Source organism: Bradyrhizobium sp. AZCC 1719 (assembly GCF_036924525.1).
In the GTDB taxonomy this organism is placed as follows: Bacteria; Pseudomonadota; Alphaproteobacteria; order Rhizobiales; family Xanthobacteraceae; genus Bradyrhizobium.
Window position 1 is genome coordinate 5286292 of sequence record NZ_JAZHRU010000001.1, and the last position, 111628, is coordinate 5397919.

Genomic DNA, 111628 nt, shown 5'->3' on the forward strand with positions numbered 1-111628 from the left:
TGCCGATCCGGACCCGAAGACGTTCGGATGTTTCCAGTTGGTCGACGGCGTCGATGAGGGCCAAACCGGCGCGCACCGCTCGCTCGGCATCGTCCTCGTGCGCCTGTGGGTAGCCGAAATAAAGCAGTACGCCGTCGCCCATGTACTTGGCGACGAAGCCGTCGAAGCGGGCGACCGTCTCAGCGACGCAGCGGTGATAGGCGCCGATCACTTCGCGTAGGTCCTCGGCGTCAAGACCAGCCGATAGCGCGGTCGAACCGACGAGGTCGCAGAACATCACCGTGAGCTGCCGACGTTCGGCAGAGGAGACGGCACTGAGGCTTGGCGCCGACGCGGCGCTCGGGCCTGCCAATTTCGAGGGCTGTGGCAGGCATGCGGCCGCTTTCAATAGCTTCTTGCGCTGGCCAAGCGAGAGGCCGAGCTTCTCCAGGTCTGCCTCGCTCAGCTCAGGCAGGATATTGAGATCGACATCGTTCGCCCGCAACGCGGGTGCGAGCTGCACCAGGCCAAGCGGCGCCAGCCAGCGCTCCAGCTCGTCCACGGCTTCCTCCTCGCTCGTGCGAATTCTACCAGATCGAGCGCGCGCTCCAAAGGGATCTTTGCCGGCTGCAGGAGTTCCGAAAGAGGCGGGCTCGGCTCCGATCCGATAGTCGGCTCTTGGCCCTTCGCGTCAATACGCTGCCGTGCGCTAACGCGTCGATGTTTATCGATCGTGCTTATCGCTTGCTCTGACGCGCGAGCACGCGGTCCACCATCGCCCCCGCAGTGCCAAGATAGTTGGACGGTTCGCACAACGCGGCGAGCCGATCGCGCGGCAGGGCGGATGCGATGGCCGGGCGGCGCAGCAGGGCATCGAGCAGCGCGTTACCGCGGTCGAACGCATCGCGGCAGGCGGCATAGACCTCGTCATGGGCAAGCTGGCGCCCAAGCGCGGGCGCGAGCCCCATCATGACCGCCTCCGCCACGATCAGTCCGCGCGTGGATTGCAGGTTTCGCTTCATCGCCAGGGGATCGACGATCAGGCCTGACAGCATGAATTGCGCCTGCGCCAGCGATCCGGCCGTCAGAAGACAGACCTGGGGCAAAGCGAGCCACTCGCAATGCCAGGGCCCGGTGGCGCGCTCGAGATCCTGCACCATGGCGTCCAGCATCAGCGAAGCGGCGTCGCGCGACGCCTTTGCGTTTGCCAGCAGGATTTCCGAGGAGATCGGGTTGCGCTTCTGCGGCATGGTCGAGGATGCGCCGCGATGCGAGGAGAACGGCTCGAACACCTCGCCGATCTCGGTCGCCATCAGGATCATGACGTCGTAGCCGATCTTGCCGAGCGCGCCGCAGATCACGGCGAGCGTCTGCACCAGTTCGACAAGTCCGTCGCGGGCGACGTGCCAGGTGATGTCGGGCTCGGCCAGGCCGAGCACGCGCGCGTAAGCCGCACGTACATCCAGTCCGCGATCGCCGAGCGACGCCAGCGTTCCCGCCGCGCCGCCGAGCTGCGCCTGAAAGGCGCGAGGCTTGACCTGTTCTAGCCGATCGGCCGAGCGCTGCAGCGCCGAGAGCCAGATCGCAGCCTTGTGCCCGAACGTGATCGGCAGGGCCTGCTGCAGATGGGTTCGCCCGGCCATCGGCGTATCGCGGTGGAGGCGGGCGAGATTGGCAAGCGTTGCCATGACCTCGGCGAGCTGGGTTTCGATCAGCGCGACCGCTTCGCGCAGTTGCAGCACGGTCGCGGTATCCATGATGTCCTGGGTGGTCGCCCCCCAATGCAGATAGCGGCCGGCTTCGCCGAGTTGCTCCGATAGCTGGCGGACCAGGCCCACGATGGGGTAGCCGACATTCTCGGTGTCGCGCTTCAACTGCTCGATATCGAGCGCGATCGCTGGCGCCTGCCGCGCGATTGCCTCGGCCGCATCACGCGGAATCACGCCGGTCTCGCCTTGCGCAAGGGCGAGCGCGACTTCAGCCTGCACATAGGCCTCGAGCAGCGCCTCGTCGGAAAACACCGCCCGCATGGAAGGCGTCGAGAAAACATCGCGATAGAGGGCGCTGTCGAACATCGTGCTGGCCACGCGCTTGTTTCCTTTCAGTATGTCCGGCCATCTGATTGATATGCACAAATCCGTCAAGCACGGCCGCGGAAACCTTGAACTTGTGCTCGCGCGCTTGAGGCAGGCAGGAGAATTTCGCGCAATCCAAGCTTCCAGAACGCCAATGGCGAGCAGGGGGGCATCCCTACTCGCCACTCGAGCGTTCCTTGGAAGTTAAGCGGAACGAAAATTGCGCCGTTACGGGGTGCGGTCGGCGGTCACCAGGCGGGCTTCCCTCACCACGGCCTTGGAGCCGGCGGCGCGGAGGCAGGACGCTTCAAAGTTCGGCCAGGCCTGCTGCGAGCAATCCTTGCCGACGTTACGGATGTCCAGGCGGTCACCCTTGGCAAGCGCCTGCGGCACGCTGGCTTCGACCTGGGGGGCAAAGCCGGGCAAAACGGTCAGCGCGGCGGCAATGAACGCGGCAGCAACGATGGCGGAAAAAGCCTTGATCATGACGGTCCCCTGTCATGGGCCTTCGCGGCCCGTCGTTTCGTTGGGTGGACTTGTAGGGGGTGCAAGTTTCCGGCCGTCTTCGCGGGCGCGGAAAATGGTTTCGTCCGGGCCGAGTTTTGTTTCGTCGGCCGGTGGCGGACGAAACATTGCCGCCCGCCCGAGACGCAGGGTCCCGAGACTGGTTCATTGGCCGACTCGAAGTAGAAACCCGGACCCGAAGGGAACCTAACCCGGCTTGCCGGGCCGCCCGGGGCGGGGTAGGAGGGGAATATGTCCCGTATCGCGCTCTATCCCGGCTCATTTGATCCCATCACCAACGGCCATCTGGACGTGCTGCGGCACGCCGTGACGCTGTGCGACCGCCTGATTGTCGCCATCGGCGTCCATTCGGGCAAAAAAAATCCGCTGTTTTCGACCGAGGAGCGGCTCGAGATGGTTCGGGCGGTATGTGAGCCGATTGCGCAAAAGGCCGGCTGCGCTTTCGACTGCACCACCTACGACAACCTCACCGTAGCTGCGGCGCGGCAGGTCGGTGCGACCATTATGATTCGCGGCCTGCGCGACGGAACCGATATGGACTACGAAATGCAACTTGCCGGCATGAACGAGGTGATGGCGCCAGAAGTGCACACCGTGTTCGTCCCGGCGTCGCCCGCGGTCCGCCCGATCACCGCCACGCTGGTTCGCCAGATCGCCGGCATGGGCGGCGACTTCTCCGCCTTCGTGCCGCCCCAGATTGCCGCGAGGCTGAAGGCCAAGTTCGCGGGCTAACGCGCTGCTACGCGCTGTCCTGTTTCCACATGACCGGAGCTTTCATGATCCGAATTCTCGCCGTTCTCGCCGCGCTGTTCCTTGTGGCTCCCGCAATCGCCCAGCCGCTGCCGGCCAATCTCGACAAGGCGAATGCGATCGTGATCGACACCACCAAGGGCCGCATCGTGATCAAGCTGCGGACCGACATCGCGCCCCAGCATGCCGAACGCATCAAGCTGCTCGCGCGCGAGGGCTATTACAACAACGTGCCGTTTCATCGCGTGATCGAGGGCTTCATGGCGCAGACCGGCGACGGCAAGAATTTCAACGGCACCGGCGGCTCGAAACACCCGAACCTGCCGGCCGAGTTCTCCAACGTGCCATACAAGCGCGGCATCGTCGGCATGGCGCGAACGAGCGATCCCAATTCGGCGAATTCGCAGTTCTTCATCATGTTTGCCGAAGGCGCGTCGCTGAACGGCAAGTACACCGTGATCGGCGAAGTGGTGTCGGGCATGGACGTCGTCGACAAGATCAAGCGCGGCGAACCGGTCGCCGACCCCGACAAGATGGTGAAGGTGCAAGTCGCATCGGACGTCAAGTGAGGCCATGACGGCGGGCCGCAGCAAGCCATTCGTCTGGTTTGCCGCCGTCCTGCTGTGGCTTGCATCGGGTGCGCATGCGCAGGCTCAACCGCAGCAGCTCGACACCCTCAAGGACGTATTCGCCAAACTGTATTCCTGCTGGCGGCCGCCGCCTTACTCGCGCGCCAACCCGATGGACATCACGGTCGTCGTCAGCTTCAACCGCGAGGGTGCCATTCTGGGTCAACCCAGGATCACCTACGAATCGGAACGCGCCAGCGATAACGACAGGGTCGCGTACCGAATTGCCGTGATGGAGACATTGCAACGCTGCACGCCGTTGCCATTTACCGAGAGACTGGGCGGTGCGGTCGCCGGCCGGCCTTTCGCGGTCCAATTTAGAACCCGCAAACGTCCACCCAAACCGGAAGAGAAAAACGCATGGCTGATACCGAAAATACTTTGATCCTTGAAACCACCCAGGGCCCCGTCACCATCGAAATGCGTCCCGACCTCGCTCCTGGCCACGTCGCTCAGATCAAGAAGCTGGTGCGTGAGGGATTTTACGACGGCATCGTGTTCCATCGCGTCATCGAGGGCTTCATGGCGCAGACCGGCTGCCCGCACGGCACCGGCACCGGCGGTTCCGGCAACAAGCTGAAGGCAGAGTTCAACAAGGAACCGCATGTGCGCGGCACCGTCTCGATGGCCCGCGCCGCGAACCCGGATTCCGGCGACAGCCAGTTCTTCATCTGCTTCGATGACGCCTCCTTCCTCAACGGCCAGTACACGGTCTGGGGCAAGGTGACGTCCGGCATGGAGAACGTCGACAAGATCAAGCGCGGCGAGCCGGTGCAGAACCCGGACAAGATCGTGAAAGCGCACATGGCGCTGGACGCGGCTTGAGCTGATGGCGTCATTCCGGGCCACGCGAAGCGTGAACCCGGAATCTCGAGCTCACAATCTCTGGATTCCGGATTGCCGCGCTTTGCGCGGCCTCCGGAATGACGTGCAAAAAGATGCGCACCGATCTCTTCGACTTCGAACTGCCCGCCACTAGCGTCGCGCTGCGGCCCGCGAGCCCGCGCGATGCTGCGCGGATGCTGGTGGTGCAGCCCGATGGCGTGCTGCGCGACCGAACCGTCGCCGAGTTGGCGCAATGGCTGGAGCCCGGCGACCAACTCGTCGTCAACGACACCAAGGTGATCTCCGCCCAACTCAAGGGCCGGCGCATCGGCCGCGAGACCGAGCCGAAGATCGAGGCGACGTTGATCAAGCGGCTGGACGGCTCGCGCTGGCGCGCGCTGGTTAGGCCTGCGAAGAAGCTCGCGCCCGGCGACATCGTTCGCTTCGGCAACGAGGGCAAGGTCTGCCTGCTCGGCCATCTCGACGCCGAAGTCGAGGCCAAGGGCGAAGAGGGCGAGGTCACGCTGTCGTTTTCGTTTCACGGTCCGGCGCTGGATCAGGCCATCGCCGATCTCGGCACGCCGCCGCTACCGCCCTATATCGCGTCCAAACGCACGCCCGACGATCGCGATGCCGCCGACTATCAAACGATGTTCGCCGCAAATGAAGGGGCGGTCGCGGCGCCGACGGCGGGACTGCATTTCACGCCTGAGCTCGAGACGGCGCTACGCCGCCACGGCGTCGAATTGCATCGGATAACACTGCATGTCGGGGCAGGGACCTTCCTGCCCGTGAAGGTGGACGAGACCTCCGAGCACAGGATGCACGCCGAGTGGGGATCGATCTCGGCTGATACCGCTGCCGCGTTGAATGCCGCGCGCACCCAGGGCGGGCGCATCATAGCTGTCGGCACCACGTCGCTACGGCTATTGGAGAGCGCCACGCGCGAAGACGGCACCGTTCAGCCGTTCGACGGCGAGACCTCGATCTTCATCACGCCGGGCTACCGCTTTCGCGCGGTCGATATCCTCATGACCAATTTCCACCTGCCGCGCTCGACGCTGTTCATGCTGGTGTCGGCGTTCTCCGGTCTCGATACGATGAAGCGCGCCTATGCGCATGCGATCGCAGCCGGCTACCGGTTCTATTCCTACGGCGATGCTTGCTTGCTGTTTCGCGCGCCGGATTGAGGCGAAGCCGGGCGTCTGCGCTTGAAAAAGAGGCCCGCCAATTGGGCGGGCAAAGGTTCAGGGAGGAAGCGCTCTGACAATAAAGCGCCAACGCCTGTCTCTTTGATTCGGCGGTTGCCGCCAAGATCGTATAACTACCGCCTCGGCGCATCGGTGCGCGGGAACAACAGGGGCCTTGCATGAATTTTTCCGGCATTTTCGCGCGAATGGTCGCGCTGATCGGCGCCGCGGCGCTGCTGTGGCGCCGTCTGCAGGGATCCGCGCCCAAAGCGGCCTGGGGCAGCGCGCCGGCAATTCCGGCGGCGCAGCCGCAGGGGGCGATCCCGACGCTCAAGATGCCGACGGCCCAAGGCTGGAGCGACGGCGAGACGCCGACCGCGGCGCCCGGGCTCAAGGTCAACGCGTTTGCAACCGGCCTGGACCATCCGCGCTGGATCAACGTGCTGCCCAATGGCGACGTGCTCATCGCAGAAGCCACCCAGATCGCGGGACCGCCCAGGAGCGTGTTCCACTATGCGATGCAGGCCACGATGCGGCGCGCCGCGGCGCTCGGTGTCAGCGCCGACCGCATCACGCTGTTGCGTGATCGCGACGGTGACGGCGTTGCGGAGGGGCGCGGGATTTTCATGGAGGGACTGAGCCAGCCGTTCGGCATGGCGCTGGTCGGCGACACCTTCTATGTCGGTAACACGGACGGCGTGGTGGCCTTTCCCTATGCGGCTGGCGCGGACCGCATCACCGCCGAGGGACGGAAGCTCGTGACGTTCAAGCCCGGCGGGCACTGGACACGAAGCCTGCTGCCGAGCGCGGATGGCAAAAAGCTCTACGCCGGCGTCGGCTCGCTCAGCAACATCGCCGAGAGCGGGATGGAGGTCGAGCAAGGCCGCGCGGCGATCTATGAGCTCGATCTGGCTAATGGCGCGAGCCGTATCTTCGCCAGCGGCCTGCGCAACCCCGTAGGCCTCGCCTGGGAGCCCAACACGGGCGTGCTCTGGACCGTCGTCAATGAGCGCGACGGCCTCGGCGACGAAACACCGCCGGACTATCTGACTTCAGTGCGCGACGGCGGCTTCTACGGTTGGCCCTATTGCTACTGGGGTCAGACGGTGGACGACCGCGTGCCGCAGGATCCGGCCATGGTTGCGAAGGCGATTCAACCGGACTATGCGCTTGGCGGCCACACCGCCTCGCTCGGCCTGTGCTGGATGCCCTCAGGCACGCTGCCGGGCTTTCCGGACGGCATGGTGATCGGCCAGCACGGTTCCTGGAATCGCAGCACGCTGAGCGGCTACGCCGTCGTGTTCGTGCCGTTCGAAAACGGCCGCCCCTCCGGTCCGCCGCGGGATATTCTGACGGGCTTTCTCGCAGCCGATGAGAAGGTCTCTTACGGACGACCGGTTGGCGTGACGCTCGGTCCCGACGGCTCGTTGCTGGTGGCCGACGATGTCGGCAACGTGATCTGGCGCGTGACCGGCGATCGAAGGGGCTGAGCTGCCGCGATGTCAGCGCGTGACCGAGGAGACAGGATGCGCTACGGAGCTACAATTTCGCGCAGCAAGAGTGACCGGGCTCTCCAAGAGTGGTATCTTTGCAGCGCCTTTCAATGAAAATCGGGCTGCCCATGAACATCCGTTCCGCGAAGGTTGATGAACTGGCCCAGCGCCTTGCTCGCGTCACCGGCGAGGATATTGAGACGGCGTTGGAACGCGCAATTGAGGAGCGGCTATCCCGTGTTACGCCGCCAACTCCGGCCGACCGACGAGCCGCAATAGATTCCTTCTTTGAGAAGGCGTCCCGCCTGCGCGTTCTTGATTCCCGTACGGCGGACGAGATCATGGGCTACGATCGCTTCGGGTTACCTTCCTGATGGTTCTGGATACGTCCGCGATCATCGCGGCCATTGCGAATGAACAGGATGGACCGCGTTATCGGGCGGCAATGCTGCGCGCAGATAGTTTGTCGATTTCGGCGGTGACCGTTCTGGAGACCAAGGTCGTGCTCTTTGCGCGGCTGGGATCGGAGGCCGTTGATCTTTTTGACGAACTGCTGGAGAAGGCCGGGATTGCCGTCGTGCCATTCGATGATGAAATGGCAAGAGCTGCCTTCGGTGCGTTTCGACTTTTCGGTAAGGGGCAGGGCCACCCGGCTCAGTTGAACATCGTTGATTGTGCCGCCTATGCGCTGGCGAAAACGCGCTCCCAGCCCCTCCTCTTCAAGGGCGGCGACTTCGCCCGGACCGATGTCGTATCAGCCGCGCTCTGATACGCCCGGATCGTGGCTCGGCGTAAACACGCCGAGCTTCTTTAGATTAGGGATCGCTGGGAGAACTGGTCTCGGCTTACGCCATCGCGCGCTGCGGCAGTAACTCCGCGATCTGGATTGCGTTCAGCGCTGCGCCCTTCAGGAGCTGATCGGCCGATACGAACATCGAGATCGAGTGGCCGGAGGCGTCGCTGAGATCCTTGCGGATGCGGCCGACCAGAACGTCATCCTGGCCGGAGGCATCGATCGGCATCGGGAAATAGTTCTTTGCCCGGTCGTCGACGATTCTGACGCCCGGCGCCTTCGACAGGATCGCGCGCACCTCGTCTTCGGTGATCGGCTTTTCGCATTCGAAGGTGATGGCTTCGCAATGGGCGCGCAGCACCGGCACGCGCACGCAGGTGACGCCGATCGCAATTCTGTCGTCCTCGAAGATCTTGCGGGTCTCCTTGATCACCTTGGTCTCTTCGTCGTTGTAGCCGGTCTCGGGATCGATCGCCGTGTTGTGGCTGAACACATTGAACGCGTAGGGGAGCGGGATCACCTTGGGCGTGAACGGCCGGCCGTCGAGATAGGCGCGAGTCGATTCCACGAGCTCTTCCATGGCGGCCGCGCCTGCGCCGCTCGCCGCCTGGTAGGTCGAGACGATCATGCGCTTGATGCGGTTCTGGCGGTGGATCGGCCACAGTGGCACCAGCGCCGTGATCGCCGAGCAGTTCGGGTTGGCGATGATGCCCTTGTGCTCGCGGATGCGGCCCGCGTTGATCTCCGGGATCACCAGCGGCACGTTCGGGTCCATCCGGAATGCCGAGGAATTGTCGACCACGACCGCGCCGGCCTTGACGGCCGCAGGCGCGAACTTGCGCGAGATGCCGCCGCCGGCCGAGAACAGCGCGATGTCGACGCCCTCGAACGACTTTTCGGTGAGCTCCTCGATGACGATCTTCTCGCCGCGGAAGTCGATGGTCTTGCCGGCCGAGCGGGCGCTCGCCAGCGCCTTGAGCTTGCGGACGGGAAAGTTGCGCCTGTCCATCGTGGCGATGAATTCGGCGCCGACCGCGCCGGTCACGCCGGCAATGGCTACAACGGGTTCGTGGCTCACGGGTCTATCCTCTGTTTGAGCATCAATGCTTCGGGCAATAAAAAAGCCCCGGTCCTTTTCAGGCGGGGCTTCGGTTCAGATAATGCGATCGTTCGACTACGCGCGCACGGCTCCCGAGCCCCCGGAGGGTGCTTTGGTTTTCGTGGTCGCTTTGGTCGAAGTCGTCATGGCGCGGACTTATGCGGCAGACGGGCTCCGCCGTCAACGGCTTTTAGCCTCATCCGGGCTGCAACGGGGGCAGACGAGCCCGCATCATCGCCGCCTTGCGGCGCCAGGAGGCTCGAGGATCACCGCTTTCAGGTCGTTGCCACTCATGACGACGATCGCGAAATTCAGCCGGCCGCGTTCGCGGATCAGGCCGCCGCTGATGGCCTTGCCCGACGCCGCGTGCTCGGCCACGCGGACGGCATCTGCCAGGCGCTGCCGGATCGTCTTGAGTGCAACGAGGTTGCTGCGGTCCTCGGCATCGAACTCCTTCAGGGGCAGGGCGGCTTCGCCGCCGACGATCTTGCCCGTCGTCGCGTCGATGGCGTGGTGCCAGATGCGGTCGTTGTGAAGGGTCTTGACGCGATAGACTGGTGAATCCGGCGCGCCGTCGAAGCTGACATCGGCGGTGGTCGCGCCGGCATGCAGGGATTCGGCGATGGCCATCGCCTGGCTCAGCGAGACTGCCGACCCGCGGAAAAGCGTGAGCTGGCGGCTGACATCCTGCTGGTCGGACGCGGCGTCATCGCCGGCCTCATTGCGAAGCGGGGCTGGCTCGTCGGTCGATGACGCGGTGGCATAGACCGGGGCGGGGAGGATGATCGCCACAAGAATAGCTGCAAGCAACTGTCTCCAGGATCTCGGTGCATGCATTGTTGCAGTCTCCATCGATGAGCCTGTCTTTGCCGGCGGATAGGCCGGATCCTCGAAGAAAGCGCGGCCGACCCTTTGGAGGCATACGGGCCGGCCGCGGAACGCCGCAAAGATACCGCCGCTTGCGGCGATCGAAGCGGCGCGAGCCCCCGCTGGGACCAGTGAAAGCGGAAACCCGCACTCGCTTATAACAAAACCATACCGTATCGTTTTGTTTTGGTCAACGATGCCGCCATGGGGTAACGCACGTGAAACGCCGTTCTCACGGAATTGTCAGCGGGAAGGGCGCCGCCGAATGGTTCCCTTGATGGTTCCCTTGGGGACGGACTGAACGCGGCTCGCTGGCCCAAGCGCACCGGCCAGGAACAGCCTGATCGCCAAGCGCATGCGTTTTTCGGCGGACTTCATCTCCAGCGGCGTTCCGAACGTCGCCATGCGGTGGGTATGACCGACGACCACGTCGAGAAAGACCTCAGCCGCGATGCCGGTATCCTCGACGTCCATGGCGCCCTGTGCGACCAAATGATCAAAGAAGCGCGCGGTCGTGGAAACGGCCTTCAACCAGCCCTCTTCCTTGCCAAGTTTGGCAATGTCGGGAAAGTTGATGGCCTGCGCCGTCATCATGCGGCTGAACGCGACGGCATCGGGCCCGCAGGTGAACGTCAGCATCTCGCGCCCGACTTCTATCAGGCGCTGCTCGACCGAAATGTCCGAGGAACGCGTGAGCTGCACCTCCGCCGCTTCGGCAAGCGGCGCAAGCCAACGGTCAATTTCGCGCCTCAGCACCTCCGCAAACAGCCCGCGCTTGTCGCCGTAGCGCGAATAGACGGTGGGCTTGCTGACCCGAGCCGCTTCCGCAACCGCATCAAGCGAGGTTGCGTCGTAGCCCCGGTCCAAAAAAAGCCGGGTGGCAACTTCGATCAGGCGCTGATCGCGCTCGATGGCTGCGCTCTTCGTCGGCCGCCCGCCGCGCGACTTCGGGACGTCTCGTTTTGCCGGTCTGGCCTTGGTCGCAGTCAATCCCATGCCCATCGATTCCTGCGCGGTCGTGATAGTCGTCATTGCTCTATAACGCGCAGTAGGAGGGGCGTCATCGCGAATCTGGGCCGAAACCGCTCTCCGTTCCCCGGATGCTGCGCAGCGCGCCGCGTCTTGGCGGCGTGGTGCGCTGCTGATCCGGGGCCCACTATGTTGGGATGGGTCCCGGCTCTGCGCCGCGTCACCATAGCGCGTCGAAGACGCGCGTGAACGCGCTGATGGTGCCGCGGCGCGTCCGGGACACGGAGGATGAAATGTCACGCGGCTGCTCGCCCATGCCCTCCCACCGAATTGGCCATATCGTCAACGGTCTCGGCAGGTCGTCGTCCCTCTCCTGCGCGGCTCACGGAAGCGTCGAGGTCCAGGCGCGGCCCGATGCAGCCTTCTCATAGCCGTACTGATAGAGGGCGCGCATATAGGCGGTGTCGAACCCCTCTGAGGGCGAGGCGGGATAGTCGCGCTCAATATAGGACAGATGAAAGCCCCACCGATTGCGCTTGGCGAAATCGTAGGTCGAGAAAATGACCGAACGCGTCTGGGACTGGGTGATCGACGACAGGCTGCGTGAGGCGACATCGATGGTGCTGTTGGACACGAGCTCAAAAGTTCGTTCGAGCTTCTTGTTGACGAGGATGTAGATGTTCATCCGGCTGTTTCCGGGCAGCCGGCCCTGAAAGAGCAGGGCATCCGGCAGCGTCAGGACCGGAGCGGTCACGCCGCCGTCGACATGCATCTCCTCAAAGCGTCGGCCCTGGCCCTCGGCTTCGATCAGGATCGGCGGGAAGACCAGGGGAATGCTGGCGGAGGCCGCCATCACGTCGCGAAACAGGCGCAGCGCCTCGGGCGAACCGACGGCTGCGATTTTCCCCATGTCCCAAACGACCGTGCGTTGGGTGTCGAGATCGGTCGTCACCACCAGCAGTTTTCGGCCCTTGGCATTTTCGCGTGCAACGGCGGCGAGGATCTCCGGCCCGACATAGCGGGCTACCAGCTCGCGCAGTCGCGTATTGCCGAACAGGCCAGATCCGAAGAGCACGCGAACGATGCTGGGATCAGCGAGCAGGCTCTCCGCTATGCCGCTGGTGTAGACCTCCCTCAACGTGTCGTCGTATTGGGATCCGAGAAACGCGAAAGGCGCAATCAGGCCGCCGGTGCTTACGCCTGAGACGACCGAGAAGGCCGGGCGGGTGCCGGCTGCGGTCCAGCCGTTCAACACGCCCACGCCATAGGCGCCATCGGCGCCGCCACCGGAGAGCGCGAGATAGGTCCTGGTCGAGGAGGGGGCCTCTTTCTCGAAACGGAATTTGGTGACGGGATCGTCGGTGTAGCGCCGCAGGCCGTCGAGTTCGAGCACACGGGAGCTAGAGGCATCCGCAGCGCTGTAGGGCGTCCGCGGCAGGGACGTGCAGGCGGCAGCCGCGAGGCTGCACAGCAAGACGGCCGACCTGAGCAGGCGTGAGGCTGGCCTCCTGATCCGGTCGTCGGAGAGGATTGATCCATTCAGGAAAGAGGAGGGCATTCGCCGTCAGTCACCGTACACACGCACTTGCCGCCGCCGGCCTCATCGCTGGCGGTGTTTCGTGCCCCGTTCATAAAACTATACGGTATCGTTTTGTTTAACAAGAGAGGCTGAGGGCGCTCTGGGCGGCTCAATTGTCCGGGTCGGCGCCGTACAGGTTCGGCCCCTTGGTGCCCGGCAGAATGCCGAGCTCGACGATGCCCCATAGCGCGGGCGGAAGGCTCGCAAAAATCAGGATCGAGGCCGTCGAGAGATCCCCGCTCCGGTCGGTGCTGGGGTCGTTAAAGAGGGCGATGCTGAGGCCGACAGAGAACAGGGCGAAGGGGAGCAGCCAGAAAACCAGCAGCCACCAGCCGTTCTTGTTGCGGTCGTGCAATCGCTTGCTGCCGACGGCCAGCATCGGCCACAGGCTTAAGAGCCATATGAATTGCGAGGTCAAGGCGAGCATCAGGACGGCCGCCTCTTCGCTTTCGAGGAGAAAGGGGGCGAAGGTCAAGACCTGCACCGCGACGATCAGGGCGAGGATCGCCAGCCAATAGGTGCGGCGGCCGATCCGGCCGTCGAAGCTGAGAAGGATCTTCTGCAGTTTCATCCCATCCTCGCCAGTGGCGTCCTCTCGGGTGCTTTGATTGGTCGGTACTGCGGCAGGTTTCGTTCGAAACGGAGTTCCTTCAGGCAGGCGGGCAACTTCGTGAAGTTCGAGTCTCACCGCTACTTACGGGAAATCGCGCCGCAACAACTGAGGCAAAGGGCCGAGCTTTATCCAACAACAAGGGAGCCCAAGTGCTTCCGTGTTGGGCACCAAGCGTCAGATTTCATCCACTGGGCGGTTGATTGGCCGTTCCCGGCACGCAATAAGCAGCGCCATGAGTCTTCCCAATCATTTCGAATTGCTCGCCACCAACGGCCAGGCCCGCACCGGCCGCCTGACCACGCCGCATGGCGTGGTGCAGACGCCTGCCTTCATGCCGGTCGGTACCGCCGGCGCCATGAAGGGCATGCACTGGCGCGAGGTGCGCGATGCGGGCGCCGATATCGTGCTCGGCAACACCTATCATCTGATGCTGCGGCCGGGCGCCGAGCGGATCGCTGATCTCGGCGGCTTGCAGGCCTTCACCGGCTGGAACGGGCCGATGCTGACCGACTCCGGCGGCTTCCAGGTGATGTCGCTATCTGACCTGCGCAAGGTGAGCGAAAAGGCCGTGACGTTTCGCTCGCATATCGACGGCGCCAAGGTCGAGCTGTCGCCGGAGCGTTCGATCGAGGTGCAGCGCCTGCTCGGCGCCGACATCGCGATGCAGATGGACGAATGCGTGCGGCTGCCGGCCGGGCGCGACGACATCGAACGCGCGATGCGGCTGTCGCTGCGCTGGGCCGAGCGCAGCAAGCGTGCGTTCGAGACCGCGCCTGATGGCTACATGCTGTTCGGCATCGTACAGGGCGGCGACGTCCCCGCGATGCGCCACATCAGCGCGCGCGAGCTGGTCGGGATTGGCTTCCACGGCTACGCGATCGGCGGGCTTGCAGTGGGTGAGCCGCAGGCGGTGATGCTGGCGATGATCGAGGAAACCGCGCCGGCGCTGCCTGCGGATCGCCCGCGCTATCTGATGGGCGTCGGCACGCCCGAGGATTTGGTCGAAGCGGTGGCGCGCGGCATCGACATGTTCGATTGCGTGATGCCGACAAGGAACGGGCGTCACGGCATGGCGTTCACACGCTTCGGCCAGATCAATCTGCGTAACGCCCGTCATGCCGACGATCCACGCCCGCTCGACGAGGAGAGCGAGTGGCCCTCGGCGCGCAACATCTCGCGCGCCTATTTGCATCATCTGGTGAGGTCGGGAGAGACGCTCGGCGCGATGCTGCTGTCGGAAATCAACGTGGCCTATTACCAGCATCTGATGCAGGGCATGCGCGACGCGATCACAGCCGGCACGTTCGAGAGTTTCCAAGAGCAAACGCGCGCCGGATGGGCGAAGGGCGATATACCCCTGCGTTAGGGCGCGGACTGGCCAGGGTGTAACTCGATCTTCAGGTTGAAGTCGCTGGGACGGGTGTGGACCTTCGGCCAAGCAGAATGATCGCCAGGGCCAGAAACTGAACCACCGCAATGAGCGCGAACGGCAATTGATAATTGGCCGTCGTGTCACGCATGGCGCCAATGATTGCGGGTGCGAATGCAAATACCCCCTGGTTGATCGCGATAATGAGCGCCACTGCGGTGCCGACATCCTCGCGTTCGAACTCCTTCTGCACGATCAACGGCGGGAGTGAGGTTAGATTCCCGATCCCGAGACCGAAGAGAACGCATCCGAGCGTAAGACCCACCCATCCAGTACTGAAAATCAGCCACAGGACGCCGCCAATCTGCACGGCAAAGTTGATCGCAGCCGCGAAACGGCGATCATGCTCACCGATCCATTTCCCAGCCAGGGTTCGGCCTACGATGGCACATATCGTAGCCAGGCTGACAAGAAACCCCGCGTAGCTAATCCCAAGGTCCGGCGTCAGACGAGCTACCAGGTGCGCCAGCAGGCCGATCTGTGCGAACAGGCCAAGCGAGAAGGCGGCCGAAATCGTGATGAAGCGTGAGGTTCGAATGATCTCGGTGCGTGTCCGTCGTGGCCTTTGGCTCGGTGCTGCCCGGTGCGATGTGTCGCCGTCCGGCGCCAGTCTCATTTCGCTGGGCGATTTAGCCAGGAACCTGACGCAGAGATATGCAACCGTGGCCACCATGCAGCCTCCGACGAGGAGCGCTGCTGATGGGAATCCGATCGATCGTATCAGGTAGACCCATATCGGCACGAACAGCACGCCGCCGACGCTGGCGCCATTGAATGCAAGGGCGATCGCCATCGGCCGGTCGCGATCGAACCATTTTGCCACGATAGCGTTCAGCGCTGCTCCGCTGGTCATGGCCCAACCAGCCCCGCTCGGGATGGTCGCGACGAACAACTGCCAAGGCTCGCGTGCGCCGGACCAAAAAATCAGGCCCGTCGCCGTTGCGACCGCCCCAATGAACGTCGTTGTGGCGATCCCCAGTCGGCGATGAATCTCCGGCAGATAGGCTATGATGATTGCGCTGACCAAGAAGTGAGCCGTGATCGCCATTGAAATCTTCGAGATGGGCCAGCCTCGCGATTCGTGCAGCGATTGGAGAAATACCGAAGGGCCGTAGAACCCAATGCCCCAGGCGAACACGGCGATTGCAAACGCCGACCAGGCAACCGACCATCCAAAGAAGCGGCTCGCCGCGACCATTGTCTCCGTTCTCCCGAAACATAAGATGAGCACGACGTAGCATCAGGAGCGCGCGATGGCTCGCCGCAAACGGACTCCGTCGTCGGCAAGGACGGAGCTTGGCAATCTGGACGTCGCAGCCTGCGAGCGGGCTCGCGTCAACCGTGATCGACGGTTCGACGGTCGGTTCTTCTCAGGTGTCCGAACAACGCGCATTTACTGCCGTCCGGTTTGTCCGGTTCGCCCAGCGAAGGCGGAGAACGTGTCGTTTTATCCGTCTGCAGCGGCGGCGGAGCGCGCCGGATTTCGGCCGTGCCTGCGGTGCCGACCGGAGACGGCGCCATTTTCTCCGGCATGGAAGGGCTCATTGGCGACGGTCGAACGCGCGATGCGACTGATCGCCAGGGGCGCACTCGATCGGGCGACTGTTGAAGCGCTCGCGGCCCGTCTTGGCGTCGGGGCGCGGCATCTATCCCGATTGTTCGACAAGCATCTCGGCGCGAGCCCCGGTCAGGTTGCCAAGACGGCACGGGTACAGCGGGCGAAGCGACTTTTAGATGATACCAAACTGCCGATGACCGAGATTGCATCGCTGGCTGGTTTTCGCAGCTTGCGTCGCTTCAATGCGGTCTTTGCGGAGGTCTACAAGCGTCCCCCGAGCGACATTCGTCGGACGCACCGGAACGTTTAGAAACTTCAGGGCCTATCTGGCATGTTCGCACTTCGCATAGAACCGATCGCCGCCGCCGGTACGCTCCAAATACAAACGCCAAAAACAAACGCGCGCCGGATGGGCGCGCGGTGACATTGCTCCGAGATAGCTTGAATCAATTACAGGCGAACCTCTTGACCGAATGCTTGGTCACGAAGCCGTAACCGCAGGTGTCACAGGTCCAGAGATAGCTGATCACGTTGTCCTGCAGGTAGGCGGAGGCCTCCGCTGCCACCATCGTGTCGGCACACACCGGGCAGGTCGGCAAATCGCAGCCGCGCGGATCGGGCCTAGATGCTAGGGTCGACTGGATTTCAGCAATAGCTGGCATCGTGACCTCCATGCGATCTGAACCTCAGGCCCAGCTCACAACCAAAGTATAAGCAGAAATCTTTGACGATGTCGCAACACAAATGCGTTGATTTCGCGATATTTAGCGAAGTTCTTGTTTTGCAATGCAGCGAAATCTTCGTTCCGGCAATTCCGGCTTGCGCATCGATGTGGCCGCCTCCTAAGTAGGAGAGCGCCTTTTCCCCGCACATGATCGCTTTGGGAGTGTCGAGATGGATGCGTCGTCAGCCGCGAGTGCAGTGCAACGTCCGGGCCGGGGACGGGTCTTCGACTCCATCGTCGATGCGATCGGCGACACCCCGATCGTTCGTTTGCGCAGACTCCCGGAGGTGCATGGCGTTAGGGCAACCATCCTGGCCAAGCTGGAATATTTCAATCCCGCCGCGAGCGTCAAAGACCGCATTGGCGCGGCGATGGTGATCGCGATGGAAAAAGCCGGCGTGATCAACGCCGATACCGTTCTGATCGAGCCGACCTCTGGCAATACCGGCATCGCGCTGGCGTTCGTCGCGGCTTCACGCGGCTACCGGCTCAAGCTTGTGATGCCGGAATCGATGTCGATCGAGCGGCGCAAGATGCTGGCGTTCCTCGGCGCCGAGATCATCCTGACGCCGGCCGCGCAGGGCATGAGGGGCTCGATCGCAACCGCTGAGGAACTGGTGCGGACCACGCCCAACGCCGTGATGCCGCAGCAGTTCAAGAACCTCGCCAACCCCGAAATTCACCGCCGCACCACGGCGGAAGAAATCTGGAACGACACCGGCGGCAACATCGATGTCTTTGTCGCCGGCGTCGGCACCGGCGGCACCATCACCGGCGTCGGACAGGTGCTGAAACCGCGCAAGCCGTCTTTGCGGATCGTTGCCGTCGAGCCGGAGGAAAGCCCGGTGCTGGGCGGCGGCCAGCATACGCCACACAAGATCCAGGGTATCGGCGCCGGCTTCATTCCGGACATTCTGGATCGCTCCGTGATCGATGAGATCGTCAGGGTCAACGGCCCGACCGCGATCGAAATCTCGCGTGCGCTGGCGCGCATGGAGGGCATTCCCGGCGGCATCTCCTCGGGCGCTGCGATCGCGGCGGCGCTTGCGATCGGCAAGCGTCCCGAGAGCGCCGGCAAGACCATTTTGGCTGTCGTTCCGTCATTCTCCGAACGGTATTTGTCGACGGCCTTGTTTGAAGGAATTTAGCGATGGCGGACCAGCCGCGGCGGCCGAGAACCCTGAACGATGCGCGCACCGAAGCCGAGGCCGCATTCAAGCGCGCGACCGCGAAAGTGGCGCAAGCACCCGCCAAACAGGCCTCCGTTCCCGGCGTGCGCGAGCAGGTCACGCTGCGGATCGATCAGGATGTGCTGGAATGGTTTCAGGAGGGTGGTCCGGGTTGGCAGGATCGCATCAACGAGGCGCTGCGAAAGGCTGCAGGCAAATAGAACGCTCTTCTTAGGCTTATTGATTTGCGACCTGCAAAAATGAAAAAGGCCCGGGATGATCCCGGGCCTTTTTGGCAGATGGTCGCCTGCCGTTAGCGCAGCATGCCGCCGACGACGCCGCCGATGAAGCGGCCGGCACCGGCTGGATCGGGGCCGGGGTTGCTGTACTGGCGCTGCGGCGGGGGCTGCTGCGGCTGCGGTTGAGGCTGCGCCTGAACGGTGCTGGGGGCGCGGCGCTTGGGAGCGGGACGCTCCTCATCGGAACTCGCGGTCGGTGCGGCCGCCACGATCTCCGTCAGCAGCGCCTTGTGCTGCAGCTTGTTGAGGTAGCCGCTCTTCGGATAGCCGCGCGCCGCCTGCCAGCGCGTGATCACGCCGCGGGTCGGGGCGTCGAACTGGCCGGTGACCTTGGTATCGAAACCGAGTCCGGTCAGGCGGCGCTGCACGTCGCGGCGCTGGCCTTTATCGAGGCCGATCTGGTCTTCAGTGGTCTGGTTGGCTTCTTCCTTGAAGGTCGCGGGATCGATACCCGTGCTCAGGTTACGGGTTGCATCCTTTGCACCGCTCTCCAACGACGCAATCCGCGACAGCGCCAGCGACCGGAACTGACCGTTAGGATAGCTGGTCAGATAGGCGTTGAACTCCTCCGGCTTGTTGGAATCCTTGATCGAGCGCCAGAACTCCAGTTCGACGTCGGAGCCCGGCTTTGGGCCCGACGCCGGCGCGGCAGCCGCCACGGCGCCGGGCGCGGGCGCGCCGTTCAGGTAGACCGTGCCGATCAGGTTGGTGTGCCCCCAGGGGAGCTGACCCTTGTTGGTCTCTTCGTTGACCTGGGCGCGGACCTTGGTCATCGCCTGCTGGATCTCGACGCCGGGCTGGGTGAGGTTGGCGAGCAGGGCGCGCGTGAACGGGCTGTTGCCGCCTTCCTGGCCGTCGAGCGCGGTCTGGCCCGGGCCGGTCGCAAACGCGATCAGCGTGCCTTCGCCGGACTTCATTTCGGCGAGACCGGTCTGCACGTTGACGCTGCGGGTGGCGGAGTTCGACTTGATCTTGGCTGCGAACGGGTTGTCGCGGCAGGCGTCGAGGAACACCAGCTTGACCTTGGCGTCGCCCATGGTCTGCTCGAGGGTGAGGTCGATGTTGATCGCGGCGCCAAGCTTGACGTCCATTTCGGATTTGATGTCGGCGTCGATCGGCAACAGATAGTTGGTGCCGGAGATGGCAATGCCGTGGCCGGCATAGAAGAACAGCGCGACGTCGGCGCCTTGCGCCTTCTTGCCGAAGTCGAGCAGACGTTCGGTCATCTTGTCGCGCGTGAGGTTGGAACCTTCGACCACCTCGAATCCGACATTGCGCAGCGCGGCGGCCATCGCCTTTGCATCAACGGAGGGATTTGGAAGCGGAGCGACGTTCTTGTAGGTGCCGTTGCCGACAACGAAAGCGACGCGCTTTTCGGCTTGGGCGGTTCCGGCCGCAAAGACCATACAAATGACGGACAAAATGAGGGTTGGGTAACGCATATGAAATCCCCCTGCAGAATCGACAAAGGCTTTGGCTGTAACGCTGGCTGGACATTACAAATATCGCCTGCTTCGCACCACAAAAAAGCAGCCGAATGGCCAAATCCGGAGCCATCCGTTACCGTCGCGACACGCGCCATAGCGTGATCTAGATCACAGCCTGGAAATAAATTTCAGCCTTGCACGCGCGCAGGCGAAGGATTCGGTTTCAGGTTCAACAAATTGCCCATGAGGATCAGCGCTGCGCCGAGCACGGTGAATACATCCAGCCGTTCCGAATAGATCAGCCAGCCCGCGGCGGCGCTCAACGGAACCCGCAGAAAATCCATCGGGATCACCACGGTGGCATCCGCGTGCAGCATCGCGCGCGCCATGCAGTAGTGGGAAAACGTGCCGCAAAACGCGATCACCACCACCCAGCCCCAGAGATGGGCTGGCGGCCACGTCCAGACATAGAGCGCGGGGAGAAGACCAGCCGCAGATTGTATCACCAGCATCCAGAACATGATCGAGAGCGTCTGCTCGGTCCGGGTGAGCGACTTCACCATCGCCACCGAAACGCCGAACCCGACCGCGGCTGCCAGCGCGATCAACTGCCCCGAATCGATCTCGCTGGCAGCGGGGCGAACGATCACCACGACGCCGATGAGGCCGAGCACGATCGCCGTAATCTTCCAGAGTGTCATGCGCTCGCCGAGAAACGTGGCGGCCAGGATCGCGGTCCAGATCGGCATGGTGAATTCGATCGCCACCACCTGACCGATCGGGATCAGCGTGAGCGCAAAGAACCAGCCGAGCTGCGCGCCGTAGTGAATGAGGTTGCGCGCAACGTGCTGCGGCAGCCGCTTCGTCTTCATCGCGCCAAAGCCGCCCCCGGCGCGGATCAGTGGGTACAGCATCAGAAAGCCGAGGATCGAGCGCATCTCCATGAGCTGGAACACGTTGATCTCGCGCGCCGCCTCGCGTCCGGCGATCGCGATGATCAGCATCAGGGTCAGCCAGCCGGCCATCCACAGCGCGGCCAGGGTTTTGGATTGTGTGCGGTCCATTTGCGGGGAGATTGGTTGAGGGCAGGCCGGTATCGGCGAGCGCGCCACAATTTGCAACGCGCAAATGCGCGGGGGCAGCGATGCACGCCTTCGCAATTTCGCTGTGGGAGCGGCTCCAGGTTCAGTGCTAAGACCGGCCAACTTTGAGCGTCATTCCGGGGCGATGCGAAGCATCGAACCCGGAATCTCGAGATTCCGGGTCTGCGCTTCGCGCATCCCGGAATGACCACAGGAATTGAGGAGGAAACTACGCATGCGCATCTTGCAACCGGCCGAATGGTCGAAACCCCGCGGCTTCTCGCATGGTGTCGAGGTCGACGGCCCTGGTAAATGGATCGTCCTGGCCGGCCAGACCGGCGGCGACGAGAAGGGCGACTATGCTCCCGACATGGCCGCGCAGGTCGGCACGGCGCTCAAGCGCATCGTCAAGCTGCTTGGGGAAGCAGGCGCCGGCCCTGAGCACATCGTGCGCCTGACCTGGTACCTGACCAGCCGCAGCGAATACGAGGCCGCAGGCCCCGGCATCGGTGCGGCCTGGAAGGAAACACTCGGGCGCAATTTCCCGCCATCGACGCTGCTCTACATCGACGGGTTGGTCGACGTCAGGGCCAAGGTCGAAATCGAAGTCACCGCCTTCGTGCCCAAGGCGTAACCGGACATCACAATCACCGCACGGGCGCTGTCCGTTTCATCAGGCGCGCCGGCAAAGACAAAAGGATACCGTGAGCCAATGACCACTACGCGATCGACCTCTGCAGATTTCGTCACCGCCTTCGCAACCGGCTGGCCCGAGCACCAGCCCGACATCATGGTGCTGTCGTTGACCACGCACCGCGGCGTGCAGGATTTTGCCTTCAACAAGGAGCAGGCGTTGTTGATCGCCAAGACGATCAAGGAGACCGCGGCGAAGCTCGAGAAGCCGAAGACGAGTTAAGCCCTGAACTGTCGTCGCCCGCGAAGGCGGGCAACCCAGTATTCCAGAGACGTCGGTGACTGATCGAGAAGCCGCGGCGTACTGGATCGCCCGCCTTCGCGGGCGACGACAGGTGGCGGGGATGGACGACCGGGGCCTACTTGGACAGCGAGATATTGGCAGCGCGGAACACGCTGTCGGCCCTCAGGGCGATCTGCTGCTTGTTGCCGGTGGTCTTCAGCGAGATGTTGGCGGCGAATCCGGCCGCCTGGGCGATCACCTGGAAACTGCCGCCAGCCCCGCGGCCCTGGATGGTGCCGCCGATGTTCCGGCTGGTTTCGCTCCAGGTGCCACTGACTTCGCCTCCGGCTGAGACCACCGCCGCTTGCAGATTGAACCTGTAGGCGTCGCTGGCGCAGGTGAGGGCCATTTCCATGCTGGCCCCGATCACCTTGTAGGTGGAGCGGCAGCGGATCCGCTCGCTCGAACCGTCATCCAGCGTCACCGTGCCGGGACCGGACCATGTGCCGGCCATGCCGGCGAACGTACTGGACTGAGCGTAGCTCGTGGAAGCGGCGAGGGCCGTTATTAATAAGGCCGCCATAAAAAAAGCGACGGCTGCGAATGTCAGCCGCCGCGCTTTGGCAGAAGGTTCAAAAGTCTGGCTTGCCTTACTGACGGGACGCTTCCCATCGACCGCTACATGCGACACCAGCTGAAGCCCCATTCCATTTCCCCGATCCGGAGTTGCCACTGAGTTGACCGTTCGCATATGCACCATTGATCGAGACTCGCACAAGTCCCCCGCTGCCGACGCTGCCGGAAACCGGACCGCCCGAAATCTTGCCGCCGGTGACATTCACGGTCGACGTAGTCTGCGCATCGCAATTGCCCGCTTTTGTGACAACCGTGACCTGCCAAAGACCGTCATAGGGGTTCTGGGCGGACGCCGGAGCGGCGGCCAAGGTCGCGACGGAAGCAAGAAACGAAACAAACAACAGGTTGCGGATGCGGTTGGAGCGCATGGATCAAATCCTCGAGATGTGTGTGATGACGCGCCTTATCCGGCCACAATGTGTCCAAACTTGGGTGCGCCGCAGCACTGCGGAAAGTTCCCGAGATCTCAAACACATCAAGGTGAATCTGGTTCCGGCGGAGGAACGGAAAAATTCGCAGTTTCGTCGCGATTTCGGCAAATTGCGGGGTTTTGCGGTATGATGGTAGAGGTCAATGCTTGGCGTCGGCCAGGCTCGGTGCCTTGGTGGCAAATTCCTCATCCTGGGGCGTGGCCGGCAGGCTGCCGTGAGTTTTGGCGTGGTAAATGACATCGGCCAACAATTTCTGGCCGAGCGGCGCCAGCGCGCGCTCCCAGAGCTCTCGGGCGGTTTCCCCTTTTTTGACGAACACCCATTCCTGCGCGGCGATCGCGCCGGCATCCATCCGGTCGGCGAGATGGTAGATCGTACCGCCAGCGATCGGATCGCCTTCCTTGACGGTCCATTCGACTGCGGCGATGCCGCGATGCCGGGGCAGCAGCGAGGGGTGATAGCCAATGCCGCCGAGTTTAGCTGTGGCCAGCGCCTCCCTGGTGACGCGGGCATGGCTGTGTGCCGTGACGATCAGGTCGGTCCCTGGTGCGATTTCGGAGGCGATCACGCGCTTCGGATCGGCCTGCACCACGACGTCAATCCCGGTGGCCCGCGCCGCGGCGGCAAGCCGGTCCTCGCCGTCGTGAACGACGACGCGAACGATATCGACCCCATGTTGGCGTAGGGTATTGAACGTCGTCACGCCAAAATGGCGGGAACCGACCAGGGTAATCCGCATGTGTTCCGTCCGTCGTTAATCAGGCCGATATGCCGATAGCACACGATGCCGGCCTGTTTCGATGCTCGCCAACGGGCTCGCGGGTTATCAACAGGCGGGCCGGAAGAGCACAGGCGGAGCGGCAGGGCCTAATCCTGTTCCGTCACCATGACAGGATTCGCAGTTCTGGCCTGGAATAGGGCGAGGCCGGTGACCGGACCGGGTCGGGCTGTTGTTCAGCCGCCCTTTGCAGGCACGCCCGCAAGTCGGCACTGCACTGCTTCATCTGGTTGCGCAGCTCGCGTCGGGCGAAGGTGGTGAGGGTGGGATCGCCAAGCTGCTGCCACGCAGCGCGCAGCCATTGCTGCAGGGCGCGGATATCGGAATCGAGCACTTCGGGCTGGTTCATGCCGCCGGAATCTCAAAACGTAATCGCGCCTTGATTAGGACTGATTCTCCCGCCGACGCCTACTCCGTAACAGGACGGACAGCACGAAAATGGCTCGCCTGGAAGCTGGGGAACGCGCGCCCTACATGTTCGTTGAGTGGGAGCCTCCTGGAGAGACCTCGATGTCCTGCAATCTGGCGCTTGTTCTCTTCGTGGCGTTCAGCCTGATCGTTCCCACAAAGGCATTCGCACAACTGACGCCGCCAGCCGGCTCGGCGGGCGCCGGCAATTCACCGATATCGGGCGTGCCGTTCGGACCGGCCAACCCCAGGGCGCTCTCCGATCCCAGCGGCATCGGCAACGCCGCGAACGTGCCACCGCTCCGCCCCAACCCCCCGCCGCCGGCCGTCTCCTACGGCTCAGTCGACGCGCCACGCGCACGTGTCGTGACGCCGCCATATCCAACCGCCTCGCAGCGGATCATCAGTGCGCGCAAGGCCCCGCGTAAGTCGCCGGTTCGGCCGCGGGGGCGGCCAGAGGTGAGCAGGTTCACCGGGATCTGCCGCGGGTGCTAGCGATCAAATTGCGATCCATCTTGCGGGAAACGAAGCGCGCCGGAAGACTGACATTTCCGCGCCCGGCCACGGCTTAGGAACAAATTTTCTCTTGCCGGATTTGTCCAACGTCAAGCGCTCGGCGGTCGTGCGTGCTGGTCGTTGCATGTGCCGACACTGAGTATCGTGCAACGCAAAATTGCCCTTCGGCAGGGATGGCGGGAATGAACTTCCAGCGACGGACGGCCAAGACTTTCTCCCAGCCAGGCCGCTCCGCCTTCCTGGACGTGCCTCATCTGCTTCGCGATGAATGGCGGCAGGCGCACGAAGACCGGCTGGCTGTCTCCTACGAACATGTCGGCGTCGGCATCGTCGAGGTCGATGAGGCGGGGCGGATGCTGCGCGTCAACCAGAAGGCCTGCGATCTGGTGGGACGAGAAGCGGCCGACTTGCTCGGCCGCTCCATCTTTGACGAGACCTCGCCACAGGACGTCGCGCAGGATCTCGCGCAGTTCAGACGACAGATCGCGGGCGAAATCGACCGCTACACCATCGAAACGCGTCTCGCGCGCAGCGAGGGGTCATACTTCTGGGCGGAGGTCACGTCCTCAAGCGTTTGCGATGCGTCGGGAAATTTTCTTTACGCGGTGCGGGCTCAGCATGACATCAGCGCCCGCAAGCAAGCCGAGCAGGAGCGGTGCGCCGCCGAAGACCGTGCGCAGCAACTCGAAACCCAGCAACGGCTTTTGCTCGATGAACTCAATCATCGCACCAAGAACAACATGCAGATGCTGCAGTCGCTGCTTTTCTCCGCGGCAAGGACCGCACGCAGCGAGGAGGCGCGCAAAGTCCTGAACGAAGCCAGCGCACGGATCGCGGCCATGGCGGCGGCGCAACGTGTGCTGTACGGCCGAGGCGATGCCACCTGCTTCGCGGCGGAGGAATTTCTGCCGGCGGTTTGTCAATCCATCCGGCAGTTGCTGCCGCCGGATGCACGAATTGAGTGTGGCGCAGCGCGCAGCGCGCTTTCCAACGACATAGCGATGCCGCTGGCATTGATATTGAACGAGCTGCTGACAAACGCCGTGAAGCACGGCATCAGGGACTATGCGAGGCAGGCCGTTCGCGTCAGCCTGACCGGCCAGGACGGACGGATGGCGCTCTGCGTCGAGGATGACGGCGAGGGGTTCGACTTGGAGGCAGTGCGCAAGACCTCGTCCGGACTCCAGCTCGTACTCGGCCTCGCACGCCAGCTCCATGGAACGCTTCATGTCACGAAAAACCCTTCGCGGGCGTGCCTCGATTTCCCGGCTGCCGAGAGCTAGGTCGGTGATCGATGACGACGCCCGACCAGAACGCGGGGCATATTGCGTTGCCATCCGAGCCGGACCGGAATTCGTCGCCACCTGTTGAAGAGACCTGGCGCATGGAAGGGAAACAGGGCCCGCTGCGGGTTCTTGTCGTCGAGGACGATTTCCTGATCGCCATGCAATCCGAAGTCGCGCTGACGGCTGCCGGCTTTGAAGTTGTCGGTCCGGCCGCGACTGCAGAGGAAGCCGTCGCGCTCGCCAGCGAGGCCCAACCGACGCTTGCCGTGATGGATATTCGCCTGGCCAGCAGCCGCGACGGTATCGACGCCGCACGCCAACTCTATCAGGACTTCGCCATTCGCTGCATCTTTGCGACCGCGCACGACGATGTGCGCACGCGCGGGCGCGCCGAGCCCTACGCCCCGCTCGGATGGCTGCCGAAGCCGTACACCATGGCATCGCTGGTATCGGTGGTCGTCGAGGCTCTCGCGCAGTTGCGCCGGCCGTAGCGGAGGCGTCGGCAGTCGAACCGGACCTATGGAACTCTTCGGCCCAAACAATTACACACACGCCGCCGCTCCCGCGGCGACTGAGGCGACGTTTTACTTTCTCCGCGGGCGCTAGTCGGTCCGGTAGGCGTCCAGCGCGTGGGCGGCGAAGATCCCTACGCTAATCAGGGCGAGGATCCCTGCTGACAACTCGATCATTGTTCGGCGTCCCTGTGTTTTTGTTAATAACCAGGTACGCCGCCGTTTGTTTCAGGCAGCGGTCGAGCAATCTTGACGTTTTGGCGAGGAACAGCGGGGCTAGATGGAAAACGGGAGGACGTTCGGCCAGCGCTTCTTCATCCCAGCGGCAACCTGGAAGGCCAGGCGATTTTCGGATCGCGTCGATGGGGCGTACTTGGCGTGAGCGCGACGGTCGGCCGCCTTCTGTCGTCCGCGCTGGCGCCTGACATATCGTTTGGATCGCGTATGCATTTGGCATCGCTCCAAAGTCTTGTAACCAGCCATAATCCTCTCACTGAATTTGAGACTTGGCAACCGGACCGGCGCCCGCCGTCAGAGTGCGCCGCACAAACTGTTTCGCTTTCGCCAGGCGCGAATCTAGGCAAAGCTTGGCCAGCGACATGTCATTGGGGATGAGCATGGACGTTGTGGAGCTCGTAATTTACGGCTTGCTGGCTGTGTGGGGACCGCCTCTGCTGTTTGCGGCATACTTGTTGCGGCCGATCAAATGAACTGCCTCACCATCCAGACGATGAGGAACAGCCAGCCAGCCATCGCGATCACGACAGCGATAAAGTAGTTCACTCTCAGCCATAGATGATGCACCGATCGTCCTTCAAGACGAAGCCGCCAGGCGGAGTATGATCGCCTGACGGCCTGCTGGTGTGGGCCCGGACGCTTGGGGAATTGTCCGGTGGCTGATCAGTAGGCGTCGCCGCAGCGGGCGGCAATCGGACTTGCAGTTTAACCTAACCAGTCAACCTTACTGACCGCGATGTCTTCTCTCTTAGAGCGGCCTCTGCCACACGGAGTTGCTGCTTAAACTTGTTAAGCTCTGCCATGCGCTTCGACAAACTTCGCGGTGTCCGCCACGCGCCCTATTACTTTGACGGTGGCATTCTGGATAAAGCCTCCGCTGCGGGCTAATTCTGGGAACTAAGAACAAAAAACCGCCCGAAGGCGGTCCTGCATTCTCGACTTTTCGTTCGATCGGGCTGCGAGTGCCGCACTCATACTGCTGCGCGTTCGGGATCGCTCTTGGTGAGCTCAAGCAAAAGCAACGCAATAGTCGATTTAAGATTTTCACGGCGCGCGATCAAAGCTCTCACCGTCATCGGAAATGCAAAGTGATGAGGATCTCTCGTCGGACTTTTCTGTAGTTCAGCGTCAATGCTTTGATCAAGCAAGCGGATGGCGTTCTTGATATCGACCAGCATTGCTTCAGTTTGTTGACGCCTCCGCCTAAGGGCGTCATCCGTTGCGAGCCGCTTGCGCTCTGCCATGGCCTGTCCCTTGGCCTGAACGCGAACAAGATGTCGTAGATCCGCTGTCTCGAATTGGGTCTGGTTCATTTGTTTGCTCCGCAATGGCACATCGCTGGCAGCGATACGTGGCGATGCTGTGCGGAGAGCAAGGAGCTTGCCAGAAACAAGATGACCGCCCGAAGGGCGGTCTCTCTGTTTGTGAGTGCAGTTTGAGTGGCGCGGTTGTCCCAAGGACTACGACCGCGGCTGAAGTCGATCCGATCTTCTTACTGATCGAGGAGAACAAGGAAGCGAATGCGCATTTTTACGCCGCATCAGAGGTGCTCCCCGGGCAGACTCAGCCCGGATCCCCGAGCTGATTAACGGCCCATTGGAAGCCAGGGCGTTAACTTTTTCTTAAGGATTCGGCTGAGATAGTTCAGACTTTAAGAAATTGCGAATCATCGGGCTGGAGATTTGCCATGCTTACGACGGTTCTCTTGATGGCTTTGACCGCGCTGGCCGCTTGTACAGCTATTCTTGTCCGCTTCGAATTGTTAGCCCGAAAGCGAAGAGCGTCATAACTACTTCAGGCGGTAAGCCAATGCCCATTGGGGCGGCGAGGGTAGAGCAGCCGGACATCGGGAGCCGAACGGCTGCATAGAGCTACAGGTCGAAGACCACGCCAAGTCTGTACTCTTTGCGCCACACAACGCGACAAGGGAGCTTTAGCTTGTCATCCGGCAAGATCAATGTGAACTCATCGGGAATGCGGATCAGCTCGGAAAAGTCCAGCGCCGCGCCCGTGCTGGATATGTCGCGAACAGTGCAGGGATACTTGTCGCCGCCGTAATCGATCTTGGCCGGCTTCATGACGCGAACACGAGGAGCAATCCGGGTTTCCACCATCGCAATATGCCCACTTTAAAATACTGCCTTAGTAGCACTGAATCCTTAAAGCGCTCCAAAGATGGAACCCGGTTTCAGGCACACCTGACTTCTCAAACACCTGGCTTCTCAAATAGCGGCCTCACATGGTCATGCCAGCGATCGGCGTCGAATGGCTACTGTGATAATCGCCGCAGAACACGACGACACCGAAGACGCCGGATTCGCGCATCTCTCCAAAGGTAATTTTCTGCGGGCGCTGCATCGCGCCCAATTCTGCCAAGAATCGAAATCAGCCTGAATAAGCCACTTTGGGGAGTGCCCTTTGGGGAGTGCCCTGGCGTGGCGCGGCTCTGCGCATGTCGTCCGGCAACGTCGTGCGCAGAGCCTTCCATTGTTGGAAGGCTCCGGCAACGAGGACCCGCGAGGCTACAGTGACCCCAGCGTCTGCCATACGATGGCCAGCACCAGGAGCATGGCGTAAGCGGTCCTGCGGCCAATGCGGTTCACTTTAGTAGACCTGGCGATGCCGCTGATAACCTCCGAAATATGGATTGATGACGCACTGTGCCGAGCGGCCCGATGCCGACGCGTTGCATTGAGGCAGCGACGTGTAGCGGCATTCGTAGTAGGTGGCCGGGCCATATACCCGCAGGCAAACCGGATAGGCCGGATCGTATGTCTGGGCGGCCACCGGCCCTATTGAGACTATTCCGATAGCCAAAATCGCCAAGGCAAGAATGCGCATCAGAGCCTCCTTCGGCATTCACTCCAAGACCTCATACTCGAGGCCACAGCTTCCGGATCGTTCTCCTCGAACCATTTTTCCGCGGCGTCCTCGCTCGCAAACCTTGCCACCAACTTGATTGCTTGGGCGGACAAGTGGATGCTGGAGCCTGCAGCAGCGCCTTACTTTTTAGCTGACAATCTCCCTGACCTTGATGCCGCGCAAGGCCTCGATGCAGTCAGCCACCAAATGCAAGAACTCTTGCCGCTTTATGCGCTTCACCTGACGTCCTTCCATATTAATTAGAATGAACCTCGCCATGTCGTGGGCGACTTCAAACTGCGATTTGCCGGTAACCTCAACGTCTATTCTCTCAGCCATTTCGCTCTCCGCTCGTTGTAATTGGAAGGCAGCGGTCGAGGACTTTCGAACGACGAAGCGCCTCACGCTTCGCTCGAATGATCCCAGCTGCGCCGAGCACAGCGAGGGAAGCGACGAATATCCGCTGCAGGGCGCCGCCTGTCACGCCTGTTTGCTCGTCTCCGAGGCGTCCTGCGAGGCGCGGAATGCGCGGCTCGACCGAGACCTGCTGACCCAAACGGTCCTAGGTGGCGGATTTCCGCTGTTGGGGTGAGGCAGGGCCGTAGTTGCCAAGCGCTGCGTCGCGTTACCTTGTGCCAATAGTTTGCGTTCCCAAGCGAGCGCATGGCGGACGATCAGGGAAAGATCATCCCATTGGGGCCGCCAGCCCAGCAGATCGCGCATCCGCTGCGCCGACGCCACGATCTCCGCCGGATCGCCAGGCCGGCGGGCGGCAAGTTCGACGGGAAAGTCGTTTCCGGATTGGTGCTGCATGGCCTCGATCACCTGCAAGACCGAAAAGCCGTGGCCGCAGCCGCAATTTAGCGTCAGGGACTCTCCACCACCGCGCAGGTATGAAAGCGCGTGACAATGAGCGTTTACGAGATCGCTCACGTGGATATAGTCGCGAATGCAGGTCCCATCAGGCGTGGGATAATCGGTGCCGAAAACCTGCATCTTCTCTCGCAGACCCACGGCGGTTTCCGCTGCAACCTTGAGAAGATGCGTTGCCCCTCGCGTTGCCTGTCCGGTGCGCAGAGCAGGATCGGCGCCTGCTACATTGAAATATCTCAAGATGACGTAGCGCAGGCCGTGAGCGCGTGCTGCATCGCGCAGCATTGTTTCAGCCATGAATTTGGATAAGCCGTAAGGTGATAGGGGCGCGACGGGCGTCTCTTCCGTGACAGGATTTGCCGGCGGATTTCCGTACACCGCCGCCGTCGACGAGAAGATGAAGCGCTGCACTCCACTCCTGATTGCGATCTCGAACAGGCTTCGGGAATTTTCTGTGTTGTTGCGATAGTATAGAAGGGGTTCGGCAATTGACTCCGGGACAACGACAGAAGCCGCAAAATGAATGATCTCCGAAATCCCATACTTCGCGATCAGCGCCGCAACTCGCCGCTGATCCCCGATGTCCTCAACGAAAACCGGAACTCCGGATGGTATTGCCCATTCGCACCCCGACGAAAAATCATCGATCACGACGGGCTGTTCGCCACGATCAACGAGTTCGTACACCATGTGGCTCCCAACGTATCCGGCACCTCCGGTGACAAGGATCGCCATTGCTGCTGCCTTAGGGGACCTGATTTGAACTTTGGAACAAAGTTCCCTTCAGGCGTGTTATGAAGCTCATCGGACAACACTTGAGGTGCGCTGGGAGTTCGTTCCCGATTAGGTGGTTGAGCGAGATTTCTGACGTGATGCTGCGGCGGTGTCGGCCGAGGGCAGAACCGTCTGCGTCCTAATTCGTGGCTTGAATTCCTGGTGGAGCCGCTCGATCGCATTGGTGGTACGTAGCGATGCTCTCGCCTCCGGCCAGATCAACATGCGCAAGGTCGATGGCTGGCAAACGCTCGCCACCGCGCCCATCGATCAGCCAAGTGACCTTGTCCTCTCAAGAGATAGCTTCAAGCGGCCGGCGATTCCGCGTCGCGAACTCCCACCACATTCCGGACGGCACCAGCGCGTCGCCATGCAACCGGTTAAGGACGATGCATGGCGCTTGAACGGGTGAATGGCGACGGCTCTGAATTTGCGCGGCCGAAACTCGGCCTCGCATTTGCTGCTCGTCATGCGGAGACGTTGCTCGTGCTCCTTGTGCTGGGCGTGGCCTTGGTCATCGGGCTTGCGACCGCCGCGGATTACGGGGTGTCGACTGACGAATTCAATACGGACGATTACGGCCCAAAGGCGCTTGCCTGGTACGCGAGCGCCTTTAGGGACCGGTCTCAGTTCGAGACGGTCGAAGAGTATCTGTGGATGTATGGACCGTGGTTTCAGATGCTCATCGCGGCCGTGCAGTCGCTTGAGCTCGCGAACCCGATCACGGTCCGGCACGCCATCACCTTCCTGTTCGGCCTCGCTGGGCTCGCCGCCGTCGTGCCGATAGCACGGCTCACGGTCGGGTACTGGGCTGGGTTGACGGCGCTCGCCCTGTGCCTGCTGACCGGCTACCTGTACGGCAACCTGTTCTTCGCCCCGATCGACGTGCCGTTCCTGTTCGCCATGAGCTGGTCGACGCTCGCGATCGTCCTGATGGTGCGGCAGGAGGTGCCAAGCTGGCGTCTGACCCTTGCGACGGGCCTTGTCACTGGCCTCGCCATTGCGACGCGCACCGGCGGGGTGATCACGCATGCCTACCTCGTCGGCGGCATGAGCCTGTGCGCGCTCGAAGCGCTGCTGCGCCATGGCCGCGCGGGCTACGGCCAGTTGCGCCAGATCGCCTTGCATACGCTGCTCGTCATCCTCGTCGCCTGGCTGACGGCGATTGCGCTCTGGCCGTGGTTGCAGACTGGAAATCCGCTCATGCGATTCCTCGAGGCCTATCGGCACTTTGCTCCGCTCGATACCTCGTTCGAATTCCCGAACTGGGGCCGGCCCACGTTCACCGACAAGCTGCCCGCCTGGTACATTCCCGGACAGCTTGCGGCGCGTTTGCCCGAGGGCTTTATGGCGTTGCTGTTGCTCGGCATGGCGGTCTGGATCGGTGCCGCAGGGGCGTGGACGCGCGCCGCCCTCGGCGCCCTCCGTCGGTCCGGCGTCGTCGGACTGCGACCAGCCGCCGCCGAGCTCGCGGGATCGCGCGCGGTGCTTGTCGTCAGTGTGGCGGCGTTCGGACCTATCGGGGTGCTCATCCTGCAGGGCTCGACGCTCTATGACGGTGTCCGCCACGTATTGTTCGTGATCCCAATGCTCGCCATCGTGGCCGCGCGCGGGCTGACGAGCCTCTTGCCCTTGTTGCGACGCTTCCCGATTGTGCCCGCGGCCCTCGGGGTCGCGCACACGGCCGCTATCGTGGTGACACTCGTCATCCTGCATCCGCTCGAATATATCGCGATGAACAGTCTGGCAGGCGGCGTCGCCGGCGCTTACGGCCGATTCGACCTCGACTATTGGAGCATGGCGGCTCCCGAGGCGCTGCGCCGCCTCGAGGGTCGAATTGACGCCGAAGGCCGGTTCGCGGGAGATCCGCCGCGCGTGCTGGTCTGCCTGGGCTGGCGCGAGCAACTGGCCGGCGTGATGTTCCGTCGCAACTGGATTGCCGAAACCGATCTGCAGAAGGCGGACTACCTGATCGCCACCGAGCGCTGGCCGTGTGCCAAGGGCACGTCGGCCGTACTGGTTGATGAGGTCACGCGATTTGGCCGCTCGTTCGCCCAGATCTACGCTACTCGTCGCGGGCTCGGCGAGTGACGCCAACTTCGGGCGCGACTTGACGTTGGCAGCTACTTCTTGGGCATCTACTTCTTCGCCTGCAATTCGATCGGGGGCGCCTCGGCCTTTCGGCCCAACATGACCGGGCGACGTTTTCGCGGCGGGCCTGCCTCATGCCGGCTCTCCTTGGCGCGATCGATCGCGACGGTGCGCGCCAGCCGCGTGATCATATCGAGCTGAAGCCGCAACTTGAGATGCAAGTTGAGCATGATGAGCAGGCTGATCACGACCCAGGTGTAGACGATGAGGTCGGAGCCGCGGCCGATTCCTACGAAGGCCGCAAGCGCGGTGGCATGCTCCGGCACCCAAACGAAGTAGAGGCCGGCGAGCGCAGCGCCGCTCGCGAGCGGGCCGATGATCGGCACCGTCCGATGCTCCGACCAGGCGTAGACCAGAACCAACGCCAGAAAGGCCGTCAACAAGAGCTGCGCGATCATCGGTAGAGCCTCCGCGCAAACAGATCGATCAGGATGGCCAGCGCATCGGTGATCCGTTGACCTTTGCCCAGCGAATAGGCGCTGTACTCGATGTTCACCGGCACCTCGACAAAGCGCAGGCGGCTCTGCGCGATCTGGTGCAGGATCTCGGACGCGTGCGCCATTCGGTTCTGTCGCAAGGAGATCGCGCGGGCGCCGCGCGCGGTCATTGCCCGTAGGCCATTGTGGGTATCAGTGACCGGCAGTCCGGTGCTCGCGCGCGTGAACCAAAGCGCAGCGCTGAGCAGGATGCGGCGCGACACCGGCAGATTTGCCGTCGCGCCGGTGAGAAAGCGGCTGCCCAGCGCGAAATCGATGCCGGGCTGCTCGATCGCCGCGAGCAGCGCCGCGATGGCCATGGGGGAATGCTGGCCGTCGGCGTCGAACGTGACGAGCGCATCCGCACGCTGCTTGAGGGCGTAGTCGATGCCGGTCTGCAGCGCGGCGCCCTGTCCGAGGTTGACCGGATGCCGGACGACGACCGCGCCTGCGAGCAACGCAACGTCGCCGGTCCGGTCACTGGAGCCGTCATCGACCACGACGACCGTGTATCCGGCGCGGCGAATGCCGGACACGACGCTGCCGACCATCGGCGCTTCATTGTACGCCGCGACAACGATCCAGGGATTGCGAATCCGGCTGACGTTGAGGCGCTCTATCATGGGGGGCTCGTATCCGGACATGGTGGCGCCTTGCTCAAGACCACGCGCATCGCGTCAAACAGGTTCACCGGAATGGCGAACCGGTTGCCGGTCGGGCTGGCCGCGATCTTGCGGCCGAGCATGCGACCGACCTGGAAGGCGATCAGCGAGAACGGCACGAATTTCCAGGGGTAATCGGAGCTCTCGACGCGAAAGCCGACCGATTGGGCCAGAGACGCGATGCTGGCGCGATTGAAGAACCACAGGTGCTGCGGAGGCGTCATCAGGCGCCAGTGCGCGCCGGTCGACCGCGCCGCCAAGGAACCGAAGTCGCCGGTCGTCAGCACGATGATTCCGTCCGGCCGGAGATGGTCCGCGAGCAGCGCGAGGGCTTCCTGCGGGTCGGGCAGATGCTCGATGACGTCGAGGAGGACGATAACATCCAGGGTGCCAAGCGACTTAAGAGTAGCTTCGCTCAGCAGGCCGCAGATGACGTTCAAGCCGAGGTCGCCAGCATGGGCAGCAGCCTGGCCCGCCGGCTCGATGCCGCTCACCTCAAATCCCGCGCGGCGGGCTTCATCGAGAAAAAAGCCGTAGGCACAACCGATCTCGAGCAGGCGGCCCTGTGGCTTGTGGTGCTGGATGAACTCGACCGTGCGGGCGAACTCGCGCCGTAGCACGGGTTCGGCGCCGCGATAATCGGCGTAGCCGTCGGACTGACGGCCGGAAAAGTAGCCATCGTCATAATAAGCGAGGGGATCGAAGCGCGATGCCTCGGTGCGTCCCAGTCCACAGTCCCGACATTGAAAGATGTCGCAACCGTTCTTGATGTAAAGAAGCCGATGTGGCGTCGCCCGATTGCACGCGGGACACTTAAGCGTAAACGCAGCGCGGTCGTTTCGCATCAGCACATGCGTCCCCAACGGCGTTTCTCCAGCGCGAAAAAAACGCCTCCGATGCCGAACTGTTCCGCTCGGCGAACGGCCACGGGGTCGCAGGTTGCTTTGCTGTGTCTGGGCTTCGAATATTGACCCCTTTCGGGGTCCAACCGCAGCCTTGGTCAGAGTCTTATTTCGACAATGCCTCAGATGGTTAGGTGCCCCCAAGGGCCCCTAGCCGGGGTATCTCCTAGTGCGGCGGGCCCGGTGCGTTGCGTATTGGCGGGGCCGCTAGCCGGTCGATTCAACGCGGTATGCACATCATGGATTGCCGACTCCATCGGTGATATGGGCCGCAAGGGGGAGATGGCTGGGATGTGGCCGGGCACACGTTCCGAACCGGCAAACCTTGCTGCCATCCATCGCGGACACAAGCCCCTTCAGACGTGCTGCTGCACCCGACTCCACATCCGCCCGCGGCCAAAGCTGGTTCGGCAAGAACAAAAGCTACAAAGAAGGCCCCAAAATAAGCAAAGCGGATCATCATGGCGGCTCCTCGCTGTCTTGAGTACGGGTTAGGTTAAATTGGTGCCGTGAATACCGTTCCTTTGCTCTGCTCGGATCCAAGCTGCCGCCGGTGACGCTGGCGGGCTCATTGCGGCCAGCGGCCCCGGCGCGGATACGCAACGCTGCAGCGGGGCCGCTAATCCAACGGCTTTAGGTACCCTCGCGGGGCGCGCTTAAATCGAAACTGACGAGGATCTTCAGGTACGGAGCCCGCGACGCGAACCACTCTCGACGAATGAATTATTGAAATAGCGGACCCGCCGGTTCACCTAGCAGGCCTCTCGCAATGGGAACGTGCGTAGCACTTCAGCTTGTCGTGATGCGAGCTTTATGCTCGACTACCGGCGCGTCCTTTTTTCCAAGTTTAGGGAGAGCTGAGCATGAAGAAAACAATCCTTGTCGGTCTTGCGATCCTCGCTGTCTCCGCTTCTGGCGCTTTGGCAGCCAAGAAAACGACGAAGCCGAAGGCACCTGCCGCCGCCACGACCACGAACACGGGTGGCGCAGCTCCGCTCATGTTGCACCAGGTTAGTGCCGCTGACCGCGAGCTATATGAGAAAAATCAACGCGACTCCGGCATGAAGAAGAAGTAGAGGGACAAGCTGCTCCAGCGCGCGATTGCGCGCGCTGGATGGGCTAAGAAAGTAAGGCCGCCTCAGTTGGCGGCCTCTTTCATTCCAGCACTTCGTACTCGAAGGCCACGCCTTCAGGATGGTTTTCCTCAAACCACTTTTCTGCAGCGTGAAGGCGACTGCTATCAGCACGTCCAGGCGATCACCGTCGCGATCGACCAGTACGCGGAGAAGGTGCTAGGCAACCGCGACTACTTCTCAACAAGCCGTCCGACGTTGGTTAGCGCTTGTGGAGCGCCTCTGGCGCAACGCACGGTGTGAGTTATGTCCGATTCACACATGTCGATGTGTGAAAGGCCGTCAACGCGTTCGTGGAGCGCTTAAATCGAGACTGACGAGGATCTTCAGGTACCGGGCGGGAAGTAGTGCCGCAGCACCAGCCGCAGCGCGATGTAGAGGGCGACAACGATCGCCGCGCCGATAATCCAACCATCCATGATAACCCCGTCACTGCGCAACTGGTTTGCAGACACAGTGCAGACACAAGGGGTTTTCGGTGATCTTAGAGATTGGCCTAAGTGCTTGATTTCATTGGTGAGCGCGGAGGGACTCGAACCCTCGACCCCATGATTAAAAGTCACGTGCTCTACCGCCTGAGCTACGCGCTCACTTGCCGCGCTGTGTAGGGGGCGGGCCCCTGCGGGTCAATAGCACAAGCACGGCAAATTCGTGGTCTGCTTGATCCCAATTCTCTTTAGCTAGCTAAAGGTTAGTTCGGAATCTTCAACTACCCGTCGCCAATCGATCCACGGTGTTAGTTGACCTCACGGCGAATCTCGGAGGCGACCGGCTGGGACTGGGTGTTGACCGTCGGCAAGGTGACCGGGCGCAGCCCGATCAGTTCCGCCGTCCGCACCGCGCTGTTACGCCAGAAGGCGAAGGAATTGATCCGGGAGTTTTCCAGTACTGCGATTGCAACCGCCGCGAGGAACGGCAGGCTTTGCAGCACCAGCACGCCGGCAAAGATGTAGATCTCGCGCACCTCCTTGTAGCCGTTGGTGACGACCAGGACGGCGGCCCCGATCAGCAGCAGCACCCCGATCACGGCCTCCCAGAACGCCTGGAATTCGATCGACATCCGCGACAGACCGCCCTTGGAGGTGCGGGCAAAGGCGAGATGCTCGGTGATCAGGCCCTGCGCCACCGCGCGCGACACCGTCCACTGCACGCTCATTGCCGCGATCATGGCGCCCAGCATCTGGCCGGCCTTGATCTTCACCCGCAGGCGGTAGAGCGCGACGAAATGGATCAGCGAGACGGCGAAGGAGGCGATGATCGGCAGCGTCAGGATCTTGTCGGGAATCGCGATGTCGGCAAACGCCACGATCGGCACCCAGATCAGGTTGAGGATCGCCACGACGACGCCCAGGCTTTCGGCGCCGAGCCAGTTCAGCCAACCCAGCGAGAATTCGCGGCGCTGGTCCGGCGTCAGCCGGCTGGCGCCGGGCAGGAAACGCCGCCAGTGCTTCTTGACGATCTGGAAGCCGCCATAGGCCCAGCGGTGACGCTGCTTCTTGAACGCCTCATAGGTGTCGGGCAGGAGGCCTTCGCCATAGCGGACGTTGGTGTAGTGCGTCAGCCAGCCCTGCTGCTGGATGGTCAGGCCGAGATCGGTGTCCTCGCAGATGGTGTCGCTGGACCAGCCTCCGGCCATATCCATCGCGGAGCGCCGGATCAGGCACATCGTGCCGTGCACGATGATCGAGTTGAACTCGTTGCGCTGGACCATGCCGATGTCGAAGAACCCGGCATATTCGCCGTTCATGATGTAGTGCATCAGCGAGCGGTCGCCGTCGCGATGCTCCTGCGGCGCCTGCACCAGGCCGACGCGCGGGTCGGCGAAAACAGGCACGAGATCTTTCAGCCAGTCCGGATGCACGACATAGTCGGCGTCGATGATGCCGATGATCTCGGCATCCGCCGCGGTGCGCTCCATGGCGATGCGAAGCGCGCCGGCCTTGAAGCCCTGCACTTTCTCGGCGTTGATGAACTTGAAGCGTTCGCCGAGCGCACGGCAGTGATCCTGGATCGGCCGCCAGAATTCCGGGTCGGGCGTGTTGTTGATGATGCAGACGCATTCGAAATTCGGGTAGTCGAGCCGCGACACCGCATCCAGCGTCTGCTTCAGCATCTCGACCGGCTCGAAGTAAGCGGGGATGTGAATCGAAACCTTCGGGAAAGCGACGTTCTCGCCGATGGTGGCGGGCGCTAACGGCGCGCTCTTGGTAATCAGCCGGCGCGGACCGCGGCCGAAGGCAATCGCCGCGATTTCGTCGATGCGCGCCATCGCGATCAGGATCAGCGGAACCAGCAGGATCAGGCCAAGCGTCAGCGCAAAGGCCGAGCCGAACACGAAATAATGCCCGGCCCAGTAGGCGAACACGGTGGAAACCCAGGCGCCGACGCCGTTCGCTGCCGCTGAAAGCAGCAGCGCCTGCATGATTGTCGGCTGCTCGAGCCGCAGGATCGGCAGCGACATCAGGATGCCCATCAGCAGCGCGATCGCGGCGAGCTTCCAGTAATTCTCGTTCACGATCGGGCCGGTCCACGCGAATTTCGGTTCGCGATTGGCATCGAGGATACCCCAATAGGGGCCGACGCCGCCTTCGAAGAATTTCCAGGGCTGATCGATCGCCTCGACGATGTTGTAGTCGATGCCGATGGCTTCGGCGCGGGTGACGAAATTGCGCAGCACCGAGGCCTGTTCGAACGGGCCGGGCTCGGCGTTCCTCAAATTGTATCCGGCGCTCGGCCAGCCGAACTCGGCGATGACGATCCGTTTGCCGGGAAACTGGTCACGCAGCAGTTGGAACATAGCCACCGCCTGATCGACGGCCTGCTTGGAGGTGAAGTTTTCCCAATAGGGCAGCACGTGCGCGGCGATGAAATCGACTGATGACGCGAGCTCGGGATTGTCGCGCCAGATGTTCCAGATCTCGCCGGTCGTCACGGGAACGTTGACGGATTTCTTGACCTGCTTGATCAGCTCGACCAGGTCGTCGATCTTCTGCTCGCCGCGGAAAATCGTTTCGTTGCCAACGACTATCCCGTTGACGTTGCTGTTGCGCTTGGCGAGGTTGATCGCCGCCTCGATCTCGCGCTTGTTGCGATCGGAATTCTTGTCGATCCAGGCGCCGACGGTGACCTTGAGGCCGAATTCGGCAGCGATCGGCGGCACCAGTTCAACGCCACCGGTCGAGGAGTAGAGACGAATCGCGCGCGTGATCGTCGAGAGCTTCTTCAGGTCGGCGCGAATCTTTTCGATCTGCGGAATGTTGTCGACGTCGGGATGCGCCGAACCCTCGAACGGCGCATAGGAGACGCTGGGTAAAATGCCTCTGAAATCGGGCGCCGGTTGCTTTTCCTGGAATAGGCCCCACAGCCCGGCGTGAGCTGCGGTCACAAACAGCAGAACGGCAACGATGGCGCGCATCGGTGACTAAACCATACGGGGCTGCAATTTATAGGAAGCGAACCTGTCCCCTAGGTTCGACCGAGACGACGGCGTCATTAGGATAGTCCTGCCCCGCGTTTTCACAACTGGTATGACGCCATGACTTTTTTAAGGACGGCGCTTTAAGGGCGTGACCAATCCAAACGCCGGACAAATAGGATCGTTCCGCTGAACGTATCCTGAATGCCGGACGTCTATTTCGCGGGCGGGGCAGGCGCGGGGCTGGGGGCCGGCGAGGGCGAAGCGGCCGGCGCAGGCGTCGCATTGCCGGCGGTCGCAGGCGCCGGGCTGGCTGCTGCAGCCTGCGGCTGGGCGCCCGGATTGATCCAGCAGACGTGGATGCGGCTGTCGAGCGTTTCCGCCACCTTGGGATCGATCTGGCCGCCAAAACGGGTCAGGCAGCGGAAGGTGGCCTGGACATGCCCGCCGGGGCAGCCGAACCGGTCATAGAGATCGAGGTGCCGGAACGCGGTATCCAGGTCGTCTCGCCACATCAGGCGAACCACCCGGCGGCCGAGCCAGACACATTCGGGATTTCCGGCCGGGCCGTTGATTGCCTGGGCTGCCTCGACGAATTCGTCGGCCTTGCGCTGGTTGTCCTTGTTGACGTCGGCGGCACTGGCCGGCGCCTTGCCTTGATCCTGCGGGGTCGGGCTGCCGCTCTGGGCAAACGCCCCGCCCGATCCGATCAGGAGGGCCAGGCCGGCAGCGGCGAAGCGCCTCAAAACCGCAACTCTTGGATCAAGCAACCGTCGACGCATACATTCCCCGATCAATTTCCTGCCGCGAGCGGCTGGTGTGGTGTTCTGGCTTGTTGCCGCCCAAATAGGTCCCCAATGCGGCGGAAACATCCGGCGATTCACATGACGGTTATTTCAGATTTTGTCCAGCAAAGTCACAACTTTATCATGGACGCTGGTAAAACTGCCGCAGGGACCCCGGCGAATAGGGCCATCGTGCATCTTGGCAGAACGCCGATGAACGGGTAATCGACGGTCCCCGCCCGGAGGATGGAACCGATTTCTCTTCGTACGCCGCTGGCGCTTCTCCTTTCATCGCTTGGTATGATCGCGGCTCTGTGGTGGTGGCTCGCCACGCCGATTACGCTCGCGCGCGCGCCGATCGATCCCAACGCCAAGCTGCAATGCGTGTCGTACGCACCGTTCCGCGGCGCGCAGACACCCCTGATCCCGACCACGCAGATCCTTCCTGAACAGATCGCGGAGGATCTGGCGCAGCTTGCCAAGATCACCGAATGCGTGCGGACCTATTCGATCGAGAACGGGCTCGACCAGGTTCCGGCACTGGCCGCCAAGGTCGGACTGAAGGTGATCCAGGGGATCTGGCTCTCGAGCAACCGAATCAAGAATCTTGCCCAGATTTCGGTTGCGATCGAACTGACCAAGGAACACCCGGACACGATCACCGCACTGGTGGTCGGCAACGAGGTGCTGCTGCGCGGCGAGATGACGACATCGGATCTCGCAGCCCACATCCGCTCGGTGAAGTCGCGGGTCACCGTGCCCGTCACCTATGCCGACGTCTGGGAGTTCTGGCTGCGCAACCGCGAAATCTACGACGCGGTCGACTTCGTCACGATCCACATCCTGCCGTACTGGGAAGACATGCCGGTGCGCGCGAAACACGCTGCCGGCCATGTCGACGATATTCGCAAGCGGATGGCGGTGGCATTTCCAGCTAAGGAAATCCTGATCGGCGAAACCGGCTGGCCGAGCGCGGGGCGGATGCGCGAAGGCGCGCTGCCGTCGCGCACCAACCAGGCGCGCGTGGTGTCGGAAATCCTCGATCTCGCCAAGCGCGAAAAGTTTCGGGTCAACCTGATCGAGGCCTACGACCAGCCGTGGAAGCGGCAGCTCGAAGGCACCGTCGGCGGCTATTGGGGCATGATCAACGACGCGCAGCGGGCGGTGAAATATCCGCCCGGCGAGCCGATCAGCAATTATCCGTTCTGGAAACTGCAGATGGGAGGCGGGATGGCGCTCAGCGCCTTCGTCTTCCTTGCGGGCTGGCTGACGCTGCGGCGCCGGCCGTGGAAGCCCGGGTTGGCTGCCTGGATTGCGGTCGGGACATCGGCGACGACCGCCGGCATGCTGCTCGGGGTCGCCGCGGACAAGATGTTTTACGAGAGCTACGGCGCAGGCGGCTGGCTGCAATGGGGCGCGCTGCTGGCAGCCGCCATTGCCTCGCCGATGCTGTGCGCGAACGCCGCGATGTCGGGGCGGTCGCTGCCGACCTTGCTCGAACTGCTCGGGCCGCGCGAGGGCCGGACCAAGTCGGTGCTGACGGCGCTGTTGGGATTCGTGCTTATCGTCACCACGCTGATTGCGGCGCAAACCGCGCTCGGCTTTACGTTCGATCCGCGCTACCGCGATTTCCCGTTCGCTTCGCTGACCATGGCGGTGGTGCCGTTCGCGGCGCTGATGCTGCTGAACCGGCCGAAAGAGGGCGTTCGCCCGATTGCCGAATCCGCTTTTGCCGGCTTGCTGGTCGCGGCCGCGCTGTTCACCGGCATCAACGAAGGCAATCAGAATTGGCAGTCGATGTGGACGTGCGCGATCTATCTCTTGCTGGCGCTCACGCTGTGGCGGGCGCGGGCCGTGCAAATCCCAAAATGAGCAGGCCGATCGCAATTCCCGACAGCGCGATATTGTAGAGCACGATCCCGAATCCCGCCGCGATCAAGCCGCCGGTCAGCAGCACGATCGACGGCCGCATGACGTGAAGCGTCGCGATCACAAGCGCGGTGATGCCGAATACCGAATTCTTGAACAGGTAGGTGGCGAGCGTCCGCGACTTGCACAGCATGGTCTGCAGGCCGGCGTCGCAGGCCAGCGCGACGGTCGAGAACTCGATCGCGAGGTAGCGCAGATAGAGCGCGTAGCCGACGGTGAAGAAGCCGACCACCAACAGAAATTGAACTTGATAGGGCGTGAGCCGGAACGGGGATTTTTTCATCGGCGCAATATGGTCGGGATTGGCGGTCGGGACAAGCGTTCGCAGGCAAGCGAGAATGCAGGTCAGAATTTCGGCATAACGCCCTGTAGCCAAAAGCCTATTGTGAATTTTTCTTGCCGAAGATGGACGAAAATGTCGTCTGCGTCGGCTCCGGCGGCGGCTCCGGCTTCTTCGCCACTTCCTCAACGACTGTCGCCGCCGACTGCTTGGCGATACTGCGCCGGCGCGGGCCAGGCTTGGCGGCAGTGGGCGGCGGATCGTTCAACGACAGCCGCTGGCCATCGAAGATCGCGGTCTCGCAAGGACGGTTGTTTTCGGCCAGGATGGCGCAGATCCTGGCAGCGGCGCCGGCATCGTTCAGTGGACCGGCGACCAGGCGAAGCTGCATGCCGAGGCCGTTGGTGCCTTCCTTCACGACGATGATCGGGCGCAGTGCCGTCAGCGGCGCGTTCGATCTGGATTTGAGCAATCCGCGCCACAACGCGCGCAGGCCGTTCACCGAGTTGGCGCTGCCGAGATCGACCCCGAACTCGGTCCGCTGCAGGGAGATTTTAGGCGCGGCGGCGTCATCCGCCTCCGCGTCTGATGGCGCCGACGCGACGACATCCGGGATCGGGCTTGCGATCACCGGGTTCGGCCCTTTGCCCAGCTCGATCAGTTCGGCGGCGGCGGGGTCAGGAGCAGCCATTATCGACTGCGCGGCCATCAGTGGCGTAGCGGGCGAAGGTTTTGCGGGCTCCGGCTTGGCGGGCTCCAGCGTGACGGCGTCGGCCTTTGCCATCTCAGCCTTGGCCGTTTCCAGCTTGGTGCTCTCCGCTTTGGCTGCGTCGGTCTTTGCCGCGTGCGAAACCGTCGACGGGGCAGGCTCGGCGGTGGCCTTGTCAGCGACCGGGGCGGTCGCTACCGGCGCAACGCTTGGCGATGGCGGCTTGTGGGCGGCTTGCGGTTCCGCATTTGCAGCCGGCGGCGAAGCCTGCGCGGAACCCTGGCGGGCGACGGCGCCGGTGACGGATTCGAGCCCCTGTTCCAGGCTGGTGACACGGGAATACAGCCGGTCGCGATCGCCGTTGAGCGTATCGATGGCGGCGGCGAGCCGCCGTGCCTCATTCTGGGTTTCCCTCGCCACGAGCTGAATTTGCTGTGCCTGCCGGGTGTGATCTGCGGCGGCGACCTGTTCGCGCTTCAATCCAAGGGATGATTGGTTGGCCATGACGGCCAGAATCACTGCAGCCGTCGCGCCGACGCCCCAGGATCCGATCCGCCACAGCGCGCGGCGGTCGAACTGATCCTCGTCGGCGAACAGGTTGCTCAGCACGCCGCCGGAGTCATCCGCCTCGAAGTCTGCGAGATGGTCGGTTTTCCTGGCCAAACGCCCTTGGCCCTCCTCGAGGCCTGCCGAATCACAGGGCAAACATTAACAGGAAAAGCGACGCCCACCTGAATCCGGACGTTTTCGGGGCGGCGAATCGGTTTGATCTCCGGGGGAAAACAATTAAAGACGGCCCGCGCAACCCTGTTCGCCCGAGGACCAGAATGACCGCTCGATCCAGTCTGACAGTCGTGCTTGCGGCCGGCGAGGGCACGCGCATGCGATCCTCGCTGCCGAAAGTGCTGCACCAGGTCGCCGGCCAGTCGCTGCTGGCGCATGTGCTGGATGCGGCCCCGCACGGCGCGGGCGCCTCGCTTGCGGTCGTGATTGGGCCGGACCACAAGGCGGTCGCTGGGGAGGTCAAGCGCGTCCGCGCGGATGCTGCGACCTTCGTTCAGGCCGAGCGGCTCGGCACCGCGCATGCCGTCTTGGCCGCCCGCGAGGCGATCGCGCGCGGCGCCGATGATCTGCTGGTGGCGTTCGGCGACACGCCGCTGATTTCGCAAGAGACCTTCGCCCGGCTGCGCGCGCCGCTGCAAAAAGGCGCGGCGCTCGCGGTGCTCGGCTTCCGCGCCGCCGATCCGACCGGTTACGGCCGGTTGCTGCTTCAGGGCGATCGGCTGATGGCGATCCGCGAACACGCCGACGCGACAGATGAAGAGCGCAAGGTCACGCTGTGCAATGCCGGCGTGATGGCGTTCGACGGCCGCCGCGCGCTCGAAATCCTCGACCGGATCGGCAATGCCAACAGCAAGGGCGAATATTATCTGGTCGATGCCGTCACCATCGTCAGGGAAATGGGATTGGAGGCCGTCGTGATCGAAACCAGCGAAGACGAAGTGCGCGGCATCAACAACAAGGCCCAGCTCGCGGAGGCCGAAGCGGTGCTGCAGGCGCGGCTGCGCCAGGCCGCGCTCGACGCCGGCGTGACGCTGATCGCGCCCGAGACGGTCTATCTCGCGGCCGACACCAAGTTCGGCAGCGACGTCACCATCGAGCCGTTCGTCGTGATCGGCCCCGGCGTCACCATCGCCGACGGCGCGGTGATCCATTCGTTCTCGCACATCGTGCAGACCTCGATCGGCAAGAAGGCGTCCATCGGTCCCTATGCGCGCTTGCGCCCGGGCACTTCGCTCGGCGACGGCGTTCGGATCGGCAACTTCGTCGAGACCAAGGCCGCGACGCTGGAGGCCGGCGTCAAGGTCAACCACCTCTCCTATGTCGGCGACGCCCATATCGGCGCCAATTCCAACCTCGGCGCCGGCACCATCACCTGCAACTACGACGGCTTCTTCAAGCACAAGACGCTGATCGGCGAGGGCGCCTTCGTCGGCACCAACTCCTCGCTGGTCGCGCCGGTCAAAATCGGCAACGGCGCCTATATCGGCTCGGGCTCCGTCATCACCAAGGACGTGCCTGATGATGCGATGGCCGTGGAGCGCAGCCCGCAAAGCAACCGCGAGGGCGGCGCGGCGCGCTATCGCGAAATGAAGATGCGGGCGAAGGCTAAGAAAGAGGGTTAAGCGCAGCGCTTGTTAAGCTTTCCGCTCTCGGCCACCTCGGTTGACGTCTGAATCTACGTACCGCCGGGCTCGAACGGACCCGGTTCGGAGAAGCCCTCGATCGATTCCACCTTTGCGTAGTTCTCGGCAATACTCTCGGGTGTCAGATGTGCATCGTGGAAGCCACGTCCCATGACGATAGCGATGCGCTGGATCGCTCCGACTCCGACGTTGTAGATGCGGTTCGTCTCCGAACACCTGTCGCTTGCCAGCCAGACAATCGCCGGCGCAACAGCTTCAACCGGCATGGCGGCTTGTCCATCTGCTTCAGACAAGCGCGATCCTGCGGCCGGGTGCATCCTCGTGTATGCGATTGGCGAAATGGTGTTCACGAGAATCCCGTGCTCAGCACCTTCTAGTGCAAGAATGCGCATCAATCCGACGACCGCGCACTTGGCCGCCGCATAGGTGGCTTGGCCACGTAGTCCGAACAGGCCGCTGACGGACGTCGTGAGGATAATCTTCCCGTAGCGCTGTGCGACCATATACGGCCAGGCAGCCTTCACCGTGTTAACCGGCCCGCCGAGGTGCACGCGCCAATAGTGATCGAAATCCTCGAGCGCGGCGGCCTCGAATAGCTGGCTTCCGCAGATACCAGCGTTGTTCACGAGAAGGTCTATTCTTCCGAAACGCTCGATGGTCGTCGCGATCAGGTCACTGCCACCTTCAAGGGTGGAAACATCGCTGTCATCAGCGATTGCGTCGCCTCCACGTGACCGAATGAGGTCGGCCACCTGTTCCGCTATCGTGGAGTCCTTCCCGAACCCCGATACGTCCGTCCCCAGGTCGTTCACCACGACCCGGGCACCGCGTTCGGCGAGAAGTTCGACGTATGCCCGCCCCAGCCCGCGGCCTGCCCCAGTCACAACCGCGACCTTCCCCTCCAACGAAATTCGCTCAGTCATCTCGCTATCCTCCTTCCAGAGTCACGATGACAGGAGTTACGGTGGCAATTTACCTAACTGTCGTGGATCCGCCGGCCCGACGTCGTCGAGGGCGATCTTCGGGCGGGCGATGGAACCGGCGGTCATGTCGCCAGCGTATCGGCAGCCCCTTTTCCGTTCCACGGCAGCAGTGCGTCGAGGCGCGGTGCACGTAGACGCACGCCGTTCCTAAGCCCGATCTCGATCGCGCCGTCGTGGCCGCCTTAACCTTGATGAATATTTATTCAAGTTCCTGCAACCATCGATCTCGTTCGGCGTCATGCTTCAAGTGCGGAGCGCGTCATGGACGACGACAGGGAACAGCGTGAGCTTCAAGAGCGGGTGATGCGCTTCCGCGTGATGGAGCGCGAGGTCACTGACCCGCTTGCAATTGGGCTCCTGCACGACATCGTCACAGAATTGGAAGCGGCCCTGGAGAAGCCTGACGACGATTAGGCCATGTAAAAGCCCGGCAGCCATTTCGGACTGCCGGGCGAAACGCAAATACTAGGTGAACTAATACCGCGCCGCTGCAATGCGGCTATTCTGATACGGATTTCGGGACCGTCTATCCGGAAGAGTACGGGCGCGCACTCGTTCCGTTGGAACCGAAGCCTCGCACGTTTGCGGGGAGGGCGTACCTTGCACACCGGCAGAGCGCGACTGTTTTTTGAGACGCACTGTGCAAATCTCGATCGGCAAGAAGGCGTCCGTTGGTCCCTATGCGCGCTAGCGGCCCGGCACCTCGCTCGGCAACGGCGTTCGGACCGGCAACGTCGTCGAGACTAAGGCCGCGGCGCTAGAAGCCGGTGTGAAGGTCAACCACCTGAATAACGGAATTACGGTGACCCGACCCGCACGGGTCAATTGAATGCACTGTCAGCGCAATTCAGCCCGACGTCAAAACCGGTCGCGGCAGTTTGCTTCGCCTCTTCGTACACGTTCCTCACGGTATCGCTCGGCACGTTCAAGTGAAGTGATCCGTTCTCCGCCACCGAGAGATCTATGTCATACAGACCACCTCGCCGCCCGCCTACAACCATCGCCGCACGTGGGGTCACGCGACCTTGTGCGCCACGAAACCAGACATGGCAGCAGATGTAGTCATACGAAAAATCAACGTGACCGATCTTCACAAGATCCCCGTCCATCACTTCCTTCAAGAGCGATGGCACCAGCCGAACCTTATTCGATTTCAATCGCTTGATTGGGTTTCTTCCGTGAGCGGGGCTTCCGTGGGTCTCGTATTCGGCTGACCGCAGCACTAACAGATCATCGAAGTAGCGAGCGAGGTAAAACCTCGGCTGAAAGTCAATTGTCCCGTCATCTCGCCACATCCAGAATGTATGCAGAACATTATCGAGCTTCTCTAGTCGTCCAGTGCGCTGGGAGAAACCCACCGTCTCGAACGCTCCGCCCCAACGCTCCTCGATAGATTGAGCTGTCGAAAGCTCATAATTGAGGAGTGTGCCTAGAACTGGCAGAACAGCCGAAACGTCATTAGCCGTTGACGGAAGTGGTCCGCTCCGCTGCAGCATCCCTATGAACGTCCGCGCCCCACTTCCGGCAGCTTGCACTTCTCCGAAACCCGCGACGCTTTCGGCAATAATATTGCAGCCGAAGGTCGTACAGCGAATCTCATCGCCGTTGACAGCTTGAAGCAGATTACCAACCAAACTCAGGTCTTTGATTTGATCCGGATCAATCGCCGAGAGTTCTTCCTGTACATCAGCTCCTGTGACATTAGGCTTCTTCGCGACCTCTCGAAGCACTCTCAAAGCGCGCTCCGCTTGCCTGTGATCGTTCGCGGACCATCCGACTGCGAGGCGGCCCTCAAAAACATGAAGCTTTTGACACAGCTTGGTGCGAAACGGACGCTTCTTGGCCGCCAGTAAGCTATTTATCTCCCCCACAAGCGGCAACTCGCATTCGGCTCCAGTCACGTATGGATTTGCGAGATCGGGGCTTGAAAGAAGCGCGTCCCCGATTAGACATGGCGCTCCACCCAACATGATCCGTGCAACAAGCGTCACAGAATTTCTCCATACTTCATTCGACGGCTGCGCAGATAGTTACACGAGCGGCTCGATCTCTATCGCGGTCTTCACAACCCGCGCGCCCTCGCAATAGAGCGTCACTTCAGCCCGGATCCTCTTCTCCGGGGCAATTCGACTTACCCCTATCGATCCAAGATTTACACGGATGCCGTTGGGATGAATGACGCCGATTGCATTATTCCATCCGACCACCGATCTTCCGGCGTTGATGTGAGAAAGATTGTTGAGGCCTGCACCATTAACGTATTTGATCTCAACGTTTTGTAGCGTCATCAAAAATCCGGCGTGACGCGCAACCGCGCGGCCATTGTTGCTAACTAAGATACTGTAGTCCTCGAGTCCATTTTCGACTTTTAACCGCTCTATGATAATTTCAAGATTTGGCTTCTGCCGCCTGCCGAACATATCCTCAAGATCGAAGTGCTCCATCTGGTAGAAGCTATCACCGCTTCGCTTGTAGTACCGCTGCTCCCCTAGCAGCGCCATGTACGGTCCGCCATCAGTTTCCGGTACAAGGGTGGCGACCACCCCGCCACCGCTTGTTGAATTGTCAATCGGCTTGTGCCGAAGACCATCGATGATGGGAGATGTGGCGTCGCCGCTTAGAGCGTTCAGACGCGAAACGAGGATGGCAGGTTTTCGCAACTCAACAATGGCGGTAGCGCAGTCAATGCCATCGCTATTCTTCCGGGCATCGATTCCCCAAATTATGATTCCACCGCTGGAGTTTGCGAAGCCCGAAATGCATCGCGCAATATTTCGTCGGTCATCACCACTGGTCAACTCGGCGTTTTTGAGGGTTTTGAAATCCAAGTGGAGATGTTCCTCCTGCTTTAACTCCACGTATGATGCAATTGTCGCCCAATCGAGTTGATCGAAGGTTTCAGCAAGCGTCATGTCTCGCCTTCTGGATCAGTTTATGCGCGGCCCGATTCGCGACCGCGACGCACGGTGACACAATGCAGGGTAGCAATACGAGGCTGGGGACGTTTGTCCCGGTTATTCACAGGGCTGGGAATTGCGGTGACAGTGCTGGACCCTTGAGACTACCGCGCGATAGCGCCTTTTCCGGTGAGCCCGACCCGCAGGCTTCAATTGAATGCATTTAGCTTGCTGTTCTCGCTGTGCGAGCCAAGCTCAGCACGACAAACTCAGACGACGACTTCGAGCGCAGAGCCGGACCTCATCAGCCGGTCGGCGGCTTGCCGGTGTTGACCGCCAATTGCGCTGCGAAAGCCCGTTTGTAGGCAGGCCGTGATTCACCGCGGGCGAGATAGGCTGCCAGGTTTGGGTACTCGTCCAGAATGCCCGATGATCTCAGCCTGAGCAGCACCGACACCATCATCAGGTCGCCCGCGCTGAATGCACCGTCGAGCCAGTCGGCATCGCCCAGGCGAGCGGAAAGTTGGTTCAGCCGGCTGCGTACACGATCCTCGACAAGAGGCATGCGCTCCTTGTTCCAGGGCTTGTCGCCCTCAAGGAGCCTGGCGGTTGCAAGTTCAAGGATCGGCGGCTCCACCGTGTTGACCGCGGCGAACATCCATGTGATCGCGCGCGCCCGCGCATTGGCATCGTCCGGCAGCAGGCCCGCATGGCGCTCGGCGATATGGAGGACGATCGCCCCTGTCTCGAACAGGGCGAGATCGCCTTCTTCATAAGTCGGAATCTGGCCGAAGGGATGAAGCGCCAGATGCGCCGGCTCCTTCATCGCACGGAACGAAACAAGGCGAACCTCGTAAGGTTGGCCCACTTCTTCAAGCGCCCAGCGAACGCGCGTGTCACGCGCCAGCCCCTTGCCGCCGTCAGGCGAACGTTCAAAGGCGGTGATGGTGATGGTCATCGCGGGGTTCCTCCTGGCAAAGATCATCGGCTGCGGGTCTGGCAAGCTATCATGGTAAATTCAACGACAATTATGGTACAGTGCACTCAATCCAACCGAAGGTTGTCTGGCGTGGTGCATTAAATGCACTGGACACCGTAGTTCCGGTTCGGATGCGGAGCGGCATGATCCAGATCAAGATGGGGCGCTTGACGGCCGCCCAAGGAATTCCCCTTGGGCTGGACACTCCTCGGCTGGGCCACCGCGCTCACGAACCGCTTGTGGAGGGCGTCAACAATGAAACGCTGCCTCGCTGCATTCGCAATCGCCGTCAGCCTGCTCGCACCAGTTGCGCACGCCAACGATACCTTGGAAGCCAAGGTGCGGGCCTACGTTCCGGTCGTCTCCCTCGCCAAAGTATGTGACATCAGGATCAATGACGCCACCTTGCGTGACCACCGTGCCATGCTCGAAGCGGCGAAATTCGACCCGAACGCCAACAAACTCGCCTACCGCGTCCATTACGAAACACAGACGGCCTACATCAAGGCCCGCGACGGAGGTCAGCGGGTCGCCTTCTGCAGGGACTTCATCGCGGCCAACAGCCAGTACGCCAAGGCGCGCTTCACCGCTGTGGTCGAGGGCCAGATGAGCGATGTCAGCACTAGTGTGCAGAAAGCGATCGCCCACAACGTCTGCGGTGCGCCCCCTGTCAAGCTGTCCAAGGCCGACTGGAAACCGTACGCGCTCATCAAAAAGATGCTTCAGACCGAGCAAAAGTTGGCCAAGGAAAACGCCGAGACGAACGGCTGGAACGTCACCGAGGAAACGACGGCGGTCACCGAACAGTTCTGCGCGGCGATGAAAGCCCGATGAGCAAGCGTCCGGATGAGCGCAGCGACATCCGGGGTTGTAGTTTGTCGCGCATATCGCTGCGCTCATGCGGGCTGCTTGCTACTCCCGCGCGATCGCGGATTAGATAGTGCTGGCGCCGCGGCAAGTGCGGGCATTTATCCGCGCCTCCATTCCGTGGTCGATGCGTCAGCGCGTTTCCAGCGATTCCAGTTCGCCGAGCTGTGCGTTCTGCGCTGGAGCAACGTCGCGACCAGAACGGCGGAGCTGAACTATTGGGGATCGGAAGATGGATTTGCGTGTGCCAGACTTAGTCCAGATCTTCTCCTATTGAAGGGGACGAGAATGGACGCTGAACAGCGGCGGGCGATCGTTCGCGCTGCCGTCATTACCATTATCTTGGGCGCGGTCGCCGTGGCCGTGACTGGTTGGCCGCACGGGCTGTTCACGGCTGCGCTCATCGCGATCGCGTTCGTCATCGAGAAGCATCTGTGAGCATCCGACCGGTACCTATACGGTGACAGTGCACTCAATTGCACTTGCGGCAGATTAAGTGCACTGTCACCGTAATTTTCCTACGACACCCGTGACCTTGTCTGTGACTGCCCCCGAGGGCAAATCACTTCTGATTTTCAGAAATCATGTCAAGTCCCCGAATCAAAAATATTCCGCTTTCGTTCCGAGCCAAATCAGCGGCATAACTCCGCTCGTCTCACCGCAGGATGAGGGGCGCTCGCGAACGTCACGAACGCGCGGTGGGATGCGATGGACGCAGATGGCGCTGATGACGTTGTGCGCCGGACGCGTACGGTGAAGTCGTGTGGTCCTGATGTCGCGGTGCTGGCATTAAGTTCCCAGGAGAAGCGAAGCTTCAAGCCAAGCTTCTCGGGGGCGACGGTGGCAAAAGAGCCGTTCGCCGGGGAGAGCACGTTATAAGCCGTAAAGCCATTGCGCAGGGAAGGCCGGAGTGTTTCCGCCGAACCTGTATGCTCGTGTGCGTGTTTTTTGCGCATAATTGCACACGAGACCGCGGGTGCGGCGCGCACCCGGTCTTCCCTGCGCCCTCAGATTGGAGAGGAGGGCAAACGAGATGCAAGCCTCGGGCAGATTATGCCGCGAGATCGCGGACTCTTGTTCCTCACGCCGTTGCTGGTGTAACGAGTTAACGGTCAGGCGGTCCGTTAAGCTTTCCGCTTAAGACTGTCTCAATACGCAACAATTATTGAGTATCTGTCGGCCCATCATTGCCGCTAAGAGAACAGCGGGTTGCGACGCTCTCTCGTCGATTTGGGGAAATTGAACCGCATGTGCGGCATTGTCGGCATTCTTGGGAAAGCTCCGGTCGCGGAGCTTCTGGTAGACTCACTCAAACGGCTTGAATATCGCGGCTATGATTCCGCAGGCGTCGCCACGCTGGAAGGCGATCACCTCGCGCGCCGTCGCGCCGAAGGCAAGCTGAAGAACCTCGAAAAGCGGCTGGATGCGGAACCGCTGAAGGGGCACACCGGAATCGGACACACCCGCTGGGCGACGCACGGCAAGCCGACCGAGAACAATGCGCATCCGCACGCGACCGATCGCGTCGCCGTGGTCCACAACGGCATCATCGAGAACTTTCGCGAGCTGCGCGAGGCGCTGGAGAAGAAGGGCGCGGTCTTCAAGACCGAAACCGATACCGAAATCGTTCTCCACCTCGTCGATAGTTTTCTCCAGAAGGGCATCAAGCCGGTCGAAGCGGTGAGGGCGGCGCTGTCGGAACTGCGCGGCGCGTTCGCGCTCGGATTCATCTTCGCCGGCGACGACGATCTGATGATCGGCGCCCGCAACGGCCCGCCGCTGGCGATCGGTCACGGCGACGGCGAAATGTATCTGGGATCGGACGCGATCGCGCTCGGGCCGTTCACCGACATGATCAGCTATCTCGAAGACGGCGACTGGGTGGTGCTGACGCGCAAGGGCGCGACCATTTACGACAAGACCAATGCGATCGTGCAGCGCGAGGCGGTCAAGCACAGCGCCTCGACCTCGCTGGTCGACAAGGCGAACTACCGCCACTTCATGGCCAAGGAAATCCACGAGCAGCCGGAAGTGGTCGGCCACACGCTGGCACGTTATGTCGACATGGCGAGCGAGCGCGTCATGCTGCCGGTCAAGCTGCCGTTCGACTTCAAGGACATCCAGCGCATTTCGATCACGGCCTGCGGCACCGCGAACTATGCCGGCTATGTCGCCAAATACTGGTTCGAACGGCTAGCGCGCATTCCCGTCGAAATCGATATCGCCTCCGAATTCCGCTACCGCGAGGCTCCCCTGCGCAAGGGCGATCTGGCGATCTTCATTTCGCAGTCCGGCGAGACCGCCGATACCCTGGCCGCCTTGCGCTATGCCAAGGCGGAAGGCGCCCACACCCTCTCGGTCGTCAACGTGCCGACTTCGACGATCGCGCGCGAAAGCGAAACGGTGCTGCAGACGCTGGCCGGTCCCGAAATCGGCGTTGCCTCGACCAAGGCGTTCACCTGTCAATTGATGGTGCTGGCCTCGCTGGCGGTTGCCGCCGGCAAGGCACGCGGCGAATTGTCGGATGAAGACGAGACCAAGCTCGTTCACGGTCTGGTCGAGATTCCGCGCCTGATGGCGGCGACGCTGACCATTGAACCTCAGATCGAAAAGCTGGCGCGCGACATCTCGAAATCGAAGGACGTGCTCTATCTCGGCCGCGGCACCAGCTATCCGCTGGCGCTGGAAGGCGCGCTCAAGCTGAAGGAAATTTCCTACATTCACGCCGAGGGCTATGCCGCCGGCGAACTCAAGCACGGGCCGATCGCGCTGATCGACGAGAACATGCCGGTGGTGGTGATCGCGCCGTTCGACCGGGTGTTCGAGAAGACGGTCTCCAACATGCAGGAAGTCGCGGCCCGCGGCGGCAACATCATTCTGATGACCGACGCCAAGGGCGCGGCGGAAGCCACCGTCGATTCCCTGGTCACGATCGTGCTGCCCGACATGGCGTCGGCGTTCACCCCGATGGTCTATGCCATCCCGGTGCAGCTCCTGGCCTATCATACTGCCGTGGTGATGGGCACCGACGTGGATCAGCCGCGAAATCTCGCGAAATCGGTAACGGTGGAATAGTCAAGACCATCCGCTGTCACGCTGGCCCTTCAAAAACCTGCTAGGATGGCTTAGCTGGCATAGGCGCGATCAGCAAAAGTGGGACCCCGGTTTTGCGTCCGATCGCGCCCGAATGTCGAGTTCGGCCGCCCTGACCTGGAACCACGATGAAGCCCGAAGAACTGCCCCCGACCGCGCTCCCGGAGGAACCCCTGCCGGAGGCGCACCACGCCGGGCTAATGGCCCGTTTCCGGAACTATTTTCTGACCGGACTGATTGTCGCAGGGCCGGTCGCGATCACGCTCTATCTGACCTGGTGGTTCGTGAACTGGGTCGACAACCTGGTCCGACCCTTCGTGCCGACGGTCTACCGTCCCGAAACCTACCTGCCGTTCGGTCTGCCGGGGTCGGGGCTGATCGTCGCGGTGATCGCGCTGACGCTGCTCGGTTTCCTCACCGCCAATTTGATCGGCCGGACGCTGGTCGACCTCGGCGAGCGGCTGCTCGGCCGCATGCCCGTGGTGCGCGCGATCTATCGCGGCCTGAAGCAGGTGTTCGAGACGCTGTTCTCGGGCAAGGGGTCGAGCTTTCGCAAGGTCGGCCTGGTTGAATTTCCCTCGCCGGGCATGTGGTCGATCGTTTTGATCTCGCAGTCGCCGAGTGCGAACGTGGCAAGCCAGCTTCCCGGCCAGGAAGAGCACATCTCGGTTTTCCTGCCCTGCGCGCCGAACCCGACCACGGGTTTCTTTTTCTACGTGCCGAAGAGCAAGATCATCGAAGTCGACATGAGCACCGAGGACGCCGCCACGCTGATCATGTCGGCCGGCGTGGTGCAGCCCGGCTCCGATCAGCAGAAGCGCAACGGCGCGCTGGCCGGCATGGCGAACGCGGCGCGCGTGGCCAATTCGGCTGCCGGGCTGAAGCCGGCTCCCGCGAAGGCGAAGGTGGAGTAGGGCGCGCGCGACGGATAGACGGGCCGACATCATGACCAAGAAGATCGAAGGCATCATTCCGGTGATGATCACGCCGTTTACCGAAAGCGGCCAGATCGACTATCCTGGCCTCGGCCGGCTGGTGGAATGGTACATCGACAATGGTTCGGACGCGCTGTTTGCGGTCTGCCAGTCCAGCGAAATGCAGTTCCTCACTCTCGACGAACGGGTTGCGCTCGCCGCTTTCGTCAGACAAGCCGCAGCCGGCCGTGTCCCGGTGATCGCGTCCGGTCACATCAGCGAAAGCCTGGACGACCAACTTGCCGAGCTGACCGCCATTGCCGCGACCGGTGTTGACGGCATGGTACTCGTCACCAACCGTCTCGACGCCAAGCAGGAAGGCGGCAGCAGGTTCATCGACGATCTGACTTGGCTGCTCGATCGGCTGCCGAAGCAGATTCCCCTTGGTCTCTACGAATGCCCGGCGCCCTATCGGCGTCTGCTCACCGACGACGAGCTGAAGTTCTGCGCCAACACCGGCCGCTTCGTCATCCTCAAGGACGTGTCCTGCGACCTCGAAACGGTGAAGCGCCGGGTGACGCTGACCAGGGGCACGCCGCTTTCCATCGTCAATGCCAATGCGGCGATTGCTTTTCAGGCAATGAAAGCCGGTTCACGCGGGTTTACCGGCGTATTCACAAACTTTCATCCCGATCTCTACAAGTGGCTGATGACCGAGCATGCCTATCATCCGGCGCTGGCGGACGAACTTTCCGTCTACCTCGCGCTGTCGGCGATGGCCGAACCGATGGGCTACCCGAAGCTTGCCAAGCTCTATCACCAGCGCCTCGGCACGTTCTCCTCTACCGAAAGCCGCGCCGTCACCTTCGATATAAGCGAGAAATTCTGGGCGCTGGAGGCGCTACTCGACAAGATCGTCGAGGGCGCCGAGCACTACCGGCTTCGCATTGCCACGGTTGCGAGTTATCCCGCGCCGATCAGCGGCACCGCTTCATCGCGCTCATACAGATAGAGCAGACAGCGCAGCGCTTCACCGCGCTCGCCCTTGAGTTTTGGGTTGTCCTTCATGATGCGCAGCGCTTCGTCGCGCGCCTGCGTGATGAGCTGGCCGTGCACGTCGGAGCGCGCGATGCGATAACCGGGCAGGCCGCTCTGGCGGATGCCGAGCACGTCGCCTTCGCCGCGCAGTTTGAGATCCTCTTCGGCAATCCTGAAGCCGTCGGTGGTCTCCCGGATCACCTTCAGCCGCGCCGCCGACATCTCGCCGAGCGGCTCCTTGTAGAGCAACAGGCAGGTCGAGGACTCCGACCCGCGGCCGATCCGGCCACGGAGCTGGTGTAACTGCGCGAGCCCGAAGCGTTCGGCGTTTTCGATCACCATAATGGTCGCGGCCGGGACGTCGACGCCGACCTCGACCACGGTGGTGGCGACCAGGAGCCCGATCTCGTGGGCGGCAAACTGCGCCATCACGCGATCCTTATCTGGGCCCTTCATCTGCCCATGCACCAGACCGACGCGGTCGCCGAAGCGCTTCTGCAGCCGTTCGAAACGCTCTGTGGCGTTGGTGAGATGCTCCGTGCCCTCGGCCTCGGATTCTTCGACCAGCGGACAGATCCAGTAAACCAGCTTGCCTGATTTCAGCGCGCGGCCGACGGCATCGACGACTTCATCGAGGCGGCTGGCCGGAACGGCGCGGGTGTCGATCGGCTGGCGGCCGGCCGGCTTTTCGCGCAGTTCCGAGACGTCCATGTCGCCGAAATAGGTGAGCACCAGCGTGCGCGGGATCGGGGTTGCGCTCAAGACCAGCACGTCGACGGCCTCGCCCTTGTTGGTGAGTGCGAGCCGTTCGCGCACGCCGAAGCGATGCTGCTCGTCGACCACCGCGAGCGCCAGCGCCTTGAAGATCACATCGTCCTGGATCAGCGCGTGGGTGCCGACGAGAAAGTCGATTTCGCCGGCTTCGAGCCGCGCCAGGATCTCGCGCCGCTCCTTGCCCTTTTCACGGCCGGTCAGGATCGCTACGCGAAGGCCTGCGCGCTCGGCCAGCGGCGCGATCGTCTTGATATGCTGGCGCGCGAGGATTTCAGTCGGCGCCATCAGCGCGGCCTGCTTGCCGGCCTCGGTGACGGCGGCCGCGGCGAGCAGCGCCACCACCGTCTTGCCGGACCCGACATCGCCCTGCAGCAACCGCAACATCCGCACCGGCTGGAGCAAATCCTCGGTGATGGCGGCGACCGCCGCGCGCTGCGAGGCGGTGAGCGCGTAGGGCAGCGCATCTATGATCTTGTGGCGCAGGTGACCATCGCCGGCGTTGCGGTCGCCGGCCGGACGCCGCAATTGCGCGCGCACCAGCGCCAGTGCCAGTTGGCCGGCGAGCAGCTCGTCGAAGGCGAGTCGTGACCAGAACGGGCCGTCAGGCAAAATGTCCGTGAGTTCGACCGGCACATGCACGCGGGTGAGCGCTTGGCGGATCGGCGGAAAGTTGCAGCGGCGGATCACTTCCGGGCTGATCCATTCGGGCAGTTCCGGCAGCTTCTGCAGCGCCTGCGCGATCGCCCGGCGCAGCGACCCCAGCGCGAGTCCTTCCGTTAGCGGATAGACCGGGTCGATACCGCTGAGTTTTGCAAATCCCGCTTCGTCGACGACGCGGTCGGGGTGCACGATCTGCGGGATGCCGTCATACATCTGCAGCGTGCCGGAAACGTAGCGCTTCTCGCCGACCGGCAGCAGCTTTTCGACATAGCCGGGCTTGGCGCGGAAAAACGTCAGCACCACGTCGCCGGTATCATCCGAGGCATAGACAAGGTAAGGCGCGCGGGCACTGCGCGGCGGAGGCGGCCGGTGACGGTCTACGGTGATCTCCAGCGTCACCACGGTTCCCGGTACCGCCTCGCGGATCTTCGGCCGTGCCCGGCGGTCGATCACGCTGGCCGGCAGATGCAGCAAGAGATCGACCAACCGCGGGGTCTCGTCGCGGCTGAGCAGATAGCGCAGCAGCTTGTCCTGTTTCGGCCCGACGCCAGGCAGGCTCGTGACCGGCGCAAACAAAGGATTGAGCAGGCTGGGGCGCATCAGGTCTCTCGTCGCACATAGCGCGTCATGCGCGGGCTTGCCGCCTTCGCCAAGGCTTCGGCGGCCGAGCGCGCTCGTGGTCCGGCGAAGCCTTGGCGGAGACGGGACCCGCGCATCCATCACTCTTCAAAAGATGATGGATTGCCGGGTCAAGCCCGGCAATGACACTGTAGTGGTAATTCACGGAACTGTTGGGGCTGACATTCGTCATCTCGACCGCTATATCAACCCAGCCCGGCACGTCCGGGCTTTTGGCGTTCGGATGGGACCAGAGAAAATGACGGGATCGACACGATCGAGCGGTGGCCTCGATGACCGCCGCAAGCGGCTTTTATTTCGCTGCTGGCATCGCGGCACCCGTGAGATGGACCTCATCCTCGGCCGCTTTGCGGATGCCGAGATATCGGGCATGCGCGATCACGAACTGACCGAGTTGGAACGCCTGATCGAGGTGCCCGATCCCGACCTCTATGCCGCGCTGACCGGCGACAAGCCGCTCGATCCGGAATATGCGACCGCGCTGTTCGACCGTATCAAGGCGTTTCGCGCTGTGGATCACGACGCATGAAGACGCCCGTCAAATCGCCCGCCGCGCTGCTGGCGCCCGGCCGCGCCCTGACCTTTGCCAATGTTGCCGAGGGCGCGGAGGGGCTTGTCGTCTCCGACCTCGCGCGTGCTGTCGCAGCCAAGCCGAAACCGCCGGCGATCAGCCTTGCCGTGGTCTGCCGCGATGGTCCGCGCATGCAACAACTGGCGCGGGCGCTGGAATTCTTCGCCCCTGATTTGCCTGTGATGCAGTTTCCGGCCTGGGACTGCCAGCCCTATGACCGGGTGTCGCCGCATGGCGGCATCCTGGCGCAGCGGCTGACGACGCTGGCGCGGCTATCGCGCCTGCAGGGCAGCGACAAACCGCTGATCGTGCTGACGACGGTAAACGCCATCGTGCAGCGCGTGCCCGCGCGCGAGGTGGTAGCGGCGCAGGCGCTGTCGGTCGCGCCCGGCCATGTCGTACCGATGGATTCGATCGTCGCCTGGCTGGAGCACAACGGCTACAACCGCTCCTCGACCGTGCGCGAGCCCGGCGAGTACGCCGTGCGCGGCGGCATCCTCGATCTGTTTCCGGCCGGGCTCGACCAGCCGGTGCGGTTCGACTTCTTCGGCGACTCCCTCGAATCGATCCGCACGTTCGATGCGGAAACCCAGCGCACGCTGCTCGACATGCGCGCTCTCGACCTGGTGCCGATCTCGGAATTCCAGCTTGTCACCGAAACCATCCGCCGCTTTCGCATGGGCTATGTCGCGGCGTTCGGCGCGCCCGAGCGCGACGATCCGCTCTATGAGGCCGTCAGCGAAGGCCGCCGTCATCCTGGCATGGAGCACTGGCTGCCGCTGTTCCAGGAGCGGATGGATACGCTGTTCGATTATCTCGACGGTGCGCCGGTCGCGATCGAACCGCAAGGCGAGGATGCCGCGCGCGAACGCTTCAAGCAGATCGCGGACTACTACGAGGCGCGGCGCGAGGCGCTGGAGCATCCCGGATCGGGTGCGATCTACAAGCCGTTACCTCCGGACCGGCTCTATTTGACGGAAGCGGAGTGGACGACGCGGCTGAGCGACGCCGCGGTGGCGCGGCTGACCCCGTTTGCCGTGCCTGAGGGCACTGGCGATTTGTTCGACGCCGGCGCGCGGCAGGGCCGCAATTTTACGCCCGAGCGCGCCGACACTTCGGTCAACGTGTTCGAATCCGTCGTGGCGCATGTGCTGGCATTGCAGGCGCAGCGCAAGAAGGTGGTGATCGCGCTGTGGAGCGAAGGGTCCCGCGACCGCATGGCGAGCATGCTGCGGGATCACAAGCTCGCCAATATCACCAGCGTCAACACCTGGCGCACCGTGCAGGCGACGCCGCGCAACGAGGCCATGCTGGCGGTAGTCGGCATGGAGAGCGGCTTCGAGACCGATGAATTCGCCGTCATCAGCGAGCAGGACATCCTCGGCGACCGCCTGGTGCGGCAGCGGAAATCGAGCCGCAAACTCGACAATTTCATCTCGGAAGTCACGAGCCTTTCGACCGGCGATCTCGTGGTGCATGTCGAGCACGGCATCGGGCGCTTTGTCGGCTTGCAGACAATCGAGGTGGGCGGCGCGCCGCATGATTGTCTCGAACTGCACTATGCCGCTGAAACAAAGCTGTTCCTGCCGGTCGAGAACATCGAGCTGTTGTCGCGCTACGGCTCCGATCACGCCAATGTCGAACTGGACCGGCTGGGTGGCGGCGGCTGGCAGGCGCGCAAGGCCAAGCTGAAGAACCGGATCCGCGAGATCGCCGGCGAACTGATCAAGATCGCGGCCGAGCGGCAACTGCACGAAGCGCCGAAAATGCCGGTGCAGCCGCATGTCTATGACGAATTCTGTGCGCGCTTCCCCTATGAGGAGACCGAGGATCAGCTTGGCGCCATCACGTCTACGCTGAAAGACCTCGAAACCGGCCGTCCCATGGACCGGCTGATCTGCGGCGACGTCGGCTTCGGCAAGACTGAGGTGGCGTTGCGCGCGGCGTTCGCGGTCGCGCTCGAAGGCAAGCAGGTCGCCGTCGTCGTGCCGACCACGCTGCTCGCCCGCCAGCACAGCAAGAATTTTGCCGAACGCTTCAGAGGTTTTCCAGTCAACGTCGCGCAGGCGTCCCGGCTGATCCCGGCCAAGGAGCTGACGCAGGTCAAGAAGGGGCTGGCCGAAGGCAATGTCGATATCGTGGTCGGCACCCATGCGCTGCTCGGCAAGTCGATCAAGTTCCGCGATCTGGGGCTTCTGATCGTCGACGAGGAGCAGCACTTTGGCGTCAGCCACAAGGAAAAGCTGAAGCAGTTGCGGGCGCAGGTGCATGTCCTGACGCTGAGCGCGACGCCAATCCCGCGGACGCTGCAGCTTGCGCTGACCGGCGTGCGCGATCTTTCGATTATCGCCTCACCCCCGGTCGATCGCCTCGCGGTGCGCACCTTCGTGGCGCCGCACGATCCCCTGATGATCCGCGAAGCGTTGCTGCGCGAACGCTACCGCGGCGGGCAGGCGTTCTATGTGGTGCCGCGGATCGAGGATCTTGCCGGCGTCCAGGACTTCCTCGACAAGAACGTGCCGGAGATGAAGGTCGCGGTTGCGCATGGTCAGATGCCGCCGACCGTGATCGAGGACATCATATCGGCCTTCTATGACGGCAAATACGACATCCTGCTTTCGACCACGATCATCGAATCCGGCCTCGATATTCCGAACGCCAATACGCTGATCGTGCACCGCGCGGATATGTTCGGGCTGGCGCAGCTCTATCAGTTGCGCGGGCGGGTGGGGCGCTCGAAGCTGCGCGCCTACGCGCTGTTCACGCTGCCGGCGCAACAGAAGATCACCGCACAAGCCGAGCGGCGGTTGAAGGTGCTGCAGTCGCTGGAAACGCTGGGCGCGGGCTTCCAGTTGGCCTCGCACGACCTCGACATCCGCGGTGCTGGCAATCTGCTCGGCGAAGAACAGTCCGGCCACATCAAGGAAGTCGGCTTCGAGCTCTATCAATCGATGCTGGAGGAGGCGATCCTCAACCTCAAGGCCGGCGTGGCGGAGCCTGCCGCAGACCGCTGGTCGCCGCAGATCACCATCGGCATGCCGGTGCTGATCCCCGAGGATTACGTCAACGATCTCTCGGTGCGGCTGTCGCTGTACCGGCGGCTCGCCGATCTCGATACCGACGAGGAGATCGACAATTTCGCCGCCGAGATGCGCGACCGTTTCGGCGTACTGCCGGACGAGGTCCGCTATCTCTTTAAGGTTGCGGCCATCAAGGCCTATTGCCGCCGCGCCAATGTCGAGAAAGTCGATGCCGGTCCGAAGGGCGCGGTGATCTCGTTCCGCGACAACAGCTTTGCCCAGCCGGATCGCCTCGTCGCCTTTATCCGTCAGCACGGCCAGGCCGCGAAGGTGCGGCCGGATATGAAGGTGGTATTCCTGCAGCAATGGAAGACGCCGGAAGAGCGGTTGATGGGTACGACCGAGATCTTGCGGCAGCTCGCCAATCTCGCGGAGAGCAAGAAGGCGGCGTAGAGAGGGTTCGGCGCGGCTTTCTCCCCGTCATTGCCAATGACGGGGATAGATTGGTGACCCTCTAAGACGCCGCCCGTTGCGCGTCGTCCTGCAGCCGTGACCGCAGCGATTTCACGGAATCGTTCGGCAGCAGCGTTGCGACCGTCACGGTTGGCTCCGACCGTGCGTCGCGCTGGCCGTGGCTGGTATGGCGCATCACGCTTGACAGCCGCCGCGCGATGGCGTGAGCCGACTTCAGATCGGCCTCGGCAAACACCACGACAACCGAGCCGTCGTCCTGGGCAGCGCCGAAATCCATTTGCCGCATCAGGCGGCTGATGATCCGCGCGCCGTCGAATTGCGCACGGGGGTGTTCGGGATCGAACGCAAAGCGCGCCACCGACAATCCGCCGCCGCGTTGCTGCGTCTGGTAGATGGCGCTGGCAAAGTCGCGCTCGAAGGCTTCCGGGGTGAGCAGACCGGTCCGCGCGTCGATCAGGCCATCGGCGTCGATGGCCTTCAGCGTGCGGCTCAGATGCGCTTCAAAGGCGTGCTGGCGGATCAGCGGCAGCCCAATTGCTGCCACCTGGACAGCGTCGCCGGAGACGATCTCGAGGTTTGGCAAATCATAGCCCGGCGCCAGATCGCCTGCCGTCACGACGACGGGAAGATTGCGGAAGCGGGCGTCCTCGGTCAGCACGGTGAGAAAGGCATCGACCACACGCAGGCTGAATCCCTCACCGAGCACGATGCCGTCGATGTCTCTCACGTTGAGATGCTTCGCAGCCGCCTCGATCGAAAGCGCGCCGACCACGCCGGTGCGCTCGCCAAGCGCGACCGACAGCGCCGGATAGGCACCGCCGCGGCCGATCAGGAGCACGGTAGCGTCGCGCGCAGGATCGATATGCGACAACGCCATTGGCGCTGCCGGCGCCAGCCGGCGCATCACAGTCGCATGCAATGACCGCACGCGCAGCGCGGCACGCAGGCGGGCCGCCAGCCGGTCGGAGCCGCCCTGTTGGGCGTGCGGGATTTGGCTCTGAAAAAAGGGAATGACGTTGTCCGGAACAGGGGTCTGCGGATCGACCGCGATCAGCGGCAGATAGGGCTGTCGCGCTGCGACCCGCACGGCCAACTCCGCCAGTCCGGCTGCATCGGCGCCGGCCAGCACGGCCGCCGGTTGCACCTGCTCGACCGCGCGCGCCGCATCCGCCCACCCGCTCTCGACCACCGGAAACAGTCTCGCGACATCGAGCGCGGCGGCAAAGGACAGCCGTTTCGCGGTCGATACGACGAGGATCGGACCTTGCTGGGACATCTGAGAACTCGGACCAGGCGCGCAATAGGTGCCACGATCCTAGTTTGCGGCGCTTAATGCGGCGTCAACAGGCGCTCGCCATCGGGCCTCTCAGGCGGCGTTGCTCCGATCCCGAAATGCTTCCACCATCAAAGGGTTAAGGCCGAGTTCTGTCAGCGCGTCTCGGGCGCGGGCGTTGTCGAGCGCACGGCCGGCAAGCCGGTGGCCGCTGAGGCGGTCCGGCAGCGCGGTCAGCAGCGCGCCCTGACCGAGCCGGCGCGCCCACTCCTGCAGGTCCTGCGCCAGGAATCGGTAGCCGCCGACGGCCATAACGCCGGACGGCGGCGCGGTGATATTTACCGCGCCGGTGACGCGGTCGAGCCGCGCCGCGTAATCCGTATCCACGTAGTCGCGCGGCGGTGACGCGATCAGGGAATCGCTCGGCGGCGGAGGGGGCGCATAGGCAGCGACCGGCACCATCGGTCCGCGCAATCCCAACGTGCCGCGCGGCGTCAGCAGGATTTCGCCGGCGATCGACGATCCCGGCAGGTCGCGCGGCGCACCGTGGGGGCCCGGCTTGATCAGGGCCGGCGAGCCGTCTTCCGCGATCCGCCGCGCACCGAACAATCCGGCCTCGCCGAACAGATAGACATCCGTCAGCGTCGCCTGTTGCGCGGCCCAGCACGCGCTGGAGCCGATCTGCTCCGGGGTCCGCCACAGGCCGATGACATTGCGCAGGCTCGGCATCCGCGCGCCGAGGTCCAGTTCGTCCAGCCGCAGCGCCAGTTGGGCAGGCGCGATCAGCGTGTCGCAGGCCTGCTCGTTGATCTGCTGTTCCAGAACCTCGTCGTCGAAAGGATGGTGCAACACCAGTGTTCCGCCCGACAGCAGCCAGATCGCCAGCGACGAGGCGAGGCCGGCAAATGACATCGGCGAGAAGGCCGACAGGATGGTTGCGCCCTGCGGCACGTCGCTTTCGAGCGATATGGCAAGGCCGCCCGCAATCAGGCCGAGATGGGCGCGCGGGACCGGCCGGAAGCCGTCCGCGGTGACATCGAAGGAAATCAGCGCCGCCTTGCGGCCGTCCTGGATCACGGCGCGCGTGGTCGGGGATTCCCGGAAGATGGCGTTGTCGAGCGAGGCCATGCCCTCGGGCAGGTCGCCGCCGAAGCCGCAGACATGGCGGATCGAGAACGCTTCGGCAGCAGCGTTCATGGCGATATCCGAGTAGATCACGCCGTCGACCTTGCCCGAGGTCACGATCGCCCGGGCGGCGGTACGGTTGAGCGCTATGGTCAATTCCGACTGCCGCCAGAGCAGCGGCAGCACCGCAACGACGAGGCCGGCGCGGAAGGCGGCAAGCACGGTGACCGCGAATTCGATAGTGTTCGGCAATTGAACCGCGATCACGGAATTGGACGGCAAGCCGGATTCGATGAAGTGCGCGGCCAGCGACGAGATCATGCGGTCGGCCTGCGCGAAGGTAAGACGCTTCGGCGGCTGGCCGGTGATGCGCTGCTTGTTGGGGGGATCGACCAGCGCCAGCGCGTCCGGCTGCCGTGCCAGGTTCCGTTTGAACAACGTATCGAGCGTTGGCGAAGCGGTGGGCTGGGTCACGGCGTTACTTCGGCTCTGTCACGGAGGTTGGATCGCTTGGCGAGTTCACTTCATTTCCGGCTTCTGCCACCAGGTTTCCGGCAGATAGCCCGTCAACGCGGTCGCTGTAGGTTGTTCTATCCGATTCCACCGCGCAATCCATTGCTCCTGCACGTTAAACACTGGAATTGCGTAGAAGCCCGACATCAGGACGCGATCGAGGGCCCGCACCGCGGAGACGAAAGGCGGACGTTCGCGCGCCTCGAGCAGGGCAGCGATCATGGCATCGATGGCGGGCTCCTTGGCCCCCATGTAATTCCGGGTGCCGGGAATGTCGGCGGCCTGGCTGCCCCAGTAGAAGGACTGCTCGTTGCCGGGGGATAGCGACTGGTCCCAGCGGTTCTGCAGCATATCGAACTCGTACCCCAGCCGGCGCTGGTCGAACTGCACGGGATCGACCGCGCGGACGCTGGCCTCGATGCCGGCGCGCTTGAGGTCGCGCTGATATGAAAGCGCAACCCGCTCCTGGTCGCGCGTCGTCACCAGGATTTCGAAGGTGAGCGGCGTCCTCGACGAACGCTGCCGCAGCACGGCCCCATCGAGATCGTAGCCGGCTTCCGACAGCAACCTCAGCGCCTGGCGCAGCGCTGTTCGATCGCGGCCCGATCCGTCGGTGACGGGCAGGCGGTATGTGCCATCGAGAATATCCGGCCGGATCCGTGCGGCGAACGGCTTCAAGAGTTCGCGCTCGTGCTCGTCGGCCGGGCGGGCATAGGCGGATAGTTCGGACCCTGCGAAGAAGCCTGCCGCACGCGCATAGAGTCCGAAAAAATAATTGCGGTTGACCCACTCGAAATCGAACAGCAGCGTCAGGGCCTGCCGGACGCGGATGTCTGAAAACATCGGACGTCGCGTGTTGAACACCAGGAATTCCGAGGGCTGCGGCAACCCGGTCTTGATGGTGTCGCGGATCACTTCGCCGTTGCGGGCGGCCGGAAAATCGTAACCTTCATGCCAGCGCAGCGGCTCGTGCTCGGCGCGAAAGTCATAGAGGCTACGCTTGAATGCCTCGAACTGGCCGTTGGACTCGCGATAGAAGTCGAGCCTGATCTCGTCGAAGTTCCACAATCCCCGATTCACCGGCAGGTCGCGGCCCCAGTAGTCGGGATTGCGGGTCAGCGTGACGCTGGCGCCCGGCTTGACGGCGGTGACGCGATAGGGGCCGGAACCGACCGGTCCGGTCATCGTGGTTTCCTCGAACGTCGCCGGATCGACCGCATGCTTCGGCAAGACGGGCATCAGCCCGAGGATCAGCGGCAGCTCGCGGTCGTTGCCGCCACCGAAGTCGAACCGCACGGTGAGCGGATCGGGCGCTTCGGCCTTTACGACTTTGGAATAATACTGGCGGTGATTGGGGCGACCCTTGTCGCGCAGCAAGGCCCACGAAAACAGGACATCCTCTGCCGTGACCGGTTGGCCGTCGGCAAAGCGCGCCCTCGGGTCGAGGTGGAACGTGACGTAGCTGCGTGCGTCGTCGGTCTCGATGGTTTTGGCCAGCAAGCCATAGAGCGTGAAAGCCTCGTCATTGCCGCGCGCCATCAGGCTCTCGACCACAAAGCCCCTGATCTGCTGAACCGCAAGGCCGCGGACGATCAGGGGGTTGAGGCTGTCGAAGGTTCCGAGGGCGCCCCAGACCAGCCGTCCGCCCTTAGGCGCTTCCGGATTGGCGTAGGGCATATGCGTGAAACCGGCGGGAAGAGCAGGCGCGCCGTGCATCGCCAGCGCGTGGCTTTCGGTCGCCCTGGCTTGGTGGACCGGCGCGAGCGGCGTCACACCTAGCGCGAGGGCAATGCCGGCCAGCACACGCAGGCGGATACGACCGGAGACGGTCATAGGCGGACGGGGATTTGATTCGAAAATGCGCACGGATAAAGCTTTACCATAGGCTTCGGCCTCGGCCTGCGGGGAACGCCAAAGATGCTTGTCGGCATTGATCTTTTCGTCTGCCGCTGTATTGAAGGCGGGCAGTTGATGACCGCGGGAACGCCTGTCACGTAACCGCCTCAATTGCCAACGAGACAGCCGCCCCAGCGCGGCTTGGTGTCGGTGCCTGTAGCGGTTTCGGGCGCTCCGGTTCAGAAAGGGTTTTCCGCAATGAATTTCCGTATCTTCGCCGCGTCGATTCGGCCGCGTGGGCAGGTCTTGGCCCTGTTGGCGGCCTCGGCATTGTCGGCAACGTTGATGGCGTCGGGCGCGCAAGCTCAGCAGCCCGCGCCGGCGCCCGGGGCTCCGAAGGCTGCCCCTGCGCCTGCCGCTCCGAAAGCGCCTCCGAAGGCTGCTCCCAAGGGTCCCGCCGGCGCTCCCGCGGCACAAGCCCCTCCGGCTGGCGCTCCCGGCGCCGCCCCGCCCCAGGAGCAGCAGGTCCAGCTAATCTACGCGCCCTGGACCAAGTTCTGCCTCAAGGGTCAGGAAGCCGGCGCCAAGCAGGTTTGCTTCACCGGCAAGGACGGCCGCATCGAGTCGGGCCAACCCGTCATCGCCGCCGTCATCATCGAGCCGGAAGGCGAGCCCAAGAAGCTCCTGCGCGTGACCTTGCCGCTCGGCATGCAGCTCGTGCACGGAACCCGGATCATCGTTGATAACAATCCGCCGCAGCAGGGCCCCTATGTGATCTGCTTCCAGAACGGCTGCATGTCGGACTACGAAGCAACCCCCGAGCTGATCGCCAACTTGAAGAAGGGCCAGAATCTGGTTGTTCAGGCGATCAATTCCAACGGTGCGCCGCTGACGCTGCCGCTGCCGCTCGCCGGTGAATTCGCCAAGGCCTTTGACGGTCCGCCGACCGATCCGAAGCAGTTCGAGGAAAACCAGAAGAAACTGCAGGAAGAGCTGCAGAAGCGTGCCGAGGAGCAGCGCAAGAAACTGGAGGGCACCCAGCCGGGCGCCACTGCAAATCCGGCGGCGAAGTAACAGCCGCGCCATTCGACAAAGCAAAAGGCGCCCGACCAGGGCGCCTTTTTCGTTGCCGGAAGAAGAATACTAGTTGAGCGAGGGGTTGCGCGGGCGGTAGCCGCCGGACTTGTCCTTCACGAAGATCTCGGCCACCTGCGAGTGCCGGATCGGCTCACCGGAATCGTCCGGCAGCAGATTTTGCTCGGAGACGTAGGCGACGTATTCGGACTCCGAGTTTTCCGCGAGCAGGTGATAGAACGGCTGATCCTTGTCAGGCCGAACCTCTTCGGGGATCGACAACCACCATTCCTCGGTATTGTTGAATTCCGGATCGATATCGAAAATCACGCCCCGGAATGAAAACACCCGGTGGCGGACGATCTGTCCGATCTGAAATTTGGCGGTGCGCGCTTTGATCATGTCCCGTCGAATAGACCATGATTGTGGCCGATGCTAGGGGCAATAGGACGAATTAACCTTTATGCGTGGTGGCCATATCCGGCGCCATCTCCCCAAAATCACTGACGAAAAGACGCTTTACGAGATGGCCGATATCCTCAACCTTGCGCTTCCCTATTTTGGCCTGATCTTCATCGGCTTTGCCTGCGGCAAGGCCAAAGGGCTGCCGGAATCGGGCCTCGCCTGGATGAACTTCTTTCTGCTCTACGTCTCGCTACCTGCCTTGCTATTCCGCATCATGTCGGAGACGCCATTTTCCGAACTGAACAACCCGCCGTTTCTGATCGCAACCACGCTGGCGACCGTGAGCGCCTTCGTGCTTGCCATGGTGGCAGGCCGCATCATCGGCGAACTGTCGCTGCGCAAGGCGACGATGGCGGGCCTTGCCGGCGCTTACGGCAATATCGGCTATATGGGCCCCGGGCTGGCGCTGGCGGTGCTCGGGGCCAAGGCAGCGGCGCCGACCGCGTTGATCTTCTGCTGCGACAGCATTTTCCTGTTCACGATCGTGCCGCTGTTGATGGCGCTGAGCGATCGCAAGCATCCGTCGTTCCTGTACGCCATTGGCGTCGCCGCGCGGCAGATCGTGCTCAATCCGCTGATCATGTCGGCCGCCGCAGGGGCGCTTGTCGCGGCGTTGCACATTCAAGTGCCGGTCGCCGTCGACAGGACCTTGCTATTTCTCCAGAACGCGGCGGCACCGACGGCGCTGTTCGTGCTGGGCGTTACCGTGGCGCTGCGGCCGTTCGATCGCGTGCCCTGGGAAGTGCCCGGCGTGATCGCGATCAAGCTCCTGATCCATCCGCTTATCGTGTTCGGGCTGATGCTGCTGTTCGGTCCGTTCGCGCAGCCCTGGGCCGCGACCGCCGTCCTGATGGCCGCGCTGCCGCCGGCGCTGAACGTGTTCGTGATGGCCCGGCAGAACAACACGTGGATCGAGCCGGCATCGGTGGCCGTCCTGATCGGGACCTTCGCGTCCGTGGTCACGCTGACGAGCGTGATGTGGTTCATCCAGAGCGGACGGCTGGCGTTTCCGTAAGCGTGGCGCGGAGACACAAAATCGCGAAAACAACCCCATGCAAAGTAGAGTGGGGCTAGGTTCGCAGCCCTCACGCTGGCGTCCGGAGCTAGCTCACGCGCTTCCAGGTCGGCGCCAGCCCCTCGCGCATGGCAAGCCGCCGCAGCGGGCCGAACGAGCCGAGGAGGTGCATGCCGGCCGCGCGCAGCGATTGCATGGGCAGGAAATCGCTAAGCAATGAACGGTTGGCGACATCGATCGCGATCAGCCGGCTTGCGACGTCGGCACGTCGCGCGGCTTGATAGCGCGCCAGCACGGCCGGCGACCCCGGATCCTCGCCGAGCGAGATCGCATTGCCGGCGATATCGGCGATATCGGCCGCATCGCGCAATCCCATGTTGAGACCTTGGGCGCCGATCGGCGGCACCACGTGGGCGGATTCGCCGACCAGCGCGACGCGATGGCTGGCGAATTGCTCGGGACGCTCGATCGTCAACGGAAACAGGTTGCGCCCGGCTTCGACCTGGACACGGCCGAGAATGGAGTGCGACTGTCTTTCCGCGGCTTCCGACAATTCCTCATCGCTGAGCGAGATCAGCCGCTCGGCTTCTCTGGTTTCCGAAACCCACACCACGCTGCAGCGGTTGCCGGGCAGGGGCACGAATACGCATGGACCTTGCGCGGTGTGAAACTCGGTGGAGATGCCGTTGTGCGGTCGAGAATGCGAAATGTTGAAGGTCAGCGCCGACTGATGAAGGTCGCGGCGGCTGGTCTTGATGCCGGCCGCCTCGCGGGACGGTGATTGCCGCCCGTCTGCGCCGATCACGAGCCGCGCAGAGAGCTGCTCGCCCTTGCCGGTACGGATGGCGACGATCGCATCCTGCGGGTCGATCGCGGCGGCCTCATCGTCAAATCGAGTCAAATTGGAAAGTTCGGCGGCGCGCTCTTCGAGCGCAACCATCAACGATCGGTTGTCGATGTTGTAGCCGAACTGTTCGAGACCGATCTCGTCCGAGGAAAACCGCACCTCGGGCGCGCGGATCAGCCGGTCGGTGTCGTCGACAAGGCGCATGATCCGCAAGGCGGCAGCCTTGTCCCGGCAGCGCGGCCAGACCTCGAGACGTTCGAGCAACTCAGTGGAAGCCCCCAACAGCGCCGTGGTGCGGTTGTCGGCATAGGGGGCGCGGCGGGCGAGCAGGGCGGTTCTCGCACCGGTAGCGGCCAGCGCGACGGCTGCGGTCAACCCCGCCGGCCCGCCGCCGATCACGGCGGCGTCATAAATTTGAGATGCGTCATTCATATCGAGACAATTGACGCTCGGGCTGGCATTTTCAAGCCATCAACCGGCCGAAATGTTTCCGCTCAATCGCGCGGCGGAACGCCGCAAAGCGCCGATATGCAAATAGCAGCGATTCCTGATAGCACTGCCGAGCCAATGGACCAGACCACAGAGCCAGATTCCGCCCCCGCGACCAGCCGAATGCGGACCGCCGCGTTCGCGGTACACATTTTCACGGCACTGGGCGCGGGCGTCGCGCTGCTGGCGATGCTCGAGGCCGTCCGCGAACATTGGGCCAATATGTTCGGCTGGCTTGGCGTCGCCCTGATCATCGATGCCGTCGACGGGCCGCTGGCGCGAAAGCTGGACGTTGTGCGGCTGCAGCCGAACTGGTCGGGCGACGTGCTCGATCTCGTCGTCGATTTCGTGACCTACGTCTTCGTTCCGGCCTATGCCATCACCGCGAGCGGGATGCTGCTGCCGGTGGCGGCGCCGCTGCTCGGGATCGGCATTATGGTTTCCGGGGCGCTCTATTTCGCGGACCGGCGCATGAAGGCGTCCGACAACCACTTCCGCGGCTTTCCGGCGCTGTGGAACGCGGCGGCGTTTTATTTGTTCTTGCTGCATCTGCCGCCGGCACTCTCCACTCTCGGAATCGCAATCCTGATCGCTCTCACATTCGCCCCGTTTCATGTGCTGCATCCGATCCGGGTGGTGCGGCTACGCTGGCTGACCCTGTGGCTGATGGCCATTGGAGCCGTGCTGGCGATCTATACCCTCATCCGCGATTTCAACGTGGGCACTCCCATCGTCGCCGCACTGTGCGCCATTGCGGCTTACGTCATAGGAAGCGACGCCGTGATCCGGCAAATCAAGTCGTTCAAGGCATGATGGAATTATTGACCAGCCCGGAAGCCTGGGCGGCGCTGTTGACATTGACGGCGCTGGAAATCGTGCTCGGCATCGACAACGTCATTTTCATCTCGGTGCTCGTCTCGCGCATCCCGCCGGCGCAGGCCAAACGCGCGCGTCAAATCGGCTTGCTGCTGGCGCTGGTGTTCCGCATCGTGCTGCTCACCCTGCTGGTGTGGCTGATCGGCCTGACGGAGCCGGTCATCACGGTAAGAAATGTCGAACTGTCCTGGCGGGACATCATCCTGATTGCCGGCGGAGCCTTCCTGATCGCGAAGGCGACGCATGAAATTCATGGCGAGGTCGAGGCGAGCGATGGCGAGGTCGATGCCGAACCCAGGGCCAGCGCATTCTTCTGGGTGATCGTGCAAATTATCATCATCGACATCGTGTTCTCCCTGGACTCGATCATCACCGCGATCGGCATGGCGCAGGATCTGGAGATCATGATCGCCGCCGTCGTGATCGCATGCGTCGTCATGTACGTCTCGTCGGGTCCAGTGGCCCGGTTCGTGGCCAATCACCCGACCACCAAGATGCTGGCATTGGCATTCCTGGTGCTGATCGGCGTGGCGCTGGTGGCGGACGGATTCCAATTCCATATCCCGCGCGGCTACATCTATTTTGCCATGTTGTTCGCGGCCGCGGTCGAAATGTTCAATGTGCTCGCCAGGCGTAACCGCAAGAAGGCCGCCAGGCGGCCGGTCAGTTGACAAGCGGGCGGCGATGGCTTTCGTTGCGCGCTCGGGCGCTTGAGCAAATACCGAGGGAGAGACTGTCATGACCAAGGCCGTGCGTGTGCACAAGGTGGGCGGACCGGAGGCCCTGGTGTATGAGGACGTCGAGGTCCCGGCGCCGGGAGCGGGTGAGGTTCGCATCCGCCAGCATGCCGTCGGGCTGAACTTCATCGACGTCTATTTCCGCACCGGCCTCTACAAGGCACCGGGGCTGCCGTTCATTGCCGGCAATGAGGCCGCCGGCGAGGTTGTGGCCGTCGGCCCAGGCGTTACCAATTTTCATCCCGGCGACCGCGTCGCCTATTATTTCACGCTCGGCGGCTACGCCTCGGAGCGGGTGATCCCGGCCGACAAGCTGGTCAAGCTACCCGACCACATCACCTATGAGCAGGGCGCCGTCCTGATGCTGAAGGGGCTGACGGTCTGGTACCTCCTGCACAAGACCTTCAAGGTCGAACCCGGCCATCGTGTGCTGATCCATGCCGCCGCGGGCGGCATCGGCCTTCTGGCCTGCCAGTGGGCGAAGGCGCTCGGCGCGCATGTGATCGGCACCGTCGGCTCCAAGGCCAAGGCCGACCTCGCGCTCGCCAATGGCTGCGATCACGTCATCCTCTATAACGAGGAGGACTTCGTCGCCCGCGTGAAACAGATCAGCCGCAACGAGCTCTGCGACGTCGTCTATGACGGCGTCGGCAAGACCACCTTCCCGGGCTCGCTGTCGTGCCTGCGGCCCCGCGGCCTGTTCGTCAGTTTTGGCAACGCCTCCGGCCCGGTGCCGCCGTTCCCGCTCGCCGAGCTCAACAATCACGGCTCGCTGTTTGCCACCCGGCCCAAGCTCAACGACTATGTCAGCACCCGCAAGGAGCTGCTCGAAGGCGCCGACACGCTGTTTGCCGCCGTCATCAACGGCAAGCTCCACGTGCCGATCAACCATGCCTACGCGCTGAAGGACGCGGCGAAGGCGCATACCGAGCTGGAGAGCCGGGCGACGACGGGGGCGGCGATTTTGCGGCCGTAACTTTCTCCGCCGTCATTGCGAGCGAAGCGAAGCAATCCACCTCGCCACGCGGGGATAGATTGATTGCTTCGTCGTGGAGCCTGTCACCGGGCGCGCATTCGCGCGACCCGTTGGCTCCTCGCAGTCCATCGGTCTACATTGGGCGCGCACCAGTATCCAATGCTTCGTTCGCGGCCGGGAGTACGGGGCGACTTCCTATTGTCGCAGCGGCAAGCGAGCGTATCCGCCGGGGGGCCGGGAGCCGACGAAATCCGTCGATACTCGGCAGTGATATGCGTGACAGCCAGGACACGACTATCAAGGCACAGGCGCGGGTGGCCTCAAAAACTCGACCAGCCGTTGAGCGTGTGCGGGCAGGGACCTAAAACTTCGCACGCAAATCCTTAGGTGGCGAAGAGCCCAAGTGTCCGTAAGAGGAATGACACGGACAGCCATTGATTGCTGGGATCGCCGAGCTGCTGTTTCGGGCAGGATGGCGAGACCAATGCCCTTTTCTACCATCTGACACATCAAGTCGGACCCGTTGAGGCGGATGCGCAGCTTGAACCGGCGACCGGCACGGAAGGCATGATAGTTCAACAAGTCCTGCATCGGGCTGCCCACGGCAAAGCCGATGAATTCATGGTCGAGAGTTTCGCGGAATGCAATTTTACGATGCCGGCTGAGCGGATGCCGCAGTGGCGTCACCAGGACCAGGCGGATCTCCGCGAACGGAAAACTGTCCAGCTCCGCGCCTGGATCAACGGTCTCCCCGACAATGCCGATATCGCCGCGGCCCGCGGCGATTGCTCGAATAATCTCGCCGCTTCCGTGATGCTCAAGGTCGACGTCGATATTCGGATGGGCAGAGAGAAAGGCCGCCAGGGGTACGGGGAGAAATTCCATCGCGCCGATATTCGACAGCAAGCGCACATGTCCCGTCAGCCCCTTCCCGAAATTGTCCAGGTCACCGCGCATTTGCTCCAGCTGCTGCGAGACAATCCACGCGTGATGCAGCAGCACTGTTCCTGCTGACGTAAGCCGAATCCCCCGGCGGTTCCTTTCCAGGAGCGGAGCGCTGAGCGCATTTTCCATGGCGCGGATACGCTCACTCGCCGACGCCAGTGTCATGTTCGCGCGAGCGGCCCCGTGCGTGATGCTGCCAGCTTCGGCGACGTGCACGAACAGTCGCAGGTCGGTCAGATCGAACCTTATGGGCATCGTTAGGGACGTACCTTCGGCTGCGCCTAAGGCACACTTAGCACATTCCGCATTGTGCGTCTCTTGTCGCACATACAGGGTCGGGGGCCTCAGACATCCTATCTTGGACATCGCAGGACAAGGAGAATGATGATGAAGCCAATTAGCACCGTAAGATCAGGCATAGCCGCGTTGGCGTTTGTTGCCGGTGCTATTCCGGCGGCAGCCGCTTTCCCGGAGCGAGCGATTACTTTGATCGTTCCGTTCGCCGCCGGCGGCCCCGGCGACACGGTCGTACGCCTCATCGGGACGCATATGGCCAGGACGCTGGGCCAACCGATCGTCGTGGAGAATGCTGCTGGGGCTGGCGGCACGAGCGCTATCAGCCGTGCCACGCAAGCAGACGCAGATGGATACACCATCATGTTGGGTAATATGGGAACACATGGTGCAGCGCCAGCGCAGTATCCCAACCTGAAATACGATCCGGCTAAGGACTTTGCTCCCATCGGACTGATGGTTACTACACCGATCGTGATCATCGCCAGGAAGACATTTCCAGCCAACAATCTCCGCGAGTTCGTCGACTACGTGAGAAGGAACCAGAACAAGGTAGTTGAAGCGCATGCCGGCGTCGGCTCAGTTTCTCACACGACATGCACTCTTCTACAATGGATCATAGGGACAAAGACTGCTCGGGTGGCCTACCGCGGCACAGGGCCGACCATCAACGACCTTATTGCGGAACACGTCGATTTTGGCTGTGACCAGATTGTAAACGTTGCGCCGCATATTCAGGCGGGCACGCTCAAGGCGTTCGGTATCGCGACGGCCAAACGTTCGGCGGCCATGAAGGATGTCCCAACGACCAGGGAGGGCGGCCTGCCGGAGTTCGAGGTCTCTGCTTGGATTGCGCTATTTGCTCCAAAGGGTACTCCACAACATGTGGTCGGCAAACTGAACGAGGCGCTTGTCAAAGCCCTCGATGACGAAGGCACACGCGCGCGACTGCTCGATCTTGGCAGCGAGATCCCGGATCGGGCCGGCCGCGCGCCTGACGCCCTGCAGGAGCTGGTCGTTCGTGAAGTCGCCCGTTGGACGCCGGTGCTCAAGACCGCCGGTCAATGAACGAGGGCGTTGACTCATAAGAGCGTAGCCAGAGCCTGATTGACGCAAGCTGTACGAGGGCAAGGTAATTGCAGCCAGCTTATCGTAGCGCGTTGTTGTGTCCGGTTATCGTCGGAGCCGACGTTCGTGAGACGCGCGAATACGCAGCGAGGTGACCCAATGTCCGCGCCGACGATCAAGTTCGATGACGGCGCCGTCTATGAACGGATGATGGGCAAGTGGAGTGGACTGGCCGGACGCGCTTTTATTGATTGGCTCTCGCCCCCGCCCAATTTGCGATGGCTCGACATCGGTTGTGGCAATGGCGCGTTTACACAGTTGCTGGTCGAGCACTGCGCCCCAATGACCGTCGAAGGCGTGGATCCCTCGGAAGGTCAGCTGGCCTTTGCACGAGAGCGGCTGGCGACACCTGTCGCGAAGTTTCGACAGGGCGATGCAATGGCACTGCCATTTGCCGATGGCACCTTCGATGCGGCCGTAATGGCGCTCGTTGTGTTTTTCATTCCGGACCCTGCCAGGGGGGTCGCTGAAATGGCTCGCGTCGTGCGGCCGGGAGGTCTCGCGGCCGCTTATATCTGGGACGTCGTCAGCGGCGGCGGCCCGTCGGAGGCCATCATAATCGAGATGAAAGGCATGGGGTTCACGCCAACGCGGGCCCCGAAAGCGGAAGCCTCGACGCCCGAAGGACTACATGCGCTGTGGACACGGGCGGGTTTCGCCGATATCGAAGCGCGCGTTCTTGGCACGCAACGAACGTTCGACGATTTCGAGGACTATTGGTCCACTACGATCGCGGCGCCCAATCTCGCTCCGATGCTCACAACGATGGCGACAGCCGACGTGACGCAACTCAAGTCTCGGGTTCGTGAGCAGGTGCCTATCGAGGCGAGTGGGCGTATCTCGATCGAGGCGCACGCCAATGCGATCGTCGGCCGTCGGCCCGGATAGGGCTGTCGATCGCTCTTCCGCTCCTCCCCCAGAAGCTGCCAACCTGCCGTCGGGTTGCAACGCGCTACGACAAGCTGGCCGCCAACTACCTCGCCTTCGTGCAACTTGCGTCAATCAGGCTGTGGCTCCGCGCTTATGAGTCCACGCCCTAATTAACCCAGCAAAGTGGTGGTCCCGCGAGGACTCGAACCTCGAACCTTCGCGTCCGCAACGCGGCGCTCTATCCATTGAGCTACGGAACCGTGCCTTCATCGGCTGCGATCTGGCGGCCGTAAGCCCGACGTCATTGCGAGCGAAGCGAAGCAATCTACCTCTCCGCACGGGGATAGATGGATTGCTTCGTCGCTACGCTCCTCGCAATGACGGTTGAGGCTACGCCACCCTTCTCGCCGCACCTGCCTTCACCAGAATCGCATCAAGGCAATCGATCATCAGCGATATCTCCTCGCGCGTGACGTTGAGGGCAGGCATGAAGCGCAGCGCATCGGGCTGCGGCGAGTTGATGAGGACGCCGTCCGCGAATGCTTCCGCTACGATCGACGCGCCGATCGGCAGTTTGAGGTCCAGCGCCAGCAACAGCCCCCGGCCGCGCACCTCGCCGAGACCGTGACGCGCGGACAGTTTCTGTAGTTGGCTTTCCAAAAACAGACCGGCATCGACCGCCGCCTTCAGAAATTCCGGCTTCGACACTTCTTCCAGCACCGCAAGCCCCGCAGCGCACATCAACGGATTGCCGTTGAACGTGCCACCCTGGTCGCCGTGCTCGAAGCAGGAAGCTTGCTCGGTCGCGAGCAGGGCGGCCAGCGGCACACCGCCGCCGATACCCTTGCCGAGTGTCATGACGTCGGGCTCGATGCCGGCGTGTTCGTAGTGAAACAGCTTTCCAGTCCGGCCCATCCCCGTCTGGATTTCGTCGACGATCAGCAGCAGCCCGTGCTCCTTGGTCAGTGCGCGCAACTCCTTCAGGAATTGATCGGTTGCCGGCCAGACGCCGGCCTCGCCCTGGATCGGCTCCAGCATCACGGCGACCGTATTGTCCGAGATCAGCGCCTTCACCGAATCGAGATCGTTCAGTTTGGCCTTGCGGAAGCCCGATACCTTCGGCTCGAACAGCGGCTCGAAAGCCTTCTTGCCCGATGCAGACATGGTTGCGAGCGTGCGGCCGTGAAAGCCGCCTTCGAAGGTGATGATTTCGAACGCGCCGTTCTTGTATTTCGTGCCGTATTTGCGCGCGAGCTTGATGGCGCCTTCATTGGCCTCCGCGCCCGAATTGGCGAAGAACACCTGATCGAAGCAGCTCCTCTCACGAAGTGCTTGCGCGAGCTTCAGGCTGGGGCCGTTGTAGAAGGCGGGGCTTGGCGTCAGCAGCAGTTTTGCCTGCGCGGCAAGCGCTTCGGCGACGACCGTCGGCGAATGGCCGAGGCAGTTGACGGCCCAACCCTGCATGAAATCGAGGTACCGCTTGCCGGCGTCATCCCACAGATACGCGCCTTCGCCGCGAACGAACACGGCCTGCGGGCGGGCGGTGATGTTCATCAGCGCGTCGAACGGATGGGCAGCATGGGTCATGTCGATCTCCTCAGGGTTTTGGGGGAAGGGGCAGGCCGAAACGCAAGAAGGCCGCACTTTGAGGGTGCGGCCTTCTCGAAAACTTGGCTGAAACTAGCTAATCAGCGTTGTCGTCGGACACGGCGCGACCCATCATCGTCGACAGAGCGACGACGCAGGCAGGCGCGGCGGTTGGTCCGGTTCAGCTTCATGCGGTGGCCCATACAGCCTGATGGCAGGCGGTGTCAAGATGGTGCGGTCGCTGCCAATAGGCGGCAGGCTTGTCGCATCGAACTCCGTAAGCCCGCCATTCACTGTTTGCTTGCTTAGCCGCAGACGCACTCAACCTCTCCCGCTTGCGGGGTCGAGACGAGCGAAGCTCGCTCTTAGGTCGGCGCGAAGCGCCGGGTGGGGGCTCTCTCCACTCGGGCAGTGTCGCCTGCGGAGACACCCCCACCCCAGCCCTCCCCCGCAAGCGGGAGAGGGAGCGCGCCTGCTTCGTGGTCGCAATCAAATCTAATTCGCAAGTGCGTGCGGGTTCGCGGACGCCTCAGAACCCTGCGACGCTGCCGTGCAGGTCATACTGATCTGACCGCTCGATCTTCGCGGTGACGATCTCGCCGACCTTGAGCGGGCGGCGGCTACTGAGATACACCGCGCCATCGATCTGCGGCGCATCGGCCTTTGAGCGGCCCTTTGCGACCGTCGGCCCGACCTCGTCGACGATGATCTGCTGTCTCGTGCCGACCTTGCGCTTCAGACGACGCGCGGAGATTTTCTGCTGCCGCGCCATCAGCGCGTTCCAGCGCTCCTGCTTCACCTCATCAGGCACGGCATTTCCGATCGAATTCGACGCGGCGCCCGCAACCGGCTCGTATTTGAAGCAGCCGAGGCGATCGATCTCGGCTTCTTCCAGCCAGTCGAGCAGATAGGCGAAGTCGGAATCGGTCTCGCCGGGGAAGCCGACGATGAAGGTCGAGCGCAGCGTGAGTTCAGGACATTCCTCGCGCCACTTCTTGATCCGCGCCAGCGTCTTTTCCTGCGCGGCGGGACGCTTCATGGCTCTCAGGACGTCCGGGCTCGCATGCTGGAAGGGAATATCGAGATAGGGCAGGATCTTGCCCTCGGTCATCAGCCCGATGACTTCGTCGACATGCGGGTAGGGGTAGACATATTGCAGCCGCACCCAGGCGCCGAGTTCGCCGAGCTCCCTGGCGAGGTCGAAGAATTTGGCGCGGACCTGGCGGTCCTTCCAGGGGCTTTCGGAATACTTCACGTCGACGCCATAGGCCGACGTGTCTTGCGAGATAACTAGCAATTCCTTGACGCCGGCTGCGACGAGCCTTTCCGCCTCACGCAGCACGTCATTGGCCGGACGCGACACCAGGTCGCCGCGCAGTTTTGGAATGATGCAGAAACTGCAGCGGTTGTTGCAGCCTTCGGAAATCTTCAAATAGGCGTAGTGGCGCGGCGTCAGCTTGACGCCCTGCGGCGGCACCAGATCGAGGTGCGGATTATGGACCGGCGGTAGCGCCCGGTGCACAGCCTCCAGCACGCTCTCATATTGCTGCGGGCCCGATATCGAGAGTACGCCCGGATAGGCCGCCTCGATCTGCTCGGGTTCCGCGCCCATGCAGCCGGTGACGATGACCTTGCCGTTCTCGGCCATGGCCTCGCCGATGGCGCCGAGCGATTCCTGCTTGGCGCTGTCGAGGAAGCCGCAGGTGTTGACGATCACGATGTCGGCGCCGTCATGCTTGCGGGCCAGCTCATAGCCTTCGGCGCGCAGCCGGGTGATAATGCGCTCGGAATCCACCAGCGCTTTGGGGCACCCAAGGGAAACAAAGCTGACTTTGGGCGCAGCGGCCTGTTGCATATTTCATCTGCCTGATTGATCGGCACGAGCTAGTCCTAATTGCCCATAATTACAAGGCTTTGCCCCAGCTTCTGACGTGCTATGGATGCCCGGCCGGGGTAAGAGTTGATCGATGAGCGCTGAGTCGTCGCCGAAAATCGTCATTGTCGACGAAAGTCCGATCCGGGCCGCAATCCTGGAAGAGGGGTTGCGGGAGGCGGGCTTTACCGGCGTTGTGCATATCAGCGAAATGCAGAGCCTTTTGGCGCGGATCTATGCGCTCGACCCCGACGTCATCCTGATTGACCTGGAAAACCCCAGCCGCGACGTTCTGGAACAGATGTTCCAGGTCAGCCGCGCGGTACGGCGGCCGATCGCGATGTTCGTCGACCAGAGCGATGCGGCCTCGATCCAGGCCTCCGTCGATGCCGGCGTTTCCGCCTACATCGTGGACGGCCTGAAAAAGGAGCGGATCAAGCCGATCCTCGACCTCTGCATTTCCCGCTTCAACGCCTTCTCCAAGCTGCAGGACGAGCTCGACCGCACCAAGTCGGCGCTTGAGGAGCGCAAGGTGATCGACCGCGCCAAGGGAATCCTGATGAAGGTGAAGGGCCTCACCGAAGAGGAGGCCTATGTGCTGATGCGCTCCACCGCGATGCGCGAGAAGAAGAAAATCGGCGAGATCGCGCAGTCGATCCTGACCGCGTCGGAGCTGCTGAAATGACGACACCGCTGCATATCGGCTTCATTCCCCTGGTCGACGCCGCCGCGCTGATCATCGCCGTCGACAAGGGCTTTACGGCCGCCGAAGGGCTCGATGTCACGCTGGTGCGCGAAGTGTCGTGGTCCAACGTCCGCGACAAGCTCAATATCGGCATGTTCGACGCGGCGCATCTGCTGGCGCCGGTGGCGATCGCCTCGAGCCTGGGCTTGGGCCACGTCAAGGTGCCGATCGTTGCGCCATTCAATCTGGGCCTCAATGGCAACGCGATCACGGTATCGCCGGCGCTGCACGCCGCAATCATGAGCGAGATCGATGGCGATCCGCTCGATCCCATGGCCACCGCACTGGCGCTCGCCCGCGTCGTTGCCGCCAGGCGCAAGAGCGGCGCGGAACCGCTGACGTTCGGCATGACGTTCCCGTTCTCCACCCACAATTACCAGCTCCGGTTCTGGATGGCGGCGGGCGGTGTCGATCCCGATGAGGATGTTCGCCTCGTGGTGCTGCCGCCGCCCTACATGGTGGACAGCCTCGCCAATGGCCATGTCGATGCGTTCTGCGTCGGCGCGCCTTGGAACTCGGTCGCGGTCGATCTCGGCGTCGGCCACATCCTGCATTTCGTCTCCGATATTTTGGTGCGCGCGGCCGAAAAGGTTCTCGCGGTCAGACAGAGCTGGTCGGAAAAGAATCCGAACGCGCTGGCTGCGCTGATCCGGGCGGCTGCCCACGCCGCCGAATACATCGAGGATCCCGGAAACCGCGCCGAGACCGCCCATGTCCTGGCGCGGCCCGAACGGCTCGGCGTCGGCGCCGAGGTGATCCAACGCACCCTCGACGGCCGACTGAAGATTTCACCGGACGGCCAGCGGCGCGAAAGCGGCCGCTACCTGCTGGTCGGGCGCGAAGGGGCGGGCCGGCCCGATCCGGCGCAGGCGGCCTGGCTTTACGCCCAAATGGTGCGCTGGGGACAGACCGAGATGCGGCCCGATGCGCTGCGGACCGCCATGGCGGTCTTCAGGCCCGAACTCTACGACGCCGCCATGGGACGTCCGGGGACGGCTCCCGGCGCGCCTGGTGCCATCGGCGCCTTTGCCGGCCCCGCATTCGACCCTGCTGATATCGCCGGGCATCTGGCGGCTTTCAAAATTGGGCATTGGAAGCCGTAACCCAGTCGATTGAAGCAATATTAGGCAATTGTAAAGGTCGCCCAGTTCTTAGGCAGAATGCTCAGAAAGCAACTATGAAGCTTGCTTCATAGTTTTGAGTTCCTCGTCGGAACAGATTGAAATTTAAAGACATTCGTCGCGACACCATCTGGCACGCAACTTGTATGTTGCAGTGCGGTCAGCTCGTCGCAGATGCCTGCTGACCTACGTCCAAGATGGATTTCCGCAGCAACGAAGCTGGTCGGACCGCATACCCGAATCACAGCCCGGCACCATGCCGGACCGATCTCCTGGGCGGTCCATCCCATTCGTTGACGCCACCAATCGTGGCCGCAGGAGTTTCGTCGCGCATGAAAATCGAACCGATCACAGTCGACTTTACCGACGAGCAGAAGCGTTACCTAGAAGGCTTTACCGCAGGCTTGCAGATCAGCCGGGTCGGGCGCGGCCTCGGTAACGCGGGAAAGGCGAATGCCGAACCGACGGGGCCGGATGCCGCCCATATCAAGGCGCAGGACAAGGTCACAGCCGCCGGCAAGAAGCTCGCCGATCAGGAGAAGTTCAAGCGTGAGGAGCATCCGTTCGATGCCTATCCCCGGCTGAAGCAGCAGGCGCTCGACAACGCGCCGCCGAACCTCGCGGATAATTTCCGCTGGCGCTATTACGGCCTGTTCTACGTCGCGCCGGCGCAGGATTCCTACATGTGCCGCCTCAGGATTCCGAACGGCATCCTGAAGCACTGGCAGTTTTCGGGACTTGCCGATCTCACCGAGCGGCTGTGCGGGCCGTTCTGTCACGTCACCACGCGCGCTAACTTGCAGGTGCGCGAGATTCCGCCCAAGCATGCGGTGGCTTTGATCGAGGGCATTCAGGATCTGGGTCTCTGTTCGCGCGGCACCGGCGCGGACAATATCCGCAATGTCACGGGCACGCCGACGGCGGGTATCGATCCGCAGGAACTGATCGATACCCGCGAATATGCCCGCGAGTGGCACTACCACATCCTCAACGATCGCTCGCTGTATGGCTTGCCGCGCAAGTTCAATGTCGCCTTCGATGGCGCCGGCAAGATCGCCGTGCTGGAAGACACTAACGACATCGCGTTCACCGCGGTCGAGGTGAAGGACGGCTTTGGTGCCGAGCCCGGCATCTGGTTTCGCCTAGGGATCGGCGGCATCACGGGTCACAAGGATTTTGCCAAGTATAGCGACATCATCGTGAAGCCGGCCGATGCCACCAGGGTGGCGGATGCCATCGTGCGCATCTTCATCGAACTCGGCGATCGCACCAACCGCAACAAGGCGCGGCTGAAATATGTGCTCGATGGGATGGGGCACGAAAAATTCCACGCGCTGGTGGAGGAGCGGCTCGGCAAGCCCTTCACCCGCGTGCGGCCGGAAGCGCTCGCGCCGCGGCCGGCCTCGGATCGCACGGCGCATATCGGCGTGCACAGGCAGAAGCAGGAGGGGCTGAACTGGATCGGCGTGTCGCTGCCGCTCGGCAAGATCACGTGCGAGCAGATGCGAGGGCTGGCCAAAATCGCGCAGGATCTTGGCGACGGCGATATCCGCCTGACGGTGTGGCAGAACCTGCTGATCCCGGGCGTGCGTGACGAGAACATCGAGCTCGCGGTCGCCGCGATCAAGGCGATCGGGCTTGCGGTCGAGGCTTCGCAAATTCGGGCCGGCCTGATCGCCTGCACCGGCAATGCCGGCTGCCGATTTGCGGCGGCGAATACCAAGCGCCATGCCGCCGAAATCGGCGACTGGTGCGAGCCACGCGTCAACATCGAGACGCCGATCAACATCCACGTCACCGGCTGCCACCATTCCTGCGCGCAGCATTACATCAGCGATATCGGCCTGATCGCCGCGAAAGTGGATATTGGCGAAGATGCCGATCCCGTCGAAGGCTATCATCTCTTCACTGGCGGCGGCTTCGGACCCGAAGCCGATGTCGGGCAGGAGGTCTATCGCGACCTCAAGGCCGAGGATGCGCCGAGGACGGTCGAGAAACTGCTGAAGGCCTATCTCAGGCACCGCGCATCATCAGATGAAACGTTCCTGACCTTTGCGCGCCGCCATGACGGCGAGACGCTGCGCAAGCTGGCCGATGCCCAAGTCACTGACGCTCAAGTCACTGACGCTCAGGTGTCCTCATGAATCAGATCACGCCTCCACCCAAGGTCGAGATCATTCCCTCGAACGCGCCATTCTCGGAAGCGCAGCGCTCCTGGCTGAACGGGTTCTTTGCCGGGCTCCTGTCCGATGCGACGCCGTTGTCGGCCGAACAAGGCGCTGAAGTCATGCAGGGCGCGGCCGGCGATGGCGATGACGGCGAAGCGCCGTGGCACGACCAGACCATGCCGATCGCCGAACGGATGAAGCTGGCCGAAGGCCGGCCATTGCGGCGGCGGATGATGGCGGCAATGGCACAGCAGGACTGCGGTCAGTGCGGCTACGACTGCCATAACTATTCCGAAGCGATTGCGAACAAGAGCGAAGCGCGACTCAACCTCTGCGTCCCCGGCGGCAAGGAAACCGCGCGGATGCTGAAGTCGCTCTATGAGGAGATCGACAAGGCGCCGGCTACGCCGTCATCGGCGCCTGCGGCAGCGGCGGCTGCGGTTGTGCCGACGGCTCCAGGCGAACCTGGCCGCTCGCGCGACAATCCCGCAAACGCAAAGTTCCTGTCGCGGCGACTGCTCAACGGCAAGGGCTCGGAGAAGGAGACCTGGCATATCGAGTTCGATCTCTCCGGGTGTCACCTCGACTATGTCGTGGGCGATTCGTTCGGCATCTTCGCGCGCAACGACATTGGCCTCGTCGACCAGATCATCGCGCTCTTGGGCGCATCGCATACGACGGAGGTGAGGGGAAAGACGCTGCGTGAAGTATTGCGCGACGACGTCTCACTGTCGCCGGCGCCGGATTCACTGTTCGAGTTGATCTCGTATCTGACCGGCGGCGCGCTGCGCGAAAAGGCGCGTGCGCTGGCGCAGGGCGAGGATCCCGATGGCGACGCGGCAACGCTCGACGTCATGGCAGTATTGCAGAAATTCTCCCGCATCCGTCCGCATCCCGAGGCCTTTGTCGAGGCGCTGGAGCCGTTGCAACCACGGCTCTACTCGATCTCGTCGTCGCACAATGCGACGCCCGGAAAGCTGTCGCTGACGGTGGACTGCGTGCGCTATGTGGTCAACAAGCGTCGCCGTTTGGGCCTGGCCTCGACATTCCTTGCCGAGCGCATCAATCCCGGCGACGAGGTCAAGATCTATGTACAGAAGGCCCATGGCTTCGCGCTGCCGCAAGACCCGAAGACGCCAATCATCATGGTCGGCCCCGGGACGGGTATCGCGCCGTTCCGCGCCTTCCTGCTCGATCGCCGCGCCACCGGCGCCCCCGGCAAGAACTGGCTGTTCTTTGGCCATCAGCGCAGCGATTGCGATTTCTTCTATGCTGACGAACTCAATGCGATGAAGACCTCGGGCCTCTTGACGCGGTTGTCGCTGGCGTGGTCGCGCGATGGCGAGAAGAAATTTTACGTGCAGGATCGCATGCGCGAGGTTGGCCGCGAGGTATGGACCTGGCTTGCCGAAGGCGCCCATGTCTACATCTGCGGCGATGCCAAGCGGATGGCCAAGGACGTCGAGCGCGCGCTGGTCGACATCGTCGCGCAGTTCGGCGCCCGAACCACCGACGAGGCCGTCAGCTTCGTCGGGGAACTCAAGAAGAAGGGCCGGTTCCAGCAGGACGTTTACTAATTCGGGTGCCAACTCTACTCAAATCGGCCCGAATAAAATTCTCGTTCTGGTCGGGAAGAAGGGAAATTTCCCCTCGAAATGGAGCGCGCCGGAGCGCCCCCATCGCTATTTCGGCGGATATCTTGCATCCGGCCGCGATCGATATTCCATATGCACTCCATGCTGCGTTGGAGATCGACCATGCGCGAACTATCGGCGGAAGCCCGCCTGCACCTTTACGCACGCTCAGTGGCCCGCCGTTCCGGCACCGGCTTTCATACCGCCGCGCTCTACAGCGCGTTCGCGCTCATTGCCGCCATCGTGTTCGGCACGCTGTCGGTCCATCCGTTCTGAGATTGCACCTCAGGCACGGAGGTTTGCCTCGACAGGCTCTCACTTAGCGAGAGTGTTTTTGTAGATTTTGCCGTCCTTCATGATGATCTTGAAGTTGCTGGCGGGGTCGGCAATGAGCCCGATGTTGTCTAACGGATTGCCGTCGACGAGCAAGAGATCGGCGAGCGCCTCCCCGCTCCACGACGCCGAGCTTTCCCGGATAGGGATTTCGTTTTCCGGAGAGTTCCAGCAGTTCGGCGTTTGTCGACGTCGCCATGACCAGCGCTTCGGCGGGAGTGTACCATCGAGTGAGCGAGGCCAGAATTGCCCCTTGTTGCCGCGCCAGCGCGGCGGAGAACAGGACGTCCGTGCCCCACGCTGTCTTGATCTTGTACTTCTTCGCCAGTTCGTAGGTCCGCCCTATGCCGGGCCAGACCTCATCCGCCTTGGTTCGCTGCACTGAGCCCACAGGAAAGCCCAGCCTCAAGTCCTCGGGGAGTGGCTGCATGCTTAACCAGACGCCTTTTTCGGCGAGTAGCTTGGCGGTTGCTTCGTCCATCAGCATGCCGTGTTCGACACACTTCACGCCAGCCGCAACAGCCCCCCGGATCGCAGCCGGCGTAAAGGCATGCGCGGCGACGTACGTGCCCCAATTCTCGGCCGCTTCAACCGCGGCGCGCAGTTCGGCTTCGGTAAAGGTGGTCACGTCGATCGGACTGAAGGGTGACGACACTCCGCCGCCCGCCGTCAACTTGACTTGGGAGGCGCCCTGCATGAGCTGTTCGCGCGCGCGCACGCGCACCTCGTCAGGGCTGTCCGCAACCATGGCGCCACCGACCTGCTCCATGCGGGTGAGCATGCCGCCGATCGTTCGCGGCAAATCGGTGAGCTGGCGGAAATCTCCGTGCCCGCTCGTGACGGTGATAACGGCACCGGATGGATAGATGCGCGGGCCCTTGACGACGCCCTCGTCGATGGCGCTCTTGAGACCGAACACCGGCCCGCCCACGTCGCGAACGGTGGTGAAGCCGCGCATCAGAGTGTCAGTCGCCTCGCTGCCAGCCACGAGATTGACGTAGCCGACGTCACCGAACGACTGTGCCGGCGTCACCCGGATCAACATCGCGTGCCAATGCACGTCGATCAGGCCGGGCATCAGTGTGCGGCCGCCACCATCGACGATCATGGTGGTCGCGCTTCGATCGACCGAAATCGGCGTCCGGGAAATTGTTTCGATCAGGTTGTCTCGAACCAGTACATTGGTTGGTTCGGACAATGATGTGCCCCTGCCGTCAAATACCCTGACATTGTTGAACAGCGTTATCGCGCCGCTGGTTTGCTGAGCTTGCGCCACACTTGTTGAAAAAATCAGTGCACAGACCGGTGTCGCCGATATCAATCGGCGGAGATACATGGAGATCATTTGACCCTCCAAGGAAGCCGGCTAGTCCAAGGGAGCAGATAATGATATCTTCTCCTCCTGGTTGCGCCAACAGTTATTGGAGGGCTTAAGGCGCCGTGACACTTCGCGTACCGGCGGCTTTTCGCATCTGTTCGATTCAAAATGAGTCGGTGTAGCGCCGAAGCGGACGTCCAACCGGGCTTTTGGACTTATGTATTCGCAACCGGCTTCACTTTGAACGGCACGACGTCGATCCCGGCATTCTTCAATGCCTGCCTGACCCCACGTCCAATCTCGACGGCACCCGGCGTGTCGCCATGAATGCACACGGTGTCGGTGCGCATCTTGATCACCTTGCCGGTGACTGACACCACTGCGCCGTCCTGCACCATCCGCACTACGCGATCGGCGATTTGTTTCGCATCATGCAGCACGGCGCCGGGCTTCTTGCGCGACACCAGCGAGCCATTGTCTTCATAGGCGCGGTCGGCAAACACCTCGTGCACCATCGGCAAATTGGCGGCCTCGCCCGCCTGTACCAGCTTGGAATTGGCGAGCACCACGAAAATCAGATTGGGGTCGACCGCCTTGATGCCGTTGGCGATCGCTTTCGCCGTCATGTCGTCCTCGCAGGCGACGTTGGAAAGCGCGCCATGCGCCTTGACGTGGGTGACCTTGTAACCGGCCGCGGTTGCAATCGCCTGCAGTGCGCCGATCTGGTAGGCGATGAGGTTCTCGATCTCCGAAGACTTTAGGCCCGGGATCGGCCGCCGACCGAAGCCGTGCAGGTCGCGATATCCAGGGTGCGCGCCGACACTGACGCCGCGCGCTTTCGCCAGTTCGACCGTACGGCGCATGATGTCGGGATCGCCCGCGTGAAAACCGCAGGCGACGTTCACCGAGGTCGCAAGCTCGATCATCGCGGCGTCATTGCCCATTTCCCACGCGCCAAATCCTTCGCCGAGATCGCAATTGAGGTCGATGGTTGTCATGTTGTCTGTCCGCTTCTCGTGAGTGGATTGGTGGTCAGTCCGGGCCCGCTATGTCGGCCATCGATACCGCGTGCCAGGTTCCGGCATCGACCGCGCTGACGGCGTGGCCTGCGACATTGGCATCGTGCAGCGCGTCGATGTTGAGATCAACGCTTTCGATTGCGCGCAGCCGCTCGGGCAGGGTGCGCAACAGTTCCGCAAATTTGCGCGCTTCGGCCTGCGCTTCGGCCATGCTGATGGCGCGAAAGCGAAAGGCGTGCCCGGCGGGGATCTGCGCCAATCGCCCGAGGTCGGCCGAAATCACGGTTGCGATCTTGGGATAGCCGCCGCTGGTGCCGCGATCCGGCATCAGTACGATCGGCTGGCCGTTGCCGGGCACCTGCAGGCTGCCGTTGACAGTGCCGTCGGAGACGATGTTGTGGCCGTGGAGGTGCTTGAGGGTGGGGCCCTCAAGCCGGTAGCCCATGCGGTCGCTGGTCGCCGATATCTTCCATTCGCTGTCGACGAACAATTTTTTGGTCTCATCAGTGAATTCGTCGTCCTGTGGACCCCAGACTATGCGGATCGGCGTGTCGGTTGCCGCGGGCAATTCGATCCGCCGTTCCGCCGCGCCGCTTGCGGCCTTCGCCGGTAGCTCGTCGCCGGCCTGCAGTGGGCGAGGATAGGGGCTGCCGAGGCCTGCGCGGGCATTGACGGCCAGGCTGCCGAACATCGGCTCGCCGATAATGCCGCCTTCAATCGCGAGATAGCTGAACGCGCCGCCGCGGGCAAAGCCGAGCGTCAGCGTCTCGCCATCGGCGATGGTTGCGGATGTATCCGATGCCACGGCGCGGCCGGCGATATCGGCATTGCGCGGGGCTCCCGTCAGCGCGACGCGCACCGCGCCGCCGCGCGCGGTAAATTTCGCCCCGAACGGACCGACTTCGACGGCGGCCGTGAACGGCTCATTGCCAACCAGCGTGTTGGCTGCCGCCAGCGCCAGCCGATCCATTGCGCCACTCGGCACCAGGCCGTAGCGCTGGGCGCCGGGACGTCCGCCGTCCTGTACCGAACTCGCCGGGCCGATTGAGACAATGACCAGCTTGCTCATGAGGCGATCTGCTCGGCAATGAATTCGCCGGCTTCGGCGGCGCGATCCTGCTCCGCAAAAGTCTTGGCATCGACCGGCGTGAAGGTGACGTTGTCGCCCGGCTCCAGCAGAAAGATCGGATCGCGGTGAAGCTGGTAGGTGCGGACGGCCGTCCGTCCGAGAAGATGCCAGCCGCTCGGGCCAGCGAGGCATTGCACTCCGGTTTGCACCCCTCCGATCGAGATGGTGCCAGCCGGCGTCAGCAAGCGCGGATTTTGCCGCCGCGGCATATGTAGGCTATCCGCAAGCCCGCTGAGATAGGACCAACCGGGCGTAAAGCCGATCATCGCGACCTGGTAGTCGCCAGCGACGTGCCGCGCCACGATCTCCTCAGGCGTCGTGTTCAGGGTTTTGGCCACGTCCTCGAGGTCGATGCCGTGCTCGCCGCCATAAACCACGGGAATGCGCCAGCGCCGGGTTTTGGTCGTTGCCGGTACCGGGAGCTGCGCGAGCGCGAGAATCCTTTCGCCAAGCTTGTCGAAATCGATCTGGACCGGGTCGTAGTGGACCAGCAGCGAGCGATAGGTCGGCACAGTCTCGGTGACGCCTGCGATGGGCTCAGCAGCCAGCGCGCGATCGAGCGCCAGTACCCGCCGGTTGGCGGCATCGTCGATGTTGCGGCTGAATTCCACCGTGATGGCGCTGTCACCACTCGGCAACAGGCGGGGCGGGGGTAACGGTGCGGCCATGGCCTCTAAACTGTCTCGCAGCTCTCGTGCTAGCCTCAACCTGTAGCGTGTTTTGGTCGCGAGTGGAATTCGCATCGCGCGAAATCCGCCAGCAAGTTCAATAAATTAATCTGCAGTCCGACGATAAGATGTTATGATCGCGCTTCTTTCCACGAGACCTTGACGCGGTACAAGCGCTTCGCAAGATGCGCTACCTTTCACCTATCCTCCGGAGCCTGCATTCCAGATGTCCCTGTCCCCCGAAGCCATCGCAACCCTGTCCGGCGTCTCGACCGCCACCATCACCACCGTGCTGCTCAAGAAGGGCCTGCGAAACGTCTGGATGCGCGGCACCAAGCCGCTGCGGCCGGGGCAGCCGCGGCTGGTCGGACCGGCCTTTACGCTGCGCTTCGTGCCCGCGCGCGAAGACCTCGCCACGCCAGAATCCTGGTCCTCGCCGATTTCGACCCGTACCGCGATTGAAGCCATGCCGAAAGGCTGCATCGCTGTGGTCGATGCCATGGGCGTCTCCGATGCCGGCATCTTCGGCGACATCCTCTGCGCCCGCATGATCAAGCGCGGCGTTGCGGCGCTGATCACCGATGGCGTGGTGCGCGACGTCGAAGGCGTGCTCGGCACCAATCTCCCGGTCTGGTGCGACGGCTTCGCCGCGCCGCCTTCCGTGGCGGGGCTTACCTTCGTGGGCTGGGGCGAGCCGATCGGCTGCGGCGGAGTCGCGGTATTCCCGAACGATATCGTCGTCGCCGACCAGGACGGTGCCGTGCTGATCCCGCAGGCCCTGCTCGACCACGTGCTGGCCGAAGGGCCGGAACAGGAACGGATGGAGGCCTGGATCGTCAACGAGGTGAATAACGGCGCGGCATTGCCCGGCCTCTATCCGATGAACGCAGAGACCAAGGCGCGCTACGCCGCGACGAAGAAATAACTTCAACAGGCAGAGGCAACTCCATGGAAATCCATCTCGCGGGCTCCCGGCCGACGCGCCGGGCGCCGACTGAATATTTCACCGGCACGGTGCTGCAGGATCCGATCATCCAGACCGAGGCGCCGGCACGGTTGGCCTCGACGCGTGTCTCCTTTGAGCCTGGCGCGCGCACGGCGTGGCATACGCATCCGCTGGGTCAGACGCTCTATGTTATCTCGGGGGTCGGACGAGTGCAGGCCAAGGGCGGTCCGATCAGGGAAATTCGTCCCGGTGATGTCGTCTGGATTCCACCGGGCGAGAAGCACTGGCATGGCGCTTCGCCGACCAACGCCATGACCCACATCGCCATGCAGGAAGCGCTCGACGGCAGCTACGTCACCTGGATGGAGCACGTGACCGACGCGGAGTACGCCGAGAAGGTCGGCTGACCGCTGGTTGCTTCATATCCGTTGCGCAGTCCAGGTGCCGGAGCACAAGGCCGCGCGCCATGTGCCCGATCCTGACGTGCCCGTGAGAACGCCGGAGCCGACGGCGCGCTTCATGCCGCTCGCAAGGGTCACGCGGATGGCGCCGGCCTCGGCGACGCGGCCGGAGGCCGTGATAGCCGCGTTGTGGGAGGCGATCTGACCATTGTTGATGCCGATCGAGACTGACGCGCCGCTGCTGCAGGCGGCATTCGACGATGTGATCTGCACATTCCAGTCGCCGTCGAATGTTGCGGCTGCGGATGGCGTCGCAAAGCCCAGTGCAGCAAGCAGCGAAACGGCGACCACGGATTTCCGAGACTTTTCCATGACGTGCCCCTTTGATTTGGACCCGATCACGATCTCACAGCGGTTCCATGACGACTGTGATTGCCATCACGCGTCAATATCCATGAAAAAGCCCCGCGCAGAGGCGGGGCTTCGGTCGAATGCGCAGCAGCGCCTGCAGGTCAGTTGACGCGGGTCCAGGTCTGGCCGCCGCAGAACATGCCACCGAAGGCGCAGCCCTGAACGCGCAGACTGTCGGTGCCCTTGAGGGCGATCGTCGAATCGTAGGTGCTGCCGGTGTTCGGATCGAAAATCCGGCCGCTCCACTTGTCCTTGCCGGGCTTCATGTTGATCAGGACCTGCTCGCCGTTCTGGTTCGACTTCTTGTCGACGGAGTAGCCGCAGAGATTAGGGCCGCACGGTTCGATCCGCACCTTGCCTTCCTTCTCCTCCGTCAGCCAAACGCCGAGCGGTGAGTTCGCAGGCGGCGGCGCCGAATCTGCCGGAGCCGCGGCCTGTTTCTGTTGCGGCGGCGGTGGTGCCGGTGCAGCAACGGGAGCTGGTGCTGGCGGGACTGCCGGCGCGGCGTTCTGTTGCACTGGGGGAGCAGCGGGCGCTGCCGCCGCAGGCGCGGCGGCGTCAGCCGGTGCAACGGCTGTCGTCGTGCTCGACGGCGCTGCCGCTGCCGCGGCGGGAGCGGCCGGCGCAGGGGCAGCAGGTGCCGGCGCAGTCGCAGGGGCAGCCGCTTGCTCCGCTGGTGCCGGCGCGGCCGGCGCTGGCGCAGTCTCGGGGGCCTGCGGGGCGGTCTTTGCCTGCTGCGGAGCCTTCCTGGTCGGACGATCAAGATCGCCTTCCTCGCCACGCGTGCGTTTGGTCTTCTTGCCGGTATTGTCGTAGACGCCGGGAATAGAAACGGTGCCGCGATCGGGATCGATCGTAATGGTGCGGCCGCCATACTCGAAAGTGTACTGCGCCTGTGCAGCGGTGACGGTGCCAGCCAGCAAGAGCGCGGCGATAGCGAGGCACTTCTTCATTATGACGACCTCCTGAACAGGGAATCCGGATTCCCGCAGCTACTACGCAGCGGCAGCTTCACTCAACGTGATCCAGATCACTTTCAAACTATAAGTCGTGTACTAGCGGCTTTGGTTCAATTCGACCGCGGCAGTCTAAATTGCCCCCAATGGACGGTCAATTTCCTCAGAAAACGCGCTTGTCCAACCGAGAATCAATCGAACCAGGCGGCATAAATTTTCCTGAAGCTTCCATCCTGGATCGTGATGTGCAGCCATTGATCGACAAAGGCCTTCAGCACCATGTCGCGCTGCAGCCAATACGCCTTCTCGGCGAAGTCGAACGGTTTTTCCGGATGCACCGCGCAGAGCACGCCGGGATGCTGCTTCTGCTGGTAGCGGGTCTCCGAAGCGTCCGTCATCATCAGGTCGGCATTGCCCTTGGCGATCTCCTCGAAAATCGTGACGTTGTCGTTCCAGACCTTGATCTCGGCGTTCTTGATGTTCGCCTTGGCGAAGCGCTCGTTGGTGCCGCCGGGGTTGACGATGACGCGGGTGCCGGCCTTGTCGATATCGGCGATGGTCTCATACTTGCCTTGGTCGGCGCAGCGCGCGATCGGCGTCTTGCCCTCACGCATGATCGGGGTCGAGAACATTCCCTTTTTCTGCCGGTCGAGCGTGATCGAGACGCCGCCCATCGCGATATCGAAATTGTCGGCTTCGAAATCCTTCATGAGCTGCGGCCACGCCGTCTGAACGAATTCGACCTTGACGCCGAGCGCCTTGCCCAGCGCTTCCGCCATGTCTACGTCGAAGCCGCGGAATTTTGACGTCGCCTTGTCGAGATAGGTGAACGGCAAATAGTCGCCGGTCATGCCGACCCGCAGCGTGCCGCGCTTGATGATGTCGTCGAGGCGGGAATTCGCCGGCTGAGCGTGGGCGACAACGGTCCACACGACAGCCATTGCAAGACTAACGAACACTCGAAGCATCAGGTCTTCTCCGCCGACAAATTAAATGACACTCTGAATCGATGGCGCCGATTTAAACCAGATATCCGCGTGGTGCCAGCCGGAGAAATTGCAATCGTGACCATCTCGCTCTACGAGGCTTCCGTCGGCGTGTTCGTGCCGTATCTCGGAAATCTGTCCGGTCTTCTCGACAAGGCTGGCGCCCATGCTGAAGCCCGAAACATCGATCCCGCTGTTCTTCTGAACATGCGGCTCTCACCCACCATGTACAGCCTGAAGCAGCAGGTAGCAGAGGCCAATCGGCATGCGGTCGTTGCCTGCGCGTTGCTGGCCGGCCTTGCGCCTCTCGGATTTTCGGACGCCGAGCCCGACATTGCGGAGCTGAAGTCGCGGATATCGGAGGCGATCGACTTCCTGCAGGATCTGCCGCGCGCCGAGATCGAAGCCGCGGCCGACAGGGAAGTCGCCTTCACGTTCAAGAACGGGACGCAGCGGAAATTCACCGGAAAATCGCTGCTGCTGACGTTCAGCGTTCCGCAGTTCTTCTTTCATGTGACGACGGCCTACGACATCCTGCGCCATGCCGGTGTCGATCTGGCCAAGAAGGATTTTCTGGGGCCGCCGAGATAGCCGTCAACAAACGCGGTTACGCCTCGCCGTCATCCTTGCGGGCCAGATTGGCGGCGGCGCTACGCTCGGTCATCTCGCTCTTCAATTGCTCGAAGCGTCGGCGCGCGCTGCTTTCGCGATCGTCGACCATCTGAATCGCGGCTTCCCTCGACATCGGCCCGGTGACGATCGGCGTGGAGTTCTCGCCGATGGTCTCGTCGACATAGTAATCGCCATTGTCGAGGCGGACCGTCCACTTGAAACGGATCGCGGTCATCGGGCCGGGCCCGAACTTGCAGTAACGGTGAGCCTCGATTGGCGGAGGAGATGTGGGGATGGGCGGAGGGCCCACCGCAATCTGCGCCGCCACCGCGGGCTTGTCGGGTTCGCGGCGGCTTTCCGGTGGGTCGAGGATGCTGGCGATGGTCGCCAGGGCGTTGTCGGTCGGGTCGCTTAGGGTCACGATTCAGCCTCCGGGTCGAGCCCGTTTGCGGAATCAGTATCCGTCGCCGCCCACGGCCCTTTCCTTGCTTCCGAATAAAGCCATGCTTTGTCAATCCGTGGCTTTTTTGGGGCGTAGCTAAGCGCGCACCGGCGGTATTTTGTTCTTCCAGGGCCGGACCTGTTCGAGCTGGCCGGCCAGCCGGAACAGGGTGGCCTCGTCGCCGAACCTGGCCGAAAACATCATGCCAAGCGGCAAGCCAGCCTTGTTCCAGGCCAGCGGCACCGACATGGCCGGCTGCCCGGACATGTTGAACATAGAGGTGCCGGGCATGTAGCGGCGCAGGATCGGGGCAATGTGCGACAGATCGTTTGACATCGTGTTGAGTTCGCCGATGCGCAGCGGTGGCGCGCACAAGGTCGGGCACAGGAAGACGTCGCAGCTCTCGAAGAAGGTGGCCAGCGAGCGGGAAATCTGGAAGGCGGCGAGCTGGGCCGCCACATAGTCGGTCGCCGAGGTCCTCTTCGCGTTGCGCGAATGCGCCAGCGTCAGTATCTCGAGATCATTGTCCGTCATCTCTCGCCCGAGCCGCTGCTCGATCAAACGAACCGTCAGTGCGGTGTTGCCGCCGACGATAGTGGTCATGACCGCGGCTGGATCGACGGCAAGCGCTGGCGCCTGTTCCTCGACGTGGTGGCCGAGCCCCGCCAGAAGGCTTGCGACCTCACGCACGGCTGCCGCGATTTCCGGATCGATGGCATCGCCATACGGCGATTTATCGGTGAACGAGATACGAAGCTTGCCCGGGTCGCGGCCGACTTCCTGCGAAAACGGCCGCTCCGGCGGCGGCGCGAAATAGGGGCTCGACGACTCCGGCCCGTGAATCGCGTCCATCATCACCGCGCTGTCGCGCACGCTGATGCTCACGACATGGCCACAGGAGAATCCGCCCCAGCCTTCGCCGCGATCAGGGCCGAGCGGATTGCGCGCCCGGGTAGGCTTCAGGCCGAACACGCCGGAGGCGGAGGCGGGGATGCGGATCGAGCCGCCGCCATCGCTGGCGTGCGCGACCGGGAGGATACGGGCTGCAACCGCCGCCGCCGCGCCGCCGGATGACCCACCGGAAGAATGCTCCAGATTCCAGGGATTGCGGGTCGGCCCGAACAGGCGCGACTCCGTCGTCGGCATCAGGCCGAATTCGGGACTGGAGCTCTTGCCGAAGATGGATACGCCGGTATCGAGGAAACGCCGCGCCAGCGTCCCGGTGTGGTCAGCCACGAAATCCTTCAGGACGGTGGCTCCTGACGTCGTGCGCGTGCCTTCCAGGAGGTCGAGGTCCTTCAGCAGAAATGGCACGCCGGTAAAGGGGCCGTCGGGCAGGCCGTGTTCGATCTGACGATCGGCATACTCGTAATGCTTGACGACCACCGCGTTGATCTGGGGATCGACCTTTGCCGTGCGGGCGATGGCCTCATCGAGCAATTCCTTGGCCGAGACCTCGTTCTTGCGAACCAGTTCGGCAAGGCCGACCGCGTCGTAATCGCCGTATTCCTTGAAGGCCATGCACACACCTCGCTTGCCGGCCGGGCCGATAGACCGGCCATGCCTGGGGCCATTTACTGAGGACGATTAGCCGAGCACGTCCTGATTGATCACGTTCTGGCGCAAGGGATCGCCGTCCAATACGCTCAGAATGTTGCGGGCGGTCTGCTCGCTCATGCGGTCCACGGCTTCCACGGTAACGCCGGCGACATGCGGCGCCATGATGACGTTCGGCAGGGCGAGCAACGCCTGACCGGCCGGCGGCGGCTCCTGCTCGAAAACGTCAAGGCCCGCGCCGGCAAGCTTGCCGGACACCAGCGCGGCGTACAGCGCGGCCTCGTCGACGATTCCGCCGCGCGCCGTGTTGATCAGATAGGCGGACGGCTGCATCCGATTCAGCCTGTCGGCATTGAACATGCCGACCGTCTCCGGATTCTTGGGACAATGGATGCTGACGAAGTCGGCGCGCGGCAGCGCCGCGTTGAGGTCGGCGACCGGTTCGCAACCGGCTGCCTTGATGTCGGCGGGGGGCTTATAGGGGTCGAAAACCAGTACGTTCATTTCCATCGCGAGGCAGCGCTTGGCGGTGCGCGTACCGATGCGCCCGAAACCGACGATCAGAACGGTCTTGCCGAAGAGGTCGTAGGGCAGCATCCCGAGCCTATCAGCCCATCTGTCGTCCCTGACCAGCGAATGCATTTCCGTTGCGCGCTTGGCGAGCGTGAGCATCATGAACAGCGCGTGTTCGGCAACCGACGGCGAATTGGCGGTGCCGGCCACCATCAGCGGCACCTTGCGGCGGCTCAGCGCGGGGACGTCGACGGCGTCGAACCCGACGCCGATCCGGGTGACGACCAGCATGTCCTTGGAGGATTCGAGTTCGGGCTCGCCAAAGCGGGTGGCGCCAAGGGCGACGCCATGGACCGGCGCATGCTCCTTCAGCTTGATGTTGAAATCTTCCTGCGAAATCATGTTGGGAAATTCGACGAGTTCGATGTCGTCTCGCGCGTGAAGTAGCGCCCTTCCCTGCTGCGACATCGATTCCGTGATGAAGATTTTCTTCTTGTTGGTAGCCATTTCCTGCCCTTAGGTCACGCAATTGCGCCGTCAAAGGACGACGCCGGTCACCTCGTTTAGCAGGTGCATATTGTTGAGGTCCACAGCCAATCGGAGGGGGGCGCCATCCTGCGCGCCGGCATTGGGATTGACTCGGCCGCAGACCTGCGAGCCTTCCAGCGTAAAGTAGATCAGCGTCTCCATTCCCATCGGCTCGGTGACGTCGAGCACCGTGTCGAAGGCCTCTACGCCGGATGCAAGATGCGGCCGAGCCTCGGTGATATGCTCGGGCCGCAGCCCCAATAGCAATTTCTCGGTGCGCGGAATGCCCTGATAGCGGGCGGCACGGGCCGGCGGCAGCGGGAAGGCGATGCGGTCGGTCAACCGGATGTGCAACTTGCCGGCGAGATCCTCCAGTCGGCACGGGATGAAATTCATCGCCGGCGAACCGATGAAGCTGGCGACGAATTTCGTCGCCGGCTTGTGATAGAGCTCGTTCGGCGTGCCGATCTGCTCGATCCGGCCATGGTTCATTACCACCACGCGGTCGGCCAGCGTCATCGCCTCCACCTGGTCGTGGGTCACGTAGACGGTCGTGGTGCGAACCTTCTGGTGCACCTTCTTGATCTCGATCCGCATCTGCACGCGCAGCTTGGCGTCGAGGTTGGACAACGGCTCGTCGAACAGAAACACCTTTGGGTTACGCACGATGGCGCGGCCCATGGCAACGCGCTGGCGCTGACCGCCGGACAACTGTTTCGGCTTGCGGTCGACGAGCTCGACGATGTCGAGCATGCGCGCAGCCTCGTCGATACGGCTCTTGATCTCGGCCTTCGGGTAGCGTTTTAGCCGCAGCCCGAACGACATGTTCTCCGCAACCGTCATGTGCGGGTAGAGCGCGTAGTTCTGAAACACCATCGCGATATCGCGATCCTTCGGCGGCACGTCGTTGACGATGTCGCCGCCGATCATGATGTCGCCGTCGGAGATATCTTCCAGACCGGCGATCATCCGCAGCGTTGTCGACTTTCCGCAGCCCGATGGTCCGACCAGCACCACGAACTCATGGTCCGCAATGTCGAGGTCGATGCCGCGCACCGCCTCGACCTCGTCATAGCGCTTCACAACCTTACGCAGCGTCACGTCTGCCATGAGATCAACCCTTCGTCGCACCGGCGGTCAGGCCGGCAATGTAATAGTCCATCAGGAATGCGTAGATGATGAGCGGCGGCGCTGCGCCGAGAAGGGCGCCGGTCATGATCTGTCCCCAGTTGAAGACGTCGCCCTTGATCAAGGTGGTGATGATGCCAACCGGCATGACGAGCTGGTCGGTCGACGTCGTGAACACCAGTGGATAGAGGAATTGCGCCCATGACACCGTGAAGGCGAAGATGGTCGCCGCAATGATGCCGGGAAAGGCAACCGGAATGAATATCCGCGTCAGCGTCTGGATCCAGGACGCGCCGTCGATGACGGCGGCTTCATCCAGCTCCTTCGGGATCGAGGCGAAGTAGCCGATCATGATCCAGGTGCAGAACGGCACCGTCAATGTCGGATAAAGGATCAGCAGCACGTACCATCTGTTGATGAGCTGGATGCCGGTCCAGTCACCGATCACCGCGAACATCTTGAACAGCGGAATGAAGAGCAGTGTCTCGGGGATGAGATAGGTCAGGAATACGCCGGTCGCGAGCGTCGCCGAGCCCCAGAACCGCATCCTCGATAGCGCAAAGGCGGCGGGTACCGATATCAGCATGGTGATGGTGACGACGAAGATCGATACGATCGCCGAGTTCCAGAAGAAGCGCAGGAACTGGTTCGACGTCAGAAGCGCTATGTAGTTCTCCAGCGTCGGATGGAACACCCACCACGGATTGGTCGCCGCCGAAATCTCCGCGCTGCTCTTGAGCGAGGTGATGAACATGTAGATCGGCGGCGTCAGGAAGAAGATCGCGAAGATCACCAGGAAGAAATAGGACCAGCGTAGCGCCCAGGCGCGGTCGCGGCTCATGCTGCCGTACTTGACCTTGCGGGTCGGTGCAGCCTTGTCGATTGTTACCGTGGTCATCAGGATTCGTTCCCACGTTTGTTGATGTCGCGCAGGATAAAGATCGCTGCAATCGCCAGGATCGGCACCATGAAGAGGGATACGCTGGCGCCCAGCGGTATGTCGCTGCCCTCGATTCCGATGCGGAACGCCCATGTCGCGAAGATGTGGGTGTGATCGAGCGGGCCGCCCGCGGTCAGGATGCGCACGATATCAAAATTGGCGAAGGTCACGATCAGCGAGAACAGCGTCGTAATCGCGATGATGTTCCGCATCATCGGCAGCGTGACGTACCAGATGCGCTGCCACCAATTGGCGCCGTCGATGGCGGCGGCCTCGTAGAGCTGTTCCGGCACGGATTTCAGCGCCGCCAGATACATGATCATGAAGAACGGTGCGCCGACCCAGATGTTGACGAGAATGACCGAGAAGCGCGCCCACACGGCATCGCCGGTCCAGGGGATCGGTCCGACGCCGAAGAAGGAGAGCGTGTAGTTGAACGCGCTGTAGGAGGGATCGAACAGCCAGAGCCAGGCGAGCGTGCTCATCGCCGGCGGGATCACCCACGGCACCAGCAGCATGCCGCGCCATTTGCGCTGCCCCTTGGCCGGTATGTTGTGGACGAAATGCGCAATGATGAAGCCGAGCACCGCCTTGAAGATGACGGCCGTGATCGCGAAGATGCAGGACTGCTGCACGACGAGCCAGAACGTCTCGCGCTTGAACAGGAATGCGAAATTGCTGAGCCCGACGAAACGCTGCATCGACTTGTTCAGCGTCGCCAGATGCAGCGCATAGAAGGCGGGATAAATCACGAGCAGCGCGATCAGGAGGATCAGCGGCAGCGTCATCAGGAACGCCGCAGTTGATTTGCGCTTGAGCATTTTGTGCAGGCTGCCGCGCTTGCGCGCGGTTTTCGAGGTAGTGGCCCGGTTCGGCTGCAATACAACGTCAGCCATGGTCTGTTCTCACCCTGTCACGTTCTGTCTGCTCTCGCAGAGTCCGCGATTGAATGCGGATGCGTAATGGCGGCCTGCGATCAGGCAGGCCGCCATATCATCTCGTCCGTCAGCTTCGCATGAAGCCTTCGCACTCGCCTTCAGCCCAGGCGAGCACCTTTTCCATCGCTTCGCCCTTGTGATAGCGCAGGCACATCTTGGTCAGGGTCGCCTGCGTGTAGATCTGCTGCGCAATCTTCGGCGGGGCGGGCGCCGCGGCGATCGAGAGCGTCTGGTGGTTATGCGGGTTCGGGTAGTGGTAGAGCGTGCCCTTTGGCGGCCCTTCTTCCTGCCAGACCTTCAGTGTGGTTAGTTTTTCGTAGCAAGGCAGGTCGTAGCCGCCGCTCGCCACACACATCTTCTCAATCGCATCCGGTTGCGAGAGCGCCCTGAGCACGCTCTTGGCCGCTTCTTTGTTCTTGGAGAACGACCAGGTGCCCCAGAAGTAGGAGAGGTAGGGCGCGTAGCGGCCCTTTGGTCCGGCCGGGAAGCCATGAGTCCAGCACTGCTCGGCCACCTGCGGTGCGTCGCGCTTGGCGACCGCCCAGGCGCTCGGCGGGTTCATGACCATGGCGCCCCTGCCGGAGACCAGCCATTTGTTGTTGGAGGAGTCGTCCCAGGCGCCGGCGTCCGGCGGAAGGAAGGAGATCAGCTTCTTGTAGAATTCCAGTGCCTGGCGCACCGCGTCGGTCTTGACGGTGACGTTACCCTTCTCATCGACAAGGGCTGCGCCGAACGACTGGAAGATCGCGCCGGCCGTATCGACATTGTCGCTGGTCTCGCCAAGTCCGATGCCGAACGGAACGCCGCCCTTCTGGCAGGCTTCTGCGGCCTTGAGGAAGGTGTCCAAGGTCCAACTGTCGGCCTTCGGCGCGGCACCGGCAGGATACAGTGCTTGCACGTCGATGCCGGCATGCTGCTTCATCAGGTCGATACGGGAGCAGGGGCCCTTGATCTGGCTGCCGACGCTCGCGGGCACCGCGAGCCACTTGCCTTTGGACTGGCCGAGATATTTCACGGTACCGTTGGGTTCGCCGTTCTGCTTGATGAGGCCTTCCATGACGTCGTTCATGGGTTCCAGCAGCTCGGCCTGCGCATGCGGCCACCAGGTGGGCATGGCGAGAATGTCGTGGCCGGATTTCGCCTGTGCTTCGGCTGCGATGGTGAGCAGGTTCTTGTTGCCCTGGCTCGGGATGTAGTCGATCTGAACTTCGACCTTCTCTTTCTCCGCCCAGGCATTGACGATTTCTGTCGAGGCCTTGTTGGCGCCGGGAACCCAGTGGTCCCAGAAACCGATCGATAGCTTACCGGCGGCGTGGGCGCCGCGCACATAGGGCGCGGTGATGAGCGCTGCGGATGATAGCGCTGTCGCAGCAACGAATTGTCGGCGAGAAAGCTTCCTGCGTGACATAGCGTTTCCTCTTTGCTGAGCCAGATTTTTGCTTCTTATTATTCTTCTCCGTCTGGCGGGGAGCCGCATCGAGGCGGCCGCCAGCAGAGATTTTGTAATCGGATCAGACCAGAATTGTTTGCATCTGTCGAGAAAACACAGCGGTCGCCGTCATTGAACTAACGTTGCGTGGAAATTCCGGGCCGCGGGAGCAACGATGTCGTGTCGTCGGCATCGTCAATAATCGACGCGACAATATTGCGCCGCACACCTTGCGGCCGAGCGGGGCAATTGCGCCGCAGTCGATTGACGGCGCGTGTAACTCGCTGCCCCGAAGATGTTTCCTGCCGGGGAACCTTGCGGTGCAGCGGTGGACGAGTTTGGGCCGGAAACGATAGTTTAGGCAGGGAAGGATTCTCGTGCGCCTCGGCGATTGCGCGTGACAAATTTCTCGATCGGACCATGGAGACCCGACAATGACACGTCCTCAGCAGCTTGCACCGATGTCGTCGCGCTGGTGTTTTGTACTTGGCGCCATCGCCGTGCTGGTTCTTGCCGCATGTGCGACTGCGAAGGCGCAAGGGCTGGTGCAGGGCGTGCAGCAAGGGGCGCGCGAAGGCAACAAGGCTGCCGGCCCGGTCGGTGGCGTGCTGGGCGGCGCGATCGGCGGCGTCGTCGGCGTGGTCACGGGCGTCACCGGCGTCCTGACCGGGGGCAACAATAACAACAAGGGCGGACAGGCACCTGCGGCGAAGGATTCCAAGCAGGGCGAGCCTTCCAAGCAAGGTGATACCGCGAAGCCTTCGAAGGGGTCCAAAGCCACGAAGACCGCAAAGCAGCAACAACCGCAGCAGCCGGCCGTCCTCACCCAGACCGGCGCCCCGCAACTGACGGCCGAACAGATCGTCGCCAACAGCGACGCCAATATCGAGCGGATCAAGAAGGAGCTAAACCTCACACCGGAGCAGGAGAAGCATTGGGCCGCGTTCAACAGTGCGATGCACTATCTCGGTCATAACGGCGCCGACCGGCTCAATCTGCGCGTTGCGCGCGCCAAACGCGATCCTCCCGACGACATCATCGAGCAGATGCGCAATGAAGCTCAATTTCTCAATGATCGCGCCGTCGATCAGCGCAACGTGGCCGATGCCGCCGAGCCGCTATTTGCCACGTTGGACGACAAGCAAAAGGCGGTCTTCATTCAGGAAATGGTCAACCTGAGCCACGAGCGCGGGCTCGACTAAGAGCGGGTTGGCCGGACGAATAGCCGGGCACGCATGCCCTGGGGTAGGTTGAAAGGCGCGGCACCCGGCTATTCTGCCGCAGCGGCGCGGCTCCTCCAATCTCATTGCAATGATGAAGAAAACCGGACCAACTCGCGCCTTAGTCGTGGCTGACTTGCGGCGTTGTCGGGAACTTCATTATTTGCGGGGCGGTGTTGCACGCCAACATCACGTGGACCTCGGGCGGCAGGAGTGAGCCCTCAGGTTTTCGGAAAGTTCAGCTCCACGCCGACACCGTCGGGATCGTAGAGGAAGAACTGGGTATCGCCGGTGCGCGGCACGATGCTCTCGCGGAATTTGACGCTTTTCGATTGCAACCGCTTGCGCATGCCCTCGACATCGGTGGCGGCAAAGGCGATATGGTCAAGCCGGCCGGTATCCTCATACTTCTTCTCGGTACCACGGACGACGATGCCCTCACGGGGCTTGCGCGTGCCCATCAGATGCACCGTGGCCGTGCCGCCGGAATAGAGCCAATAGCCGGGGAAATCGAGCGGCGGGCGATCGCCGTTTTCCAGCCCGAGTACATCGCAATAGAAATCCTTGGTGCGCTCGAGATCGGCGGGCTCAATGGTGTAGTGCTGCAGTCCGCCAAGTCCCATGGTCGCTCTCCCTAAACAAAGCTGAGGTCGGTATCGACGCCCATCATCCAGGCGCCGACGGTTTCAAAATGCCTGAGCTGGCCTTGCAACTGCTGGGTCACCGTATGGATGTCGCGGAACCGCCGCTCCAGCGGATGGTTCTCGAAGATCGCGGTCGCGCCAGCGGCGTTGTAGGCAAAGTCGACCGCCTCGCGCGCCTTGTGGATGGCATGGGTCGAGGCCATGCGGATGTTCATGCGCTGGGCGACCGTGATGGTGGAGCCCGCGGTGAGGTCCTTCCAGGTATCCGCCATCGATTGCAACACGTAGCCCCGCGCGGCGCGGAGATTGACTTCCGCCTGAGCGAGGTTGCACTGGACCACTGCATTGTCTCGCAACGAGATCCTCGCGCCACGCGGCACCTTGTTGCGCATCGTATCGACGAAGTTGTCGAGGGCAGTGCGGGCGATGCCGCAGGCGACACCGGCAAAGCCGACCTGGTAGCAGGTGTGGTTGCTCATGCGGTAGAGCGGACCGCGCTCGCGGCATTCCCGGTCGAATTCACGCGTAATCGAATGGTCGGCGCGCACGAAAAAATCGTTGAGCGCGAACTGGTCGCTGGCGGTGCCGCGCAGGCCCACGGTGTTCCAGATGTCGGTCCACTCGACGTCTTCGGAGCGTACCAGCATGGTGCGCTCGAGCGGGGCTCCATTGGCGTCGTATCTGAGCGAACCGTCGGCCGCATAGATCGGGCAGTGCGCGCCGAGCCAGGTCGCATGCCGGCCGCCGGATGCAAAGGACCAGACGCCGGTCACCCGGTAGCCGCCATCGCATTCGACCGCGCGAACCCTGGGGCCGGGCCCCCACGCCAATACGGCGCGCGGATCGCCGAAGATCGCCTGCGCCACCGGGAGATCGAGATAGGCCGCCGACATCGCGCAACCGCCGGCCTGGCTCAGACACCAGGCGGTGGAAGCATCGGCCTTGGCAATGGTTTCGATGACGTGAAAGAAAGTCACGGGATCGGTTTCGATCCCGTTGGTCGAGCGGGGCAGCAACAGACGGAACAATTGCGCGTCGTGCAGCTTGTCGAGCAGCGTGGGCGGTAGCCGTCGCGCGGCCTCGATGTCGTCGGAAGCTGCTGCGACATCAGAACGTATGGCTTCGGCCCGGGCGATCACTGCCTGGTCGCCCGCAAGATCGGCAGAGTTTGCGATCGGTGTATTCAAGGCCAGCCTGCCGGTTCGTCGCGTTCGCGTGCCAGTGATCAGTAGATTGATCAGTAGATAAGGCTATCGCGCCATCGCCACGATCGGCAAGTCCATAGCGACGCGGAGCACGCCTGCGCATAGGCGATGGAGATTTTGTACCGCTTTGCACAATGGGGCCCGACAATTGCGTGCAACAATCGCGTGGACTTGCGTAAACGACATAGCCGCTCGGCCGGCCACGCCTGTTGCGGCCATACGAACGCGTCCGACTTGTTTAAGGTTTTGCGCTAGCCTAGCGGTTTGGCCGGAATCGATCCGGGATGGGACAGACGGAATGGAAGAGCGACGAAAATATCCGCGAACGGAGATCGAGGAGCCTGCCTATGTTTCGTCGGGTGGCTCCGTGATGCGCTGCGTGGTGCGGAACATCTCGCGCGAGGGCGCTGCGATCGATGTCGAAAACCCAGCCTTCGTCCCGCAGCATTTTCGCCTGGTGATGGCAAAGGATCCGTCGATCGTGCACGAGTGCCGGGTCGCCTGGATCCAGAAGAATCGTATCGGCTTGACCTTCGTCGGGATAGTGGACGCGGTTTTGGATCGGCCAACGTCGAACGGGACGCGCTGAGCACTACTCAATCCGCAACTTTGCATCGCGTACCACCTTACCCCACTTATCCATCTCCAGCTTGATGCGCGCGCCGAACTGATCTGGCGTATTCACGACCGCCTTGAAGCCGAGCGTCGTGAGGCGTTCCTTCACGTCCGGCTGTGCGACAATCCTGGCAATCTCGCGATGAAGCAGATCGACGATTTCTTTCGGCGTCCCTGCGGGGGCGACGATCCCGGTGAGTGTGTCGGCCTCCTGATCCTTGATGCCCTGCTCAGCGAAGGCCGGTACGTCAGGCAGGCCTGCGGCCCGTTCCGTCGAAGCCACGCCAAGCGCGCGCAATTGTCCGCTCTGCACCGCCGAAAGGGCGGGCGGCAGCGCTGTAAAGGCGATCGGCGTGTGCCCCCCGATGGTCGCCTGAATGGCCGGGGCAGCGCCCGTGAACGGGACGTGGACCAGGTCAAGCTTGAAAGCCAGCCGGAACAGCTCGCCACCCAGATGCGGCGTCGATCCGACGCCGGGGCCGGCAAAGCTGTATTTGCCGGGATTGTCCCTGACGAGTTGCACCAATTCCGGTAACGTCTTGGCCGGCACTTGCGGGTTGACCACGACGACATTCGGCGAGACCGCAACCAGCGTCACCGGCACGAAATCCTTCACCGGATCGTATGGCACCTTGGCATAGAGGCTGGGATTGACGACGAAGCCGGTGCTGACCACCATGATGGTGTAGCCGTCCGGCGTCACGCGCGCGACCTGGCCGGCTGCGGTGTTGCCGCCGGCGCCGCCGATGTTCTCGACAAAGAACTGCTGGCCGAGATTGTCGGCGAGCTTCTGCGCCACGATGCGGGCGATGGCATCGGTCGGTCCGCCCGCTGGGAAACCAACCACGACGCGCACCGGCTTGCTTGGATAGTTTTGCGCCGACGACGCCAGGACGCCGGACAGCAACCACGCGGTTGCCAACAAGACCCGCAAAGCCGCGGCCATGGCGCTCTCCCCAATATGTTTGTTGGGGCCATCATCGACGAGGCCGCGACGCCGGACAAGGGGCTATTGCGACGGCCGGCGAGCGCTACTTCTTCAGCAACGGCTCGAGCCGTTCTTCCAGCTCCTCGAACGACATCGAGCCCTGCAGCCGCTCGCCGTTGAGGAAGAAAGTCGGCGTCGAGGTAACCTTCAACTCACTATAAGCATATTGTTGGTCGGCGGTGAGCTTGTCGAACTGTGCCTGATCCTGCTCGCAAGTCGCGACTTCCTGCTCGCTCATTCCATGCAGTTTGCCGACATAGATCAGCGTATCCTTGGTCTGCGCCATCAGGCGATCCTGCAGCTTGAACAGGGTCTCGACTGCGCTGAGGTATTTTTCGGAATCGCCCTTGCCGGCGCAGCGCGCCAGTATCGAGGCTGCGGCGGCCTTGATGTCGAGTGGAAATTCGCGGAACACGAAGCGTACCTTGCCGGTGTCGATGTATTTCGAACGCAGCATCGGAAGCACATTCTGGCTGAACGCCGCGCAATGCGGGCAACTCATCGAAGAATATTCAGTGATGGTCACCGGCGCCTTCGCAGACCCAATGGCGATTTCGGGGAGGGATCCCGGTTTGGCGACATTGGCGGCAATCGCGCTTTGCGCCAGCGCAGAGCCCGCGAAGGTGAGCGACGCGAATGCAGCGAGCGCTGCGACGGCGATGGGACGATAGGCGTTCAACGTGGCTCCGAACCGAACTTGGCAAGCGACCGTGCGACGAAAGTGCGTCTTTTATTGGTTTAGCGAGCCAAAAGCCACCCGATCAGATTGATTGCGCACCGGGAACCGTCGCCATTTGCGGCCGCGTCATGCAAACGGATCGTGCAAAGGGATATTGTCGCCTGTCTTGACCGATGGTTTGATGCAAGCGTGACGCCTGCGTCGTCCACCCACGCGGCCGAACTTCGTTCTGCTCAGCGAATTACAACTAGGGAACGTCATGACCCAGCACACGGCGCTGTTGAGCGAAACGCAGACAGCGGATGCCATGTTGCGGGCGCGGGCCAAGCGGGTCGTTCCCGGCGGCATGTGGGGCCACCAGAATGCCGCGCGGCTCCCGGAAGGTTATCCGCAGTTCTTCGCCTCCGCGGAGGGCTGCCGCGTGCGCGACGTCGACGGGCGCGAATACATCGACTTCATGTGCAGTTGGGGGCCTATCCTGCTCGGCCACCGGCATCCCGAAGTTCAGGCGGCGGCGGAAGCGCAGGCCGCCAAAGGCGACTGCTTGAACGGCCCGGGCGAGGTCATGGTGGAGCTTGCCGAGGATCTCGTCGCCATGCTGCCGCATGCCGATTGGGCGATGTTTCAGAAGAACGGCGGCGATGCGACCACATGCTGCGTGACGATCGCCCGTGCCGGCACCGGACGCCGCAAGGTGCTCGTCGCGCGTGGCAGCTATCATGGCGCGCTGCCATGGTGCTCGCCGAGCGTTGCCGGCGTGACCGCCGAGGATCGCGCGCATCTGGTGCACTTCGAGTACAACGACGTGCAGAGCCTGCGAGCAGCGGTCGATGAAGCGGGCAAGGATCTCGCTGCGGTCCTGGTGACGGCTTTCCGCCACGACATGGGGCGCGATCTCGAACTGCCGACGAAGGAATTCGCGGCGGCCGCGCGCGCCGTATGCGACGCGGCCGACGCCGCTTTGATCATCGACGAAGTGCGGGCCGGCCTGCGGCTCGATACCAGGGGGAGCTGGGAAGCGCTCGGCGTGCGGCCGGACCTGGGCGCCTGGAGCAAGGCGATCGCCAACGGCTACGCGCTGGCCGCCGTTACCGGCAACGACCGCTTCCGCGAAGCCGCCACCAGGGTATTCGTTACCGGGTCGTTCTGGTGCGGCGCGGTGGTGATGGCGGCAGCGCGAACGACGCTGCGGATCGCGCGCGAGACGGATGTGCCCGGGCATATTCGTGCGATGGGCATGAGGCTGCGCGAGGGATTGGCATCGTTGGCGAACGAGCACGGCATCGCGATCCGCCAAAGCGGCCCGCCGCAAATGCCGCTGATGCTGTTCGAGGCTGACCCGGAAGTACGCAAGGGTAGGGTGTTCTGTTCGGTCGCGCTCCGCCACGGCGCGTTCTTTCATCCCCAGCACAACATGTTCCTATCCTCGGCGCATCACGCATCCGATATCGACGAGGCGCTGCAGGCGGCCTCGCACGGCTTCAAGGCCGTGCGAGAATTGGAGGCGAGGTCCAATCGATAGATCGATTGGCGGGCATCAATAAAAATGCCCCGCAATGCGGCCTTTACGACCAGCGATGGCGGGGCAGTCTTAGGAGAAAACGGCGAGATCGCCGCATGATGCGGACATCATTGTCGGGCATCATGTGGAGGGATATTCCAATCGCTTGGTGCCTTCGCATTGACCTGGATCAAATTACCGGTACGCCGGAAGCCGACCGCGCGGCCAATTCACGTCGCGGTCATTTCATCCCGCGGCGCGATTCCATGTGTGTTGGCAGGAACGGGCGAATGGCCCGCCGAATGTTCGAACTCGTGATGACTGGCGAGGTGCATGACCTCGACGCAATCGGCATTGAGGCGCTCGTTATCGACCAACCGCTCCGCCAACACCAGCGCATGGGATGGTCCATCCGACTGGACGTCGACCTGGCGCTGCAGGCATTTGAAGCTGTGGCCGTCGGAGTTACAGAGATACTTGTAGAAGGAGACGCGATAGCTTTTCATCCTGCACTCCCATTCTTCCGGTATCCTGTCGCGCAGCTCATTCTCAGGCGTCCATGTCCGCCAGCCGCTGGCGATTGCGCAGCACGATTTGACGTGCGCTCGAAAATACCAGAATGCCCTGGTCGCTGAGCTGCGAAAGCGCCCGCGAAACGGTTTCCAGCGTCAGGCCGAGATAGTCGCCGATGTCGCGGCGGCACATTGGCAGGGCCATCATGCCCGCCCTGGTGAGACGACGGTCCATTTCCAGGAGGAAGGTGGCAACTTTTTCCATCGCGGTCTTGCGGCCCAGAAGCAGCATGTGATCTTCAGCGTGCCGAAGGCCGCTTGCCGTCATGATCCAGAGGCTACGGGCGACCTGGACGTTCGATCCGGCGGCGGCTTCCAGGCTGCGGCGCTTCACCAGGCGCACCGTGGTATCGGCGATCGCTTCAGCCGTCAGGCGGTGGGTCGAACCGGCATCGAGGCCGAACACGTCGCCTGGCAGGTGGAACGCACCGATCTGGCGCCGTCCGTCGTTAAGAAGCTTGTAGGTGCGAACCGCCCCTCGGATTACCTGATAGACATATTCGGAAGGCTCGCCCTCGCCGTAGATTTCCTCGTCCTTCCGGTAGGAAAATTCGCTGGCGATCACACCCGCGCAAGTCGCGATCACGTTGAACTGGTCGACGGCTGGAACACCCTGCGGCGCGGGGAAGGCCTTGGTTGTCGGGACTGCCGGGGCGGTGATCGTCTGGGTGAGCATTTGCCATCTCCTCGATGCGGGATGGCTTTGATCTATCCGGAAGTTCCCCTGCGCGATATTTGGGTCGATATCCTAAGGGGGAGCCCTTACGGGGTTTTACGGAGCGGGGCCTGCCGATGCTTTTCAGGGCTGGCCCATCGCATTCGGCGTATCATCGATCGCGTTTCGAACGCAGTCGACCAGGCTGTCCTCCAGGTTGGGTTTCAGAAGCACCTGACGCACTCCGGCCGAGTTGGCCTTGGCCAAGATGTTTTCGTCCGGATAGCCGGTGATCAGAATGATTGGGGTGGAGACCTGAAGCCGTCGCAGCCGGATGGCCAGTTCCAGACCGTCGAGTTCCGCCATCTTGTAGTCCACGACAAGACAATCCGCGCGGTTTCGGGTGGAAGATCCGAGCAAAGCGATCCCGCTGCGGAACGTGCGGACGTCAAAACCCTCGGTCTCGAGCAGAAATCGCAGCGACGTCCGAACGTCGTAATCGTCATCGACGATGTAGATCATCGATTTTCGGGGCGGAATGCCGACCTCGTTTTCACTGGCGGCGCTGGTTGTGGTGTCGGTCATGCCGACAAAATAGGCGCTTTCTCAGTCCCCGAATTGACTTGGCTCAATCGTCGACGATCCCGGCTCGGATTGCAAAGCGCACCAGTTCGGAGAGGTTACCGGCCTGCATCTTGGTCATAACGTTCGCCCGATAGACCTCCACCGTGCGCGGGCTGATATCGTACTCCCGGGCGATTGCTTTGTTCGATTGCCCCGTCACGAGCCCCTGCATCACCTGGCGTTCGCGCTGGGTAAGGCTGGCAACGCGGGCAGCCATGT

110 protein-coding genes, 2 tRNA genes and 3 pseudogenes (2 of these 115 running past the window's edge) are annotated in these 111628 nt (G+C 62.6%); 49 read left to right on the plus strand and 66 right to left on the minus strand.

The genetic code is table 11. From position 1 onward, the window contains the following. The 3 genes from V1292_RS24795 to V1292_RS24805 form a co-directional block, all read right to left on the minus strand. Nucleotides 1-541, minus strand: partial view of an adenylate/guanylate cyclase domain-containing protein gene (locus V1292_RS24795; RefSeq protein ID WP_334375251.1) — the beginning only. Its footprint begins 2807 nt before the window's first position; 541 of the gene's 3348 nt are visible here — the first part of the coding sequence; its start codon is at nucleotides 539-541; the stop codon falls past the left edge of the window. A gap of 175 nt (nucleotides 542-716) precedes the next feature. After that, nucleotides 717-2054, minus strand: coding sequence for a 3-carboxy-cis,cis-muconate cycloisomerase (gene pcaB, locus V1292_RS24800; protein ID WP_334377153.1), 1338 nt, complete (start codon nucleotides 2052-2054; stop codon nucleotides 717-719). A 228-nt stretch (nucleotides 2055-2282) separates the two neighbouring features. Next, nucleotides 2283-2540, minus strand: a complete 258-nt coding sequence (locus V1292_RS24805; RefSeq protein ID WP_334375252.1) for a hypothetical protein — start codon at nucleotides 2538-2540, stop codon at nucleotides 2283-2285. Nucleotides 2541-2810: 270 nt separating this feature from the next. Here V1292_RS24805 and coaD point away from each other — a divergent pair, with 270 nt between their 5' ends. From coaD to V1292_RS24845, 8 genes are all read left to right on the plus strand, one after another. After that, on the plus strand, nucleotides 2811-3311 hold the full coding sequence (gene coaD / locus V1292_RS24810; protein ID WP_334375253.1) for a pantetheine-phosphate adenylyltransferase: 501 nt from the start codon (nucleotides 2811-2813) through the stop codon (nucleotides 3309-3311). Between the two features lie 44 nt (nucleotides 3312-3355). Further along, a complete protein-coding gene (locus V1292_RS24815) occupies nucleotides 3356-3898 on the plus strand; it encodes a peptidylprolyl isomerase (protein WP_334375255.1) in 543 nt (180 codons plus the stop codon). A 4-nt stretch (nucleotides 3899-3902) separates the two neighbouring features. Next, nucleotides 3903-4343: a hypothetical protein gene (locus V1292_RS24820; protein WP_334375256.1), complete on the plus strand. Its 441-nt coding sequence runs from the start codon at nucleotides 3903-3905 to the stop codon at nucleotides 4341-4343. Continuing rightward, complete coding sequence (locus V1292_RS24825) at nucleotides 4319-4783, plus strand: peptidylprolyl isomerase (protein ID WP_334375257.1); 465 nt, start codon at nucleotides 4319-4321, stop codon at nucleotides 4781-4783. The genes V1292_RS24820 and V1292_RS24825 overlap by 25 nt, the downstream gene beginning before the upstream one ends. 113 nt (nucleotides 4784-4896) lie before the next feature. Then, the gene (queA, locus tag V1292_RS24830; protein WP_334375258.1) at nucleotides 4897-5973 is read left to right on the plus strand and encodes a tRNA preQ1(34) S-adenosylmethionine ribosyltransferase-isomerase QueA; all 1077 of its coding nucleotides are present in this window, start codon (nucleotides 4897-4899) and stop codon (nucleotides 5971-5973) included. A gap of 179 nt (nucleotides 5974-6152) precedes the next feature. Next, nucleotides 6153-7463: a PQQ-dependent sugar dehydrogenase gene (locus V1292_RS24835; RefSeq protein ID WP_334375259.1), complete on the plus strand. Its 1311-nt coding sequence runs from the start codon at nucleotides 6153-6155 to the stop codon at nucleotides 7461-7463. Between the two features lie 113 nt (nucleotides 7464-7576). Further along, a complete protein-coding gene (locus V1292_RS24840; RefSeq protein ID WP_334375260.1) occupies nucleotides 7577-7840 on the plus strand; it encodes a type II toxin-antitoxin system VapB family antitoxin in 264 nt (87 codons plus the stop codon). Then, entirely contained in the window at nucleotides 7840-8235 is a 396-nt protein-coding gene (locus tag V1292_RS24845; RefSeq protein WP_334375262.1) for a type II toxin-antitoxin system VapC family toxin, read from the plus strand. The genes V1292_RS24840 and V1292_RS24845 overlap by 1 nt, the downstream gene beginning before the upstream one ends. 76 nt (nucleotides 8236-8311) lie before the next feature. Here V1292_RS24845 and V1292_RS24850 read toward each other — a convergent pair whose 3' ends face one another. From V1292_RS24850 to V1292_RS24870, 5 genes are all read right to left on the minus strand, one after another. Further along, nucleotides 8312-9337, minus strand: a complete 1026-nt coding sequence (locus tag V1292_RS24850; RefSeq protein WP_334375263.1) for an aspartate-semialdehyde dehydrogenase — start codon at nucleotides 9335-9337, stop codon at nucleotides 8312-8314. A gap of 252 nt (nucleotides 9338-9589) precedes the next feature. Next, nucleotides 9590-10195, minus strand: a complete 606-nt coding sequence (locus V1292_RS24855) for a PepSY domain-containing protein (protein ID WP_334375264.1) — start codon at nucleotides 10193-10195, stop codon at nucleotides 9590-9592. Between the two features lie 273 nt (nucleotides 10196-10468). Continuing rightward, on the minus strand, nucleotides 10469-11221 hold the full coding sequence (locus V1292_RS24860; protein WP_334377154.1) for a TetR/AcrR family transcriptional regulator: 753 nt from the start codon (nucleotides 11219-11221) through the stop codon (nucleotides 10469-10471). A gap of 355 nt (nucleotides 11222-11576) precedes the next feature. Further along, entirely contained in the window at nucleotides 11577-12668 is a 1092-nt protein-coding gene (locus V1292_RS24865) for a patatin-like phospholipase family protein (RefSeq protein ID WP_334375265.1), read from the minus strand. Between the two features lie 214 nt (nucleotides 12669-12882). After that, nucleotides 12883-13344 carry a DUF805 domain-containing protein gene (locus V1292_RS24870; RefSeq protein WP_334375266.1) on the minus strand — a complete coding sequence of 154 codons (462 nt, stop codon included), beginning with the start codon at nucleotides 13342-13344 and terminating at the stop codon, nucleotides 12883-12885. A 274-nt stretch (nucleotides 13345-13618) separates the two neighbouring features. Here V1292_RS24870 and tgt point away from each other — a divergent pair, with 274 nt between their 5' ends. Then, entirely contained in the window at nucleotides 13619-14752 is a 1134-nt protein-coding gene (gene tgt / locus V1292_RS24875) for a tRNA guanosine(34) transglycosylase Tgt (protein ID WP_334375267.1), read from the plus strand. A 31-nt stretch (nucleotides 14753-14783) separates the two neighbouring features. Here tgt and V1292_RS24880 read toward each other — a convergent pair whose 3' ends face one another. Continuing rightward, complete coding sequence (locus tag V1292_RS24880; protein WP_334375268.1) at nucleotides 14784-16013, minus strand: MFS transporter; 1230 nt, start codon at nucleotides 16011-16013, stop codon at nucleotides 14784-14786. 55 nt (nucleotides 16014-16068) lie between these two features. On the opposite strand from V1292_RS24880, the gene V1292_RS24885 reads away from it, so the two are divergent. Continuing rightward, nucleotides 16069-16683, plus strand: a complete 615-nt coding sequence (locus V1292_RS24885) for a bifunctional transcriptional activator/DNA repair enzyme AdaA (protein ID WP_334375269.1) — start codon at nucleotides 16069-16071, stop codon at nucleotides 16681-16683. A 136-nt stretch (nucleotides 16684-16819) separates the two neighbouring features. Here the strand turns inward: V1292_RS24885 and V1292_RS24890 are convergent, their stop codons facing one another. Further along, entirely contained in the window at nucleotides 16820-17035 is a 216-nt protein-coding gene (locus V1292_RS24890; RefSeq protein WP_334375270.1) for a hypothetical protein, read from the minus strand. Between the two features lie 232 nt (nucleotides 17036-17267). On the opposite strand from V1292_RS24890, the gene cysK reads away from it, so the two are divergent. Next, nucleotides 17268-18245 (plus strand): cysteine synthase A, encoded by a 978-nt coding sequence (gene cysK, locus V1292_RS24895; protein WP_334375271.1) that lies wholly within the window; start codon nucleotides 17268-17270, stop codon nucleotides 18243-18245. 2 nt (nucleotides 18246-18247) lie between these two features. Beyond that, nucleotides 18248-18487, plus strand: a complete 240-nt coding sequence (locus V1292_RS24900; protein ID WP_334375272.1) for a BrnA antitoxin family protein — start codon at nucleotides 18248-18250, stop codon at nucleotides 18485-18487. 92 nt (nucleotides 18488-18579) lie between these two features. On the opposite strand, the gene V1292_RS24905 is transcribed toward V1292_RS24900, so the two are convergent. Together V1292_RS24905 and V1292_RS24910 are read right to left on the minus strand one after the other, a co-directional pair. Next, entirely contained in the window at nucleotides 18580-20007 is a 1428-nt protein-coding gene (locus tag V1292_RS24905; protein ID WP_334375273.1) for a caspase family protein, read from the minus strand. A gap of 173 nt (nucleotides 20008-20180) precedes the next feature. Continuing rightward, nucleotides 20181-21056 (minus strand): DMT family transporter, encoded by an 876-nt coding sequence (locus V1292_RS24910; RefSeq protein ID WP_334375274.1) that lies wholly within the window; start codon nucleotides 21054-21056, stop codon nucleotides 20181-20183. A 253-nt stretch (nucleotides 21057-21309) separates the two neighbouring features. Between V1292_RS24910 and V1292_RS24915 the strand changes: the two genes are divergently transcribed. Both V1292_RS24915 and V1292_RS24920 read left to right on the plus strand, forming a co-directional pair. Further along, nucleotides 21310-21708 carry a RidA family protein gene (locus V1292_RS24915; RefSeq protein ID WP_213255086.1) on the plus strand — a complete coding sequence of 133 codons (399 nt, stop codon included), beginning with the start codon at nucleotides 21310-21312 and terminating at the stop codon, nucleotides 21706-21708. A gap of 78 nt (nucleotides 21709-21786) precedes the next feature. Then, a complete protein-coding gene (locus V1292_RS24920) occupies nucleotides 21787-21990 on the plus strand; it encodes a hypothetical protein (RefSeq protein ID WP_065747310.1) in 204 nt (67 codons plus the stop codon). 136 nt (nucleotides 21991-22126) lie between these two features. Here V1292_RS24920 and V1292_RS24925 read toward each other — a convergent pair whose 3' ends face one another. The 4 genes from V1292_RS24925 to V1292_RS24940 all read right to left on the minus strand — a co-directional run bounded on the left by V1292_RS24925 (nucleotide 22127) and on the right by V1292_RS24940 (nucleotide 24184). Next, entirely contained in the window at nucleotides 22127-22504 is a 378-nt protein-coding gene (locus tag V1292_RS24925; protein ID WP_442895562.1) for a hypothetical protein, read from the minus strand. Nucleotides 22505-22640: 136 nt separating this feature from the next. Further along, on the minus strand, nucleotides 22641-22994 hold the full coding sequence (locus V1292_RS24930) for a hypothetical protein (protein WP_334375275.1): 354 nt from the start codon (nucleotides 22992-22994) through the stop codon (nucleotides 22641-22643). Between the two features lie 202 nt (nucleotides 22995-23196). Beyond that, nucleotides 23197-23796, minus strand: coding sequence for a formyltransferase family protein (locus V1292_RS24935; protein ID WP_334375276.1), 600 nt, complete (start codon nucleotides 23794-23796; stop codon nucleotides 23197-23199). 142 nt (nucleotides 23797-23938) lie between these two features. Then, nucleotides 23939-24184 (minus strand): hypothetical protein, encoded by a 246-nt coding sequence (locus V1292_RS24940; protein ID WP_334375277.1) that lies wholly within the window; start codon nucleotides 24182-24184, stop codon nucleotides 23939-23941. A gap of 161 nt (nucleotides 24185-24345) precedes the next feature. Here V1292_RS24940 and V1292_RS24945 point away from each other — a divergent pair, with 161 nt between their 5' ends. From V1292_RS24945 to V1292_RS24955, 3 genes are all read left to right on the plus strand, one after another. Next, entirely contained in the window at nucleotides 24346-24738 is a 393-nt protein-coding gene (locus tag V1292_RS24945; RefSeq protein ID WP_334375278.1) for a hypothetical protein, read from the plus strand. A 203-nt stretch (nucleotides 24739-24941) separates the two neighbouring features. After that, nucleotides 24942-26042: a sensor histidine kinase gene (locus tag V1292_RS24950; protein ID WP_334375279.1), complete on the plus strand. Its 1101-nt coding sequence runs from the start codon at nucleotides 24942-24944 to the stop codon at nucleotides 26040-26042. An 11-nt stretch (nucleotides 26043-26053) separates the two neighbouring features. Then, on the plus strand, nucleotides 26054-26536 hold the full coding sequence (locus V1292_RS24955) for a response regulator (RefSeq protein WP_334375280.1): 483 nt from the start codon (nucleotides 26054-26056) through the stop codon (nucleotides 26534-26536). Between the two features lie 1229 nt (nucleotides 26537-27765). Here V1292_RS24955 and V1292_RS24960 read toward each other — a convergent pair. The 6 genes from V1292_RS24960 to galE all read right to left on the minus strand — a co-directional run bounded on the left by V1292_RS24960 (nucleotide 27766) and on the right by galE (nucleotide 31264). After that, complete coding sequence (locus V1292_RS24960; RefSeq protein ID WP_334375281.1) at nucleotides 27766-28107, minus strand: hypothetical protein; 342 nt, start codon at nucleotides 28105-28107, stop codon at nucleotides 27766-27768. A gap of 558 nt (nucleotides 28108-28665) precedes the next feature. Continuing rightward, entirely contained in the window at nucleotides 28666-28908 is a 243-nt protein-coding gene (locus V1292_RS24965) for a PilZ domain-containing protein (RefSeq protein ID WP_334375282.1), read from the minus strand. A gap of 121 nt (nucleotides 28909-29029) precedes the next feature. Continuing rightward, a complete protein-coding gene (locus V1292_RS24970; RefSeq protein WP_334375283.1) occupies nucleotides 29030-29170 on the minus strand; it encodes a hypothetical protein in 141 nt (46 codons plus the stop codon). A 228-nt stretch (nucleotides 29171-29398) separates the two neighbouring features. Next, nucleotides 29399-29635 carry a DUF3551 domain-containing protein gene (locus V1292_RS24975; RefSeq protein ID WP_334375284.1) on the minus strand — a complete coding sequence of 79 codons (237 nt, stop codon included), beginning with the start codon at nucleotides 29633-29635 and terminating at the stop codon, nucleotides 29399-29401. A gap of 168 nt (nucleotides 29636-29803) precedes the next feature. Further along, on the minus strand, nucleotides 29804-29995 hold the full coding sequence (locus tag V1292_RS24980; RefSeq protein WP_156908450.1) for a hypothetical protein: 192 nt from the start codon (nucleotides 29993-29995) through the stop codon (nucleotides 29804-29806). Nucleotides 29996-30136: 141 nt separating this feature from the next. Beyond that, the gene (galE, locus tag V1292_RS24985; protein WP_334375285.1) at nucleotides 30137-31264 is read right to left on the minus strand and encodes a UDP-glucose 4-epimerase GalE; all 1128 of its coding nucleotides are present in this window, start codon (nucleotides 31262-31264) and stop codon (nucleotides 30137-30139) included. A 432-nt stretch (nucleotides 31265-31696) separates the two neighbouring features. On the opposite strand from galE, the gene V1292_RS24990 reads away from it, so the two are divergent. After that, nucleotides 31697-33394, plus strand: coding sequence for a hypothetical protein (locus V1292_RS24990; protein WP_334375287.1), 1698 nt, complete (start codon nucleotides 31697-31699; stop codon nucleotides 33392-33394). 47 nt (nucleotides 33395-33441) lie between these two features. On the opposite strand, the gene V1292_RS24995 is transcribed toward V1292_RS24990, so the two are convergent. The 3 genes from V1292_RS24995 to V1292_RS25005 are packed head-to-tail and all read right to left on the minus strand — an operon-like array spanning nucleotide 33442 to nucleotide 35437. After that, complete coding sequence (locus V1292_RS24995) at nucleotides 33442-33852, minus strand: DUF2304 domain-containing protein (protein WP_334375288.1); 411 nt, start codon at nucleotides 33850-33852, stop codon at nucleotides 33442-33444. Then, nucleotides 33849-34574, minus strand: a complete 726-nt coding sequence (locus V1292_RS25000) for a glycosyltransferase family 2 protein (RefSeq protein ID WP_334375289.1) — start codon at nucleotides 34572-34574, stop codon at nucleotides 33849-33851. The genes V1292_RS24995 and V1292_RS25000 overlap by 4 nt, the downstream gene beginning before the upstream one ends. Continuing rightward, nucleotides 34550-35437: a class I SAM-dependent methyltransferase gene (locus V1292_RS25005; RefSeq protein WP_334375290.1), complete on the minus strand. Its 888-nt coding sequence runs from the start codon at nucleotides 35435-35437 to the stop codon at nucleotides 34550-34552. The genes V1292_RS25000 and V1292_RS25005 overlap by 25 nt, the downstream gene beginning before the upstream one ends. 920 nt (nucleotides 35438-36357) lie before the next feature. On the opposite strand from V1292_RS25005, the gene V1292_RS25010 reads away from it, so the two are divergent. Continuing rightward, nucleotides 36358-36570, plus strand: coding sequence for a hypothetical protein (locus V1292_RS25010; RefSeq protein ID WP_334375291.1), 213 nt, complete (start codon nucleotides 36358-36360; stop codon nucleotides 36568-36570). Nucleotides 36571-37141: 571 nt separating this feature from the next. Here V1292_RS25010 and V1292_RS25015 read toward each other — a convergent pair. From V1292_RS25015 to V1292_RS25025, 3 genes are all read right to left on the minus strand, one after another. Beyond that, nucleotides 37142-37217, minus strand: a tRNA-Lys gene (locus V1292_RS25015). Between the two features lie 146 nt (nucleotides 37218-37363). Then, nucleotides 37364-40042 (minus strand): glycosyltransferase, encoded by a 2679-nt coding sequence (locus V1292_RS25020; RefSeq protein ID WP_334375293.1) that lies wholly within the window; start codon nucleotides 40040-40042, stop codon nucleotides 37364-37366. Between the two features lie 215 nt (nucleotides 40043-40257). Then, complete coding sequence (locus V1292_RS25025) at nucleotides 40258-40824, minus strand: beta-1-3, beta-1-6-glucan biosynthesis protein (RefSeq protein WP_334375294.1); 567 nt, start codon at nucleotides 40822-40824, stop codon at nucleotides 40258-40260. A 249-nt stretch (nucleotides 40825-41073) separates the two neighbouring features. Here V1292_RS25025 and V1292_RS25030 point away from each other — a divergent pair, with 249 nt between their 5' ends. Continuing rightward, nucleotides 41074-42699, plus strand: a complete 1626-nt coding sequence (locus V1292_RS25030; protein WP_334375295.1) for a glycoside hydrolase family 17 protein — start codon at nucleotides 41074-41076, stop codon at nucleotides 42697-42699. On the opposite strand, the gene V1292_RS25035 is transcribed toward V1292_RS25030, so the two are convergent. Both V1292_RS25035 and V1292_RS25040 read right to left on the minus strand, forming a co-directional pair. Next, nucleotides 42659-43039, minus strand: a complete 381-nt coding sequence (locus V1292_RS25035) for a hypothetical protein (protein ID WP_334377156.1) — start codon at nucleotides 43037-43039, stop codon at nucleotides 42659-42661. The two genes, V1292_RS25030 and V1292_RS25035, sit on opposite strands and share 41 nt — an antisense overlap. A 97-nt stretch (nucleotides 43040-43136) precedes the next feature. Then, nucleotides 43137-44408: a hypothetical protein gene (locus tag V1292_RS25040; RefSeq protein WP_334375297.1), complete on the minus strand. Its 1272-nt coding sequence runs from the start codon at nucleotides 44406-44408 to the stop codon at nucleotides 43137-43139. 164 nt (nucleotides 44409-44572) lie between these two features. On the opposite strand from V1292_RS25040, the gene glmU (V1292_RS25045) reads away from it, so the two are divergent. Further along, the gene (gene glmU / locus V1292_RS25045; protein ID WP_334375298.1) at nucleotides 44573-45931 is read left to right on the plus strand and encodes a bifunctional UDP-N-acetylglucosamine diphosphorylase/glucosamine-1-phosphate N-acetyltransferase GlmU; all 1359 of its coding nucleotides are present in this window, start codon (nucleotides 44573-44575) and stop codon (nucleotides 45929-45931) included. Nucleotides 45932-45984: 53 nt separating this feature from the next. On the opposite strand, the gene V1292_RS25050 is transcribed toward glmU (V1292_RS25045), so the two are convergent. Further along, entirely contained in the window at nucleotides 45985-46875 is an 891-nt protein-coding gene (locus tag V1292_RS25050; RefSeq protein WP_334375299.1) for an SDR family NAD(P)-dependent oxidoreductase, read from the minus strand. Nucleotides 46876-47196: 321 nt separating this feature from the next. Here V1292_RS25050 and V1292_RS25055 point away from each other — a divergent pair, with 321 nt between their 5' ends. Both V1292_RS25055 and glmU (V1292_RS25060) read left to right on the plus strand, forming a co-directional pair. After that, nucleotides 47197-47349: a hypothetical protein gene (locus tag V1292_RS25055; RefSeq protein ID WP_334375301.1), complete on the plus strand. Its 153-nt coding sequence runs from the start codon at nucleotides 47197-47199 to the stop codon at nucleotides 47347-47349. 229 nt (nucleotides 47350-47578) lie between these two features. Then, nucleotides 47579-47725 (plus strand): annotated as a pseudogene (gene glmU / locus V1292_RS25060) (bifunctional UDP-N-acetylglucosamine diphosphorylase/glucosamine-1-phosphate N-acetyltransferase GlmU); the annotation flags it as partial. Between the two features lie 31 nt (nucleotides 47726-47756). Here the strand turns inward: glmU (V1292_RS25060) and V1292_RS25065 are convergent. The 3 genes from V1292_RS25065 to V1292_RS25075 all read right to left on the minus strand — a co-directional run bounded on the left by V1292_RS25065 (nucleotide 47757) and on the right by V1292_RS25075 (nucleotide 50790). Then, nucleotides 47757-48926, minus strand: coding sequence for a hypothetical protein (locus V1292_RS25065; RefSeq protein WP_334375302.1), 1170 nt, complete (start codon nucleotides 48924-48926; stop codon nucleotides 47757-47759). Nucleotides 48927-48965: 39 nt separating this feature from the next. Beyond that, entirely contained in the window at nucleotides 48966-49847 is an 882-nt protein-coding gene (locus V1292_RS25070) for an AlbA family DNA-binding domain-containing protein (RefSeq protein ID WP_334375303.1), read from the minus strand. 289 nt (nucleotides 49848-50136) lie between these two features. After that, on the minus strand, nucleotides 50137-50790 hold the full coding sequence (locus tag V1292_RS25075; protein ID WP_334375304.1) for a glutathione S-transferase family protein: 654 nt from the start codon (nucleotides 50788-50790) through the stop codon (nucleotides 50137-50139). A 276-nt stretch (nucleotides 50791-51066) separates the two neighbouring features. Here V1292_RS25075 and V1292_RS25080 point away from each other — a divergent pair, with 276 nt between their 5' ends. The 5 genes from V1292_RS25080 to V1292_RS25100 all read left to right on the plus strand — a co-directional run bounded on the left by V1292_RS25080 (nucleotide 51067) and on the right by V1292_RS25100 (nucleotide 56697). Beyond that, on the plus strand, nucleotides 51067-51645 hold the full coding sequence (locus V1292_RS25080) for a hypothetical protein (RefSeq protein ID WP_334375305.1): 579 nt from the start codon (nucleotides 51067-51069) through the stop codon (nucleotides 51643-51645). Nucleotides 51646-51966: 321 nt separating this feature from the next. After that, nucleotides 51967-52116, plus strand: a complete 150-nt coding sequence (locus V1292_RS25085; protein WP_334375306.1) for a hypothetical protein — start codon at nucleotides 51967-51969, stop codon at nucleotides 52114-52116. 810 nt (nucleotides 52117-52926) lie between these two features. Further along, nucleotides 52927-54753, plus strand: a complete 1827-nt coding sequence (gene glmS / locus V1292_RS25090; RefSeq protein ID WP_334375307.1) for a glutamine--fructose-6-phosphate transaminase (isomerizing) — start codon at nucleotides 52927-52929, stop codon at nucleotides 54751-54753. Between the two features lie 146 nt (nucleotides 54754-54899). After that, on the plus strand, nucleotides 54900-55685 hold the full coding sequence (locus tag V1292_RS25095) for a DUF502 domain-containing protein (protein ID WP_442895563.1): 786 nt from the start codon (nucleotides 54900-54902) through the stop codon (nucleotides 55683-55685). 31 nt (nucleotides 55686-55716) lie between these two features. Then, nucleotides 55717-56697 carry a dihydrodipicolinate synthase family protein gene (locus tag V1292_RS25100; protein ID WP_334375308.1) on the plus strand — a complete coding sequence of 327 codons (981 nt, stop codon included), beginning with the start codon at nucleotides 55717-55719 and terminating at the stop codon, nucleotides 56695-56697. Here V1292_RS25100 and recG read toward each other — a convergent pair. Next, entirely contained in the window at nucleotides 56649-58757 is a 2109-nt protein-coding gene (gene recG, locus V1292_RS25105) for an ATP-dependent DNA helicase RecG (protein ID WP_334375309.1), read from the minus strand. The genes V1292_RS25100 and recG overlap by 49 nt on opposite strands. A 277-nt stretch (nucleotides 58758-59034) precedes the next feature. On the opposite strand from recG, the gene V1292_RS25110 reads away from it, so the two are divergent. Beyond that, nucleotides 59035-59325: an FAD assembly factor SdhE gene (locus tag V1292_RS25110; RefSeq protein WP_334375310.1), complete on the plus strand. Its 291-nt coding sequence runs from the start codon at nucleotides 59035-59037 to the stop codon at nucleotides 59323-59325. Next, entirely contained in the window at nucleotides 59322-62840 is a 3519-nt protein-coding gene (gene mfd, locus V1292_RS25115) for a transcription-repair coupling factor (RefSeq protein ID WP_334375311.1), read from the plus strand. The genes V1292_RS25110 and mfd overlap by 4 nt, the downstream gene beginning before the upstream one ends. 61 nt (nucleotides 62841-62901) lie before the next feature. Here the strand turns inward: mfd and V1292_RS25120 are convergent, their stop codons facing one another. The 3 genes from V1292_RS25120 to V1292_RS25130 form a co-directional block, all read right to left on the minus strand. Continuing rightward, nucleotides 62902-64137, minus strand: coding sequence for a GGDEF domain-containing protein (locus V1292_RS25120; RefSeq protein WP_334375312.1), 1236 nt, complete (start codon nucleotides 64135-64137; stop codon nucleotides 62902-62904). 90 nt (nucleotides 64138-64227) lie between these two features. Then, nucleotides 64228-65733, minus strand: coding sequence for a class I adenylate-forming enzyme family protein (locus V1292_RS25125; RefSeq protein ID WP_334375313.1), 1506 nt, complete (start codon nucleotides 65731-65733; stop codon nucleotides 64228-64230). 45 nt (nucleotides 65734-65778) lie between these two features. Further along, nucleotides 65779-67605, minus strand: a complete 1827-nt coding sequence (locus V1292_RS25130; protein WP_334375314.1) for an extracellular solute-binding protein — start codon at nucleotides 67603-67605, stop codon at nucleotides 65779-65781. 261 nt (nucleotides 67606-67866) lie between these two features. On the opposite strand from V1292_RS25130, the gene V1292_RS25135 reads away from it, so the two are divergent. Next, nucleotides 67867-68682, plus strand: coding sequence for an invasion associated locus B family protein (locus tag V1292_RS25135; protein WP_334375315.1), 816 nt, complete (start codon nucleotides 67867-67869; stop codon nucleotides 68680-68682). Nucleotides 68683-68751: 69 nt separating this feature from the next. On the opposite strand, the gene hspQ is transcribed toward V1292_RS25135, so the two are convergent. Further along, nucleotides 68752-69084 carry a heat shock protein HspQ gene (hspQ, locus tag V1292_RS25140; RefSeq protein WP_028346018.1) on the minus strand — a complete coding sequence of 111 codons (333 nt, stop codon included), beginning with the start codon at nucleotides 69082-69084 and terminating at the stop codon, nucleotides 68752-68754. Nucleotides 69085-69208: 124 nt separating this feature from the next. Here hspQ and V1292_RS25145 point away from each other — a divergent pair, with 124 nt between their 5' ends. Continuing rightward, nucleotides 69209-70162 (plus strand): AEC family transporter, encoded by a 954-nt coding sequence (locus V1292_RS25145; protein ID WP_334377158.1) that lies wholly within the window; start codon nucleotides 69209-69211, stop codon nucleotides 70160-70162. An 88-nt stretch (nucleotides 70163-70250) separates the two neighbouring features. Here V1292_RS25145 and V1292_RS25150 read toward each other — a convergent pair whose 3' ends face one another. Then, entirely contained in the window at nucleotides 70251-71441 is a 1191-nt protein-coding gene (locus V1292_RS25150; RefSeq protein ID WP_334375316.1) for a UbiH/UbiF family hydroxylase, read from the minus strand. 135 nt (nucleotides 71442-71576) lie between these two features. On the opposite strand from V1292_RS25150, the gene pcsA reads away from it, so the two are divergent. The 3 genes from pcsA to V1292_RS25165 all read left to right on the plus strand — a co-directional run bounded on the left by pcsA (nucleotide 71577) and on the right by V1292_RS25165 (nucleotide 74087). Then, nucleotides 71577-72311, plus strand: coding sequence for a phosphatidylcholine synthase (pcsA, locus tag V1292_RS25155; protein ID WP_334375317.1), 735 nt, complete (start codon nucleotides 71577-71579; stop codon nucleotides 72309-72311). Beyond that, the gene (locus tag V1292_RS25160) at nucleotides 72308-73045 is read left to right on the plus strand and encodes a TerC family protein (protein WP_334375318.1); all 738 of its coding nucleotides are present in this window, start codon (nucleotides 72308-72310) and stop codon (nucleotides 73043-73045) included. The genes pcsA and V1292_RS25160 overlap by 4 nt, the downstream gene beginning before the upstream one ends. 67 nt (nucleotides 73046-73112) lie before the next feature. Further along, nucleotides 73113-74087, plus strand: coding sequence for a quinone oxidoreductase family protein (locus tag V1292_RS25165; RefSeq protein WP_334375319.1), 975 nt, complete (start codon nucleotides 73113-73115; stop codon nucleotides 74085-74087). Between the two features lie 297 nt (nucleotides 74088-74384). Here V1292_RS25165 and V1292_RS25170 read toward each other — a convergent pair whose 3' ends face one another. Next, nucleotides 74385-75281, minus strand: a complete 897-nt coding sequence (locus V1292_RS25170) for a LysR family transcriptional regulator (RefSeq protein WP_334377159.1) — start codon at nucleotides 75279-75281, stop codon at nucleotides 74385-74387. 132 nt (nucleotides 75282-75413) lie between these two features. Between V1292_RS25170 and V1292_RS25175 the strand changes: the two genes are divergently transcribed. The 3 genes and pseudogenes from V1292_RS25175 to V1292_RS25185 form a co-directional block, all read left to right on the plus strand. Further along, the gene (locus V1292_RS25175; protein ID WP_334375320.1) at nucleotides 75414-76394 is read left to right on the plus strand and encodes a tripartite tricarboxylate transporter substrate-binding protein; all 981 of its coding nucleotides are present in this window, start codon (nucleotides 75414-75416) and stop codon (nucleotides 76392-76394) included. 159 nt (nucleotides 76395-76553) lie between these two features. After that, on the plus strand, nucleotides 76554-77342 hold the full coding sequence (locus tag V1292_RS25180; protein ID WP_334375321.1) for a class I SAM-dependent methyltransferase: 789 nt from the start codon (nucleotides 76554-76556) through the stop codon (nucleotides 77340-77342). A gap of 32 nt (nucleotides 77343-77374) precedes the next feature. Further along, nucleotides 77375-77494, plus strand: a pseudogene (locus V1292_RS25185) (IS5/IS1182 family transposase); the annotation flags it as partial. A 14-nt stretch (nucleotides 77495-77508) separates the two neighbouring features. Here the strand turns inward: V1292_RS25185 and V1292_RS25190 are convergent. The 3 genes from V1292_RS25190 to rimO all read right to left on the minus strand — a co-directional run bounded on the left by V1292_RS25190 (nucleotide 77509) and on the right by rimO (nucleotide 80766). Next, a tRNA-Arg gene (locus V1292_RS25190) sits at nucleotides 77509-77584 on the minus strand. A 130-nt stretch (nucleotides 77585-77714) separates the two neighbouring features. Further along, entirely contained in the window at nucleotides 77715-78911 is a 1197-nt protein-coding gene (locus V1292_RS25195; protein WP_334375323.1) for an acetylornithine transaminase, read from the minus strand. A 529-nt stretch (nucleotides 78912-79440) separates the two neighbouring features. Further along, on the minus strand, nucleotides 79441-80766 hold the full coding sequence (gene rimO / locus V1292_RS25200) for a 30S ribosomal protein S12 methylthiotransferase RimO (RefSeq protein WP_334375324.1): 1326 nt from the start codon (nucleotides 80764-80766) through the stop codon (nucleotides 79441-79443). Between the two features lie 112 nt (nucleotides 80767-80878). Between rimO and V1292_RS25205 the strand changes: the two genes are divergently transcribed. From V1292_RS25205 to V1292_RS25225, 5 genes are all read left to right on the plus strand, one after another. Then, nucleotides 80879-81469: an ANTAR domain-containing response regulator gene (locus V1292_RS25205; protein WP_028346026.1), complete on the plus strand. Its 591-nt coding sequence runs from the start codon at nucleotides 80879-80881 to the stop codon at nucleotides 81467-81469. Next, the gene (locus tag V1292_RS25210; protein ID WP_334375325.1) at nucleotides 81466-82632 is read left to right on the plus strand and encodes a CmpA/NrtA family ABC transporter substrate-binding protein; all 1167 of its coding nucleotides are present in this window, start codon (nucleotides 81466-81468) and stop codon (nucleotides 82630-82632) included. Before V1292_RS25205 ends, V1292_RS25210 begins: the two co-directional genes overlap by 4 nt. Before the next feature lie 350 nt (nucleotides 82633-82982). Next, nucleotides 82983-84794 (plus strand): NirA family protein, encoded by a 1812-nt coding sequence (locus V1292_RS25215; protein WP_334375326.1) that lies wholly within the window; start codon nucleotides 82983-82985, stop codon nucleotides 84792-84794. Beyond that, nucleotides 84791-86395 carry a sulfite reductase subunit alpha gene (locus tag V1292_RS25220; RefSeq protein WP_334375327.1) on the plus strand — a complete coding sequence of 535 codons (1605 nt, stop codon included), beginning with the start codon at nucleotides 84791-84793 and terminating at the stop codon, nucleotides 86393-86395. Before V1292_RS25215 ends, V1292_RS25220 begins: the two co-directional genes overlap by 4 nt. 180 nt (nucleotides 86396-86575) lie before the next feature. Continuing rightward, a complete protein-coding gene (locus V1292_RS25225) occupies nucleotides 86576-86728 on the plus strand; it encodes a hypothetical protein (protein ID WP_334375328.1) in 153 nt (50 codons plus the stop codon). A gap of 39 nt (nucleotides 86729-86767) precedes the next feature. Here V1292_RS25225 and V1292_RS25230 read toward each other — a convergent pair. From V1292_RS25230 to pxpB, 4 genes and pseudogenes are all read right to left on the minus strand, one after another. Beyond that, a pseudogene (locus V1292_RS25230) lies at nucleotides 86768-88130 on the minus strand (amidohydrolase family protein). 188 nt (nucleotides 88131-88318) lie between these two features. After that, the gene (locus tag V1292_RS25235; protein WP_334375329.1) at nucleotides 88319-89101 is read right to left on the minus strand and encodes a LamB/YcsF family protein; all 783 of its coding nucleotides are present in this window, start codon (nucleotides 89099-89101) and stop codon (nucleotides 88319-88321) included. Nucleotides 89102-89135: 34 nt separating this feature from the next. Further along, nucleotides 89136-90191, minus strand: a complete 1056-nt coding sequence (locus tag V1292_RS25240) for a biotin-dependent carboxyltransferase family protein (RefSeq protein ID WP_334375330.1) — start codon at nucleotides 90189-90191, stop codon at nucleotides 89136-89138. After that, entirely contained in the window at nucleotides 90188-90919 is a 732-nt protein-coding gene (pxpB, locus tag V1292_RS25245) for a 5-oxoprolinase subunit PxpB (RefSeq protein ID WP_334375331.1), read from the minus strand. The genes V1292_RS25240 and pxpB overlap by 4 nt, the downstream gene beginning before the upstream one ends. A 226-nt stretch (nucleotides 90920-91145) precedes the next feature. Here pxpB and V1292_RS25250 point away from each other — a divergent pair, with 226 nt between their 5' ends. Both V1292_RS25250 and V1292_RS25255 read left to right on the plus strand, forming a co-directional pair. After that, entirely contained in the window at nucleotides 91146-91844 is a 699-nt protein-coding gene (locus tag V1292_RS25250) for a ribonuclease activity regulator RraA (RefSeq protein ID WP_334375332.1), read from the plus strand. A 23-nt stretch (nucleotides 91845-91867) separates the two neighbouring features. Further along, nucleotides 91868-92272 (plus strand): (R)-mandelonitrile lyase, encoded by a 405-nt coding sequence (locus tag V1292_RS25255; RefSeq protein WP_334375333.1) that lies wholly within the window; start codon nucleotides 91868-91870, stop codon nucleotides 92270-92272. 12 nt (nucleotides 92273-92284) lie between these two features. Here V1292_RS25255 and V1292_RS25260 read toward each other — a convergent pair whose 3' ends face one another. From V1292_RS25260 to V1292_RS25270, 3 genes are all read right to left on the minus strand, one after another. Further along, the gene (locus tag V1292_RS25260) at nucleotides 92285-92638 is read right to left on the minus strand and encodes a hypothetical protein (protein WP_334375334.1); all 354 of its coding nucleotides are present in this window, start codon (nucleotides 92636-92638) and stop codon (nucleotides 92285-92287) included. A gap of 140 nt (nucleotides 92639-92778) precedes the next feature. Further along, nucleotides 92779-93630 (minus strand): DUF2147 domain-containing protein, encoded by an 852-nt coding sequence (locus V1292_RS25265; protein ID WP_334375335.1) that lies wholly within the window; start codon nucleotides 93628-93630, stop codon nucleotides 92779-92781. Between the two features lie 194 nt (nucleotides 93631-93824). Beyond that, complete coding sequence (locus V1292_RS25270; protein ID WP_334375336.1) at nucleotides 93825-94601, minus strand: transporter substrate-binding domain-containing protein; 777 nt, start codon at nucleotides 94599-94601, stop codon at nucleotides 93825-93827. Nucleotides 94602-94697: 96 nt separating this feature from the next. Between V1292_RS25270 and V1292_RS25275 the strand changes: the two genes are divergently transcribed. Beyond that, nucleotides 94698-95210, plus strand: coding sequence for a DUF1993 domain-containing protein (locus V1292_RS25275; RefSeq protein WP_334375337.1), 513 nt, complete (start codon nucleotides 94698-94700; stop codon nucleotides 95208-95210). Between the two features lie 16 nt (nucleotides 95211-95226). Here the strand turns inward: V1292_RS25275 and V1292_RS25280 are convergent, their stop codons facing one another. The 7 genes from V1292_RS25280 to V1292_RS25310 form a co-directional block, all read right to left on the minus strand. After that, complete coding sequence (locus tag V1292_RS25280) at nucleotides 95227-95652, minus strand: hypothetical protein (protein ID WP_334375338.1); 426 nt, start codon at nucleotides 95650-95652, stop codon at nucleotides 95227-95229. A gap of 117 nt (nucleotides 95653-95769) precedes the next feature. Beyond that, nucleotides 95770-97194 carry an amidase gene (locus V1292_RS25285; protein ID WP_334375339.1) on the minus strand — a complete coding sequence of 475 codons (1425 nt, stop codon included), beginning with the start codon at nucleotides 97192-97194 and terminating at the stop codon, nucleotides 95770-95772. Nucleotides 97195-97260: 66 nt separating this feature from the next. After that, nucleotides 97261-98250 carry a hydroxyacid dehydrogenase gene (locus V1292_RS25290; RefSeq protein ID WP_334375340.1) on the minus strand — a complete coding sequence of 330 codons (990 nt, stop codon included), beginning with the start codon at nucleotides 98248-98250 and terminating at the stop codon, nucleotides 97261-97263. Nucleotides 98251-98280: 30 nt separating this feature from the next. Next, nucleotides 98281-99381, minus strand: coding sequence for an ABC transporter ATP-binding protein (locus V1292_RS25295; RefSeq protein WP_334375341.1), 1101 nt, complete (start codon nucleotides 99379-99381; stop codon nucleotides 98281-98283). Nucleotides 99382-99385: 4 nt separating this feature from the next. Then, entirely contained in the window at nucleotides 99386-100297 is a 912-nt protein-coding gene (locus tag V1292_RS25300) for a carbohydrate ABC transporter permease (protein WP_334375342.1), read from the minus strand. Continuing rightward, a complete protein-coding gene (locus V1292_RS25305; RefSeq protein WP_334375343.1) occupies nucleotides 100297-101235 on the minus strand; it encodes a carbohydrate ABC transporter permease in 939 nt (312 codons plus the stop codon). The genes V1292_RS25300 and V1292_RS25305 overlap by 1 nt, the downstream gene beginning before the upstream one ends. Before the next feature lie 109 nt (nucleotides 101236-101344). Next, on the minus strand, nucleotides 101345-102685 hold the full coding sequence (locus V1292_RS25310; protein ID WP_334375344.1) for an ABC transporter substrate-binding protein: 1341 nt from the start codon (nucleotides 102683-102685) through the stop codon (nucleotides 101345-101347). Nucleotides 102686-103140: 455 nt separating this feature from the next. On the opposite strand from V1292_RS25310, the gene V1292_RS25315 reads away from it, so the two are divergent. After that, entirely contained in the window at nucleotides 103141-103908 is a 768-nt protein-coding gene (locus V1292_RS25315; RefSeq protein WP_334375345.1) for a Spy/CpxP family protein refolding chaperone, read from the plus strand. Between the two features lie 239 nt (nucleotides 103909-104147). Here the strand turns inward: V1292_RS25315 and V1292_RS25320 are convergent, their stop codons facing one another. After that, a complete protein-coding gene (locus tag V1292_RS25320; protein ID WP_334375346.1) occupies nucleotides 104148-104549 on the minus strand; it encodes a VOC family protein in 402 nt (133 codons plus the stop codon). An 11-nt stretch (nucleotides 104550-104560) separates the two neighbouring features. After that, on the minus strand, nucleotides 104561-105757 hold the full coding sequence (locus tag V1292_RS25325; RefSeq protein ID WP_334375347.1) for an acyl-CoA dehydrogenase family protein: 1197 nt from the start codon (nucleotides 105755-105757) through the stop codon (nucleotides 104561-104563). A 316-nt stretch (nucleotides 105758-106073) separates the two neighbouring features. On the opposite strand from V1292_RS25325, the gene V1292_RS25330 reads away from it, so the two are divergent. Continuing rightward, nucleotides 106074-106364 carry a PilZ domain-containing protein gene (locus V1292_RS25330; RefSeq protein ID WP_334375348.1) on the plus strand — a complete coding sequence of 97 codons (291 nt, stop codon included), beginning with the start codon at nucleotides 106074-106076 and terminating at the stop codon, nucleotides 106362-106364. 3 nt (nucleotides 106365-106367) lie between these two features. Here the strand turns inward: V1292_RS25330 and V1292_RS25335 are convergent, their stop codons facing one another. Beyond that, entirely contained in the window at nucleotides 106368-107336 is a 969-nt protein-coding gene (locus tag V1292_RS25335; RefSeq protein ID WP_334375349.1) for a Bug family tripartite tricarboxylate transporter substrate binding protein, read from the minus strand. 85 nt (nucleotides 107337-107421) lie between these two features. Then, nucleotides 107422-108057, minus strand: coding sequence for a thioredoxin domain-containing protein (locus V1292_RS25340; RefSeq protein WP_334375350.1), 636 nt, complete (start codon nucleotides 108055-108057; stop codon nucleotides 107422-107424). A 259-nt stretch (nucleotides 108058-108316) separates the two neighbouring features. Here V1292_RS25340 and V1292_RS25345 point away from each other — a divergent pair, with 259 nt between their 5' ends. Next, nucleotides 108317-109579 (plus strand): aminotransferase class III-fold pyridoxal phosphate-dependent enzyme, encoded by a 1263-nt coding sequence (locus V1292_RS25345; protein WP_334375351.1) that lies wholly within the window; start codon nucleotides 108317-108319, stop codon nucleotides 109577-109579. Between the two features lie 209 nt (nucleotides 109580-109788). Here the strand turns inward: V1292_RS25345 and V1292_RS25350 are convergent, their stop codons facing one another. The 4 genes from V1292_RS25350 to fixJ all read right to left on the minus strand — a co-directional run. Next, complete coding sequence (locus tag V1292_RS25350) at nucleotides 109789-110064, minus strand: hypothetical protein (RefSeq protein ID WP_334375352.1); 276 nt, start codon at nucleotides 110062-110064, stop codon at nucleotides 109789-109791. Between the two features lie 43 nt (nucleotides 110065-110107). Further along, entirely contained in the window at nucleotides 110108-110806 is a 699-nt protein-coding gene (locus tag V1292_RS25355) for a helix-turn-helix domain-containing protein (protein WP_334375353.1), read from the minus strand. Between the two features lie 123 nt (nucleotides 110807-110929). After that, nucleotides 110930-111370: a response regulator gene (locus V1292_RS25360; RefSeq protein WP_334375354.1), complete on the minus strand. Its 441-nt coding sequence runs from the start codon at nucleotides 111368-111370 to the stop codon at nucleotides 110930-110932. 43 nt (nucleotides 111371-111413) lie between these two features. Continuing rightward, nucleotides 111414-111628 carry the 3' end of a response regulator FixJ gene (fixJ, locus tag V1292_RS25365; RefSeq protein WP_334375355.1) on the minus strand. The gene runs 403 nt beyond the window's last position, so the window shows 215 of its 618 coding nt (coding positions 404-618); its start codon lies off the right edge, out of view; the stop codon is at nucleotides 111414-111416.

Bases quoted from the DNA above. Each gene is read 5' to 3' on its own strand.
- pcaB (WP_334377153.1), bottom strand. From the start codon at position 2,054: ATGTTCGACAGCGCCCTCTATCGCGATGTTTTCTCGACGCCTTCCATG.
- V1292_RS24805 (WP_334375252.1), bottom strand. From the start codon at position 2,540: ATGATCAAGGCTTTTTCCGCCATCGTTGCTGCCGCGTTCATTGCCGCC.
- coaD (WP_334375253.1), top strand. From the start codon at position 2,811: ATGTCCCGTATCGCGCTCTATCCCGGCTCATTTGATCCCATCACCAAC.
- V1292_RS24815 (WP_334375255.1), top strand. From the start codon at position 3,356: ATGATCCGAATTCTCGCCGTTCTCGCCGCGCTGTTCCTTGTGGCTCCC.
- V1292_RS24820 (WP_334375256.1), top strand. From the start codon at position 3,903: ATGACGGCGGGCCGCAGCAAGCCATTCGTCTGGTTTGCCGCCGTCCTG.
- V1292_RS24825 (WP_334375257.1), top strand. From the start codon at position 4,319: ATGGCTGATACCGAAAATACTTTGATCCTTGAAACCACCCAGGGCCCC.
- queA (WP_334375258.1), top strand. From the start codon at position 4,897: ATGCGCACCGATCTCTTCGACTTCGAACTGCCCGCCACTAGCGTCGCG.
- V1292_RS24835 (WP_334375259.1), top strand. From the start codon at position 6,153: ATGAATTTTTCCGGCATTTTCGCGCGAATGGTCGCGCTGATCGGCGCC.
- V1292_RS24840 (WP_334375260.1), top strand. From the start codon at position 7,577: ATGAAAATCGGGCTGCCCATGAACATCCGTTCCGCGAAGGTTGATGAA.
- V1292_RS24845 (WP_334375262.1), top strand. From the start codon at position 7,840: ATGGTTCTGGATACGTCCGCGATCATCGCGGCCATTGCGAATGAACAG.
- V1292_RS24855 (WP_334375264.1), bottom strand. From the start codon at position 10,195: ATGCATGCACCGAGATCCTGGAGACAGTTGCTTGCAGCTATTCTTGTG.
- V1292_RS24860 (WP_334377154.1), bottom strand. From the start codon at position 11,221: ATGGGATTGACTGCGACCAAGGCCAGACCGGCAAAACGAGACGTCCCG.
- V1292_RS24870 (WP_334375266.1), bottom strand. From the start codon at position 13,344: ATGAAACTGCAGAAGATCCTTCTCAGCTTCGACGGCCGGATCGGCCGC.
- tgt (WP_334375267.1), top strand. From the start codon at position 13,619: ATGAGTCTTCCCAATCATTTCGAATTGCTCGCCACCAACGGCCAGGCC.
- V1292_RS24880 (WP_334375268.1), bottom strand. From the start codon at position 16,013: ATGGTCGCGGCGAGCCGCTTCTTTGGATGGTCGGTTGCCTGGTCGGCG.
- V1292_RS24885 (WP_334375269.1), top strand. From the start codon at position 16,069: ATGGCTCGCCGCAAACGGACTCCGTCGTCGGCAAGGACGGAGCTTGGC.
- V1292_RS24890 (WP_334375270.1), bottom strand. From the start codon at position 17,035: ATGCCAGCTATTGCTGAAATCCAGTCGACCCTAGCATCTAGGCCCGAT.
- cysK (WP_334375271.1), top strand. From the start codon at position 17,268: ATGGATGCGTCGTCAGCCGCGAGTGCAGTGCAACGTCCGGGCCGGGGA.
- V1292_RS24900 (WP_334375272.1), top strand. From the start codon at position 18,248: ATGGCGGACCAGCCGCGGCGGCCGAGAACCCTGAACGATGCGCGCACC.
- V1292_RS24905 (WP_334375273.1), bottom strand. From the start codon at position 20,007: ATGCGTTACCCAACCCTCATTTTGTCCGTCATTTGTATGGTCTTTGCG.
- V1292_RS24910 (WP_334375274.1), bottom strand. From the start codon at position 21,056: ATGGACCGCACACAATCCAAAACCCTGGCCGCGCTGTGGATGGCCGGC.
- V1292_RS24915 (WP_213255086.1), top strand. From the start codon at position 21,310: ATGCGCATCTTGCAACCGGCCGAATGGTCGAAACCCCGCGGCTTCTCG.
- V1292_RS24920 (WP_065747310.1), top strand. From the start codon at position 21,787: ATGACCACTACGCGATCGACCTCTGCAGATTTCGTCACCGCCTTCGCA.
- V1292_RS24925 (WP_442895562.1), bottom strand. From the start codon at position 22,504: ATGGCCGGCACATGGTCCGGTCCCGGCACGGTGACGCTGGATGACGGT.
- V1292_RS24930 (WP_334375275.1), bottom strand. From the start codon at position 22,994: ATGCGCTCCAACCGCATCCGCAACCTGTTGTTTGTTTCGTTTCTTGCT.
- V1292_RS24935 (WP_334375276.1), bottom strand. From the start codon at position 23,796: ATGCGGATTACCCTGGTCGGTTCCCGCCATTTTGGCGTGACGACGTTC.
- V1292_RS24940 (WP_334375277.1), bottom strand. From the start codon at position 24,184: ATGAACCAGCCCGAAGTGCTCGATTCCGATATCCGCGCCCTGCAGCAA.
- V1292_RS24945 (WP_334375278.1), top strand. From the start codon at position 24,346: ATGTCCTGCAATCTGGCGCTTGTTCTCTTCGTGGCGTTCAGCCTGATC.
- V1292_RS24950 (WP_334375279.1), top strand. From the start codon at position 24,942: ATGAACTTCCAGCGACGGACGGCCAAGACTTTCTCCCAGCCAGGCCGC.
- V1292_RS24955 (WP_334375280.1), top strand. From the start codon at position 26,054: ATGACGACGCCCGACCAGAACGCGGGGCATATTGCGTTGCCATCCGAG.
- V1292_RS24960 (WP_334375281.1), bottom strand. From the start codon at position 28,107: ATGAACCAGACCCAATTCGAGACAGCGGATCTACGACATCTTGTTCGC.
- V1292_RS24965 (WP_334375282.1), bottom strand. From the start codon at position 28,908: ATGGTGGAAACCCGGATTGCTCCTCGTGTTCGCGTCATGAAGCCGGCC.
- V1292_RS24975 (WP_334375284.1), bottom strand. From the start codon at position 29,635: ATGCGCATTCTTGCCTTGGCGATTTTGGCTATCGGAATAGTCTCAATA.
- V1292_RS24980 (WP_156908450.1), bottom strand. From the start codon at position 29,995: ATGGCTGAGAGAATAGACGTTGAGGTTACCGGCAAATCGCAGTTTGAA.
- galE (WP_334375285.1), bottom strand. From the start codon at position 31,264: ATGGCGATCCTTGTCACCGGAGGTGCCGGATACGTTGGGAGCCACATG.
- V1292_RS24990 (WP_334375287.1), top strand. From the start codon at position 31,697: ATGGCGCTTGAACGGGTGAATGGCGACGGCTCTGAATTTGCGCGGCCG.
- V1292_RS24995 (WP_334375288.1), bottom strand. From the start codon at position 33,852: ATGATCGCGCAGCTCTTGTTGACGGCCTTTCTGGCGTTGGTTCTGGTC.
- V1292_RS25000 (WP_334375289.1), bottom strand. From the start codon at position 34,574: ATGTCCGGATACGAGCCCCCCATGATAGAGCGCCTCAACGTCAGCCGG.
- V1292_RS25005 (WP_334375290.1), bottom strand. From the start codon at position 35,437: ATGCGAAACGACCGCGCTGCGTTTACGCTTAAGTGTCCCGCGTGCAAT.
- V1292_RS25010 (WP_334375291.1), top strand. From the start codon at position 36,358: ATGAAGAAAACAATCCTTGTCGGTCTTGCGATCCTCGCTGTCTCCGCT.
- V1292_RS25020 (WP_334375293.1), bottom strand. From the start codon at position 40,042: ATGCGCGCCATCGTTGCCGTTCTGCTGTTTGTGACCGCAGCTCACGCC.
- V1292_RS25025 (WP_334375294.1), bottom strand. From the start codon at position 40,824: ATGCGTCGACGGTTGCTTGATCCAAGAGTTGCGGTTTTGAGGCGCTTC.
- V1292_RS25030 (WP_334375295.1), top strand. From the start codon at position 41,074: ATGGAACCGATTTCTCTTCGTACGCCGCTGGCGCTTCTCCTTTCATCG.
- V1292_RS25035 (WP_334377156.1), bottom strand. From the start codon at position 43,039: ATGAAAAAATCCCCGTTCCGGCTCACGCCCTATCAAGTTCAATTTCTG.
- glmU (WP_334375298.1), top strand. From the start codon at position 44,573: ATGACCGCTCGATCCAGTCTGACAGTCGTGCTTGCGGCCGGCGAGGGC.
- V1292_RS25050 (WP_334375299.1), bottom strand. From the start codon at position 46,875: ATGACTGAGCGAATTTCGTTGGAGGGGAAGGTCGCGGTTGTGACTGGG.
- V1292_RS25055 (WP_334375301.1), top strand. From the start codon at position 47,197: ATGGACGACGACAGGGAACAGCGTGAGCTTCAAGAGCGGGTGATGCGC.
- V1292_RS25070 (WP_334375303.1), bottom strand. From the start codon at position 49,847: ATGACGCTTGCTGAAACCTTCGATCAACTCGATTGGGCGACAATTGCA.
- V1292_RS25075 (WP_334375304.1), bottom strand. From the start codon at position 50,790: ATGACCATCACCATCACCGCCTTTGAACGTTCGCCTGACGGCGGCAAG.
- V1292_RS25080 (WP_334375305.1), top strand. From the start codon at position 51,067: ATGAAACGCTGCCTCGCTGCATTCGCAATCGCCGTCAGCCTGCTCGCA.
- V1292_RS25085 (WP_334375306.1), top strand. From the start codon at position 51,967: ATGGACGCTGAACAGCGGCGGGCGATCGTTCGCGCTGCCGTCATTACC.
- glmS (WP_334375307.1), top strand. From the start codon at position 52,927: ATGTGCGGCATTGTCGGCATTCTTGGGAAAGCTCCGGTCGCGGAGCTT.
- V1292_RS25095 (WP_442895563.1), top strand. From the start codon at position 54,900: ATGAAGCCCGAAGAACTGCCCCCGACCGCGCTCCCGGAGGAACCCCTG.
- V1292_RS25100 (WP_334375308.1), top strand. From the start codon at position 55,717: ATGACCAAGAAGATCGAAGGCATCATTCCGGTGATGATCACGCCGTTT.
- recG (WP_334375309.1), bottom strand. From the start codon at position 58,757: ATGCGCCCCAGCCTGCTCAATCCTTTGTTTGCGCCGGTCACGAGCCTG.
- V1292_RS25110 (WP_334375310.1), top strand. From the start codon at position 59,035: ATGACGGGATCGACACGATCGAGCGGTGGCCTCGATGACCGCCGCAAG.
- mfd (WP_334375311.1), top strand. From the start codon at position 59,322: ATGAAGACGCCCGTCAAATCGCCCGCCGCGCTGCTGGCGCCCGGCCGC.
- V1292_RS25120 (WP_334375312.1), bottom strand. From the start codon at position 64,137: ATGTCCCAGCAAGGTCCGATCCTCGTCGTATCGACCGCGAAACGGCTG.
- V1292_RS25130 (WP_334375314.1), bottom strand. From the start codon at position 67,605: ATGACCGTCTCCGGTCGTATCCGCCTGCGTGTGCTGGCCGGCATTGCC.
- V1292_RS25135 (WP_334375315.1), top strand. From the start codon at position 67,867: ATGAATTTCCGTATCTTCGCCGCGTCGATTCGGCCGCGTGGGCAGGTC.
- hspQ (WP_028346018.1), bottom strand. From the start codon at position 69,084: ATGATCAAAGCGCGCACCGCCAAATTTCAGATCGGACAGATCGTCCGC.
- V1292_RS25145 (WP_334377158.1), top strand. From the start codon at position 69,209: ATGGCCGATATCCTCAACCTTGCGCTTCCCTATTTTGGCCTGATCTTC.
- V1292_RS25150 (WP_334375316.1), bottom strand. From the start codon at position 71,441: ATGAATGACGCATCTCAAATTTATGACGCCGCCGTGATCGGCGGCGGG.
- pcsA (WP_334375317.1), top strand. From the start codon at position 71,577: ATGGACCAGACCACAGAGCCAGATTCCGCCCCCGCGACCAGCCGAATG.
- V1292_RS25160 (WP_334375318.1), top strand. From the start codon at position 72,308: ATGATGGAATTATTGACCAGCCCGGAAGCCTGGGCGGCGCTGTTGACA.
- V1292_RS25165 (WP_334375319.1), top strand. From the start codon at position 73,113: ATGACCAAGGCCGTGCGTGTGCACAAGGTGGGCGGACCGGAGGCCCTG.
- V1292_RS25175 (WP_334375320.1), top strand. From the start codon at position 75,414: ATGATGATGAAGCCAATTAGCACCGTAAGATCAGGCATAGCCGCGTTG.
- V1292_RS25180 (WP_334375321.1), top strand. From the start codon at position 76,554: ATGTCCGCGCCGACGATCAAGTTCGATGACGGCGCCGTCTATGAACGG.
- V1292_RS25195 (WP_334375323.1), bottom strand. From the start codon at position 78,911: ATGACCCATGCTGCCCATCCGTTCGACGCGCTGATGAACATCACCGCC.
- rimO (WP_334375324.1), bottom strand. From the start codon at position 80,766: ATGCAACAGGCCGCTGCGCCCAAAGTCAGCTTTGTTTCCCTTGGGTGC.
- V1292_RS25205 (WP_028346026.1), top strand. From the start codon at position 80,879: ATGAGCGCTGAGTCGTCGCCGAAAATCGTCATTGTCGACGAAAGTCCG.
- V1292_RS25210 (WP_334375325.1), top strand. From the start codon at position 81,466: ATGACGACACCGCTGCATATCGGCTTCATTCCCCTGGTCGACGCCGCC.
- V1292_RS25215 (WP_334375326.1), top strand. From the start codon at position 82,983: ATGAAAATCGAACCGATCACAGTCGACTTTACCGACGAGCAGAAGCGT.
- V1292_RS25220 (WP_334375327.1), top strand. From the start codon at position 84,791: ATGAATCAGATCACGCCTCCACCCAAGGTCGAGATCATTCCCTCGAAC.
- V1292_RS25225 (WP_334375328.1), top strand. From the start codon at position 86,576: ATGCGCGAACTATCGGCGGAAGCCCGCCTGCACCTTTACGCACGCTCA.
- V1292_RS25235 (WP_334375329.1), bottom strand. From the start codon at position 89,101: ATGACAACCATCGACCTCAATTGCGATCTCGGCGAAGGATTTGGCGCG.
- V1292_RS25240 (WP_334375330.1), bottom strand. From the start codon at position 90,191: ATGAGCAAGCTGGTCATTGTCTCAATCGGCCCGGCGAGTTCGGTACAG.
- pxpB (WP_334375331.1), bottom strand. From the start codon at position 90,919: ATGGCCGCACCGTTACCCCCGCCCCGCCTGTTGCCGAGTGGTGACAGC.
- V1292_RS25250 (WP_334375332.1), top strand. From the start codon at position 91,146: ATGTCCCTGTCCCCCGAAGCCATCGCAACCCTGTCCGGCGTCTCGACC.
- V1292_RS25255 (WP_334375333.1), top strand. From the start codon at position 91,868: ATGGAAATCCATCTCGCGGGCTCCCGGCCGACGCGCCGGGCGCCGACT.
- V1292_RS25260 (WP_334375334.1), bottom strand. From the start codon at position 92,638: ATGGAAAAGTCTCGGAAATCCGTGGTCGCCGTTTCGCTGCTTGCTGCA.
- V1292_RS25265 (WP_334375335.1), bottom strand. From the start codon at position 93,630: ATGAAGAAGTGCCTCGCTATCGCCGCGCTCTTGCTGGCTGGCACCGTC.
- V1292_RS25270 (WP_334375336.1), bottom strand. From the start codon at position 94,601: ATGCTTCGAGTGTTCGTTAGTCTTGCAATGGCTGTCGTGTGGACCGTT.
- V1292_RS25285 (WP_334375339.1), bottom strand. From the start codon at position 97,194: ATGGCCTTCAAGGAATACGGCGATTACGACGCGGTCGGCCTTGCCGAA.
- V1292_RS25290 (WP_334375340.1), bottom strand. From the start codon at position 98,250: ATGGCTACCAACAAGAAGAAAATCTTCATCACGGAATCGATGTCGCAG.
- V1292_RS25295 (WP_334375341.1), bottom strand. From the start codon at position 99,381: ATGGCAGACGTGACGCTGCGTAAGGTTGTGAAGCGCTATGACGAGGTC.
- V1292_RS25300 (WP_334375342.1), bottom strand. From the start codon at position 100,297: ATGACCACGGTAACAATCGACAAGGCTGCACCGACCCGCAAGGTCAAG.
- V1292_RS25305 (WP_334375343.1), bottom strand. From the start codon at position 101,235: ATGGCTGACGTTGTATTGCAGCCGAACCGGGCCACTACCTCGAAAACC.
- V1292_RS25310 (WP_334375344.1), bottom strand. From the start codon at position 102,685: ATGTCACGCAGGAAGCTTTCTCGCCGACAATTCGTTGCTGCGACAGCG.
- V1292_RS25315 (WP_334375345.1), top strand. From the start codon at position 103,141: ATGACACGTCCTCAGCAGCTTGCACCGATGTCGTCGCGCTGGTGTTTT.
- V1292_RS25320 (WP_334375346.1), bottom strand. From the start codon at position 104,549: ATGGGACTTGGCGGACTGCAGCACTACACCATTGAGCCCGCCGATCTC.
- V1292_RS25330 (WP_334375348.1), top strand. From the start codon at position 106,074: ATGGAAGAGCGACGAAAATATCCGCGAACGGAGATCGAGGAGCCTGCC.
- V1292_RS25335 (WP_334375349.1), bottom strand. From the start codon at position 107,336: ATGGCCGCGGCTTTGCGGGTCTTGTTGGCAACCGCGTGGTTGCTGTCC.
- V1292_RS25345 (WP_334375351.1), top strand. From the start codon at position 108,317: ATGACCCAGCACACGGCGCTGTTGAGCGAAACGCAGACAGCGGATGCC.
- V1292_RS25350 (WP_334375352.1), bottom strand. From the start codon at position 110,064: ATGAAAAGCTATCGCGTCTCCTTCTACAAGTATCTCTGTAACTCCGAC.
- V1292_RS25355 (WP_334375353.1), bottom strand. From the start codon at position 110,806: ATGCTCACCCAGACGATCACCGCCCCGGCAGTCCCGACAACCAAGGCC.
- V1292_RS25360 (WP_334375354.1), bottom strand. From the start codon at position 111,370: ATGACCGACACCACAACCAGCGCCGCCAGTGAAAACGAGGTCGGCATT.